Below are 115343 nucleotides of genomic sequence, written 5' to 3' on the forward strand. Positions count from 1 at the left end.
CTACCCCTGACGGCCCTGAAAGACGGCGATGACGACCGCCTCCCGGGAAAATGCGGCTTCCGGGAGGCGGTCAGGCCGTCGTGGCGGCGTCCATCGTGGCGGGGTCCATGGTGGCCGTGTCCATGGTGGCCGTGTCCATGGTGGCGGTGTCCTCAGCGGCGGTGCCCGTAACGGTGGTGTCCGCACCGGAGGCGTCCCCAGCGGCCCGTACGATCTCCTCACACAGCCGGTGGGTCAGCAGGGCGTCGTCCGCCGTGAGGATCCGCCCCTCCCGTACCGCGGCGAGGAACTCCCGGCAGATCTGCTCGATGCCGCGCTGCCGGGTCGCCGGGACCCAGTCCCCCCGCCTCGTGACGGTCTCGCCCCCCGCATAGTCGACCACGTCGCCGAGGTTGACCACGCGCCGCTTCCCGCCGTCGCCCATGACCTCGCAGACCTCCTCGGCCGCGCCGCTGGTGCGGCTCATCACGCCGACGGCGGTGAAGCCGTCGCCGCCGAGCGTGAGCACGACGTGTTCGAGCAGGCCCTCCCGCACCCTGGTCCTGACCGAGGTGCCGGTGATCGGCCCGGGGGCGAGGAAGCGCAGCGTGTCGGCCACGTGGATGAAGTCGTCGAAGACCACGGCGCGCGGGTCGCCGGGCAGGTCCCGCCGGTTCTTCTGCATCACGACCACGTCGCGCGGCAGGTCGCGCAGGGCCGCGTACGCGGGGGCGTGCCTGCGGTTGAAGCCGACCATCAGCGATTTGTTCCGCTCGGCGGCCAGCCGGACGAGCCCGGCGGAGGCGGCGGCGTCGTAGGCGAGCGGCTTGTCGACGTAGACGTGCACGCCCGCCTCCAGCAGCGTGGTCACGATCGGGACGTGCGCGGTGGTGGCGGCGTGCACGAAGGCCGCGTCGATCCCGGCCTCGACGAGGCCGTCCGGGGAGGTGAAGCGCGCGCCGATCCGGTAGGCGTCGCCGAGCCGGTCGAGGGCCGTGCGGTCGCGGGTGCACAGCAGCGGCTCGATGTCCGGCGTCGCCGCCAGCACCGGCAGGTACGCCTTCTCCGCGATGTCTCCCAGGCCGATGATCCCGACTCTCATGCCCGGGAGACTATCGCCGTCCCTCCGGCGCCTCTCAGCGCCCCCGCCACCACGCCACCGTCTCCTTCACCCCGGCCTCGATCGGCGTCGGCGTGAACCCGAGAACCGCCTGGGAGGCGGAGGAGTCGAGCACGTACGGCCGGTCGAACTGGTAACGGGTCTCCCCCAGCTCGCGCAGGAACGGCGACGCGAGACCCCCCGCCTTCAGCATCCACGCCGGCAGCCGCCGCAGGCGCGGCGCCGGGAGACCGGCCGCCTCGCACACGGTCTCGGCGAAATGCCGCAGGGTGAAGGGCGGCGCGGTCGGGATGTGCCAGGGCCGGCCCCAGGCGCGCTCCTCCTCCGCGGCCGCCGCCAGCGACCGCACCACGTCCGGCAGGTACGTCCAGCTGTGCGAAATGTCGGGGTCGCTGACGACGGTGGCGGTCTTGCCCGCGAACAGCGGCTCCAGGAGCCGCGGCCCCAGGTAGGACTGGTCGGACGACCGCGGCCCGTAGTAGTCCGAGCCTCGCACCTCGGTCACCCGCACCCTTCCCGCCTCGTGGGCGGCCCGCATCTCCTCCCACATCCGCGCCCGGACCCTGCCCTTCGTACCCGTCGCGGCGAGCGGCAGGTCTTCGGTCATCGGCCCGTCCACCGGCCCGTACCCGTACAGGTTGCCCAGCGTGACCAGGACGGCTCCGGACGACTCCGCGGCGGCCAGCAGCGCGGCCGCGATCGGCGGCCAGTCCAGGGGCCACCGGTGATAGCGCGGGTTGGCGCAGTTGTAGAGCGCGCCGGCCCCCTCGGTGAGCCGCCGCATGGCGTCGGCGTCGGCCGCGTCCGCCGCGACCGGCGAGATTCCCGGACGCTTCGGGCCCGAGCCCGAGCGGGTGACGAGGGTCACCTCGTGCCCCCGCTCCGCGAGCGTCTCGGCGAGCCCGCCGCCGACCTGTCCCGCTCCGACGATCACATGCCTGCCCATCGCTTCTCCTTCACACTTGATCCGTCAGCAGCCGCAGCACGCCGTCCACGACGTACACGGCCGCGAACACGACACCGGCGGTGACGAGCCCGGAGGCCGCCAGCGCGGCCGCCCCCGCCCCGAACCACACGACCTCGAAGGCGGCCCGGGCGAGCCCGTGCAACTGGTGCGGCGCCTTGCCGCCCGCCATGAACAACCCCCAGAGCGTCGCGAACACGGCGGGTGTGCCGAGCCCCAACAAGATCTTGACCATGATGTTCGCCTCGCGGGTGAACCCCCAGTAGGCCAGCGAGATCAGCACCCCCAGCTCCAGGAAGAACATCGTTGCGGCGATCAGTCCCTTGATCCCGGCTGACATGGACACCCCTAGCGTTCGTCGCTCCGTTACGAGAGCAATGCTCTCTCAATAGGGTGGCTTACGTCAAGAGCGGTGCTCTCTAATCACACAGGTGCTCTGATAACCTGGTCGCATGAACGCGAGCCGTACCGCGCGCGAGCGGGTGAGAGCGGAACTGATCAAGGAGATCACGGACATCGCCCGGCGCCATCTGGCGACCGCTGGGGCCCCGGGTCTGTCCCTGCGGGCGGTGGCTCGCGAGATGGGGATGGTCTCCTCGGCGATCTACCGCTACTTCCCCAGCCGCGACGACCTGCTGACCGCGCTGATCATCGACGGGTACAACGCCCTCGGAGAGGCCGTCGAGCGCGCCGACGCCGCCTGCGCGCGCGACGACTTCACCGGGCGCTGGCTCGCCGTCTGCCGCGCCGTACGCGAGTGGGCCCTGGCCCATCCCCACGAATACGCCCTTCTGTACGGCTCGCCCGTGCCGGGCTACGCCGCTCCGCAGGACACCGTCGCGCCTGCGGTACGCGACACGGCCGTGTACGGGCGGATCGTCACCGACGCCCACCGGGCGGGCAGGCTCGTCCCTCCCCCGATCTGCCCGCCGCCGCCCGCGGTCCTGGCGGAGGACGCCGAGGTCGTACGGTCGCTGATGCCGGGCGTTCCCGACGACGTGGTCACGCGGGCGATCGCCGCGTGGACAGGCCTGTTCGGAATGGTCAGCTTCGAGCTCTTCGGCCAGTTCAACAACACCATCACCCACCGCGCCGAACTGTTCGACCACAACGTGACCTGCCTCGGCCGGTTGCTCGGCCTCCCCGAGTAGGCGGCCTCCGGCAGCCGGACGCTCGCCGGCGTCGGAGGTTACGCCGACGCGCAGGGTGAGATCTTCTCACGGCGAAGTCAGAACTGACGGGCGCCGAGGCGTCCCTCCAGGAGGAGGAGCAGCTCGCCGAGGAGGTCTCCGAGCTCCCGCTGCCGGTCGGCGCCCAGCGCTGCCAGCAGATCGCTCTCGTATCCGAGCTGCCGGGGCAGCAGCCGGTCGGTGAGCGCACGGCCCTCGTCGGTGAGCGCGAGGTGGGAGACCCGCCGGTCGCGGTCGTCGGGGCGGCGGCGCACGAGGCCGCGCTCCTCCAGGGCCCGCAGCCGCTTGGTGACGGCCGCGCCCGAGGCGAAGGTCTCCCTGGCGATCCGGCTCGGGGTGAGCTCCCGGTCCAGCCGCCGCAGCGCGGCGAGGACGTCGAACTCCGGCCGGGTGAGTCCGTACTCCCGAAGGGGCGCGTCGCCGGCCTGCTGCAGCAGCAGGACACACCGGGTGAGGCGGCCGATCACGGCGATCGGGGCGGTGTCCAGCTCGGGGTGGACACGCCGCCACTGGCGCATCACCTGCGCGACGACGTCCTCTGCGACGCTCTCGGGCGCCTCGCCGGCGATGTCCTCCACGCCCCGATTCCTCAGCCCTGGGTCCGTTCGCAGCCGACTCTATCCCGATCCCGTACGGCCGGCCTCGCCAGCAGGCGGTGCCCCTCCTGCTCGGCCCGGGCGACCTGCTCCTCCGGCAACGCGCGCTGCCACCACTCGCCGGCGGCGACGTCGGCGGCCCGGCGCAGCTCCACCAGAGCGTCGACGAGCATGCCCCTCACCCGCGCCGTCTCCCCCGGCTCACCCGGACCACGGGCGAGGAGGCGCCGGGCCACCGCCTGGGCGGCGGCCACACGCCGCAGCGCCGCGTCGATCCGCCCGGCGCTGCGGCGGTTGGTCACCAGCAGACAGCCGAGCAGTCCCGCCGCGACGCCCACGGCCGTGTCCAGCCAGCGGTCGCGGACCAGCGGCCACGCGGGCTGGTATCCGGGCAGTTCGGTGAGCAGGAGGGCCATCGGCGTCACGCACACCGTGCCCAGCCAGTAGTTGCGGGTCATCAGCGCCTCCGTGCAGAACTGGAGGGCCAGCGTGAGCAGGACCAGGGCGAGCGCGCCCGTACGGCTGACCGGCAGCAGCGCCGTGAAGACGAGCAGGCCGACCACGTTTCCGAGGGCGCGCTGCAGGGCCCGCTGCCACGACAGTGTGGCGTTGGCCTGGAAGACCGACGCGGCCGTGACCACCGCCCAGTAGGGGTGACCGACCCCTGCGGCCAGCGAGACCAGCCCGGCGAGGGCGGACCCGACGGCGACGCGCACACCGATCGGGAACAGCGGGGAGCCGGGGTGGAACATGCGCAGCAGGCCCGGCCCGGCCGGCGCCGCCCGTTCCAGCGCGATGCCGGCGAGCCCGGCGGCCCCCGTCTCGCCGAGGCTCACCTCCGGCACCGGGCGGTTGCGGCGCAGGTCCGCGGCCCAGTCCGTGAACAGGCCCGCCTCGTCGCGGGGCACGGCCGGGAGGGACGCCTCCACCCGGGCCAGGAGACGTTCGAGCGCGCGCCTGCCCCGCCCCTCGGGCGACGGAAGCAGCGTGTGCCAGGCCGCGTTGACCGCCGCCGCCGCGTCGTGCCGCGCGCGGGCGGCCGCCGGCCCCTCCGCGTGGGCGAGCCGCACGGCGGCCTCCAGCGCCCGGGCCACGGCCGTGCGCTGGGGCCCCTCGGGACGGACGAGCGCGGGAGCCATGCAGACCAGCCAGGCGAGCGCCGCCGCCGCCGCGACGAGCGCGAGGTGGAAGGGGATGTCCCCGAGCCGCTGCGGCAGGAACGTGCAGGTCGCGCCGATGAACGTGAAGATCAGGTTGCCCGGCGGGCCGATCCGGGCGGCGTCGCACGCCACCTTGTGCGCGGCGGCGAGCAGCGCCGCCACGACGACCAGGACGGGGGCCGACCGGGTGAGACCGGCCGCGGTGAGCGCGACGCCCACGCTTGCGACCATGCCCGCCACAACGCCGAGCAGGGTGCGCGCCCTGACCCGGTACGGCAGGCCGTGCGCGTAGAGAGCGCACAAGGCGCCGGCGGAGGTGTACACGGCCAGATCCAGACGGTCCAGCAGGAGGAGGACCGCGTCCGGCACGGCGAGCGCGACGACCGCGCTGAGCGCCTGCTTGTGCCAGACGTCCCCCAGTCGGCCGACTCTGAACACCCCCCGCAACGGCAGCCGCCCTCGCATCGCCGGCCTCATGATCCCCCGTTCTTTCACACATGTTTTACTCGTAAAACATATCAGCACGCGAATGACTCACTGCCACGGCCAAGAGCTCCGGGCGCTCGCCGAACCGGGCCACCAGGGTTCGCCTGCGGTCGCCGTTAGGAGCCTTGGCACGAACGTCTCAGTTATGAGACAGTCGTGCCATGGGTCTCGCCGGTGCGATGAGCATCCTTTCGCCCCTCGCGGAGGCTCAGCATGGTCTGGTCACCGCTCGGCAGGCCACACGTCATGGCGCACATCGCCGCGACCTCAGCCGCTTGGTCCAGGCCCGGGCTCTCGAACACGTGGCTCACGGCGTCTACCGGGTGGCCGGCGCTCCGCGCCCCGGGCTGGAGGAACTACGGGCCGCATGGCTCCAGCTAGCCCCCGAACTACAGATGGACCAGCGAGGACTCCCTCACGGAGTCGTCTCCCACACCAGTGCAGCTCTTGTATACGAGGTGGGACATCTCAATCCCCTGCGGTGGGAATTCATCGTCCCCCCGCCGCGTCGCTTTCGGACCCGGCGACAGGATGTGGCCATTCGCCATGCGCGGCTCGCGGTCGATGATGTCGGATGGGTCGACGGACTCCTCGTGACCACACCGCGACGGACGGCGACAGACCTGGCAGCCATCCGTCTGGATGGAGGTCATCTGGGCCTTGTGGTGGCGGACATGCTGGAACGGAACCTGACCCAGCCCAGTGACCTCGCCACGGCTCTGGCGCCCTATGCCGCGGGCTACGGACTGCCCGACGCGACCGGTCAGGAGTTCCTGCAGCATCTGACCCATCGATAAGGACATCCGTAGCCACATGCAGTCCACCGGCGACACGTTCCCCTACACCTCCCCCCAGGCTTTCGGTGCCGCCATCACGGACCGCCTCAAGAAAACCTCGGGCGATTCGCCGTATTCGACGAGCCAACGTCGCCGTCAGTTCGCGTATGACCGCTTACTCGCCCGCCTCTTCGCCGGCGATGAGGACTGTTGGATCCTCAAGGGCGGCGTGGCCCTGCTCGCCCGCCTCTCTTCAGCCCGGCACTCTGCCGACGTCGACGTCGTGGCCCGCGCCGGTTCGCCTGAGGCGGGTTTCGCGGCGCTGTGCACCACCGCCGAAGCCGACCTGGGCGATTACTTCACCTTCCGCTTCGACCGGCCGCGATCCCTCATCCAGGGAGTCGCGGGCATACGAGTGGGTGTGGAAGCCTGGCTGGGCCCGCGCCGCTTCGAGAGATTCGGGGTAGATCTGGTAACCGGCGGCATCATCACGGGCCACCCAGAAGTTTCACCGCCTGCTCTTTCGCTCGACATCCCGGGACTGGTCCGGCCGCCGTACCGGCTTTATCCGCTGGTCGACACCGTCGCCGACAAGGTCATGGCAATGCTGGAAGTCCGCGACGGCAGACCGAGCACCCGCTTTCGCGACCTTGTCGACCTGGTTCTCATAGCGAGGTCGCGATCTTTACAGGCCGAGGCGCTCCGCAGAGCCTTCACCTCGGAGGCACACCGTCGCGAACTGCTTCACGGGGCCGAGCTCCACGCGCCGGATGAAGCGATGTGGGCGGTCGGATACGCCACCGTGGTCGCCGATTTTCCCTGGATCGCCGAACGATCGCTCGGCGAGGCGCTGCTCGTGGCCAAGGCTCTGGTCGATCCCGTTCTGTCCAGACAAGTCACCTCGGGAGCTTGGGATCCGCTGAGGCTGGCATGGACCTGATCCCGCAACTCGTGACGCGAAATCCGGCCTTATGCGAGCCCGGCCCTGCTCGCGCCGGATGCGGTGGCGGGAAGGCCCGCCTTGTGCGGTTCCCCGGCGACGAACCGGTTCGTGACGAACGAGAGCCGGGCCGGAGCCTCCGCGACTACTCCCGCCGGTCCCGGATGGCCTCGCCCACGTCGTCGATCTCGGGCAGCCCGTCGGCCGGGCCCTCGACCCTGGCCACCAGAGACGACCTGGGCGGCTTGATCGTGACGTGGGGTCGCCAGGCGAGGTACTCGGTTCTCGCCGCTCCCCTGGCATGAGGCCGGCCAGCCCCGCCCTTGACCCAGGTGTCCCAGATGGAATCGACCATCATGGGCGTGCCGTCCTTGTCGGTCCAGAGCCACCACCACACGAGGGCGGGAGCGAGGGTGGCGTCGGGCTTCTGCCCGACAAGCGCCCGGAAGGTAGGCGAGACGGCGTACAGGTCGGCGAAGGTGATCTTCCCCTTGTAGAGCATCGTGTTCTCGTGGATCCGGCCGGTGCTGTCCTTGAAGCCGGAGCGCTTTCTGAAATAGGTGTCGGACAGCAGCTTTTTCAGCGTCTGGGGCTCGAAGACGTCGACGACCTGATCGGTGAAGGCGCCGCCGTTCGGGATCGCGCCGCGCAGGGCCCAGGTCTTCCCCTTCGGCAACGCGGGCGCGTACAGGGGTCCGGTGGTGTAGAGCTTGCCGTTCACGCTCACGGAACGGTGCGGCCGGGTCTGGATCAGGAGGCTCCTGGCCACGGGATCACCGTCGGCGGCGTCCTTCTTCACGAGGGCCGCGGAGTCGTCACGCTCGAACCGCAGGTGCCTGCTCAGGTCGGACGCGACGACTCCCTTGCGCCCGAGCTGGATCGACCCCGCGCGTTTGAAGTCGTACTGAAAGGTGTTGGCCGTGTGGTTGATCAGCCGCGAGCGCGAACCCAGCTGGACGTCTCCCCACTCGACTACCTTGACGGTGAACTGGGCGGACAGGAGCCGCCGTACCGCGGCCACGGGATCGCCGGCGGCCGCTTCCGCCGAGGCGGGGGCCGGTAGAGCGCAGGTCACAGCAGTCGCGCCGAATACTGCAATCAATCGCCTCATGCGCAGGACGTCCTAACCCATAAAGGAGGGGGCATGTGCCGTTGCATGATCCATTGTGCCTGCGATGGTGAATCGTGACGCCCCTGTTGATCACGAGACATGCGAAAGGCGGCAGTCGGGGATCTCCCGGTTGCCGCCTTTCGCGTGATCACGACCGCCTTATGGGCCGGTCAGGACATACGCTTGCGATTTTGGGCAAGGTCATGAGCAGTGACGGCGCAGGTCATGCCGTGTCACCGCGAGAATCGGGGGGACGTCAGTGGCCGGTGGCGCGGTTGACGGCGGAGATGATGGCCTTGAGCGAGGCGGTCGTCGTGTTCGCGTCGATGCCGACGCCCCACAGGACCTGCGCGCCCTCCGGCCCGCCGATCTCGCACTCCACGTACGACGCGGCCTTGGCGTCGGCGCCCGCGCTCATCGCGTGCTCGGTGTAGTCGAGGACCCGCACCGGCACCCCGATGTTCTCCAGCGCGTCGCAGAAGGCCGAGATGGGGCCGTTGCCGACGCCCTCGATCTCCCGGATCTGGCCGTCGACCCGCACGTCGGCGCTGATCGCGTCCTTGTCGTCCACGGCGGAGGTGTGCCGATGGGCCAGCAGGCCCAGCCGCCCCCAGGGGCTCGCCGGGTTGGGCAGGTACTCGTCGGAGAACCGCTCCCAGATCTCGGCCGCGGTGACCTCGCCGCCCTCGGCGTCCGTACGGGCCTGGATGACGCGGGAGAACTCGATCTGCAGGCGGCGCGGCAGGTCGAGCTGGTGGTCGGCCTTCATGATGTAGGCGACCCCGCCCTTGCCCGACTGGCTGTTGACGCGGATCACGGCCTCGTACGTGCGGCCGATGTCCTTGGGGTCGATCGGCAGGTACGGCACGGCCCAGGTGAACTCGTCGACCGGCACGCCGGCGGCGGCCGCGTCGCGCTCCAGGTGCTCGAGGCCCTTCTTGATGGCGTCCTGGTGGGAGCCGGAGAAGGCCGTGTAGACCAGCTCGCCGCCCCACGGGTGGCGGGGGTGTACGGGCAGCTGGTTGCAGTGCTCGACCACGCGCCGGATCTCGTCCATGTCCGAGAAGTCGATCTCGGGGTCGATGCCCTGGGAGAACAGGTTCATGCCCAGCGTCACCAGGCAGACGTTGCCGGTCCGCTCGCCGTTGCCGAACAGGCAGCCCTCGATGCGGTCGGCGCCGGCCATGTAGCCCAGCTCGGCGGCGGCGACGGCGGTGCCCCGGTCGTTGTGCGGGTGCAGGGACAGCACGATCGAGTCCCGGTACGCCAGGTTGCGGTGCATCCACTCGATCTGGTCGGCGTACACGTTGGGGGTGGCCATCTCGACCGTCGCCGGCAGGTTGACGATCACCTTGCGGTCGGGGGTGGGCTGCCACACGTCGTTGACGGCGTTGCAGACCTCGACGGCGTACTCCAGCTCGGTGCCGGTGAAGGACTCGGGCGAGTACTGGAAGTAGATCTCCGTGCCCTCCATCTCGGCCGCCAGCTTCTTGCACAGCTTGGCGCCCTCGACGGCGATGGCGGTGATGCCGTCCGTGTCCTGGCCGAAGACGACCCGGCGCTGGAGGGTGGAGGTGGAGTTGTACAGGTGGACGATCGCCTGGCGCGCGCCGCGCAGCGACTCGAAGGTCCGCTCGATCAGCTCGGGCCTGGCCTGCGTCAGCACCTGGATGACCACGTCGGAGGGGATGCGCTCCTCTTCGATGATCTGGCGGACGAAGTCGTAGTCCGTCTGCGACGCGGCGGGGAAACCGACCTCGATCTCCTTGTAGCCCATCCGGACCAGCTGGTCGAACATCTTCAGCTTGCGGTCGGAGTCCATCGGGTCGATCAGCGCCTGGTTGCCGTCGCGCAGGTCCACCGCGCACCAGCGGGGCGCCTTGGTGATGACCTTGTCGGGCCAGGTGCGGTCGGCCAGCCGTACGGGCTCGAACGGCGTGTAGCGATGGAACGGCATCGGGCTCGGCTGCTGCTCATTCATGATTGCTCCTCGTCGGGCGCACGGCGAGCCCCGGGCACGACGTTGCCGTCGTCATTGGAAAAGGGGCGCCGTTGGAAAAAACCAGGGCGGCCGACGCGCATGACTCTCGCACCGCGGCGAGGGAGCCGGCCTCTTACAGGCCCTCGCCGCGGCGGATAAGAAGGAGACCGCGCAGCATGCCAAGCAGACTAGCAGACGCCCTCCAGCGGAAGAGACACCCGATCACATTCCGAGACGGAGCACCGGGTTAGGGTGAGCCGTGATGCGAAGGAGGCCGCATGAAGGACAACGACATCCTCAAGCAGATCAGCGAGCTGGTCGACGAGGAGCACTCGCTGCGTGAACGGCTGGTCGCGGGCGAGCTGACCTCCGAGGAGGAGCACGACAGGATCTCCTCGCTGGAAGAGCAGCTCGACCGCTGCTGGGACCTCCTGCGCCAGCGCCGCGCCCGGCGCGACGTGGGCGAGGACCCCGACTACGCCTCCCCACGCCCGGCCGACGAGGTCGAGAACTACATGCAGTAGACCCCTCACCACCGCGGTTCCACGATGTGAAAACGAGTCGCGTCCCTGACAGGGTGTGCGGAATTCTTGTCGGCATGCACATGATGCGCGTCGTCCCCGCGGCGCAGGAGGAAGACGACCCCGACGGCCCCGCGGGCCACTCCCCCCTGGCCGGTCTGTACGCCGTGTCCCGGGCCTGCGACGATCCGGGTCCCGCGATGTCGTGGCGGCACTTCGCGGCGAGCGTCCGGAGCGGGTCGGGCGGCGAGCGTGCCGAGGCGTGGGCGGCGTGCGACGGCGACCGGGTCGCCGGCGGCCACATCCTCCACCTCCCGCAGGACGACAACACCCACCTCGCCCTGCTCCGGCTGATGACGCATCCACGGCGACGGCGCGAGGGCGTGGGCGGCATGCTGCTCGACCACGCGATCGGCCGGGCGCGCGACGAGGGCAGACGCGTGCTGATCGCCGAGGCGCCGGCGGACGGGCCGGGCACGGCGTTCGCCAAGGCCCGCGGGTTCTCCCCGGCCTCCACCGAGACCCGGCTGGTGCTCGACCTGCGCACGGCCGACTGGTCCGGCCTCGAACTCCTCCGGGCCCGGGCCGTACGGCACGCCACCGGCTACTCGCTCGAACGGTGGGCCGGGCCGACCCCCGACGACCTGCTCGGCGACATGGCCCGCCTGGCGGAGGGCATGAACGACGAGCCGCTGGGCGACCTCGCGATGGAGGACCAGCGGTGGACCGCCGACCGCGTGCGCGCACGCGAGGAGATGCTCACACGGGCGGGCCAGCGGACCTACACGGTGATCGCCCGGCACACGGCCGGCGGGGAGCCCGCGGGGTTCACCCAGCTGGTGGTGGACGCCGAGCGGCCGGAGGGCTGGGCCCGCCAGGGCGCGACCACGGTCCTCGCCCCGCACCGCGGCCGGCGGCTCGGCCTGGTGCTGAAGCTCGCCGGCATCACCTGGTTCCGCGCCTGCGAGCCGTCCGTCGAGCGTGTGATCACCTGGAATTCGGTGGCGAACCCGCACATGCTGGCGATCAACGAGGCGATGGGCTTCGAGGTCTTCGACACCTGGTACCAGTGGCAGCTCGACATCTGACTACGGGCGCAGGTCGGTCCTGGCCTCGCCGGTGTCCGGATCGTGCGGGAAGGAGAGATGCTGGTGGATCATCGCCCACGTGCCGTCTCTCCGCTCGAACACGCGGGTTCCGCGTGACCACGTCTCGGCGCTCTCGCCGCCCGCCTGCTCGACCCGGATGCGGTTGAGCCCCCACGCGACGGCCAGGTCCTGCCTGACCAGGATCCTCAGATCGGGGACATCCCAGCTCACGCCGTCCCCGGCGGCGTCGAGGCCGCGCGCGCAGACCTCGCGCACCGCCTCGACGCCGCGGTGCCGCAGCGGCCCGTCGTGCTCGTAGGAGACGACGTCGGCGGCGATGCCGGCCATGAGGCCCTCCAGGTCCCCGGCGGCGGTGCCGGCGAACCACCGGTGGTGCAGTTCGCGCACCTCCTCCTCGGCCGCCCAGGACTCCTCGGCCGCTCCGGACTCCTCGGCCGCTCCGGAGCCGGCGTCCGGGTCGACGTACGGGAACGAGTGGTGCTCATGGGCGACCACCCATCGGCCGTCCTGCCTGCGCAGGCCGAGTGTCAGCCGCAGGCGCGTCCGCGGGTTCGCCGCGAGCTCCTCCGGGCCGCCGCAGCGCACCAGGGCGTGGGCGAACGCGACGTCCTGACCCGCGGTCACGTCCAGCGACTCGATCTCGAAGCAGGCACCATGCGCCTGCCAGGCGAAGAAGGGCGGCCACGTCTCGCGGTAGGCGTCCAGGCCGCGCACGCCCTCGTACGGCGGCGGCACGTCGAACATCACGATGTCGCCGGCGTGGTCGGCGACCACCCCCTCGATGTCGCCGCGGTGGACCGCCTCGGCCCAGCGCTCGATCAGGTCGCGGATCCGCTCGTGGTCGTCGGTCATTCTCGCTCGGTCCTTCCGGGTCGTCCGCTGTCACCGCCTACAACCCTCCGCGACCGGCGAACTCATCGGTCAGCCGCCACATCCGCCCGCGTCAGTTCCGCCGGCAGGCCGAACGCCGGCAGGTGGGCCTCCAGGAACGAGACCACCTCGGCGATCCGCTGTCCGCGCAGCGCGAGCAGGTCCAGGCCGGCGGCGGCGTAGACGCCGCGGTCGTCGTCCCACAGGTAGGTGCCGAACGCGACCTGCCCGTTCACCCCCGCCGGCAGGAGACGCCAGCGCCATTCGCGCGCCGTCTTCCGCAGGAAGCCGCGGATGGCCTCGTGCCCCTGATACCAGGCCGTCAGCGGCGGCATCGAGTACTTCGCGTCCTCGGTCAGCATCGCCACGATGGCGTCCACATCCGCGGCCTCCCAGGCGGCGGCGTAGCGCCGGGCCGTCTCCCGCCACGCCGGTTCGCCGAGCAGGCCGAGAGTCCGCTGCTGGGTGGTGGGCGGGACCAGGCGTCCGAGCGTGCCGCGGGCCCGCTGCAGCGCGCTGTTGACCGCGGCGACGGTCGTCTCCAGCAGGCCGGCGACCTCGCCGGCGCCGTAGCCGAGGACGTCGCGCAGCAGCAGCACGGCCCGCTGCCGAGCCGGCAGGTGCTGCAGCGCGGCGACGAAGGCCAGCTCCACACTCTCCCGCGCCACGACGCGGGCCTCCGGGCCCAGCTCCGCCGTCCAGCTCATCAGCCGGTCCGGGAACGGCTCGACCCACGCCGCCTCGACCGGCGGTACGCCTCCCGGGCTCAGGTCGGCGGGCAGCTCGCGCCGCCCACGCCGCTCGATGAGCGTCAGCGCCCTGTTCGTGGCGATCGCGTACAGCCAGGGCCGCACGGATCCGCGGTCCCCTTCGTCGTCCTCGAACCGCGGCAGAGCGCGCCACGCCCGGTCCAGCGTGTCCTGGACGACGTCCTCCGCGTCGTGAACCGATCCCAGCATGCGGTAGCAGTGCGCGCGCAGCTCGTCGCGCAACGGCCCGACCAGGCGCCCGAAGGCGTCGCCGTCGCCGGAACGGGCCGCGGCCAGCAGTTCGGCGCCGGACTGCCCCGTCCGGCCGATCCGTTCCTCACCCATCCGCCCATCCTGCCCCGGCTCGGGGGGCGGCGCCGGAGACAGTGGAGGAAGCGGTCGGGCCGTGCGCAATGCCGGGTCCGGACTGGCCCCCACCGCACGGGCGGTGCGGAGCCTCCGGCGCGGCCGAAGGCGTTCACACGTGCGATCGCTTCCTCCCCTCCAGCGTAAGCGCGGGACCGGGACCGGCGACAGGCCCTCAGACGGACAACAGGCGGTGAACCTCCTCGTCCTGGAGCTCCCGTGCGGGGCCGGACCTGACCACCCGTCCGGCGTCGAGGATCACGAACCCGTCGGCCAGCCGCAGCGCGAGGTCCAGATACTGCTCCACCAGCAGGATCGCGAGACCGGTCGCGTGCAGGCGTCCGACGGCCTCCTCGATCTCCAGGATGATCGACGGCTGGATGCCCTCGGTCGGCTCGTCCAGGATCAGCAGCCTCGGCCGGGTGACCAGGGCGCGGGCGATCGCGAGCTGCTGCTGCTGGCCGCCGGACAGGAACCCCGCCGGCCGTTTCAGCAGCGGCTTGAGGCGGGGGAAGACCTCCAGGGCCTCCTCCAGCGCCACGTGCTCACGGTGCGCGGACGCCTCCAGCGTGACCAGGAGGTTGTCCATCACGGTGAGCTGGGGAAAGGTCTCGTGCCCCTGCGGCACGTAGCCCATGCCGAGCCGTACGCGCTGGTCGGGGCGCAGCCGGGTGACGTCCCTGCCCTCGAACGTCACCGTCCCGCCGGTCGCCGGGAGCACGCCCATGACGGTGTCGAGCAGGGTCGTCTTGCCGACCCCGTTGCGGCCCATCACGCAGACGAGGCTTCCGGCGGGCACCTCCAGCGAGACGCCGAAGAGCACCCGGGCCCGGCCGTACCCCGACTCCAGTCCCTCAACGGACAGCATCCTCGGCACCCTCCCGCGCCCGTCCCAAGTAGATCTCCTGCACGCGCGGGTCGGCCCGCACCTGCTCCACCGAGCCCTCCGTCAGCACCCTGCCCTCGTGCAGGACGGTGACCTGGGAGGCGTAGCGGCGCAGGAAGTCCATGTCGTGCTCCACCACGACCACGGTGTGGTCGCGGGCGACCTCGGTGAGCAGCTCGCCGGTGCGCTCGCGCTCGCCGGAGGACATGCCGGCGACCGGCTCGTCGAGCAGCAGCAGCCGGGGCCGCTGGACGATCAGCATGCCGATCTCCAGCCACTGCCGCTGCCCGTGGGACAGCACCCCGGCCCTGCTGTCCGCCAGCCCGGCCAGGCCGGTCGTCTCCAGCGCCGCCGCGACCTCCTCCGACACCCCGCGCCTGCGGCGCAGCAGCGACCACAGGGGGCGGCGGAACGACGCGGCGAGGTCCAGGTTCTCCAGCACGGTGAGCTCCTCGAAGACCACCGAGGTCTGGAAGGTCCGGCCCACGCCGAGCCGGACGATCTCGTGTTCCCTGCGGCCCGCGAGGTCCTGCCCCTCGAACCGCACGGTGCCCGCGGTCGGCTTCGTCAGGCCCGTGATCACGTCGATGAGGGTGGTCTTCCCCGCGCCGTTCGGCCCGATCAGGAAGCGCAGCTCACCCCGGCCGACGGTCAGGTCCACGCCGTCGAGTGCCCGGAAGCCGCCGAAGGCGACTTCCAGCCCGCGGATGTCCAAGAGCGGCTCGGTCACGCCCTCGCCTCCCTTCTCCGTACGAGAGCGGCGGCCAGGCCCGCGATGCCCTTGGGCGCCAGCGTCATGACGAGCACGAACAGGGCGCCCTGCAGATACAGCCAGGCGTCCGGGAGCTCCTCGCTGAAGTACGTCCGCGCGTACCCCATAACGACCGCGCCGAGCACCGCGCCGGCCAGCGCGAACCGGCCGCCGACGGCCACCGCGACGACGAGTTCGAGCGAGGGCACGACCCCGAGAAGGGCCGGCGAGATGATGCCGACCACGGGCACGAACAACGCCCCCGCGATGCCGGCCATGCCCGCCGAGACGGCGAAGGTCAGCGTCTTCACCGTGGCGGGGTCGTACCCGAGGAAGCGCACCCGGTCCTCGCCGTCCCTGACCGCGAGCAGCAGCCGTCCGAACCGGCTGCGGACGAGTTGCCTGGCGCCCAGGTAGAGCGCCCCGAGCACGGCCGCCACCAGCAGGTAGAGGCCCCGCTGGGTCTCGTCGGCCGCCACGTCGCGGCCGAAGAAGTCGAAGAAGTTGGTCAAGCCGTTCGTGCCGCCGGTCAGCCCCTGCTGCCCGACCAGCAGGATCACCAGCGCCGCCGCCAGCGCCTGGGTGAGGATCGCGAAGTACGCCCCTCGTACGCGCTGGCGGAACACCAGCGCGCCGAGCAGCAGCGCGACCGCGACCGGCAGCACGACGACCATGGCCAGCGCGAAGACCGGGTTGCCGAACGGCTTCCACAGCGCCGGCAGCTTCTCCACCCCGCTCCAGACCATGAAGTCGGGCAGGTCCCCGGCGGCGTCGTTGAGCTTGAGATACATGCCCATCGCGTAGCCGCCGAGGCCGAAGAACACCCCCTGCCCGAGCGTGAGCATGCCGCCCTGCCCCCAGGCGAGGCCGATGCCCAGTGCCACGATCGCGTAGCAGAGATACTTGGCCAGCAGGCCGAGGCGGAACGGCTCCAGCAGCAGCGGCGCCACCACCAGGGCGAGCACCGCCACCGCCGTGAAGGCCGCGGGGCCCTGCCACCGGCCGGTCAGGACCCGGCGCGAGACCGTGAGGGCGGTCATGTGAGCGCCCGCGATCGGACGAAGAACAGCCCCTGCGGCCGGATCTGCAGGAAGCCGATGATCGCCACGAGGACCACGACCTTGGCGAGGCTGGCATCGCTCCAGAACTCGGCGTAGGAGTTCAGCAGGCCGAGGCCGATCGCGGCCAGCACCGCGCCGCGGAGCTGTCCCAGGCCGCCCGCGACGACCACGAGGAACGCGTCCACGATGTAGTACGTCCCGAGCGCCGGCCCGACCGGCCCGATCAGCGTGAGCGCGACCCCCGCGACCCCGGCGAGGCCGGAGCCGATGAAGAACGTCCGCTGGTCGACCCTTCCGGTGTCGATGCCGCTCGTGGCCGCGAGCCTCCTGTTCTGCATCACCGCCCGCATGCGCCGCCCCTGCCCGGTCCGGTTCATGTACGCCCAGATCGCGAGCACCGACGCCGCGGCGAGCGCCAGGATGAACAGCCGGTTGTACGGCAGGATCCCGGCGCCGCCGCGCAGCCAGGCGGGCGAGGCGACCTGCACGTTGGGCGCCCCGAACAGGTCACGGGCCAGTTGCTGGAGCATGAGGCTGACGCCCCAGGTGAGCAGCAGCGTGTCCAGCGGGCGGCCGTAGAAGCGCCGGATCAGCGTGCGCTCCAGGATCAGGCCCATGACCCCGGCCACCACGAAGGCGGCCGGGAGGGCGACCAGGAAGCCCACGCCCTGGAGCAGGTAGGCCGTGTAGGCCCCCGCCATGATGAACTCGCCGTGGGCCATGTTGATCACGCCCATCTGCCCGAAGGTGAACGTCAGCCCGAGGGCGATGAGCAGCAGGACCGCTCCGATCGACAGCCCGATCGGCAGCTGGTTGACCATTCCCTCCATGTCGGCCCGTCAGACCAGGCCGCCGGCCCAGGAGTACGTCCTGAGGTAGGGGTCGGGCTTGATCGGCTCGCCGGAGTTCCAGACCTCCTTGATCTGGCCGTCCGGCTGGACGACCCCGATGCGCGCGGTCTTGTAGACGTGCTGGTTGTCGCCGTCGATGGTGACCTTGCCCTCTGGGCGGTCCAGGGACACCCCGCCGGCGGCCTTCTTGACGGCCTCCACGTCGGTGCTCCCGGCCTTCTTGACGGCCTCGGCCCACAGGTGGACGGCGTTGTATCCGGCCTCCATCGGGTCGGAGGTCACCTTGTCGGCGCCGTACTTCGCCTTGAACGCGGCGACGAACTTCTCGTTCGCCGGGGTGTCGGTCGTCTGGTAGTAGTTCCAGGCCACGAGGTGCCCGGCGACGTTGTCGACCCCGATGCCCCTGACCTCCTCCTCGGCCACGGACACCGACATGACCGGCATCTGGTCGGCGCTGATCCCGGTGCTCTTGAGCTGCTTGAAGAACGCGACGTTGCTGTCGCCGTTCAGGGTGTTGAAGACCGCGTCCGGCTTCGCCTCGACGATCTTGTTGACCAGCGTGCTGTACTCGGTGTGCCCGAGCGGGGTGTACTCCTCGCCGAGGACCTCCATCCCGTTCGCCGCGGCGTACGCCTTGATGATTTTGTTCGCGGTTCTCGGGAAGACGTAGTCGCTGCCGACGAGGAAGAGCTTTTTCTTGCCCTTCTCCTTCAGATAGTCGAGCCCGGGGACGATCTGCTGGTTGGTCGTCGCGCCCGTGTAGAAGATGTACGGCGAGCTTTCCAGGCCCTCGTACTGGACCGGATACCACAGCAGCGCCTTGCGCTTCTCGAAGACCGGGAGCATCGCCTTGCGGCTCGCCGACGTCCAGCCGCCGAAGACGGTCGCGACCTTGTCCTGCGCGATGAGCTTGGTGGCCTTCTCCGCGAACGTCGGCCAGTCGGAGGCGCCGTCCTCCACGACGGGCTCCAGCTTCTTGCCCAGCACGCCGCCGGCCGCGTTGACCTCCTCGATCGCGAGCAGCTCGGCGTCCCTGACCGTGACCTCGCTGATGGCCATCGTGCCGCTGAGGGAGTGCAGGATGCCGACTTTTATGGTGTCAGAACCCCCAGATGAGGCAGATGTACCGCTTGTTGAGGACTGCCCGCCGCACGCCGCGAGCGTCGCGGCCGCGAGAGCGAACACCGCTCCGGCACGCCATAATGAGTTCCGCAATTGCCTCTCCTTGCCGCTACGGCCCCCGCGCCGATCCGTCTGCCGTCAAGGTGGGTGCGCGGTATTTCCCGCCGAAATCCCGGGCGTTAACAAGTCATTAGCGAAGGCTCACCGCCGTCCGGATACGCATACGAAATCAGTGGGTAACGCGGGGGAAACCGCGGGTACCTATCGTCCCGCCATGCGGCTCACTCCACACGAACAGGAACGGCTCCTCATCCACGTCGCCGCGGGCGTGGCCCGCGAGCGCAAGGAGCGCGGCCTTCGCCTCAACCATCCGGAGGCGACGGCCCTCATCGCGTCCTTCCTCCTGGAGGGCGCCCGCGACGGCCGTAGCGTCGCCGACCTGATGGACGCCGGCCGCAAGGTCCTGCGGCGCGAGGACGTCATGGAGGGCGTGCCCGAGATGCTGGAGTCCGTCCAGATCGAGGCGACCTTCCCCGACGGCACCAAGCTCGTCACCGTCCACAACCCGATCACATGACGGGCGAGGGCGTGCCGGGCGAGATCCTGTGCGGCGACGGCGACGTGCCGCTGAACCCCGGCAGGGAGCGGATCACCCTGAGAGTCGTCAACACCGCCGACCGGCCGGTGCAGGTCGGGTCGCACTACCACTTCGCCGCGGCCAACCCCGGCCTGGAGTTCGACCGGGAGGCGGCCTGGGGCACCCGCCTCGACATCCCGGCGGGCACCGCGACCAGGTTCGAGCCCGGGGTGGAGCGCGACGTCACGCTGGTCCCGCTCGCGGGGAACCGCGTCGTACCCGGACTGCGCCCCGAGTGGGCCGGTCCCCTCGACGGGAGGACCGATGTCTAGCGTCGAGCGGGCCCACTACGCCGCGCTGTACGGCCCCACCGCGGGCGACCGGGTGCGCCTGGCCGACACCGACCTGTACGTCGAGGTGACCGAGGACCTGTCGATGGGACCCGCCGGGGCGGGCGACGAGGCGGTGTTCGGCGGCGGCAAGGTCATCCGCGAGTCGATGGGGCAGGCGCGCACCACGAGCGCGGAGGGCGCGGCCGACCTGGTCATCACCGGCGCGGTGATCCTCGACCACTGGGGGATCGTCAAGGCCGACATCGGCGTCCGCGACGGCCGGATCACCGCGATCGGCAAGGCCGGCAACCCCGACACGATGGACGGCGTCCACCCGGACCTCGTCATCGGCCCGTCCACGGAGATCCTCGCGGCCAACGGCAAGATCGTCACCGCGGGCGCGGTCGACACCCACGTCCACCTGATCTGCCCGCAGATCCTCGACGAGGCGCTCGCCTCGGGCGTGACCACGGTCGTCGGCGGCGGCACAGGACCCGCCGAGGGCACGAAGGCCACCACCGTGACCGGGACCTGGTATCTCGGCCGGATGCTGGAGTCCCTGGACTCCTACCCGGTGAACGTGGCCCTGCTCGGCAAGGGCAACACGGTCAGCGAGGAGGGGCTGCTCGAACAACTGAGGGCCGGGGCGTCGGGCTTCAAGCTGCACGAGGACTGGGGCGCCACCCCCGCCGTCATCGACGCCTGCCTGCGGGTCTGCGACGCCACCGGGGTGCAGGTCGCCATCCACACCGACACGCTCAACGAGGCCGGCTTCGTGGAGTCGACCCTGCGGGCCATCGGAGGGCGGGCCATCCACGCCTACCACACCGAGGGCGCCGGAGGCGGCCACGCCCCGGACATCATCACCGTGGCCTCCCACGCCAACGTGCTGCCCTCGTCCACGAACCCGACGAGGCCGCACACGGTCAACACGCACCACGAGCACCTGGACATGCTCATGGTGTGCCACCACCTCAACCCCGCCATCCCGGAGGACCTGGCCTTCGCCGAGTCGCGGATCCGGCCGACGACGATGGCGGCCGAGGACGTCCTGCACGACATGGGCGCGATCTCGATGATCGGCTCGGACTCCCAGGCCATGGGCCGGGTCGGTGAGACGATCATCCGTACGTGGCAGACGGCGCACGTGATGAAGCGGCGCCGCGGGCCGCTGCCGGGCGACGGCCCCGCCGACAACCTCCGCGCCCGCCGGTACGTGGCGAAGTACACGATCAACCCGGCGATCGCCCACGGGCTGGACGCGGAGATCGGGTCGGTGGAGCCCGGCAAGCTCGCCGACCTCGTGCTGTGGAGCCCGGCCTTCTTCGGGGTCAAGCCCGACCTCGTCGTCAAGGGCGGCGTCATCGCGTACGCCCAGATGGGCGACGCGAACGCGTCGATCCCGACGCCGCAGCCCGTGCTCCCCCGCCCCATGTTCGGCGCGGCCCCGGTCACCGCCGCCGCGACCTCGCTGCACTTCGTGGCGCCGCTCGCGCTGGAGGACGGCCTGGCCGGCCGTCTCGCCGTCGGCAGGCGGCTGGTCCCGGTGGCCGACGTCCGCGCCCGGCGCAAGCACGCGATGCCGCTCAACGACGCCCTGCCGGACATCCGGGTGGATCCCGACACCTTCGCCGTACGCGTGGACGGCGAGCTGATCGAACCCGCCCCGGCCGAGTCGCTGCCGATGGCGCAGCGCTACTTCCTCTTCTGATGTCCGCCGTGAAGGGGGACGCGGCGCTGCTGCTGCTGGCCGACTCCCGGCTGCCGGCGGGCGGGCACGCGCACTCGGGCGGCGTGGAGGAGGCCGTGCGGCTGGGCGCCGTCACCGGCACCGGCGACCTGGCGCGGTTCCTGCGCGGCAGGCTCGCCACCTCCGGCCTCGTCACCGCCGCGCTCGCCGCCGCCGCGTGCGAGCTGGCGGTCTCCGAGGTCGTCCTGGTAACCGACTCCGAGACCGGCTCCGGGACCGCCGCGCAATCGGCCCCCGGAGCCGCGGCCGGCGGTGGTGCCGATACCGGTGCCGGTGCCATGGGCGAGCCGGCGGCGCTGTGGCGGCGGTTGGACGCCGAGGCCGACGCCCGGACCGCCTCACCCGCCCAGCGGGAGGCCTCGCGCACCCAGGGGCGGCTCCTGCTGCGCACGGCCCGCCGGATGTGGCCTGCGGCCGCGTTGGACGTGCTCGCGCGAGCGGTGCCTGAGGGCCCGCACCATCCGGTCGCGCTCGGCGCGGTCGCGGCCTCCGCGGGCTGCGAGCCCCTCCAGGCCGCGCTGGCCGCCGCCTACGCCGCGATCACCGGCCCGGCCACGGCCGCGGTGCGGCTCCTCGGCCTCGACCCGGTCGCCGTCCATCGCCTGCTCGCCGACCTCGCGCCCGCGCTCGACGAGACGGCCCACGCCGCCTGTACGTCGCTCGCGGGCGCCGTCCCGCTCGACGAGGAGCCGTACGAGGAGCCCGGCGAAGAGCCCGGCGAGGAGCCGGACGAGCGCGGCACGGGACGGCACGCGGGATGGCGGGCGGCGTGGGGGGCGCTGCCCGGGCACGGCGCGCCCGCGCTCGACCTCCTGGCGGAGGGACACCTGACCAACCCGGCCAAGCTCTTCGTCTCCTGACCTCCCACCCAGGCATCGCACGAGAAAGACGAGGTTCCCCATGGGCGCTCACCACGACGACCTCCACGACCCGGCCGAACCGCACGGGCGGGCGCTCCGCCTGGGCATCGGCGGGCCGGTCGGCAGCGGCAAGACCGCCCTGGTTGCGGCGCTGTGCCGCAGTCTCGGGCCGACCCTGCGGCTCGGGGTCGTGACCAACGACATCTACACCACCGAGGACGCCGACTTCCTGCGCCGCGCGGGGGTCGTCGACCCCGGCCGCATCCTCGCCGTGCAGACCGGCTGCTGCCCGCACACCGCCATCCGCGACGACATCGCGGCCAACCTGGACGCCGTCGAGACGCTGGAAGAGCGATTCGGGCCGCTCGACCTCGTCATCGTCGAGAGCGGCGGCGACAACCTCACCGCCACCTTCAGCCGGGGCCTGGCCGACCGGCAGATCTTCGTGCTCGACGTGTCGGGCGGCGACAAGGTGCCGCGCAAGGGCGGGCCGGGGGTGACCTCGGCCGACCTGCTCGTGGTCAACAAGACCGACCTCGCGCCGATGGTCGGCGCCGATCTGACCGTGATGTCCCGCGACGCGGCGGCCGTACGGGACGGCAAACCGGTGTTGTTCACCTCGATCAGGGAGGACAGGTCCGCGCACACCGTCGCGGAGTGGGTGGTGACCATGGTCGACGCCTGGCGACGCGAGCACGGGGAACCGCACCACCACACCGCCCACAGTGGCTCCCACGGCGGCTCCCACGCTGGCCCCCACCCGGCCACGGCGCCCTGACATGGCATCCGGCGCCGTGACCGCGCGAGCGGTGATCCGCACCGAGGCCGCGGGCGGAGGCCGGACCCGGCTGGAGACGCTCCGCTCCGACCCGCCGCTGACGCTGCGGCAGACCGGGCCCCGGCGGGTGCACCTCGTCTCGACGGGCGCGGGCCCGCTGCGCGGGGACCGCCTCGACCTCGCCGTGGACGTCGCCCCCGGCACCTCACTGGAGGTCCGCTCGGTGGCCGCCACGCTGGTGCTGCCCGGCCTCGCGGACACCCCCTCGGTCATGGTCGTACGGGCGCGGGTCGGGGCGGGCGCCGCCCTGCGTTTCTCCCCCGAGCCGACCGTCCTCGCCGCCGGATGCGCCCACCGTCTCGTCGTACGGCTCTCGCTCGCCGAGGACGCCACGGTCTTCTGGCGGGAGGAGATCGTGTTCGGGCGGCACGGCGAACGGCCGGGGCGCGGCCACGCGCGGTTCGACGCGACCGTGGCCGGGCGGCCTCTGCTCCGCCAGGATCTCCTGATCGGCGAGGATGCCGTGGACGGCAGCCCGGCCGTCTACGGGGATGCCCGGTGCGTCGGCTCGACCCTCCTCGCGGGCCCCGCCTGGGCTCCGCCCGCCGAACTGGACGCCGAGCCGGACGCCGAGCGGGAGCGGCGGGCCGTCCTGGGAGACGGCTGGGCGGCCCTGCCCCTGGCCGGCCCCGGCGTGCAGGTCTGCGCGCTCGGCGCGGACGCCGTCCAGCTGAGGAAACGGCTGCGGCGCGGCGAGGAGGCCGCGGGCGCCCCGCCACCCGGGCCGCCGGCCGCCGCACGGGCCGCCGCACCGCCCGGGCGACCCGCCGCCGCCCAGACCGTCGCGGCGTCCGGCGCATTCGCCGCCGCACACCCCGTTCCACCGGCCGGGCCACTCGCCGCCGCACACCCCGTCCGACCGCCGGCGCGCCCCTTCACCACGCCGGCCGACGGTGGCCGGGGCTGAAACCTGCCGCCCCGCGCCGTAGCCTGGTGATCGTGTCGGAACCCACGCAGCACCCCGGCAGGCCGCGGCGAGGCACCAGCGTGGCCGGCGTCCTGCGCGCCGCCGGCGTGTTCGTCGCGGGGTTCACGCTGGCCGTGACCGCGCTGCTCCCGTGGGCCGGCCTCACCGCCGAGTTCGGCATCCTCGACGCGTCGCTCACGCACGCCGTGCGCGGCGTGGACGCGGGCTCCGGCTGGGTCGTGCTGGGCGCCGGGGTCACGGCCATGCTGCTCGGCGTGCTCGGCGCGGCGCGAAACTGGCTGTTCACCGGGCTGGCGATCCTGCCCGGTGCGGTGGCCGCCTTCGCGCTGGCCATGTTCCTCGCCGACCCGCGCGACCTCGTGGGCCGGCTCGACTTCCAGGTCTCCGGGCTGCTGCGGGTGCACCCCACGATCCAGTACGGCTGGTTCGCCGGCCTGCTGGCCTCGGTCGCGCTGGCCGTCCTGGCCGCCACCGCGCTGCTGCGCCGCCGGTGACCCGTCAGTCGTAGAAGCCGAGCCGCCGCAGCTGCTTGGGGTCGCGCTGCCACTCCTTGGCGACCTTCACCCGCAGGTCGAGGTAGATCCGGGTGCCGAGGAGCGCCTCGATCTGCTGCCGGGCGCGGGTGCCCACGTCCTTGAGCCTCGCGCCGCCCGGGCCGATCACGATCGCCTTCTGCGAGGGCCGCTCGACGAACATGTGGGCGTACACGTCGAGGAGGTCGTCACGGCCCTCCCGGGGAGTCATCTCCTCCACGACCACCGCGATCGAGTGGGGCAGTTCGTCCCGCACACCCTCAAGCGCGGCCTCCCGGATCAGCTCGGCGACCAGCACCTGCTCCGGCTCGTCGGTCAGCTCCCCGCCGGCGTACAGCGGGGGCGATTCAGGCAGCCGCTTGACGAGCACGTCGGCGAGGACCTCGAGCTGTTCGCCCCCCTGCGCGGACACCGGAACGATCTCCGCGAACTCGGCCAGCGCGGACACCGCCAGAAGCTGGTGCGCGATCTGCTCGCGGGTGGCCAGGTCGCACTTGGTGACGACCGCCACCACCGGGGTCTTCTTGACGGCCGCGAGCTTTTCGACGATGAACCGGTCGCCCTTGCCGATCGGCTCGTTGGCCGGGACGCAGAACCCGATGACGTCGACCTCGGTGAGCGTGGACAGCACCAGGCTGTCGAGCCGCTCCCCCAGGAGCGTGCGGGGACGGTGGAAGCCGGGGGTGTCCACGATCACCAACTGGGCGTCCGGCCGGTGGACGATGCCGCGGATGGCCCGGCGCGTCGTCTGCGGCTTGGACGAGGTGATCGCCACCTTGGTGCCGACCAAGGCGTTCATCAGCGTCGACTTGCCGACGTTGGGCCTGCCGACGAAGCAGGCGAAGCCCGCCCGGAAACCGCTCGGTTCGGCGTTCATCGTCAGATGTACCGGCCCTTCAGCGAGCCGTCCGGAGCGGCCAGGAAGAGCGTGCCGTTCCCCATGTCCTCGATGACGGCCAGGTCCGGCTCCGCCGGGTCGTCGGCCTCGGTGACCACCGCGGCCGCCTCCAGGGACTTCGCCCCGCTGGACACGGCCATGGCCACGGCCGCCTGCAGGGCCGATAGCCGGAGCGAGGGCAACTCTACCGTGGTCGCGGCGTACGTCCGGCCGGTCTCGTCGCGCACCGCGGCGCCCTCGGGAGCGCCGCCGCGCGCCCGCGTCGACCTGGCCAGCGTAATGATCTTGTTGTCCTCGGGGTCCAGCGTCTCTGTCACGCGTCAAGCGTACCGACCTCGCGGACGAGCAGCCGTGTCAGTTCGGCCGTACGGGCCGGGTCGGGCGGGGTCAGGCCCGCGTGCACGAGCGCTATCAGCGTGTGGCCGGAGCGGGCGACGACCAGGTGCATGCGGTAGGGGTAGCCGCCGACCCGGCCGGCGAGGGCACGGGCGGCCGCGTCCGCGCCGCCGATTCCGGCCGGCGGAGTCCGCGTGGCCGCCAGGCGGTCGTACGGCGTGCCGGCGTCGGCCGTCGCGCAGTGGGCGAGGGCGTCACGGAGCGCGGCGAGATGTCCGGCCGCCTCGTCGCCGTCGTAGACGGCGACGCCGACCCCGGCGAGCTCGCCGGCGTGCGCGCCCTGGTAGGTGGCGGCGGCCGTGCCGCTGAGCCCCTCGCGCGGGAGCCTGCCCGCGGCCGCGTCGAACAGCAGACGGCAGGCGCGGGCTCGGGGTCGGAACGGCGGGCGCCAGGGCGCCCGCGCGTGGCTGAAGAACGTGTCGGGAAGGGCGTCCATCCTGCCGAGCAGGGTCCGCACACCGCTCGCGTCGCCCGTCTTTCCGGGGGGCCGGACGGCGGCGTAGGTGACCGCGCCCGTGCCGCAGCCGCCGGTGGCCAGGACCAGGCAGCCCGCGACGGCCGCGTGGACGATCCGCATACCCGCCTCCCCGCTTTGCCGGAGGTTTCCTTCCCCCTGCCGCGTACGGGTAATCACATTGCGTAATCGAAACGGGGCCCTCACCCTGAGCCGGGTGAGAGCCCCGCGTCGATGTACGGATCCCCCAAGGGAGGCTCCGGTGCGCCGCGAACCCCTCCCGGCGCGCCGGACTCCCCAATGAGGCGCCCCGAACCCCTTCTGAGCGCCTGGGACAACAGTGGCTCAGCGCACTTGCAGCACGCTTGAAGGACGCTTGCAGAGGCCGGACGGCGCGTCGTCACTCGTGGCCGGCGTCGGCCGCCACGACCTCGTCGCCCGTCGCGGGCTCCTCGCGGCGCACGACGACGGTGCTGATCCGGTTGCGGCGTCCCGCCAGGTTCTCGGCCGTCAGGCGCAGGCCCCCGACGACCGCCTCCGAGCCCGCGATCGGCACCCGGCCCAGGGCGTGCGCCAGCAGGCCGCCGACCGTGTCGACGTCCTCGACCTCGATCTCGGTGCCGAACAGCTCGCCGAGCTCGTCGACCGGAAGCCGCGCGGTCACCCGCACCGCCCCGTCGTCCAGCCACTCGACCCGCGGGGCCTCCTGGTCGTACTCGTCGGCGATCTCGCCGACGATCTCCTCGATGACGTCCTCGATGGTGACAAGGCCGGCGGTGCCGCCGTACTCGTCGATGACGATGGCGAGGTGGATCTGCCGCGCCTGCATCTCGCGCAGCAGCTCGTCGATCGGCTTGCTCTCCGGAACGTACGTCGCGGGACGCATCAGCTCGTCCACGCGGACGCCGCCGTCGCCCGTGTCCTGGATGCGGCGGACGATGTCCTTGAGATAGGCGATGCCCACCACGTCGTCCTCGTTCTCCCCGGCCACCGGGACGCGGGAGAACCCGCTGCGCAGGGCGAGCGAGAGCGCCTGGTCGAGCGTCTTGCCGCGCTCGATGAACACCATGTCGGTGCGCGGCACCATCACCTCCCGCACCAGCGTGTCGCCCAGCTCGAAGACCGAGTGGATCATCTCCCGCTCGTCGGGCTCGATGACCCTGCGCTGCTCGGCCAGATCGACGAGGTCGCGCAGCTCGGCCTCGGAGGTGAACGGGCCCTCGCGGAAGCCCTTGCCGGGAGTGAGCGCGTTGCCCAGCAGGATCAGCAGCTCGGGCAGCGGGCCGAAGATCCGGGTCAGCCCGTACACGATGGGCGCGCTCGCCAGCGCGACCGGCTCGGCGTGCTGGCGGCCGAGCGTACGCGGCATGACCCCGACGATGACGTAGCTCACCAGGATCATGACCACGGCCGCCCCGGCGTACGCCTGTCCGCGGTCGCCCAGCCAGTCGATGAACAGCAGCGTCGTGATGACCGTGGCGACGAGCTCACAGCTCAGGCGTAGCAGGAGCACCAGGTTGAGGTAGCGCGGCGGATCGGCGACGATCGCCTGCAGTCGCACCCCGCCGCGCCGGCCCTCCTTGACGAACTCCTCCGCGCGCACCCTGGAGATGCGGGTCAGCGCCGTCTCCGCGCTCGCCAGCAGGCCGCCGGCCACGATCAGGAAGACGGCGGAGAGTAGCCAGCCGTTGGTCACGGCTTACGCCGCACCTCCCGCCAGGCGCCGAGTATCTCGTCCTGCAGCCCGAACATCTCGGCGTGCTCCTCGGGCTCGGCGTGGTCGTAGCCGAGCAGGTGCAGGATGCCGTGCGTGCACAACAGCTCCAGCTCGTCCTGCGCGCCGTGCCCGGCCTCGGCGGCCTGCTTGGCCGCCACCTGCGGGCACAGCACCACGTCTCCGAGCAGCGCCGGGTCGGGGGCGTCGTCCTCGTCCCTGCCGCCAGAGTTGGGCCGCAGCTCGTCCATGGGGAAGGCCAGCACGTCGGTCGGGCCGGGCTCCCCCATCCACTGCTCGTGCAGCTCGGCCATCGCCGCCTCGTCGATCACCAGGATCGACAGCTCGGCCAGCGGGTTGATCCCCATCCGGCCCAGGACGTGCCCGGCCAGCTCGACCAGAGCCGACTCGTCGACCTCGACGCCGGACTCGTTGGCCACCTCGATGCTCACGGGGTCTCCTCACCCGTCATGCCGGTGCTCACCGCCGGTTGTTCCGCGGCCGCTTGTTGATCGCGCGCGGCTCCGAGGCCATCGCGGCGTCGTAACGGCCGTAGGCGTCGACGATGTCGCTCACCAGCTTGTGCCGTACGACGTCGGCGCTGGTCAGCCTGCTGAAATGGATGTCCTCGATGCCCTCGAGGATGTGCTGGACGACCTTCAGGCCGCTGTCCTGGCCGCCCGGCAGGTCGATCTGCGTGACGTCGCCGGTGACCACGATCTTCGAATTGAAGCCGAGCCGGGTCAGGAACATCTTCATCTGCTCGGGCGAGGTGTTCTGCGCCTCGTCCAGGATGATGAAGGCGTCGTTGAGGGTCCGGCCCCGCATGTAGGCGAGCGGCGCGACCTCGATCGTCCCGGCCGACATCAGTCGGGGGATCGAGTCGGGGTCGAGCATGTCGTGCAGCGCGTCGTACAGCGGCCGCAGGTACGGGTCGATCTTCTCGTAGAGCGTGCCGGGCAGGAAGCCGAGCCGCTCCCCCGCCTCGACGGCGGGGCGGGTGAGGATGATCCGGTTGACCCGCTTGTTCTGCAGGGCCTTCACGGCCTTCGCCATCGCCAGGTACGTCTTGCCGGTGCCGGCGGGCCCGATGCCGAAGACGATGGTGTGCCTGTCGATCGCGTCGACGTACCGCTTCTGGTTGACCGTCTTCGGGCGGATGGTACGGCCCCGCGCGGACAGGATGTCCAGGGACAGGACCTCGGCCGGACGGTCGGTGGCCTGCCGCAGCATGTGGATGCTGCGCTCGACCGCGTCGGGGGACAGCTCGGCACCCGAGCCGACCAGCTCCACCAGCTCCTCGAAGAGGCGCACGACGACGCCGCTCTCCTCCGGACTGCCGGTGATCGTGATCTCGTTGCCCCGCACGTGGATGTCGGCGCTGAAGGCGCCCTCGATGACCCGCAGCAGCTCGTCACCCGACCCGAGGAGGCTGACCATCGGCTGCCCCTCGGGGATGACTACCTTGGCCTGGGTCTTGCTGATTTGCTGTGACTCGGACATGGGCGGCCCTTGCGGCCCTGATCGCCTCCCTAGTTCCCTCCCATGTTAGTGCCCTCCCCCCAATCTTCGCCCCGTCGCGTCGCCCAGAGCGGCACCTCGCCGCGTCGTCGCCCCATCCGCGAGGATTCCTCACAGGATCGGAGCTCAGCCGGGGGGCCAGGTGAGGCTCCGGCCGCCGATTACATGCGCGTGGACGTGGAAGACGGTCTGCCCCGCGCCGGGTCCCGTGTTGAACACGATGCGGTAGCCGGTCTCGGCCACGCCCTCCTGCACGGCGACCGCGTGGCAGGTCTTGAGCAGGTCGTCGGCCAGGCCGTCGTCGGCCGCCGCGAGCACGGCGGCGTTCTCGTGATGGGCCTTGGGCACGACGAGGACGTGCGTGGGAGCCTGCGGGTTGATGTCGCGGAAGGCCAGCGCGCGCCCGGCCTCCAGAACGATGTCCGCCGGGACCTCCTTGGCCACGATCTTGCAGAAGAGGCAGTCACTCACGCGCGAAAGCCTAGCCGTCGCGTTAGTTGTCGACCGCAAAGATCCCCCCAGCTAATGTGAGTGTGCGAGACTGCACCAGAAAACCCCCCTAGTGTCGGGCGAGGACACCGCTGGGCCATGCCCCCTCATGATTCGGAAGAACGTAAACCCCCCGGGGATGACGAGCGTCCTATCGATGTGACCACCGAGACCCTCGTGGCCGACAGGTCGTTGGGGACGGTGCCCGTCGGGTGGGATGCCGACATGGCCGTGACGGCGCTCTACAGCGCTCATTATCGGTCATTGGTGCGTCTCGCCGTGCTGCTGGTGCGTGATGTGTCCAGCGCGGAAGAGGTCGTTCAGGACGCGTTCGTCGCCATCCACGGCGCCTGGCGCAGGCTGAGGGACACCGACAAGGCACTGGCCTACCTTCGCCAATCGGTCGTGAACCGATCGCGTTCCGTGCTGCGGCACCGCGCGGTCGTCGAGAAGTACGCGCCCAAGGGCCTGCCGGACGCGCCGAGCGCGGAGAACGGCGCGATCGGTGAACTCGAGCGTTCGGCCGTCATCGAGGCGCTGCGCGGCTTACCGACCCGCCAGCGCGAGGCGCTGGTGCTGCGATACTACGGCGACCTGTCGGAGGCCGAGATCGCGCACGCGATGGGGATCAGCAAGGGCGCGGTGAAGAGTCACACGGCCCGCGGCATGGCCGCACTACGGATGGCACTGGAGCAGTTCTCATGACCTTCCCGCCCGACGACGAGTACGGCGAGTTGCTCCGCCGTGCCCTGCGCGCGGAGGCGGACGCGGTCGTGCCGTCTCCCGATGGACTCGAGATCATCCGCGGGCGGATCGACCAGCGCGGTCTGCGCGGCCTGCGGAACATGCTGTGGTGGCGCGTCGGAGCGGCCGTCGCCGGGGCCGTGCTCGTGGCGGGCGTGGTCGTGGCGGTCGTCCCCGGCCTGCGCGACCAGGTGGCGCAGTCGACGGGCATCTCCCCCGCCGGCGGCGAGCGCGAGGACAGGACGGACACCTCGTCGGTGAACCGGCCGCCCAACCCGGAGCCCTCACAGCCGCTCGTGATCGTGCCCGTCACGCCGAGCCCGTCGCACGGGCGGCCGAGCCCGCCCCCGACGCACAAGACGGGCGCGACCACCAGGCCGTCGCCGTCGCCGTCCGACCCCTGCGTCACGCCCACGACGCAGGAAGGCGTCGTCGAGCCCGACGCGACCCTGCCCCCGTCGTGCTCACCGGCGCCGGTGACGCAGCCGCCCACGGTCGCGCCCACGGTCTCGGCCCGCCCCTCGACGGCTCCGCCCATGACGTCCGTCCCGTCGTCGGCTCCGAGCCCGGCGCCGACGGAGACGGCCACGCTCGACTCGGCGAGCGAGACGCCCACTCCCTGACCGGCCCGCCGCCGCGGGCAGCCGTCACCAGCGGCCGCAGCGGGACAGCAGGACGGCCGCCGCCGCCACACCCGCCGTCGAGGTGCGCAGCACCGTGGGCCCCAGCAGGGCCGGTACGGCTCCCGCCTCCCGGAACGCGGCGATCTCCTCCTCGGCGACGCCGCCCTCCGGGCCGACGATCATCACGATGTCGCCCGGCTGCTCCGGCAGCGGCAGGCGGCTCAGCGGCTCGGCGGCCTCCTCGTGCAGCACGACCGCGAGCGCCGCCGCCGAGGCGAGCGAGCGGACCTGCGCGGTCGTGGCCTGCTCGGTGACCTCGGGCAGGTGGAAGCGACGGGCCTGCTTGGCCGCCTCGCGGGCCGTGGCGCGCCAGCGGGCGAGGGACTTGGCGGCCCGGTCGCCCTTCCACTGGGTGACGCAGCGGGCGGCGGCCCACGGGACGATCACGTCGACCCCGGCCTCGGTCATCATCTCGACCGCGAGCTCGCCCCGGTCGCCCTTGGGCAGGCCCTGCACGACCACCAGCCTCGGCCGGGGCGGCGGTACCTCGAACCGGCGCCGCACCTCGGCGGTCAGCGAGTCCTTGCCCGCCGCCGTGACCGTGCACTCGGCCACCCGCCCCGCGCCGTCGGTCAGGTCGATCCGCTCCCCCGGGCGCAGGCGGCGTACGGCGGCGGCGTGCCGGCCCTCCGGTCCGTCCAGGACGATGGTGTCCGCCGTCCGGCCGGCCGCGTCCGACAGGAACACAGGAACACTCATGCCGCCTCCTCGCCTGGCGGCTCGAAGTCGCATGAGCGAAACACCCTGTGCCTATTGACTCGCTCGCTCCGCTCGCTCATGCCATCAGCTCAGCGGCCGTTGAAGGCGTCCCGCAGGCGGGAGAAGAAGCCCTGCTGACCCGGGGAGAACTTGCCGGGCGGCCGCTCCTCCCCGCGCAGCTTCGCCAGCTCGCGCAGCAGTTCCTCCTGCTGCGGTTCGAGCTTGGTCGGCGTCTCGACGTTCACGTGGATCAGCAGGTCGCCCCTGCCGGTCTCGTTGAGCCGCTGGACGCCCTTGCCGTACAGCGGGATAACCTGGCCGGCCTGGGTACCCGGCCGCACGTCGATCTCCTCGGGTCCGTCGAGGGTCTCGATCGTGATCGAGGTGCCGAGCGCGGCGGCGGTCATCGGGATGTGGACCGTGCAGTGCAGGTCGTCGCCGCGCCGCTCGAAGATTTCGTGCGGCCGCTCGACGATCTCCAGGAACAGGTCGCCGGGAGGCCCGCCGCCGGGACCGACCTCGCCCTCGCCGGCGAGCTGGATGTGCGTGCCGTCCTCGACGCCGGCCGGGATCCTGACCTTGATCGTGCGCCGGGTCCTGACCCGGCCCTCGCCCGAGCACTCCATGCAGGGATGCCGGATGACGCTGCCGAACCCGCCGCACTGGGGGCAGGGGCGGGAGGTCATGACCTGGCCGAGGAACGAGCGGGTCACCTGCGAGACCTCGCCGCGCCCGTGACACATGTCGCAGGTGTCGGGGTGGGTGCCCGCCGCCGCCCCGGAGCCCTGGCAGACGTCGCAGACCACGGCCGTGTCGACCATGATCTCGCGGGTCGTGCCGAAGGCCGCCTCCGACAGGTCGAGCTCGACCCGGATCGTGGCGTTGCGGCCCCGGCGGGCACGCGAGCGGGGACCCCGCGCCGCGCCCGCCGAGCCGAAGAAGGCGTCCATGATGTCGCTGAACGGGAAGCCCGCCCCGAAGCCGCCGGCCCCGGCCCCCGCGCCGCCGCCGAACGGGTCGGCGCCCATGTCGTACATGCGGCGCTTGCCCGCGTCGGACAGCACCTCGTACGCCTGGTTGATCTCCTTGAACCGCTCCTGGGTCTCCGGATCGGGATTGACGTCCGGGTGCAGCTCACGGGCCAGGCGGCGGTACGCCTTCTTGATCTCTTCCTGGCTGGCGTCCCGCCGTACGCCAAGGGTCGCGTAGTAGTCGTTGGACACTTATGACCCCGCCAGGATCTGGCCGACGTACCGCGCCACCGCGCGTACCGCACCCATCGTCACCGGATAGTCCATTCGTGTCGGGCCCAGCACTCCGAGCCGGGCCAGTTCCCTGTCGCCCGAACCGTATCCGGCGGCCACGATAGAGGTGCCGCGCAGCCCGCTGTAGGGGTTCTCGGATCCGATTCGGACGGTGATGTCAGACAGCCCGCCGGTCTCGCCCAGCAGGCGGATGAGGACGACCTGTTCCTCCAGCGCCTCCAGCACGCCGCGCAGACCGACGCTGAAATCCGCGGCGGCGAGGTTGGCCGTACCGGCGAAAGCGATTTTCTCCTCGTGCCGCTCCACGAGCGTCTCGAGCAGCACGGACAGGATCGTGACCGCCGCAGGCCTGTCCTCCGGGGGCAGCCGCTCGGGCACGTCGGCCACGGTCTCCGGCACCTGGGACAGCCCGCACCCGTCCAGGCACGCGTTGAGCACGGCGCGCAGGTTCGCGATGCGGTCGTCGGCGATGGCCTCGGGCAGGTCGACCACCCGCTGCTCGACCCGCCCCGTGTTGGTGATCAGCACCAGCATGACCCGCCGTTCGGCGAGCGGAACGATCTCCACATGCTGGACCGACGACCTCGTCAGCGAGGGGTACTGGACCACCGCGACCTGCCGGGTGAGCTGCGCGAGCAGCCGCACCGTGCGCATGACGATCTCGTCGAGGTCCACCGCCCCCGCGAGGAAGGTCTCGATGGCCCTGCGCTCGGCCCCCGACAGCGGCTTGATCTGGGACAACCGGTCGACGAACAGGCGGTAGCCCTTGTCGGTGGGCACCCTGCCGGCGCTGGTGTGCGGCTGGGTGATGTATCCCTGCTCCTCCAGCGCCGCCATGTCGTTGCGGATCGTCGCCGGGGAGACGCCGAGGTTGTGCCTGTCCGCCAGGGCCTTCGACCCCACCGGCTCGTTGGTGGACACGTAGTCCTCGACGATGGCGCGTAGAACGGCGAGCTTGCGGTCGTCGAGCAATGTGTCACCTCCCTGTGCCTGGAAACACCGACTCTGGCACTCTGTGTTCCCGAGTGCCAAGTGTACGGCTACCACCCCACGTGGTGCGATAACGCGGAGGGCACCAGGACAAGCGGGCTGCAAATCGACGGCAAGTGGCATGGTCGACTCTTCACCTTATGTACGAGAATCAGAACCCCGCTCCGGCCGACGTCACCATGCGGGTCCCCCGCCCCGCGCCCGCCGCGCCGCCCGGCGCGACCCTGCGGATGCCGCACCCCGTTCCCCCGCCGTACGGCGGCTCCCGGCCGATCCGGCCCCGCCTGCTGTGGATCTTTCTTTCCTGGGCGCTCTTCCTCGTCCTGCTGGTGGCGGGGGTCGGCGGATTCGCCGGCGGCATGTTCTCCGCGATCGGCGACGTCGCGCCCACCACGACCTTCTCCGGCGGGCAGTCGGTGAGCGTCGCGCTCGACCCCGCGGACAAGCCCGCGATCTACGCGGCGGTCGACCAGCCCACCGACGTCAGCTGCCGGCTCGGCGACGGCACCGACCCGCGGGTGCGGCTGACCCGGCCGGCCGCCTCCCAGACCGTCACGCTGAACGGCACCACCTGGGAGCTGCTGTTCGAGGCCGGCGTCCCGCAGGCGGGCACCTACCAGGTCGCCTGCGACGGCGACGGGGTGAGGTTCGGCGTCGGCAAGCAGCTCACCGGCGACATCGGCAGGCTGGTGGGCGGTGCGCTCGCGCTGCTGGCGCTGCCCACCGTCGGCTTCCTGGCCGCGGTGATCGTGACGATCGTCGTGCTGGTGCGCCGTTCCGGGGCCCGCCGTCGCATGGCGTGATTTGCTAGCGTTCCCCGCATGTACGGGCGGGACGTGCTTTCCGGAGACTGGCGGCGGCCACGGCGGGGGCTGATCCCCGAGATCCCGGCCGAGCCCGACCTCGTGGTCGAGGACGCCGAGGGCCGCTTCTGCGGCGCCGTGGTGGCCTGCGACAAGGAGGCGGTGACGCTGGAGGACCGGTTCGGCCGGCGACGGGTGTTCCCGCTGACCCCCGCGGGGTTCCTCCTCGACGGCGAACCGGTCACGCTGGTGCGCCCCCAGACCGGCCCGAAGGGGCCGCTGCGGAGCGCCTCGGGGTCGATCGCGGTCGAGGGACTGCGCGCGCAGGTGGCCAGGGGGAGCCGCATCTACGTCGAAGGCGTCCACGACGCCGCCCTGGTCGAGAAGATCTGGGGGCACGACCTGCGGGTGGAGGGCGTCGTCGTCGAATACCTGGAGGGCGTCGACGACCTCCCCGCCATCGTCGAGGAGTTCGCCCCCGAGCCGGGCCGACGGCTGGGCGTGCTCGTGGACCACCTGGTGCCCGGCTCGAAGGAGAGCCGCATCGCCGCCCGGGTGTCCGGGGACGACGTGCTCGTCGTCGGGCATCCGTTCGTGGACATCTGGCAGGCGGTCAAGCCGCGGGCGCTCGGCATCCCCGCGTGGCCGGACGTGCCGCGCGGCGTGCCGTGGAAGGAGGGCGTGATCGCGGCTCTCGGCTGGCGGATGGACCCCCAGGAGGCGTGGCGGCACATCCTGGGCCGGGTCACGACCTACGCCGACCTGGAGCCCGAGCTGCTCGGCCGCGTGGAAGAACTGATCGACTTCGTCACGGCCGCCGACTAGGGAGTCAGGTCCCGCACGACGGCGTCGGCGAGCAGCCTGCCGCGCAGCGTGAGCACGGCCCGGCCCGCCTTGAACGCCTCCACCTCCAGCAGCCCGTCCGCCAGGGCCCGCGCGCACGCCGTGCGCCCCTCGGGGGCGATGTCCGCGAGCGCGAGGCCCGAGGCGAGGCGCAGCTCCAGCATGACCCGTTCGACGGCCCTGTCCTCCGCCGACAGCACCTCGCGGGCGTGCGCGGGCGAGGCCCCCTCCGCCAGGCGTGCGGCGTACGCGACGGGGTGCTTGACGTTCCACCAGCGGGTGCCGCCGACGTGGCTGTGCGCGCCCGGCCCGGCCCCCCACCAGTCCCCGCCGGTCCAGTAGAGCAGGTTGTGCCGGCAGCGGGCCTCGTCGCCGGCGGCCCAGTTGGAGACCTCGTACCAGCTCAGGCCGGCGGCCGTCAGCATCTCCTCGGCGATCAGGTAGCGGTCGGCCGCCACGTCGTCGTCCGGCATCGGCAGCTCGCCGCGCCGGATCCGGGCGGCGAGCCGGGTGCCGTCCTCGACGATCAGGGAGTACGCCGAGACGTGGTCGGGCCCGGCGGCCAGCGCGGCCTCCAGCGAGGCCCGCCAGTCGTCGTCGCTCTCCCCCGGTGTGCCGTAGATCAGGTCGAGGTTGACGTGGTCGAACCCGGCCTCGCGGGCCTCCCGCACGGCCTCGGCGGGGCGGCCGGAGGTGTGCCGCCGGTCGAGGACGGCGAGGACGTGCTCGCCCGCGCTCTGCATGCCGAAGCTGACCCGGGTGAACCCGCCCGCCCGCAGCTCCTTCAGGTAGGTCTGGTCCACGGACTCGGGGTTGGCCTCGGTCGTCACCTCGGCGCCGGGCCGCAGGCCGAACTCCGCACCGATCGCGTCGAGGATCCGGACGAGATCGGCGGCGGGCAGCAGCGTCGGCGTGCCGCCGCCGAAGAACACGGTCTCCACGGCCGGTGCGGCGTCCCCCAGCACACGCCGGGCCAGCCGTATCTCCTCGACCGCGGTGGCGGCGTAGTCGCGCTGCGCGGCGCCGGGGCCCAGCTCCGCCGCCGTGTAGGTGTTGAAGTCGCAGTAGCCGCAGCGCGTCGCGCAGAACGGCACGTGCACGTAGAAGCCGAACGGACGGGAGCCGAGCCCGTCCAGGGCCCCGGACGGCAGCTCGCCGCTCGCGGGGACGGGATCGCCGTCGGGAAGCACAGAAGGCACGCTCTCCAGTCTGCCGTCACTCGCGCCCTGCCCTCGACGCCCCGATCACCCGGATCTACGATCACGGCGGTCAGAGAATTGGCACCCTATCCGCCTTTGCCGCACTCGCCCAAATATCACATGATTTGTCGTGCCGGATTATTCTAATGCGCGCCCGCCCGGTCGCCGCGAAACGCCATGACAAATCACTGCCTTCTCGAGGTCAGTCGCCGTGCACGCCCGGGAGCGGAACATCCGGCGATTCCCGCAACGTCCGAGGGAAAGGTTTCGATTTTTTCTGGGAGAACTCAAGGCTGCGCCAGCGGCTTTTACCGGCCGCCAGGAAGGGGATCAACCCGGCCGAGTGCGTCGATCTTTGAATCCGGTCGCACAGACGGCCGGAGCCGCAGTTCATGCACAGATGGCGACAGGCGGCTTCAGGGTGCGGGTTTTCGGGGGTAATCATGCGTGACAGCGACCGGGCGAACGACGAGGCGAGCGAGCTGACGCGACGCCGGTTCATCCAGTTCTCCGGCCTGGCGGGCACCAGCGTGCTGGCAGGTGTGGGCATTCTTTCCGGTGCCGAGCACGCGCTGGCCGCGCCTTCATTGGGACTTGCCAAAGGGCCTGATCCCAAGGAGTGCGGCAGTCCCAAGGACTCCGACTCTCTCTGGCAGCACAGCCAGATGTGTCACAAAAAGAACACGTGCTGGCAGAACCATGCCGACTACGTGGTGCTGGGCGGCACCAAGAGCAAGTACGTCAACTACATTCTCGTCCCCACGCAGCGGATCAGTGGCATCGAGTGTTCGTGGATCTGCGGCAGCAGTGCACCGAATTATTGGAGTGCCGCGAACTACTATGCCACCAAGCCTCCCACCGTGGTTCCCACCCCGGTCGGATTGGGCATCAACTCGAAGCCGGCCAGACATTACAACCAGCTGCACATTCATATGGCACGGGCACGCTTGGAAGCCCAGCACGACCTCGCCGCGCAGGACAACCTGGCCGCACGAACCGTGGCGCATTGGGCGGACTCGCGCGTGGCGATCCGGGGCCTCAGCCAGAAGCTCGGGATCATCCCGCACACCTACCGAGTGCTCATCCGGCCGGGATTCCACCACGACAATCTCTTCGCCATGCTCAGGACCATGCTGAAGCGCTCTCTTGGGCATGGAGGGACCACCGCCAAGGCTCAGGCGCTCATGCAGTATCAAACGCTGATCGTGATACCCCGGGCCGCCGGAGGCTATTACATCATCAACAGCGAGAAGGGTTTGAAAGACCTGACCAACCCCCAGCTGGCCGGAACCGATACCTGCGACCCGCTGCTTCTCATGCATCCCTGACCCGTCACCGCTCGCCCGGCAGCGCCCGGACGGGGTGCGGATGCCACCATGGCGGCGCGGTCGCGCCGCGCGGCGCCGGCCTCCAGCCCGGTCTCCCCTCCGCCGTCACCCGGGCGCTGCCATTGACGCCCTGATCACCGGGGTCTACGATCGCGACAATTTACAGGAAACTTTCCTATAAAAAGCGCTCGGAGGCCGGCGTGCTCATGAGAAGGACCCTCGCCGTGGCGGTCGCCGCCACCCTGGCGGCCGGGCTTGCGCCGTCAGCGGCCCAGGCCGCCACCGGCGGCGGGGACCGCTACAAGCGGGTGGCCTACTTCATCCAGTGGGGCATCTATGGGCGGAACTTCCACGTGAAGGACGTGGACGCCAGTGGCGCCGCCGGGAAGCTGACCCACCTCAACTACGCCTTCGGGTTCGTCGGCCCGGAGGGCACCTGCTACTCCGCCGACCCCTGGGCCGACTGGCAGCGTCCCGTGCCCGCCGAGCAGAGCGTCGACGGCGTCGCCGACACCGACGACCAGCCGCTCAAGGGCAACCTCGGCCAGCTCAAGAAGCTCAAGGCCCGCCACCCCGGCCTCAAGGTCCTCATCTCCCTCGGCGGCTGGACCGGCTCGAAGTACTTCTCCGACGCCGTCCTCACCCCCGAAGCCCGCGCCAAGCTCGCCGCCTCCTGCGTCGGCCTGTGGCTCAAGGGCGACCTGCCCGGCCTGCCCGCCGGCGGCGCCGCCGGCGTCTTCGACGGCATCGACCTCGACTGGGAGTGGCCCGGCTCGGCCGGCAACGACGGCAACGTCATCCGCCCCGAGGACAAGCAGAACTTCACCCTGTTCCTGGCCGAACTACGCCGCCAGATGAAGGCGTACGACCGGCGGGCCGAGCTCACCGCCTTCCTCCCCGCCGCCGCCGCCAAGATCGACGCCGGCTTCGAGGTCCGCAAGGTGTTCGACCAGCTCGACTTCGCCACCGTCCAGGGCTACGACCTGCACGGGACCTGGGAGAACCGCACCGGCCACCAGGCCAACCTGCTCACCGACCGCCGTGACCCCAACGAGGTGAAGTTCAGCGTCGACCAGACCGTACGCGACTACATCGGCCGCGGCGCCCCCGCACGCAAGATCGTCATCGGCGTCCCCGCCTACGGCCAGGGCTGGACCGGCGTGACCACCCGCGGCAACGGCTTGTACGCCACCGCCACCGGCCCCGCCCCCGGCACCTGGGCCGCCGGCAACGAGGACTACAAGAACCTCGTCAACAAGCCCGGCAAGCGCTACCGCGACCTGCTCACCGGCACCCTGTGGCTCTACGACGGCAACGAGTTCTGGTCCTACGACGACCCCGCCGTCATGGTGGAGAAGGCCGCCTACATCCGGCTCAAGGGCCTCGGCGGCTCCATGCTCTGGTCCATCGACCAGGACGACGCCAAAGCCTCCCTCACCACCGCCCTCTACTCCATCCTCCGCTGACACCCCACCCCCCGGGAGGGGACCCCATACGGCTCCCCTCCCCCGTCGTAGCGGTGCTGTGGAACTCGCACACGCTCGGCTACCGGGGCGGGAGCGGTGGGAGTTCACCCCGTCATGGCCTGTGGCGGACTGGCATGTTCTGCCCGACGGCGCAGGTGTTTGGTTGCCTCCAGCAGACGCCGTTCTGCACGTCGAACGAACCATCGTTCGTGAATGCCTGCTGTGACGCTCCCTGGACAAAGGTGGGAGCGACAGTGCCGGTGACGCTCTGGTTGTGCCTACCCATGCCGGATCGGTTCTGGCCGCCGCCGGCTCGTCCCCCTCTGATCACCTGACCTCCGCCTCCGCCGGGGCCGGGGTGGTGAGATGCTTCGAGCACCGCGTGGTGGGCGGCGACGCGGGCGTTCGACGGCTGCGCGGCGGAAATCCCCGCCACCGTGATCACAAGCGTGGTCAGGGCCAGCCGCCGGGTCGTCAGGAGCACGGCCTGGTGCGAATTCCGTGCAGCGTAGCGGTACAACTTGGTAGCACCTTCTTCTTCAGTGACGGGCGTTCGCCGTCGCTTGTACAGTCCTGCGGGGATGTGCGCCTTATACCCCTGGGGAAGGCCCACGGCCGGAACTGAGAAAGATCGGTGCACGTCATTACTGGTCCTTTGGCGGCAGGCGTCGCCAAAGCCTCCCTCACCACCGCCTCTACTCCATCCTCCGCTGACAGCTGATTCCAATCGTCTTCACAGCGACCACAAGTGTGTGTGCGCAGGCTGGTCGCATTCGCGCGGCGCGGTGGTGCCAATGGAGGCGGGGAGCGTGAACCCTCGCGGGAAATCGGCGCCGTGACTATCCCGGGCCCTGGGCCGCTGTCAGGGCTTCAGGAGGAGGCTGATCTGCGAGCCGAGTTCCCGGAAGCCCAGCGCTCGGGCCACTCGCCGTGACGGCTCGGGGCGTGCTCTCCACTGGGGCAGCAGCCCGTCGGCCAATGCGTCCGCCACCGCCGCCGAGGCCACCAGGCGAGCCAGGCCACGACCACGGTGCGCCGCGGCGACCAGGACGGACAGATGGGCCGCCGTGTCCAGCCAAGGGCGATACCCGGCGGCGGCGACCACGTCACGGCCCTCCCGTAGCACCCGAACCGCCGAGGCGACCTCCTCCATGCCGCTTTCGTCGGCATCCCGGGCGTCCACCGAGGCCACCAGTGGGCGGACATCCCGATGTCCCGGCGGCAGCCGCTCGACGTCGGCGTCGCGATGGGCCGGGGCGAAGTCGGCGGCGTCCAGGTACGCCAGCGTCGCCGGGCCCAGGACGTCGTGAACGGTCAGGCGGCCGGGGAGCCGGGACAGGTCGATGTCTGTGTCGAGCGCGCCGAGCAGGGCATCGTGCAGCCGCCCGGCCAACCCGGCTTCCGGCACGGTCGCCAGGACGGCCCCGTCCAATTCGACTACGCCCGCCCATCCGGGCGGACACAACCACGACTCCGGCGAGACGACGACGGTCACGCCGCCCGACGGGGGAAACGCGACCGTGACACGGGCCAGGGCCGCCCACAGCCGACGCGCCTGTTCCAAGGAGTCCCGCGACACTCCTCGATCATCCTCGTGGCCCGGCTTCCGGCCAAACCGGTTCCCACGGGCAGGCGGCGCCGTTCCGGGAGGGGGCGGCAGGGCCACCAATCATCAGAGACCTCTTCGGCCACCGCCCTTACCGTGCGGGCGCTTCGTGATCAGGACGCGACCACGCCGGTGCGGCTGCCGAGGACGCGCTCGGCGACCCTGTCCCACTTGTCGCTGCGGCCGGGAACGGCGAGGATCCGCAGCATCAGGTCTCTGTCGCCGTGGTAGGCCCGGAACGCCTCGGCGATCGTCACCCCGTCCGAGGGCCGGTCGAGCACCTCGATCTCGTCGCCCGCGCCGAGCTCGCCCCGCTCGGCCACCCGGAAGTACGCCCCGGGACGGCCGGCCTCGGTGAAGCGCTTCACCCAGCCGCGCTCGTCCAGCCAGTTGCGGAACACCACGCACGGGATGCGGGGGTAGGTGACCTCCAGGACGGCCGTGCCCACCCGCCACCGCTCACCGAGGACGGCGCCGCTCACGTCGGCCCCGGACGTCGTGAGGTTCTCCCCGAACTGGCCGTCACGCAGGTCCCGGCCCATACGGGGCTCCCACCAGTCGTAGTCCTCCCGCGCGTACGCGTACACCGCCTGGTCGGGGTGACCGTGGTTGGCCGCGTCGGCGCGCTCGTCGCCCTCCAGGCCGTTGTCGCGTACGGCCACGCGACCCTCGGCCTTCCGCTTGTCGATGGCGGTGCGCCGAAGTTCTCCGGCCCACTCGGCGTCGACGGCCCGGCCCACGTTCACAGAGAGGATGTGCATGCCCAAACGTTAACGGATGGTCATGTTTCCCCGCGATCCTATTAAGTTATGGTCAATTCAGACAGAGCTACTTCTTGTTCTTGTCCGGCGCCTCGGAGGAGAGGGCGGCGACGAAGGCCTCCTGGGGGACCTCCACCCGGCCGACCATCTTCATCCGCTTCTTGCCTTCCTTCTGCTTCTCCAGCAGCTTGCGCTTACGGCTGATGTCACCGCCGTAGCACTTGGCGAGGACGTCCTTACGGATGGCGCGGATGTTCTCGCGGGCGATGACACGGGCGCCGATCGCGGCCTGGATGGGCACCTCGAACTGCTGCCTCGGGATGAGCTCCTTGAGCTTCTTGGCCATCTCCACCCCGTAGGCGTACGCCTTGTCGCGGTGGACGATCGCGCTGAACGCGTCCACGGTCTCGCCCTGCAGCAGGATGTCCACCTTGACCAGGTCGGCCTCCTGCTCCCCGGACGGCTCGTAGTCGAGCGAGGCGTACCCGCGGGTCTTCGACTTGAGCTGGTCGAAGAAGTCGAAGATGATCTCGCCGAGCGGAAGCGTGTAGCGGATCTCGACCCGGTCCTCCGAGAGGTAGTCCATGCCCTGGAGCTGCCCGCGGCGGCCCTGGCACAGCTCCATGATCGCGCCGATGAACTCGGACGGTGCGAGCACCGTGGCCTTCACCATCGGCTCGAAGATCTGGCCGATCTTGCCGGCCGGGAACTCCGACGGGTTGGTGACGACGTGCTCGCTGCCGTCCTCCATGATCACCTGGTAGATGACGTTCGGCGAGGTCGAGATCAGCGAAAGGTTGAACTCGCGCTCCAGCCGCTCACGGACGATCTCCATGTGCAGCAGGCCGAGGAAGCCGCAGCGGAAGCCGAAGCCGAGGGCCGCCGAGGTCTCCGGCTCGTACACGAGGGCGGCGTCGTTCAGCCGGAGCTTGTCGAGGGCCTCGCGCAGCTCGGGGTAGTCGTCGCCGTCGATCGGATAGAGCCCGGAGTAGACCATCGGCTTGGGGTGCTCGTATCCGCCCAGGGCCTCCGCGGCGGGCTTGAGCGCGTTGGTGACCGTGTCACCGACCCGGCTCTGGCGCACGTCCTTCACACCGGTGATCAGGTAGCCCACCTCGCCGACGCCGAGCCCCCGGTCGGACGGCATGGGCTCCGGCGAGATGACGCCGATCTCCAGCAGTTCGTGCTGGGCGCCCGTGGACATCATCAGCACGCGCTCGCGCTTGGACAGGTGCCCGTCCACCACCCTGACGTACGTCACGACGCCCCGGTAGGTGTCGTACACGGAGTCGAAGATCAGCGCCCGGGCGGGGACGTCGGCGTTGCCGACCGGCGCCGGGATGTGCTCCACGACGTGGTCGAGCAGCTCCTTGACACCGACGCCGGTCTTGCCGGACACGCGCAGCACGTCGCCGGGGTCGCAGCCGATCAGGCCCGCGATCTCCTCGGCGTACTTGTCCGGCTGCGCCGCGGGCAGGTCGATCTTGTTGAGGACCGGGATGATGTGGAGGTCGGCGTTCATGGCCAGGTAGAGGTTGGCCAGCGTCTGCGCCTCGATGCCCTGGGCGGCGTCCACGAGCAGGATCGCGCCCTCGCACGCCTCGAGGGACCGGGACACCTCGTAGGTGAAGTCCACGTGGCCCGGCGTGTCGATCATGTTGAGGACGTGGCCGTTCCACGGAAGCCGCACGGCCTGCGACTTGATGGTGATGCCCCGCTCCCGCTCGATGTCCATGCGGTCGAGATACTGCGCACGCATCGACCTGTCGTCCACCACGCCGGTGATCTGCAGCATGCGGTCGGCGAGGGTCGACTTGCCATGGTCGATGTGCGCGATGATGCAGAAGTTGCGGATCAACGCGGGGTCGGTCTGGCCAGGCTGGATGCGCACCGGGGTCCGTTTCGACAAATTGGATGACTGCTGGTCGATCGGGCCACCCTCGTCACGCGCGGCGGGCCCTCCCGAGGCTGGCGGACCAGCCACCCTCCATGGTGGCATGTCCGGATGCTTGCCTTGACCACCAGACGAGTTCTGCGATTAGCCGCCATCGTCGTGGCCGTTCCGCTCGCGCTCGGGCTGGCCGGCGCCGCCACGCTGCGCCTCCAGTTCGCCGGAACGCCCGCCGGCTGGGCCAGGACGACCGGCCACGACGCCCTGTGGATGGGCCACGCGTGGGTGGACGGCCGCCGCACCGAGGCCGACGTGCGGGCCCTCGCCGTACGGCTGCGCGCCAGCGGCATCAGGGACGTGTACGTCCACAGCGGGCCGTACGAGTACGACGGGACCTTGCCACCCGTTCGCTACCCCAATGCCAGAAATTTCCTGAAATGGTGGCGAGCGAACGTGCCCGGAGTCCGGGTGTCGGCCTGGCTCGGCCAGACGGTCAACGACAACGGCAAGCCCCACCTGAGCCTGGCCGACACGGCGACCCGGGCCAGGGTCGTGGCGGGCGCCCGGGACCTGGTCGCCGTCGGGTTCGACGGGATCCACTACGACTTCGAGCCGGTCGACGACGGGGACGGGCCGTTCCTCAGCGTGCTGCGGGAGACGCGGGCGGCCATCGGCGCCCGGCCGCTGTCGGTCGCCACGCAGCAGATCGAGCCGCTGCCCGGCCTGCGCGCCCCCACCGCCCTGGCGATCGGCCACGACAAGTACTGGACGCCGGACTACTTCCGCCAGGTGGTGGGCCTCACCGACCAGGTGGCGATCATGACGTACGACTCGTGGACGCCGCTGAACTCCCTCTATGGCGGCTACGTCGCACGGCAGACCACGCTCGCCCTCGACCTGGTGCCCGAGGACAAGACCCTGCTCATCGGGGCTCCGGCGTACCACGACCACGGCGTCTGGTACGGCGACCGGGCCGAGAGCGTCCAGGCCGCCGCCGAGGGCGCGCGGCTCGCGCTCAGCGACCACGGTCCGCGCACCGAGTTCGGCCTGGCCCTGTACGTCGACTTCGCGGCCACGGAGCAGGACTGGAAGGAGTACGAGAGCGCGTGGGTGCGCGGCGGGCCCGATGGGCCGGTGGAGTCGTCGGGCGGGCAGGCCGATGTGCGGACCGCGGCGGCCGCGCCGCGATAGCATGAGCGGGGGCGGTCCTGTCGTCGTGAATTTGAGCGGCGGCCCGGGCTGTTGGTATCCTGTCCAACTGCGTGTGGCGCGCCCTCTCACGAGCCCGCGCGCCCCATCCGACCAAGACTTAACACTGAGGCTTTCTTCGTGGCGAACATCAAGTCCCAGATCAAGCGCAACCGGCAGAACGAGAAGCACCGGCTGCGTAACAAGGCCGTCAAGTCGTCCCTGAAGACCGCGGTCCGCAAGTTCCGCGAGGCCGCCGACCAGGGCAACGTCGACGACGCCCTCGTCGCGCTCAAGGCCGCGTCCCGGCAGCTCGACAAGGCCGTCAGCAAGGGCGTCATTCACAAGAACCAGGCTGCCAACCGGAAGTCGGCGATCGCCAAGCGCGCCGCCACCCTGCAGGCCGCCAAGTAACTCACGCCTGGCGTACGCCGCATCTCCTCTCACGGGAGATGCGGCGTTTTCGCGTGCCCGCCGTCGTCGTGCCCGCCGTCGTCGTGGCCGCGTCACCGGTCAGACCTGCACCGGCGTGGTCTCCTCCGCCGTACGCCGCCTGACCTCGGGCAGGGCGAGCACCGCCAGGTTGACCGCGGCCACCAGAGCCGCCGACACGAGCAGCGGAGCCGCGGCTCCGGCCCAGGCGGCGAGCGGCGCGGCGGCGGCGAGCCCGAGCGGCCGCGCCGCGTAGGAGATGAGCACGTCGAACGAGTCCACCCTGCCGAGCGCGCGCGGCTCCACCCGCTGCTGCACCACCGTCTCCCACAAAGGCGTCAGCATCCCCACCCCCGCCATCGCCACGACGTACGCGGCGATGACGATCGGGGTCGGCGCGGGGAGAGCGAAGGCGACGAGCGGGCACGCGTAGACCGCCGCCCCGACCGCCGCCACGGCGAGGGGCCGCCGGATCGGCAACCTGGGCGCCACGAAGACGCCGAGCAGGGTCGCCGCGGTTCCCGCCTGCGCGACGACCACCCAGACGGCCTCACCGCCCAGGCTGCGTACGGCGATCACCGGGCCGAGGGTCAGCAGCACGCCCGCCCCGAGATGCCAGACGCCGTGCCCGGCCACGCTGACCAGGAACCAGCGGTGCCGCCGCGCCTCCCGCCATCCTTCCCTCAGCTCGCCCAGGAAGCGGTCGCGACGGGTCACCGGGCGCGGGGCCGTGACCAGGCCGCCCAGCGTGACCGCGGACCCGGCGAACAGGACTCCGGTGAGCAGGAAGGACCAGCCCGGCCCGAGCCACAGCGTCAGACCTCCGGCGAGCGCGGGGCCGGTGATCTGGGCGAGGCCGCTCGCCACTCCGATGTGGGCGTTGACCCGCAGCCGGCGCTCGGCCGGAACCACCCCGGCGACCAGCGGTGACACGGCCGGAACGCCGAAGGCCACCGCGGCTCCGGTGAGCGCCGCGAGACCCGCCATCACCGGGACGCCCGGATGGCCGAGGAGGAGCAGTGCTCCCAGCGCCACCTGGGCGGCGCAGCGGACCAGGTCGGCCACGAGGATCACCCGCCTCGGCGCGAAGCGGTCCGCCATGACTCCGCCCACGGGAAGTAACAGGAGCATGGGCAGCATCTCGGCGGCGAGGACGACGCCGAGATCGAGGGCGGAGCCGGTCACCCTGATGACGGCGAGGGTGAGGCCGGTGGGAATGAGGGCGGTGGCGAGCGCCGCGACCGTCCGCCCCGCGACCAGACGTGCAATCATGGGAGGGAAGGTATTTCGCCAGCGAAGCTTTCGTCAACGTATTTTTCTCCGGCGTATGATTGCCTGATGGACGACTCGGTGGACCGGCACATCGCGCGCTGGCGTGGGAAGGCGCCCTTCGACGAACGCGTGGAGGCGATCGTCACCCGGATGCAGTTCCTGGTGAAGCACCTGGCTCAGGCGAAGGACACCGCGCTGGCCGCGGTGGGCCTGCAGGACTTCGAGTACGAGACCCTTCACTGGCTCGGCGCCCGGGGAGAAGGCGGCCGGGCCACCCCGACGGAGCTCGCCGCCGAGTTGCGGGTCTCCCCCGCCGGCATGACGGGCCGCCTGGACACCCTTGAGAAGGCCGGGCTCGTCCGGCGCATCCGCAGCGCGGCGGACCGCCGCCGAGTGGATGTGGAGTTGACGAGCGAGGGCCGCGCGCTCTGGCTCAGGGCGATGGACCTGCGCGGCGAGGTCGAGGACGAGATGGTGGGCGTGCTGCCGCCGGACGACCAGGACGCCCTCGCAGCGCTGCTCAAGCGGATGCTGCTGCACGTGGAGCACCCCGGCCGGCCCTGAAGCGAGCCGTACAGCGGGAGCCGCGGCCCACAGCCGAGCCGGGTCCGGAGAGACCACCCCGTGCGGCGCTCACGCCGCGCTCACGGATGAACGTGTCGCGGGTCCCCGGTTGCTGACTCGTCGAACGTGACGTTGGTCTTGAACAGCACGGTCGCGTCGGAGGTGGCCTGGGCGAACCCCCCGGCGCGCACGCCACCGCTCGCTGAGCGGTTCAGCGGGTGTTGCGACTGGCCACGATCGTGTGGATCGCCTTTTCCAGCGCGTACGCCGGGTCGGTGCCGCCACCCTTGACCTGCTCGTCGGTGGTGGCCACGGCCTGCAGAGCGGCGGAGATTCCCTCCGGCCCCCAGCCGCCGAGCTGACGCTTGACCCGGTCGATCTTCCAGGGCGGCATGCCCACATGGCTCGCGAGCTGGCCGCCGCGCAGGTTGCGGGGCGCCCCGCCCACCTTGGCCAGCGAGCGCAGGCCCCCCGCCAGCGCACTGACGATCAGCACCGGCGCCACGCCCGTGGCGAGGGCCCACCGGACCTGTTCCAGCGCCTCACCCAACCGGCCTTCGATCGCCAGGTCGGCGATCGTGAAGCCGCTGACCTCGGCGCGTCCCCGGTAGTACTTCGCGACCGCCGCCTCGTCGATGTTCTTGCCCTCGGTGTCGAAGGCGAGCTGGCCGCAGGCGGCCGCCAGCTCGCGCAGATCGCTGCCCACGGCGTCGAGCAGCGCCTGGGCGGCGGCCGGCGAGATCGAGCGGCCCTCCCTGCGGACCTCGGCCTTGATGAAGTCGAGCCGCTCTCCCGCCTTGGTCGGCTTGGCCACCGTGACGACGTCGGCACCCGCCTTCTTCACCCCGTCCACCAGGGCCTTCCCCTTGACGCCACCCGGGTGGGCCAGCACGAGCACGGTGTCGTCGGCCGGGTGGGCGGCGTATTTGACGACCTCGGTGATGACGTCCTTCGTGAGGTCCTGCGCCCCGCGGATCACGATGACCGACCGGTCACCGAACAACGAGGGGGAGGCGAGTCCGACCAGGTCTCCCGGCTGCACTTTGCTCCCCTGAAGGTCGTGCAGCTCGGCCCCCGGGTTCTCGGCGCGGACCGCCGCCACGATGGAGCCCACGGCACGATCGGACAGGAACTCCTCGTCGCCGACGACCAGGGTCACGGGTGCTGGGTTCGCCATGTCACGCAGCATGCCACGCTCACCCGCCCACGGCACATCCGCCCGCCCGGCCGGCTCGCAGGCCTGCCCCACCTCCCTCACCCGGCCCGCGCTCATCTGCCCCGTACGACCACGGCGAGGCGGTTGCGGGCGGCGACGACGGCTATGTCCCCCGACAGGTCCGTGCGGTAGGGCCGCATGCCGAGCCAGTGCAGGCGCCGCAGCGTCAGCGGAGCGGGATGCCCGTAGTCGTTGACCGCGCCGACGCTGATCAGGGCGGCCCGCGCGCCCGTGGCAGCGAGGAAGGCCGGCGCCTGTCTGGGCGACCCGTGGTGGGGAACCTTCAGCACCTCGACCCGTGGCAGGCCGCGCCGCACCAGGGCCTCCTGCGCCTCCGTCTCCAGGTCTCCGGCGAGCAGGGCCGCGCCCAGGGGTGCTTCCCGTGCTCCGCCTGCTCCCTGCGCGGCGGGCCCTCGGGACCAGCGGACCAGCAGCACGACGCTGGCGTTGTTGGCCGTCGGCCCCTCGCCCCTGCCCGGCGTCTGTGCACCGGCCTCGGGAGCGAGGACGGTGATCTCGCTCGGCCCGAACCGCCACCGCATCCCCGGGACGGCCTGCCATTCCGGGATGTGGGCCGCCCTGAGTCGCCCGGAGACGCGGCCGGCCTCGCCCTCCGGCACGCGACCCGGGCTCACGACCACCGCCCCGACCGCGCGGCGGCGCAGCACCCCCGGCAGTCCGCCGACGTGGTCGAGGTGAGGGTGCGTGAGGACGACGAGCGGCACCTGCCGCACTCCGAGAGCACGCAGGCACCGGTCGGTGGGGCCCGGCTGCGGACCGGCGTCGACCACCACCGCCCGGCCGGGGCCCGCCGCCAGCACCAGGGCGTCCCCCTGGCCGACGTCGCAGACGACCATTAGCCACCCGGGCGGTGGCCAGGGCGACACCACCGGCACCGCCACGAGGGCGGCGAGCAACGCTCCCGCCACGAGCGCCGCCACCAGGCGCCTGCGGGCACGGCCCCGCAGGACGAGCCAGCCCGCGACGGCCGCCACCGCGAGCGCGGCGAGGCCCGCCGCTCCCCCGAACCACTCCGCCGAGGCGAACGGAAGGTCCGCGGCTCGCTGTGCCACCGCGATGATCCAGCCGACGGCCCACCCCGCGGGACGCACCAGCAGCCGGGCCAGGTCCATACTCACCGGGGCGATCACGGCGGCCCCGAACCCCAGCACGGTCGCGGGCGCCACCGCGGGCTCCGCGAGCAGGTTGGCCGGGATCGCGGCCAGGTCGAGGCGCCCGGACATCAGCACCAGCAGGGGCGTGACCGCCGCCTGCGCCGCGGCGGTCACGGCCAGGGCCTCGGCGAGCAGGCGGGGCACCCGGCGCGCCGCCAGGCGGTCACGCCACCGGGGCGCGAGCACCAGGATGCCGCCGGTCGCGAACACCGACAGCGCGAAGCCCCACTGCCGGGCCAGCCCGGGATCGAACACCACCAGTCCGAGCACGGTCGCCGACAGGGCGGCGACGCCGTCCCGGGTGCGCCCCGTGCCGAGGGCCACGGCGGCGACCGTTCCCATGACGAGAGCGCGCAGGACGCTCGGCGACGGTCTCGCCACGACCGAGAACGCGACCATCGCGACGACCGCGACGGCGGCCCGGAGGACCAGGGGCAGGCCGGCGAAACGGCCGAGCACCAGCACCGCGCCCGCCACTATGGCCAGATTGGTGCCGGAGACTGCGGTGAGATGGCCGAGCCCCGCCGTCGCCAGGTCGAGCCGCACCTCCTCGTCCAGGCGCGACACGTCGCCGACGACCAGGCCGGGCAACAGCCCGCGCTGGTCGTCCGGCAGCACGCCGGCCGCCTCGCGCAGACCCGCGCGCAGCGCTCCGGCGGCACGCTGCACGGCCGAGGGCGCGCTGATCGGCTCGGGCGCCCCCCGGACGAGCATCACCGCCGCGACCGGCTCACCCTGCTCAGCCGGACTCAACCGCCCGCGCACCCTGACCCGCTGGCTGGGCAGCAGTGAACGCCACCCTTCGGCGGGACCGAGCAGCACGACGGGCACGTCCACGGCGTATCGCTCCCCGGCGGCCGACACCAGCAGCAACCGGGCCCGGACGACCGCCGTCTCCCGCCGGGCCACCCCGCCCTGGTGCGGCCGGATGCGCGGGTCGTCGCTGATCTCCGCCTCGGCGGTCACCGTGGCGCCCCGGCCGGCCAGGTCCGGCACGGGGCCGGTCGTCACCTTGAGAACCGTGAACGCCGCCACCGCGGCCGTCACGGCCACGGCCGCGAGCACCGCCATCGCGATCCTGGCGGCGGCCCCCGGCGCTCCCGCGGGGCCGGCGAACTCGTCGGCACGTCCCCCTTCGGCACGCGAGCCCGACTCGCCGGTCCCGTCCCCACCCCGCTCGACGTCCCCACCCCGCTCGACGTCCCCACCCCGCTCGGCACCACAGCCATGCTCGACGTCGGTGCCCCGCTCGACGCCACGGCCCCTCTCGACGTCGGGATTCGGCGGCCGCCGCGCTGTCGCCCACGTGACGACGCCCGCCACGGCGGCGGCCAGCGCCACGGCGGCTCCGGCGACGGCGGGGCAGCCCAGCACTACGAGAGCGGTGAGCCACGCAGCCGCCGCTGGAGCGGCCAGTGCCGCCGGGCCGGGCCCCGCCCTACCGCGCCACTGTTCCTCGCGCCGCTGCTCCTCGCGCCACTGTTCCTCGCGCCCCGGCGCGTAACCCCCCGGCTCATGCCCCAGCCCGTCGTAACCCGCGGGGCCTGGGCTCCCCGCCCTCATCCCGTCCCCCGCACTCGCTCTGTCCGGAACGGCACCGGAGCCGGGCGTTCCCATGCGCGCCGCCGTCGAAGCCGGCCGGTTCCGGCGGCCGGCTCGACCTGCCCGCTCTCGTGATGGCCGTCCGTGCCGGTCGACGGCGATCACACGGAGACCTTGTCGCGCATCTCGGCGAACTTCCTGTCTCCGATTCCGGGAACCTCCTTCAACTGGTCGACGCTCTGGAAACCCCCGTGGGCGTCCCGGTAGCCGACGATCCGCTGCGCGATCACGCCGCCGATCCCGGGCAGCGCGTCCAACTGCTCGGCTGTGGCGGTGTTGAGGTTCACCACCCCGGCTCCCGGTGTCCCCGGCGCGGCACCCGAGGCGGGATCCATCCCGGCCGTCACCGGGCTTCCGGCGGCGATCTGTTCACCGTCCACCACCCGCCGGGCCAGGTTGATTCCGCCGGGCTTCGCGCCCTTCCGGAGACCCCCTGCGGCCTCGATCGCGTCCGCGACCCGCGAGCCGGACGCGAGAACGTACACCCCCGGGTCGCGGACCTTGCCCGTCACGTACACCACGACCTGAGCCGATGCGCCGGATGGGACCGCGGTGCCGCCGGATCCCGGCACGTAGGCCCTCGCGCCCGGCCCGGCAGCGTTGGCGGGATCCGGCGCGTGGGACGCCGGACCCGGCGCAGCCCCGGGGCCGCCCGCGGAGTCGGCGGCGGGGCGGAGGTCCTGAACCGCGGCGGCCGGGAGCGGCGGGGCGATCGGCTCGGCCACCGGCCTCGACCGCCAGACCAGGATCCCGGTGACGATCGCGGCGAGCAGCCCGGCGGCCACCAGCACCCGTAGCCCCGGCATGCCCGGGTCGAGCCGTGGCAGGGCCCGGCCGAGAGCCGCCCGTCCGAACGTTCGCAGGTCGCGCGCGGAGGTCTCCGGTCCGTCCGCGCGTGCTTCCCACCGATCCGCGACCTCCTCGGGCAGGCCGGAAAGCTCCCCGTGGTCAAGACCGTCCTCAGCCTCCTCAGGCTGACGGCCCGGCACGCGGGTCTCCGTACGGACGGGGTGGGGAGCGCCGAACGAGGGCGGCGGCCCCGGCGGGGACGGCGCCGACCGCAGGCGGGCGGACGGGGGAACCGGGTCGAACGGACGCAGCAGCCCGCGCAGGCGGGACTCGCCGGCGACGACGCCGCGTACGGCACCGCGAGACTCCTTGCTTCGCACGTCAAGCACGTTAGGCACACACCGTGACCCCGGCCGGTCCCGAACGGAATTCTGTGGAAACAGCGTGAGGCGCATGGAGGTAGGTCAGGCCAGGCCAGCTATGGGCGCCTGGGCGGCTCATCGGGTATCTCTGGTTTGCCGGGATTGATCAGGATCAGCCCTTATTGCCGCGAGGCGTGGGGATTCCGTGCGGGCTGTGCGGCCAACACCCCAGCCATAGATCCTGATCACGGCTCGTGAACGGCATTCCGCCGGTGATGACCGATCCGGGCCCGGGCTTGTCCGCGGCCACCGCTCGATTCTCAATCGTCAGCACAACAGTGGCCGTACGCGTCTCTACGCCTGCCTGGAAGCGAGATCTCAATCTACGGCCGGACTGCCGGCACAAAGGAAATGCCCCACAAGAGTTCCTTTCTTGTGAGGCAGATGGTTCAGTTCTCACCCCTGCTGTTGTTGCTGCTGACCGCCACCCTGCTGCTGTTGCTGCTGGCCGCCACCCTGCTGCTGTTGCTGCTGACCGTCGCCGCCCTGCTGCTGTTGCTGCTGACCGTCGTCCTGCTGCTGTTGCTGCTGACCGTCGCCGCCCTGCTGTACGACCAGGGACGCGTGGGCAGGCGCGGCTTGTACCGTCGCTGGGATGCAAGCCGAAGCCGCTAACGCGCAAGCCGCGAGAGTCTTTCTGAACATCGGAGTCACCTCCGGGTTGCGCTCCACTTTTTCCGGCGTACGGACCTGACGTTTCGGTTCGAGAACGCTTTCCGAACAGCTCCATACGTCCGCCAACTGCCGACGCTAGTTGTGGGTAACGCCTCAGTCGCCCATCCCTGGGCAAATTCTGTGCATCCTTCCGCGGCATGGCAGCAATATCTTTGATACTGCATGCGTCAATAGCGCGACAACGGGTTTACGGGTTGCGGCATTCGTGACCGGGGTAGCCACCTCGATTTCTTCGAGATCTCCTATCCGCGCAGCCCAGGACTTGGACAGGCTGAGCAGTGCCCGACACGTTCGTCGAACTCAGTGCGCCCTCACCCGTCTCGGCCGTAGGTCCATAGCCGGTGTACGGACGCACCGCCTGTATCGAGGGGCTCAGTCCACGGGGGCGACGGTGACCCCGAGCATGCCGGGGCCGACGTGGGCGCCGAGGACCGGTCCGATCTCGGCCACCCACAGCCGTACGAGCCTGGGCAGCCGCGCCGTCAGCTCCTTCGTGAGCACCTCGGCCCGCTCGGCCGCCATCAGATGCTGCACGGCCACGTCGACCGGCCGGTCCCCGGCTGCCTCGACAGCCAGGTCCTCCAGTCGGGCGAGGGCGCGGCTCGCGGTGCGCACCTTCTCCAGCACACCGATCTCGCCGTCCGCCATGCGCAGCAGCGGTTTGATCGACAGCGCCGACCCCAGGAGGTTGGTCACCCGGCCGATGCGGCCGCCGCGACGGAGGTAGTCGAGCGTCTCGACGTAGAAGAAGGTGCTGGTGGCAGCGGCCCGCCGCCGGGCCACGGCGGCCACCTCGGCGGCCGGGGCTCCCGCCGTGGCCGCCCGCGCGGCGGCCAGCACGGCGAAGCCGAGCCCCATGGCCACCGATCCGCTGTCGACGACCTCGACCGGAACGGAGGACTCACCCGCGGCGAGACGCGCGGAGTCCGCGGTGCCGGACAGCGCGCCGGACAGGTGTACGGACACGATCGCGGAGGCGCCGTTCGCCGCGGCCCGCCGATAGGCGTCCGCGAAGCGCTCGGGGGCCGGGCGCGAGGTGACGATGGGCGAGCGGTCCTTGAGCGCGTGCGTGAGAAGACCGGCGTCGAACGGGGTCACGTCGTCGATCTCGCGATCCCCCAGGAGCACCTGAACCGGTACGACGGTGATGTTCCACCTGCCGGTCGCCTCGGCACCGAGGTACGCCGTGGAATCGGTGACGACAGCGACAGATGGTGACATACCGCGAGATTACCCAGCACTGATCGCCCGGCAACCTCTTCGTGAACTCGGACATCGCCTGACACGCCCGAAACGTCGCATGAACCGCGTGCCGCGGCCTCACGGAAACGGCGCGCGGCGCGGATCTACGACCGCCGCGGCCGGAAGGCCCGGCGAGGGCCGAGCGGGGGCGTCACTGGACGGGGACTCCACCCCGCCACACGCGACGCGGCTTGAGGCCGAACGACCAGGCGAACGCACCCTCGTGGTCGGCGTCCCACTGGACGATGTCGGCGAGACGGCCGGGCGCGAGGATGCCGCGGTCGGGAGCGCCGAGGACCTGGGCGCCGCCGAGAGTCGCGGCCCGCAGGGCGTCTCCGACGCTCATGCCGAACGCCGCCACCGCCAGGCTGATGACCAGGGACATCGAGGTGATGCCGCAGTGGCCGGGGTTGTGGTCGCTGCCGAGCGCGACCGGGACGCCCTGGGCCAGCATCCGGCGCACCGGCGGGAGGTGGCCCACCTGGAGCGCGGCACCGGGGCAGACGACGGCGGGCACGCCGTACCTCGCCATCATCGCGATGTCCTCGTCCGAGGCGTGGTGGAGCAGGTCGGCGGAGGCGCAGCCCATCTCGGCCGCGAGCTGGACGGCGCCGCGCCGGTTGTAGGCGCCCGCGTGGATGCGCGGCAGCAGGCCGACGTTGCGGCCGGAGGCCAGCACCCAGCGGGCCTCCTCCGCGGTGAAGTGGCCGTCGTCGCAGTAGACGTCCACGCTGTCGGCCCCGGCGCCGGCGGCGTCCGCGCACCAGGAGGCCACGGCCTCGACGTAGTCGCGCTGGCGGCCGAAGTATTCCGGCGGCACCACGTGGGCGGCCAGGAACGTGACGTGGACCCGCGGCATCATCGGCTCTTTCTCGAGCTCGCGCAGCAGCCGCACGTCGGCCAGCTCGCCGTCGCGGGTCAGGTGGTAGCCGGTCTTGGCCTCGACGGTCGTCGTGCCGCCGAGCAGCCACTCGCGCAGCCGCTCCCGCACACCGTTGCACAGGGTCCAGGGGTCGGTGCCGCGGGTCACGGTGACGGTCGAGCCGATGCCGCCGCCCGCCGCCGCGATGGCCGACGAACTGGAGCCGCCGGAGCGCATCGCCATCTCGGCGTACCGGTTGCCCGCGTACACGGGATGGGTGTGCGCGTCGATGAGGCCGGGCGTGACGAGCGCTCCGCCGAGGTTCTCCACATGGTCGACGTCGACGATGTCGTCCACGACGCCGGGAACGCTCTGGGGGAGGTCGGCGGCGCGGCCGACCCACGCGATGCGGTCGTTGTGCACCAGGATCGCGGCGTTGCTGCACACATCGTGCCCGGTCCAGAGCCGGCCGATGTTGGTGAGAAGGCGAACGGTCATGCGACCACCTGCGAAACATCCGTGGACGGCGAACGGCCCCCGCCTGCGGGCGCCTGGCCCGCCGGGTCCGCTGCGCGTCCGGACGTCATTGGGGGGTCTCCTGCCTCATCGCGCACCGATGTTGTGCGATGACCCTACCGCCGGGATCTCGAACCCGGGCGATTCAGTTCAGTTACGTTATTTCACAGGTGGGCCGGATGTACAGGGTTAGCGACAGAAACGCACGCCGGTATCATGCGCATCGCCGCGCATCAGTCGTCTCACACGCTGCGGCGAGATCAGGATCGACGACGCCGATCCGATGGCCGCGAACGCCTTGGAAAGGGTGACCGCACTGCCTGGAGTCATGTTGTTACCCACACAATAAGGTCCCATTAGGCTTTCCTTATCGTAGCAAGGGCAACCCTTGGCGGGCCACCGACACGCGGAAGGTGACCCGCCGCTGGCAGGCGTCAGACGGTTCAGACGGTCTCGACGGGCTTCGCCACCCGGTCCAGCTCCGCGTACAGGCCGGCGAAGACCCGGGCGTGCAGGATCGTGCCGTCACCGGTGTGCTCGAGCGACAGGACCTCGCCCTCGCTGTGCGCCCGCGCGATCAGGTCGCCCCTGTCGTACGGCACCAGCATCCTGACCTCGTGGTCGAGGCGGGGAAGTTCACGCTCGATCATCGACATCAGCTCGCCGATCCCGGCCCCGGTGCGGGCGGAGACGACCATGCTGTGCCGTTCCTTCATCGTCAGCCGGGTCAGCACCACCGGGTCGGCGGCGTCGGCCTTGTTGACGACCACGATCTCCGGGATGTCCCGCGCGCCCTCGATCTCGGCCAGCACCTCGCGGACGGCCGCGATCTGCGACTCGGGGTCGGGGTGCGACCCGTCCACCACGTGGAGGATCAGGTCGGCGTCGGCCACCTCCTCCAGCGTCGAGCGGAACGCCTCGACGAGCTGGTGGGGCAGGTGCCGTACGAAACCGACCGTGTCGGCCAGCGTGAACAGGCGGCCCTCGGGCGTGCGCGCCCTGCGCACGGTGGGATCGAGGGTCGCGAACAACGCGTCCTCGACGAGCACCCCCGCGCCGGTCAGCCGGTTGAGCAGCGACGACTTGCCGGCGTTGGTGTATCCGGCGATCGCCACGGCGGGCACCTCGCGGGCCTGCCGGCGGTGGCGCATGGTCTGCCGGGCGGTCGACATCTCCTTGATCTGTCGCCGCAGCTTGGCCATCCGCTCGCGGATCCGCCGCCGGTCCAGCTCGATCTTGGTCTCACCGGGGCCGCGGCCGCCGATGCCGACGCCGCCCGCGGCGCGACCGCCGACCTGGCGCGACAGGTTGCCACCCCAGCCTCGCAGGCGCGGCAGCAGGTACTGCAGCTGCGCCAGCTCGACCTGCGCCTTGCCCTCGCGGCTCTTGGCGTGCTGCGCGAAGATGTCGAGGATCAGCGCGGTCCGGTCGATGACCTTGACCTTCACGACCTCTTCGAGCTGGCGGAGCTGGCCGGGGGTCAGCTCGCCGTCGCAGATCACGGTGTCGGCGCCGCTGGCGGCCACGATGTCGCGCAGCTCGACCGCCTTGCCCGATCCGATGTAGGTGGCGGGGTCGGGCCGGTCACGGCGCTGGATCAGACCCTCCAGCACCTGGGAACCGGCGGTCTCGGCCAGGAGCTTCAGTTCCTGCAGCGAGTTCTCCGCGTCCAGCGCGGTGCCGCCCGCCCAGACGCCCACCAGGACGACACGCTCCAGCCGGAGCTGCCGGTATTCGACTTCGGTGATGTCTTCGAGCTCTGTCGACAGACCCGCTACGCGGCGGAGCGCCTGGCGCTCTTCCAGTTCGTAATCGCCCATGGCGAGGTCTTCGGGCTCGTTTCGCATATATGTCATCTCTACTAGACAGAACAGTCGGACACCCCGATGCCTTCCCGGCCTCCGGATGCCTTCCGTCGATGGTGACACGACCCCGGGACGTACGCACCCCCTTATACGCGCAGTTCGGCCAGGAGTCGCGCGCTCTGCCCCGCCCAGTGGTCCAGCCCCAGGCGGAGATGGATCTCGTGGGCCCGGCGGGCGTGGTCGAGGGCCCGTTCCCGGTCGCCCATCGCCACCGAGAGCATCGCCAGCGCCTGGTGGATGGAGCCCCAGCCGGCCGTGCCATGGCCGTGCAGGGCCAGCCGGTCCCCGTAGGGCGCCAGCATGTCGTAAAGGCGCGAGGGATCGGGGACGCCGAGCTGAGCCGCCACGTACGACCAGATGACGGCGACGAACTCCCCCGACCAGTCGTCGGGGATCGTCGTGCCCCATCGGGCGATCAGGCTTTCGGCCAGCTCGCGATCGCCCACGTCGAGCGCCGCGAGCACGGCTATGGGACGTAGCGGGTCGTTCTGCGGCTGCGACGCCGTCGTGATGACCTCTTCGAGGATTTCGGCGACCCTGCCCTGTCCCCGCCGGCAGGTGTAGAGCATCGTCGGCCGCACGACGCCCAGGCCCCACATGCTGCTGTCGCCGAAGATTTCGCCGAGCTCGCCGACGAGGTCTTCGACCTCGTCCCAGCGGCCCTCCAGGGTCAGCCGCGCGGCCTGGGCGATGCGCACCATGGCCGTCAGCTCAGAGCTTCTGACCTCCTGCAGCAGATGCTCCGCGCGGGCCAGATCCCGGTCCCATTCGGCCAGCTCCCCCGCCCTGAACAGGCACGACATCCGGCGTACCCGGCCCACGATCTCAGCCGCGGCGGGAAGCTCGGGCACCGCGAGCATCTCCTCGGCGGCGCGGCGGCGCTCGTTCTCCCGCTCCGGCACCCAGGACGCGATCATGTAGTTGTTGAGCACCTGGAGGAGCAGGGCGGGGTCGCCTATCCTCCGGGCGATCTCCACGGCCTCCACCACCATCGCCTCGCCTTCCGCCCGGCGAGGCCCGTAGTTGAGCTCGATGCCGAGAGTGCCGAGCAGTGCCGCCCGGTGGGCGTCGTCCAGCGGGCCCGCCAGCAGGTTCTCGATGAGGGCGACCGTGTGGTCGTCGACCACTCCGTACGACCGCCAGTTCCAGACGCTGAGAGTGCCGAACACCGCCAGGGCCTCCACCAGGGCCGTCCGGTCGCCCGTGTCCTCCGCCAGCGCGATGGCCTCCTCGAGTGCCGCCTGTGCCCGCACGGCGTCCCCGGTGACGCGCAGCGACCGGCCCAGTTCGATCAGCAGGCGGGACCGCCTGGCCGGGTCGCGCCTGCCGAGGGCGAGCAGCGCCTTGTCCCACAGCTCGACCGCCTCGTCGTACGCGCGCTGCGCGGTCGCCTGCCTGGCCGCCCTGGCGGCGTAGGCGACGGCCTTGTCCGCTCCCCCGACCCGCGCTGCCATGGCGAAGTGGTGGGCGAGGACGGGCAGGCGCGCCGCTCCGTCGCCGCCGGGCGGCGCCGTCGGCAGGGACTCCAGGGCCTCCGCCACGCCCAGGTGGAGCCTTGCCTTCTCCAGGCGGCCGAGCCCGGCGTAGAGCGCGTCACGCACTAGCGCGTGCGAGAAGCGGTAGTCGAAGCCTCCCGGCGCCTCGGCGAGGACGCCGACGGCGACGGCGGGTTCCAGCAGCGACATCACCTCCTCGGCATGGGTCTCCGTGAGCGCCTCCAGAACGTCGAGGCTGACGTCGCGGCCCAGGACGGCGGCGCGGCGCAGCAGGTCCCTCGTGGGGTCGGGCAGCCGCGCGACCCTCCGCTCGATGACCTCCATGACGCCTTCGGGCACACCCAGCGACGCGGCGTCGAGCCGGTGCTCGCTGCCCAGCAGCCGCAGCAGCTCGCCGAGGTAGAAGGGGTTTCCGCCGGTACGCCGATAGAGCACCTCGGCGAGCGCCGGGTCGGTCAGGTCGTGCCGCCGCAGGAACGCGCCGACCTCCTCCGCGGTGAACGGCGCGAGGGTGAGGCGCTCGGTGCCGGGCTCACGGGTGAGGGCGGCGAGGGTGTCGCGCAGCCGCTCGGGCTCCCTGCCCGGCTCCGGCCGTACGGTGGCCAGCACCAGGACGGGCCTGCGGTGCAGCTCGGCCGCGAGGAAGGCGAGCAGCCGCAGCGAGGCGGCGTCCGCCGCGTGGAGGTCGTCCAGCACCACCAGAGTCGGCGTGCCTGACCGGGCGAGCGCGGCCAGCACGCCCTCGTACAGCTCGAAGAGCGCGGCCTCCGGATCGGCGGCGGCACCGCCCTCGCCCGCGAGGAGCCGCGCCGCCGCCCGGCCCCGCTCCCCCAGCTCGCGCAGCGCCTGCAGCCAGGGCCAGAACGGCGGCGCCGCCTCGGCCTCCACGCAGCGGCCCCAGACGACGGCGACGCCGCGCGCCTCCGCCTCCTCCGCGGCGAGCTGGGCCAGCCTGGTCTTGCCGATCCCCGGCTCGCCGGTCACCAGCAGCACGCCGCCGCGGCCCCGCCGTACGCCGCCGAGCCGTTCGGCGACGCGGGCGAGCTCGTGCCTGCGCGCGACGGGGGCCGCGGACGGCGGCGGCTCGGGCGCCGGGAGGGACCTCTCCTCCGCCGGTGGGACGACGGCCTCCCGCGCGACGACAGGCGCTTCGAAGGGCGCGTCCAGGGACGGCGACTGCTCCAGCACGGCCTGCTCCAGCCGCCGCAGTTCGGGGCCGGGCTGCAGGCCCATCTCCTCGGCGAGCAGGGCGCGCACCCGGCGCAGCGCACCGAGCGCGTCGGTCTGCCTGCCCGACCGGTAGAGGGCGAGGACGAGCAGGCTCCACAGCCGTTCGCGGTACGGGTGCGCCTCGACCAGCCGCTCCAGGTCGGCCACGCACGAGGGCCCGTCACCCGTGGCGAGCCTGGCCTCGAACCGGTCCTCGACCGCCACCGCCCGCAGCTCGGTCAGACGGGCGATGACGGGCTGGGCGAACTCGTAGGCCGCGAACTCGGCGAGCGGCTCGCCCCGCCACGTCTCCAGCGCCCGATCGATCAACCCGCGCGCCGCGGCGTACTCGCGCCGGGCGAGCGCCCTGCGGCCGTCCTCCACCCAGGAGACGAAGCGTACGAGGTCGACCTGGCCGGGCGCGACGGACAGCAGATAGCCGGGCTCGCGCGTGAGCAGCACAGCGGGGGGCGTGCGCGGCCGGCGTCCGGGCTCAAGCGCCTTGCGGAGGTTGGAGACGTACGACTGCAGCGTCGCGGTGGCGCTGGAGGGCGGCTCGTCCGCCCACAGCTCGTCGATCAGCCGGTCGAGAGAGACGATCCTGCCGGGCGCCAGGGCGAGGACGGCGAGCACCGCGCGCTGCTTGCGCGGGCCGAGGTCGATGACGCGGCCGTCGCCGCCGGTGACCTCGAAAGGGCCGAGCAGCCGGAAGGACAGCGTGTTCATGACCAAAACCCCTCTTATCGCTGCGGCAAGCGTAGAGCCGGGACGACCCCCACCGGAACGGTCCACTTGGGCGCGACTTGAACGGTCTCCAAGCCGCGCTCATACGCGCTCCGATCCCCGTGTTCCACGGTGGTCGCGCAGGAGAACCCACGATGTGGAGGGAAGAGATGGACCCGATCAGGGCGCTCGGCGCCGATCTACGCCGGGTGGTGCGCGGCCGGGTACTGGTGCGCGGCGACGAGGGCTTCGACGAGAGCAGGCGCCCCTGGGACATGGCCGTCGACCAGCGGGTCGCGGCGGTCGTCGAGGCGCGGGACGCGCACGACGTCGCGGCCGTGGTCGGCTACGCGGGCCTCGCCGGGCTGCGCGTCGCCACCCAGCCGAACGGGCACGCCCCGGCGGCCTTCGACGACGCGATCCTGCTGCGCACGGGTGCGATGCGCGGCCTGACCGTACGGCCGGCGGAACGGGTGGCCCGGGTGGAGGCCGGCGTCCCGTGGAGCGATGTGCTCACGGCGGCGGGTGAGCACGGGCTGGCGCCTCTGGCGGGCAGCACGGGGGTCGTCAGCGCCACCGGATTCACGCTGGGCGGGGGCCTGAGCTGGTTCGGGCGCAGGTACGGCTTCGCCGCCGACAGCGTGCGCGCGTTCGAGGTCGTAGACGCCTCAGGCGAGCAGACGACCGTCACGGCCGGCAGCGACCCCGAGTTGTTCTGGGCGCTGCGCGGCGGCGGGGGCGACTTCGCGGTGGTGACCGCGATGGAGTTCGACCTGCACCCGGCGCCGGTGCTGTACGGCGGGCGGATCCTGTGGCCGGCCGAGCGGGCGGCGGAGGTGCTGGCCGCCTTCCGCGCCACCACGGCCGTGGCGCCCGAGGAGCTGACGGTCTGGTTCCACCTGTTGCAGTTCCCGCCGCTGCCCGAACTGCCCGAGCCGCTGCGCGGCCTGTCGGCCGTGACGATCGACGTCACCTACCTGGGCGACCCGGACGAGGCGCGGGCCCTGCTGCACCGGTTCGACCGGATTCCCGAGCCTGTCTTCGACACGCGCGGCCGGATGCCGGTGGCGAAACTGGCGGACATCTGCGCGGAGCCGACCGACCCGACGCCCGCACTGCTGCGTTCCGAGCTGCTCACCGGGCTCGGCGACGCCGACGCGGCGGCGATGCTGGCCGCCGCCGGGCCCGGCACCATCGCGCCACTCGCATACGTGCAGATCCGCCACCTCGGCGGGGCGCTCGCCCAGGTCGACGAGAAGGGCGGAGCCTGCGGGCACATCGCGGAGCCCTACCTGCTGAGCACGCTCGGCGTGCTCGTGGCGCCCGGCATGGAGGAGGCGATCCGGCGGCGGCAGTCGGCCGTCGCGGACGCGGTGGCGGGGGTCTCGACCGGCCGCAAGCCCCTCACCTTCCTCGGCCACGGGGAGCCCGCGGCGTCCGCCTTCCCGGCCGAGGTCCTGGCCCGCCTGCGCGAGGTCAAGCGCCGCCGTGACCCGCATGGCGTGATCCTCGGAAACTACCCCGTCCTCGGGTGACGGCGGCTCATCCGTCCCGCCCGGCTCACTCCGGTCCGGCTCACTCCGGTTCGGCGAGGAGGCGCGCGCTCTCCCCCGCCCAGTGGTCCAGCCCCAGGCGCAGGTGGGTCTCGTGGGCCCGGCGCGCGTGGCGCAGGGCGAGGCCGCGCTCGCCGGTCGCGGCTGCCAGCTCGGCCAGGACCAGGTGCGTCGACCCCCATCCGGCGCCGCCCATGCCGCTCACCACGAGTCGCTCCGCGTACGGCGTGAGCGTCCGGAGCAGGGCGGCGGGATCGGGCGTGCCGAGCCGGGCGGCGACGTAACCCCACACGACGGTGAGGAACTCGGCGGTCCAGTCCGGGGGGACCCGGGTGCCCCACCGGTCGACGAGCCTGCGGGCGAGAGCCGTGTCGCCGACGTCGAGGGCGGCGAGCACGGCGACGGGCCGCAGCGGGACCATGTCGGCGTCGTGGGCGCGGGACACGAGCCGGTCGGCCAGCTCCGCCACCCGGCCCTGGCCCCGCCTGCAGGTGTACAGGGTGATCAGGCCGGGATAGTCGAGCCCCCACATGCTGAAGTCCTCGATCAGCGCGGTGAACTCCGCGGCGAGCCGCTCGGCCTCGGCCCAGTCGCCCCGGATCGTACGGCCGGCGGCCTCGGCGATGCCCGCCATGCCGGTCAGCTCGGGGCGCCTGATCAGCTCCACCAGGCGCCGGCAGCGGGCGAGGTCGCGGTCCCATTCGTCCAGCTCGCCCGCCCTGAGCAGGTTGGCCATGCGGAAGATCCGGGCCACGGCCTCGGCGGACGCATCCAGGGGGAGGGCGAGCATCTCCTCGACGGCGTGGCGGCGTTCCTCCTCGCGCTCCGGCACCCATGCGGCCACGAGGTAGTTGTTGAGGGAGCGGGCCAGCAGCCGGGGGTCGCCGGCGCGGCGGGCCAGCCGCACGCCTTCGGCCGCCAGCCGCTCCCCCTCCGCACGGCGCGGCGAGTAGTACAGCTCGAGCCCGAGGGTGCCGAGCAGGGTGGCCCGCTCCGCGTCGCCGGCCGGTTCGGCCAGCAGCCCTTCGAGCAGCGCGACCATCTCCTCGTCCACCACGCCGTAGTGGCGCCAGTTCCACACCGACAGCCCGCCGAACACGGTGAAGGCCTCGATCAGCGTGGCCCGCTCCCCGATCCGGGCGGCCAGGGCGATGGCCTCCTCCAGCACCGACCTGGCCCGGTCGACGTCGCCCACGGTCCGCAGCGCCTCGCCGAAGCCCACGAGCAGGGCGCAGCGCCGGGCCGCGTCGGCCGGGCCGAGCGCGGTCAGGGCCCTGCCCCACCAGTCGACCGCCTCGTCGTACGCGCACTGGGCGGCGGCCTGACGGGCGGCGCGCACCGCATACTCCACGGCCTTGGCCGCGCCGCCCGCCCTGGCCGCCATCCCGAAGTGGTGGGCGAGGACCGACGGCTCGACGCCCGCGAGCGTCTCCAGGGCCTCGCCGGTGCGCAGGTGCAGCCGGGCCCGGCGCACCCGGCCGAGATCGGTGTAGAGGGCGTCGCGGACGAGGGCGTGGGAGAAGCGGTAGTCGAAGCCGTCCGGGACCTCGGCCAGCAGCCCGGTGGCCACGGCCGGTTCGAGCAGCGCCATGACCTCCTCCGCCGGGGTGCCGCAGGCGGCCTCCAGCACGTCGAGGCTCACCTCGCGGCCGAGGACGGCCGCCGCGCCGAGCAGCGCGCGGGTCTCCTCGGGCAGGCGGGCCACCCGGCGGCCGATCACCTCGCGCACGCCCTCGGGCACCCCCGCGGAGGCCGCGTCGAGACGGTGTTCGCTGTCCAGCAGCCTGACGAGCTCGCCCAGATAGAAGGGGTTGCCGCCGGTCCGCTCGAAGAGCACCGCGGCGAGCCGCGCGTCCGGCAGGTCGCGCCCGGCCAGGTAGGCGGCCACGTCCTCCCGGGTGAACGGCGGCAGCGTGAGGCGCTCCGCGCCGCGTTCGCGGGCGAGCGCGGCCGAGGTCTCGCGGAGCTGGTCGGGCTCGCCTCCCGGCTCCGGCCGCATCGTGGCCAGCACCAGCACCGGCGCGCGGTGCAGCGCCCCGGCCGCGAAGGCCAGCAGCCGCAGCGACGCGGCGTCCGCCCAGTGCAGGTCGTCCAGCACGACGAGCGCCGGTCCGGCCGCGATCAGCGCGCCCGTCACCCGTTCGTGCAGCGCGAACAGCGCCGCGCTGTGTCCCGAAAGCCCGTGTCCCGAAGGCCCATGCTCTGAAAGCCCATGCCCCGGAAGCCCGTGCCTCGCGTCCGCGGTCTCCGGCTCCGCGACCCCCGACAGGGCCGCGAGCGCCCGGGCCACGTCCTGTCCGCCGCCCGGCCCGCCTACGTACGACGCGGTCCCGTACGGCCCGGTCTCCGGCGGCGCGAGGTCCCGCAGCACCTGGAGCCACGGCCAGAAGGCGGGCGCGCCCGTGTCCTCGGCGCACCGGCCCCAGGCGACCGCCATCCCCAGCGCGGACGCCTCGTCGGCGACGGCCTCGGCGAGGCTGGTCTTCCCGATGCCCGCCTCGCCGGACACGAGCAGCACTCCACCTCGCCCGCGCCGCGCCAACGCGAGGCGCTCGGCGGCCCGCTGGAGCTGCTCGCGCCTGGCGATCAGGCCGCCGGCGTGGAACGTCCGCCCGGCCTCCGCAGGCACGGCAGGCGCATCCCCGGCGGCGTCCGGCACGGTCCGGTCGTCCGGGACGACCGGAGCGCCGGGGACGCCGTCCGTGCCGTGCTCCGCGGCGGCCGGGGGCGTCTCCAGGCCGGGCGCCTGGCCGAGCACCGCCTGCTCCAGCCGCCGCAGCTCGGGGCCGGGCTCCAGGCCCAGCTCGTCGGCGAGCAGCGTGCGCACCCTGCGCAGCGCGGCCAGCGCGTCGGCCTGCCGTCCCGCGCGGTAGAGCGCCCGGACGAGCAGCGCCCACGACCGTTCCCGGTACGGCTGCCCGGCCACCGCGCTCTCCAGGCCGGGCACGCACGAGCCGCCCTCACCGGTGGCCAGCCGGGCCTCGAACCAGTCCTCGGTGGCCGAGGCCCGCAGCTCCGTCAGCCGCGCCACGACCGGCTGCGCGAACTCGTACGCGGCGAACTCGGCGAGCGGTTCGCCCCGCCATGTCTCCAGGGCGCGGCGCAGCAGATCGGCCGCCGCGGCGGGCTCGCCGCGGGCGAGCGACCGGCGGCCGTCCTCGGCCAGCGCGGCGAAGCGGACCAGGTCCACCTGGCCGGGGGCGACGGCGAGCAGATACCCCGGCTCGCGGGTGAGCAGGACCTTCGGCGGCGTGCGCGGCGGCCTCCCCGGCTCCAGCGCCCGGCGGAGCTGGGAGATGTAGGCCTGCAGGGTGCCGGTGGCGCTGGAGGGCGCCTCGCCCGACCACAGCTCGTCGATGAGGCGGTCGAGTGAGACGACCCGTCCGGGCTCCAGGGCGAGCATGGCCAGCACCGCTCGCTGCTTCGGCGTGCCGAGATCTATGACACGACCGGCCGGGTCGATGACCTCGAGCGGGCCGAACAGGCGGAATTCCATGGTTCCTCTGGACGCGGGGATTTCGATCCGTAGCGTATTGCCCGGCTTGAGCGTATTGCCCGGCTTGTCGGCCGCACGACTAGCGGACTCCTAGTCGATTACTAATCCACCGCAAACCGCCCGCACCAGGATGTGGAGCGATCAGTGAGTGTGAAGCGGGAGGAAATCGTGTCGACCTTGGAAACCGATCTGCGGCGTACGGTGCGCGGACGGGTGCTCGTGCCCGGCGACGACGCCTTCGAGGCGGCCCGGCTGCCCTGGAATCGGGCGGTGGACCAGCGCGTGCGGGCGGTCGTGGAGATCGAGGATGCGGCGGACGCGGCCGCCGTGGTCCGATACGCGAGGCTCGCCGGTCTCGCCGTGGCCGCGCAGCCGAGCGGGCACGGCGCGTCGGCCCGCCTCGACGGGACGATCCTGGTGCGCACCGGGCGGCTTCGCGGCGTCGAGGTGCGGCCGGAGCGGCGGACCGCCCGCGTCGAGGCCGGCGTGCAGTGGGGCGAGCTGCTGACCGCGGCCGGCAAGCACGGGCTGACCGGACTGCCCGGCAGCTCCCCCGTCGTCAGCGTCACCGGCTACACGCTCGGCGGCGGGCTCGGCTGGTTCGCCCGCAGGCACGGCTGGGCGGCCGGCGCCGTAAGGGCCTTCGAGGTGGTGGGCGCCGACGGCGTGGAGGCCCGGGTGACGGCGGACTCCGACCCGGACCTGTTCTGGGCGCTGCGCGGCGGCGGAGGCGACTTCGCCCTGGTGACGGCGATGGAGCTGGACCTGCACCCGGCGCCCCTGCTGTACGGCGGGCGCATGCTGTGGCCCGCGGAGCGGGCGCCCGAGGTGCTCGCCGCCTTCCGGGAGGTCACCGGCGCCGCGCCTGTGGAGCTGACCGCCTGGTTCACGATGGTGAAGTTCCCCCCGGTGCCCCAGGTCCCCGAGCCGCTGCGCGGTCTCGCCGCGGTCGCGGTGGACTCGACGTTCCTGGGCGGCGAGGAGGAGGGACGCGGCCTGCTGCGGCGGTTCGGGGACGTCCCCGGCGTGATCCTCGACACCCGCGCCCCGATGGCACCGGACGCCCTGGGCGGCATCTGCGCCGAGCCGACGCAGCCGGTGCCCGGCGCGGGGCGCGGCGAGCTGCTGACGGGGCTCGGCGAGGACGTGGCCGGCGACCTGCTCGCGGCCGTGGGCGGCATCGCTCCGCTGGCCACGGTGCAGGTGCGCCATCTGGGCGGCGCGCTGAGCGGGCCCGTCGCCGGCGGCGGTGCGGCCGCACCCGTCGCGGAGCCGTACCTGCTGGGCATGATCGGGCCGGTCATGTCGCCGGAGGGCGGCCGGGCGGTCGCCGCGAGGCTGGCGGAGATCGCCAGGACGATGGCGCCGCACACGACCGGCCGCAAGCCCTTCACCTATCTGCACGGCGACGAGAAGGCCGCCTCCGCGTTCGACGCGGACACCCTGGCCCGGCTGCGCGAGATCAAGCGCCGCCGCGACCCCGCCGGCGTCTTCCGTTCCAACCAGCCCGTGCTCGCCTGAGGCGCTCCCCGGCCCGGGGCCGCTCCCGCCCGTGAGCCGGACCACCGCGGACGACCCCGGTAGCCCCGGGAATCACAGCTTGTGCACCTCGGCGTCGCCCGATCCGGTCCTGATCGTGATCGCGTGCGGCGCCGAGTCGTCGTCCGCCACCTCGATCCTGCGGTCGCCGCTCCCGGTCGACGCGTCGATGTTGTAGGCGCCGTCCGGCACCCAGAGCCGGCCGTCGCCCGACCCTGTCACCGCCTGCACCTGGTCGGGTACGACGGTGAACCGGAGCGTGATGTCCCCCGACCCCGTGCGGGTGCCCACCTGGGTGGCGGCGAGCCCGCGCGCGTCGACGTCGCCCGACCCGGTGGAGGCGTTGACCTGCCCGCTCAGGTTCCGCAGCGTGATGTCCCCCGAGCCGGTGTCGATCTTCACGGTGAGACCGCGCGGCACCTCCACCTTGTAGTCCACGGAGCAGTTGTGGCATTTGTAGGCGAGCGTGAGCGTGTCCCCGGCGACGGAGTGGCCGTCCGCGGGCTTGTCCCCACGCCAGTGCAGGGTCTCGGTGACGTGGACGCCGGACCTGTCGCTCTCGTTCACCACGACGTCGCCCGACCCCGTGCGGGTGTCGATGACGGTCACCTTGTCCGTCACGTCGTAGGACTGCACGGCCTGCTGCCCGTCGAAGTCGAGCCGAACGTCGCAGGCGGCGACGGCGAGGCTCATCCCCAGGACGGCCCCCGCGACCGCCAACGTCTTGTATCTCATGTCCTCGATCCTCGGGGATGCGTACGCCGTGTCCCATCGGGGAAGTCCCTCAGCATCCCCTGAGCCGTCCCCGACGAGCCGCCCCGCGTTGACCCCCGGACCTCCCCTGAAGTAGCGTCAGTTCCACGATTAGGAACTATTTTTCCGGAAGGTGGAAAATGGCGGAAGGCGTCGAGATCAAGGGCCCCCTGCTGGACCGGTTCGACGAGATCCTCACTCCCGAGGCCCTCGGCTTCGTGGCCACCTTGCAGCGCGAGTTCGACCCCAGGCGCAGGGAACTGCTCGCCGCCCGGCGGGCGCGGCAGGAGGAGCTGTCCGCGGGCGGCATGCTCGACTTCCTCCCCGAGACCGCTCACGTCCGCGAGTCCGAGTGGCGGGTCGCCCCGCCCGCGCCGGGGCTGGAGGACCGCAGAGTCGAGATCACCGGTCCGGTTGACCGCAAGATGACGATCAACGCCCTCAACTCCGGCGCCAAGGTCTGGCTGGCGGACTTCGAGGACGCCAACTCCCCGACCTGGGAGAACACGGTCAACGGGCAGCTCAATCTGCGTGACGCCCTCGACCGTACGATCGACTTCGAGTCCGGCGGCAAGACGTACGCGCTGCGGCCGGACGAGGAGCTGGCCACGATCGTGGTCCGCCCGCGCGGCTGGCACCTGCCGGACAAGCACATCCTGGTGGACGGCTCCGAGATGTCCGGGTCGCTGCTCGACTTCGGGCTCTACTTCTTCCACTGCGCGCGGCGGCAGATCGACAAGGGCCGCGGGCCGTACTACTACCTGCCGAAGATGGAGTCGCACCTGGAGGCGCGGCTCTGGAACGACGTGTTCGTCCGCGCGCAGGAGCTGCTCGGCGTCCCGCGCGGGACGATCCGGGCGACCGTGCTGATCGAGACCTACCCCGCCGCGTTCGAGATGGAGGAGATCCTCTACGAGCTGCGGGAACACTCCGCGGGCCTCAACGCCGGCCGCTGGGACTACCTGTTCAGCGTCATCAAGAAGTTCCGCACCCGGGGGCGGGAGTTCCTGCTGCCCGAGCGCAACGCGGTGACGATGACCGCGCCGTTCATGCGGGCCTACACCGAGCTGCTGGTGCGCACCTGCCACAAGCGCGGCGCGCACGCGATCGGCGGCATGGCGGCCTTCATCCCCTCCCGCCGCGACCCCGAGGTCAACAAGGTCGCGCTGGAGAAGGTGCGGGCCGACAAGACCCGCGAGTCCGGCGACGGCTTCGACGGCTCCTGGGTGGCGCACCCCGACCTCGTGCCGATCTGCCGCGAGGTCTTCGACGGCGTGCTCGGCGACCGGCCCAACCAGCTCGACCGGCTGCGCGAGGACGTCCACGTCACGGCCGAGGACCTACTCGCGGTGTCCAAGACCCCCGGCGAGATCACCGAGGCCGGGCTGCGCAACAACGTGGACGTCGGCCTGCGCTACCTGGCGGCCTGGATGGGCGGCAACGGCGCCGCGGCGATCCACAACCTGATGGAGGACGCGGCGACGGCCGAGATCTCCCGCTCGCAGGTCTGGCAGTGGATCCACAACGACATCACGCTGGCCGACACCGGCGCGGTGGTGACACGGGAGCTCGTCGAGCGGATCATCGAGGAGGAGCTGGCCCGCATCGCCGCCGAGCCGGGCTACGACGAGAAGCTCTACGCCCAGGCCATGGCCCTGTTCAAGGAGGTCGCCCTTGACGACGACTTCGCGGAGTTCCTCACGCTTCCCGCGTACGCGCGCATGCCGTGAGCAGATGAAGGGAGGCCGATGCCCGAGCTCGAACGGCTGACGGAGCGCCTTGCCGCCGTGCTCCCGCCGGACGCCGTCATCACCGACCCCGTACGGCTGCGCACCTACGAGTGCGACGGGCTGACCCACCACCGGGCGACCCCCGGCGTGGTCGTGCTGCCCGGGACGGCCGAGCAGGTCGCCGCGGTGGTGCGGCTGTGCGGCGAGCACGGCGTGCCCTTCGTCGCCCGGGGGTCGGGCACCGGCCTGTCCGGCGGCGCCCTGCCCCGCACGGACGGCGTACTGATCGTCACCTCCCGCATGCGGCGGATCGTCGAGATCGACATCCCGAACCGCCGGGCCGTGGTGGAGCCGGGCGTGACGAACCTGGCGATCACCGAGGCGGTCCGCGACCGGGGGTACTACTACGCCCCCGACCCCTCCAGCCAGCAGGTCTGCTCGATCGGCGGCAACGTGGCGGAGAACTCGGGCGGCGCGCACTGCCTCAAGTACGGCTTCACGGTCAACCACGTCCTGGCCGCCGAGATCGTGACACCGGACGGGGAGATCGTGGAGCTGTCCGCCGACGACCCCGGCTACGACCTGCTCGGCGCGTTCATCGGATCGGAGGGCACGCTCGGCATCGCCACCAGGATCACCGTACGGCTGTCGCGGGCGCCCGAGGCGGTCACGACCCTGCTCGCCGCCTTCACGGGCATCGAGGCCGGCGGCCGCGCGGTGTCGGCGATCATCGCGGCGGGCGTGGTCCCTGCCGCGATCGAGATGATGGACGCGCTGGCGATCGAGGCGGCCGAGGCCGCCGTCCACTGCCGCTATCCCGCCGGAGCGGGAGCCGTGCTGGTGGTGGAGCTGGACGGGCCGCGCGCGGAGGTGGAGCACCAGTTCGCCGCCGTGGAACGGCTCTGCCGTGACAGCGGCGCCTTCGAGATCCGGGTGGCCGCCTCCGCCGAGGAGCGGGCGGCCATCTGGAAGGGCCGCAAGTCGGCGTTCGCCGCCGTGGGCCGGATCAGCCCGGCGTACATCGTGCAGGACGGCGTGGTGCCGCGGACCGCGCTGCCGCGCGTGCTCGCGGGGATCGACCGGCTGCAGGAGGAGTACGGGATCCGGGTGGCCAACGTCTTCCACGCCGGCGACGGCAACCTCCACCCCCTCGTGCTGTTCGACGACTCCGTACCCGGCGAGCCCGAGCGCGCCGAGGCCGTCAGCGGACGCATCCTCGACCTGTGCGTCGAGCACGGCGGGTCGATCACCGGGGAGCACGGCGTCGGCGTGGACAAGGCCCGCTACATGCCCCGGATGTTCACCGAGGACGACCTCGACACCATGCAACTCGTGCGGTGCGCGTTCGATCCCCGGGGGCTGGCCAACCCCGGCAAGGTCTTCCCCACCCCGCGCCTGTGCGGCGAGGCGCCGGGAGTGCGCAGGGGCGCGCACCCGCTGGTGGAGGCCGGCCTGGCGGAGCAGTTCTGATGGACGTCGCCGAGAACGCGCTGGCCGCGACGGGCGTGGAAATCCGCGCGGCGGGCGACGGGGACGAGGTCGCGGGCGTGCGCCCGCGCCTGGTGGCGCTGCCCGGGTCGGCCGAGGAGATCGCGGCCGTCATGCGGGCGTGCGCCGCGCACGACCTGGCCGCCGTCGCGACCGGCGGCCGGACCAAGCTGCACTGGGGCGCCCGGCCCGAACGCTGCGACGTGCTCGTGGACCTGTCCCGCATGAACCGGGTGCTGGAGCACACTGCGGGCGACCTGGTCGTGCGGGCGCAGGCCGGGGTGACCCTGGAGGCGCTGGCCGACGCCCTCGCCGGGGAGAACCAGGAGCTCGCGCTCGACGTGCCCGTGCCCGGCACCACGGTCGGCGGGCTGCTCGCCACCGGGATCGCCGGGCCGCGCAGGTTCCGGTACGGCACGGCCCGCGACCTGCTCATCGGCGTCACGGTCGTGCTCGCCGACGGCACGATCGCCAGGTCGGGCGGGAAGGTCGTCAAGAACGTCGCCGGATACGACCTCGGCAAGCTGTTCACCGGCTCGTACGGCACGCTCGGGATCATCGCGGACGCGACGTTCCGCCTCCATCCGCTGCCCGCCGCCCGCGCCTGGGTGACGGCGACCGTCGAGCGTCCGGTGACCGAGACGGACGGGACCTGGACGAACGAGGACGGCCTCACCTTCGAGACCCTCACCACGGACCTGGCCGCATCTCTGGCGGCGGCGGTCCCCGCCGTGACCGGGTCGCAGCTGGAGCCGAGCGCCGTGGAGATCGACTGGCCCGACGTGAAGGGGCCCTGCACAGTCGCGGTCCTGGTCGAGGGCGCCGCCGCGGCCGAGCGGGCCAAAGCACTGTGCGGGCTGATGGGCGAACTGATGGGCGAGACGGCGGAGGTGACAGAGGAGCCGCCGCCGTGGTGGGGACGCCTGCCCGAGCCGCCGGGGCGGGCCGCCGAGCCGCCCGGTGCGAAGCCCGCGGCCCCGCACGCCGGAGAGATCCTGCTGGAGGTCAGGAACGCCTCCTCCCGGCTGGCCGAGACTTTCCTCGGCTTCTTGCAGGCGGCTCAGGTCACGGGCTTCCGGGCGGTACTTCGAGGCTCGCTCGCCGCACAGGTGCTGCACATCGCCCTGCCGCCGGACACTGAACCGGCGCTGGTCGCCGGGTTCACCTCGCAGCTCCGCGCCGGCCTCGGCGAACAGGCGCGCGTGGTCGTGCTCGCCGCGCCCCCGGAGGCCGCGCGCCGCCTCGACCGGTGGGGGCGTGTCGGCGCGCTGTCGCTGATGCGCCGGGTCAAGGAGCGGTTCGACCCCGGTCGCCGGCTGTCCCCCGGCCGCTTCGTGGGAGGCATCTGACGTGGACCCCGAGCTGATCAGAGACTGCGTGCACTGCGGGTTCTGCCTGCCCACCTGCCCGACGTACGTGCTGTGGGGCGAGGAGATGGACTCCCCGCGCGGGCGCATCCACCTGATGGGGCAGCACGTCGAGGGCACCCCTGTCACCGACGCGATGGCCGGTCACTTCGACGCCTGCCTGGGCTGTATGGCGTGCGTCACCGCGTGCCCCTCCGGCGTGCGGTACGACCGGCTGATCGAGCAGACCCGGGCGGTCGTCGAGCGCGAGCACGTGCGCCGCCCGGACGAGCGCGCGATCCGGGCCCTGGTGTTCGCGTTGTTCCCCTACCGGCGCAGGCTTCGGGCGATGCGGCTGCCGATGCGGCTGAGCAGACGTCTCCAGCCGTTCCTGGAGCGGGTGAACCCCTCGCTCGGCGCGATGGCCGAACTGGCCCCCGGCGTCCCCCGGCCCGTACGGCTGCCGCCGCTGGTGCGGGCGAGGCGGCGGCGCAGGGCGCGGGTCGGGCTGCTCACCGGCTGCGTGCAGGGTGAGTTCTTCCCGCAGGTCAACGCGGCGACGGCCCGGGTGCTCGCGCTGGAGGGCTGCGACGTGGTGATCCCGCCCCGGCAGGGCTGCTGCGGGGCGTTGTCGCTGCACGCGGGCCGGGAGGCCGAGGCGCGGAGGTTCGCCCGCCGCACGATCGCCGCCTTCGAGCGGGCCGGCGTGGACGCGGTGGTGGTGAACGCGGCGGGCTGCGGGTCGAGCATGAAGGACTACGCCGAGGTGCTGGCGGACGAGCCCGGCTGGGCGGCCCGCGCCGAGGCGCTGCGGACCCGCGACCTGGCGGAGTTCCTGGCCGAGCTGGGTCCCGTGGCCGAGCGCCGTCCGCTGCCGGTCACGGTCGCCTACCACGACGCCTGTCACCTGGCACACGCCCAGGGCGTGCGCGCCCAGCCGCGCGAACTGCTGCGCGCGATCCCGGGGCTGGAGCTGCGGGAGCTCGAGGAGTCCGCGATCTGCTGCGGGTCCGCGGGCACCTACAACCTCTTCCGGCCCGAGGCGGCCCGGCAGCTGGGCGACCGCAAAGCCGAACGGGTGCTCGCCGCCGGCGCCGACGTGCTGGTGTCGGCCAACCCGGGGTGCACCATGCAGATCGCGGCCGCCGTACGGAGGTCGGGCAAGGGGGAGATCCGGGTCGCGCACACGGCCGAGGTGCTCGACGCCTCGCTGCGCGGCCTCGAACCGGGCATCCTTGGACGGTCCCCGATGCGGAGGAGGAGGACGCGGTGAGCGTGCAGAGCGTCGACCGGGCGCTGGACGTGCTCGAAGCACTGTCCGAGCACGGCGGCCAGGCCGGCCTGTCGGAGATCGCCGCCAGGACGGGCCTGCCGTACGGGACGATCCACCGGCTGTTACAGACGCTGCTGGCCCGCGGGTACGTCCGGCAGGAGTCCGACCGGCGCTACGCGCTCGGCGGCGCGCTGGTGCGCGTCGGCGGCGTCGCCGAGCGGATGCTCGCGGTGTGGGCCGAGCCGTACCTCGCGAGAATGGTCGAGCTGTCCGGCGAGACGGCCAACCTCGCCGTGCTGGAGGGCGACTTCGTGGTCTACGTGGCCCAGGTGCCCTCGCCGCGCAGGCTGCGGATGTTCGCCGAGGTCGGCCGTCGCGTGCTGCCGCACAGCACGGCCGTCGGCAAGGCCCTGCTGGCCGACCGGGACGACGCGGCGGCGGTGTTCCGGCGCACCGGGCTGCCCCGCCGTACGGACCGGACGATCACCGAGGTCGGGGACCTGCTGGAAGAGCTCGACCGGGTGCGCGCCCGGGGGTACGCGCTCGACCTGGGCGAGGAGGAGAACGGCGTGCACTGCATGGCGGTGCCCGTCCACGACGGCGGGCGGACCTTCGCGGCGATGTCGGTGTCCGGACCGGCCGAGCGCATCGACGCGATCGACCGCGAGGAGCTCGCCGCGATGCTGCGCAAGGTGGCGGAGGACTTCGGCGCCGCCGTCTTCCGTTCCTGAGCCCCGTTCCCGGCGCGGACGGGACAGTATGGGCACATGTGCCGAAGCATCAAGACCCTGCGCCCGCCGTTCACCGACGAGGTGACCGAGGAGGACATCCGGGCGGCGGCCCTGCAGTACGTCCGCAAGATCTCCGGTTTCCGCGCCCCGGCGGCCCACAACGCCGAGGCGTTCGACCGCGCGGTCGAGGAGATCACGCAGGCCAGCACGGCCCTGCTGGCGTCCCTCCAGGTGCGCGGCTCGGCCGCCCGGTAGCACCTCCAGACGCGCAGTCCGGGCAGCGCAGTTTGAGCAGCACGTTTTGGGCAGCACGGTCCAAGCGGATCCCAAGCGCCGGACGGGACAGTGGCCGCATGGGTGTTATTTCCGATTTCTTCCTGGCCCGGCGGCTGCGCAAGGGGCCGACGCTGCTGCTGCCGTACGTTCCCGACCTCACGACCGTGCTGGAGACCGTGCGGCTGCACGATCCGGAGGCCGGGCCCTACTGGCGTGGGTTCAAGATCGGCGAGAACGTCGAGCTGCGCGGGCCGATCGAGCTGACCCCGGAGCTGGCGGCCAGGGCGGGGCTTCCTGCGGGCTGGGGTGCCGCGTTCTTCGCCCGCAACATCGACAGCGAGGCGGGGGGCGACTTCGCGCGGCCGAGCCTGCTCGTGCGGGGCCTGGCCGAGCGGCTCGGCGGCCGGGAGCACCCGGAATGCCAGGAGCCTCCGGAGGACCTGGCCGAGGTCACCGGCGGGCGGCTCATCCCGGTGGACGAGGTGATCGGCCTGCTCGCGGACGACGTGCCCGGCCTCGCCGTCACGACGGTGACCGACGGCGGCACGACGCTGCTGACCAGCGCCGAGAGCCCGATCGAGGTCTTCGTCAACGAGTGGGACGCCGACGACGTGACCTACGAGCTGTCCGCGGACGGCGGCTACGGCACGGAGGTCCCCGCCGCCGCCCGGCGGGCCGCCCTCGCGATCGCGGCCCGCGCCGGCGGGGTGGCCCGCGACCACAACGGATTCCTCATCACCGGGTGAGCACATCGGGTGGAACCGGCCCACGGAGTAGGGCGCAGGGCGCGACGACGCCCGCCTCGCCGCGCAGGGGTGATTGCCGGTCCTGACTGGGACGCTTTGCAGCAGACGGGAAGCGTGTCACGATTAATGATCACATTGGCGGTTTCGAGGGAAAGGGGGCGGACCGATGCCACCTGCGATCGTCGGGCATGAAGGTCCCCTTGCCGGTCAGCGTTTCCCGATCGACGACAAGCCGATCACCTTCGGCCGCAGAGGCGACAACAGTGTGGTGATCACCAGCGAGAGGGCCTCGCGCTTCCACGCGGAGGTGCGCCGCGAGGCCGAGGGCTACGTGCTGCTCGACCGGGGCAGCAGCAACGGGACGCTGGTCAACGGCAGGCGTGTCACCACGCATGTGCTCCGGCCCGGCGACACGATCGCCATCGGAGGGGAGACGTTCCGCTTCGAGGCGTTCGACGACGCCGAGACGGTGATGGACACCTCCCTGATGCGACGGTTCCGTGAGTCGTATCCGGACGTCGAACCGGAGCAGGTCCTGCACGTCACCATCTCCGGCGGCGGGCCCGTCGGGCTGGCCTTCGCCCTGCTCCTCGAACACCTCATGGGGCACCGGGTCGCCATCACGATCTACGACGGCCGCTGGACCGAGGACGGGCCGCGGATCGTGTGGAAGAACGCCACGCAGGGCAACAACCGGCGGCAGCAGGTCGTGACGGTGCAGAGCCGCCAGTATCTGAACCTCCCGGAGGACGTCCAGTCGCGGCTGTTCGCCGAGGGGTCCTACAGCGAGATGTGGCCGGCCGGTCCGGACTCGATCCGCGACTACCGCCCGCGGAACATCCGGATCGCCCACATCGAGGACACCCTGCTGGAGATGGCGAACGAGAGGTCCGCCCGCATCCGCCTGGTGCCCGAGATATTCGACCCCGCGGAGCGCCAGGACGACGTGGCCAAGGAGCACGTGCTCGCCATCTGCGAGGGAGGGCGCTCGCGGACCCGCGAGCACTTCACCGACAGGTTCGGCCGGGCCGACGACTCGATCTTCTCGGTCGACGGCCGGCACCTGCAGGACGTGGTGCTGGGGCTGCGGGTGAAGTCCAGCCTGCCGGACCCGGCGATCGTGCTGCTGACCGTGGCGCAGAACCGGTTCCTCCTGAACTCCCTGCGCGGCGAGGGCTTCCTGAACATGCGGCTCACCGACGACGAGGCCGCGGAGGTCGTCGGCATCGACCCCGTCCGGCACGTGTTCGAGGAGTGCGTCGCCTCCAGTCCCTGCCTGATGGAGCGCACCGAGGACGGGGACTTCCACTGCTCGACCCACCACACGCTGTTCCTCCCCGCCCTGATCAGGGGTTCGGCACTGTGGAGGCGGGCGAAGGAAGGGCTCGCGCTCTTCGGCGTCGCCGACGGCGACGTGAGCGCGGTCACCGCCTTCCGGCTGGACATGGTGCAGCGGCCGCGATTCACCGCCCGGTTGTACTCCCCCACCTCGACCACCCCGGGAACGTACGGGTTCCTCCTGGGGGACGCGGCCAACGCGATCCACTTCTGGCCTGGGCGGGGCCTCAACAGCGGGCTGGCGTCGGCCATCTCGCTGGCCCGGTCACTCAACCGCAACTGGCGCGGCAGGCCGCTGCGGGACGCCGACTTCGTACGGCACGAGGCGGCGATGTCGATGCTGCAGTATCGGCACAAGAGCCGCGCGTGGAACGCGATGGTGACCACCGACGAGCAGGGGGTCACCCGGGCGATCAAGGACACGATCGTCCAGGGCATCGAGGAGGGCCGCGCCGGTTCGGACCGGGACGCGGACATCGACGCCCTGTTGGAGCGCCTGCGGCAGATCCGCGACCGCCTGTCACCACGCGTCCCCGGCATGCCCGACGACGCGACCCTCCTCCGGCACCTGCACGAACTGCGGAGCGAGACGCTGCGTACCCTGCTGGTGAGCGGAGCCTGGGAGACGCTGACGGTCGGCGGCGAGGAGGTCGACATCGACATCTTCGACCAGCCGGTCTCCGCGGCGTCCCCCGTGGCGTCCCCTGTCGAGGGGGCGCTCGTCGCGCGCCGGGCGGACGGACAGACCAGGCGGCCCGGCGGTACGCCCTCCGGCTGACGTCGCTCCGGCGAACCACGGAACCGGCCCGGGCCGTCCGGCGGAGTAGGGGTGAAGGGCGCGACGGCGCCCGCGGAAGGATAACCCCTATGAACGGACAAATCGGGTGGTGAGGACGGTCTCCGGCGACACGCGCTTCCCCACGGTCGCCCCGGGTCGCGAGCCCGGCGGCTCCCGCGACGGCACGGACTCAGGCTTCGGGACCCGCACCGGCGCAGGCCGCGCCGGCGCCGTCGGCACCCGGCCGCACGGCACCGGGCCATACGACACCGGGCCGTCCGACACCGGGCCGGATGGCGCCGAGCCGGATGGCGCCGAGCCGAGCGACGCCGGGCTGATCGAAGCGTCGCTGACCGCGCCCGAGCGGTTCGCCGGCGTCTTCGACCGGCACGCGGACGAGATCCACGCCTACGCCGGCCGCCGTCTCGGCCCCGAGCACGCCGACGACGTGACGGCGGAGACGTTCCTCGTGGCGTTCCGCAAGCGGCACCGGTACGACACGTCCCGGCCGGACGCCCGTCCCTGGCTGTACGGCATCGCCGGCAACCTCATCTCCGGGCACCGCCGCTCGGAGGTCCGGCGCCTGCGGGCGCTCGCCCGCGCGCCGCGCGACGCCGGCGAGCGAGGCTTCCACGAGGAGGAGCGCGGAGCGGAGCGGGCGAGCGCCGCCGCCCTGCGGCCCGCCCTCGCCGCCGCGCTGGCCAGGCTGTCGGCCGCCGAGCGCGACCTGCTCCTGCTGGTCGCCTGGGCCGACCTCTCCTACGAGGAGGCGGCCGAGGCCCTGAAGATCCCCATCGGCACGGTCCGCTCGCGCCTGCACCGGGTGCGCGCGAAGCTGCGCCGCCATCTCGACCTTCCCGAGGAGAACGGCTCATGACCGACGAGATCGACCTGGTGGCGCGGGAACGGCCCGACGTCGCGCCCTACTCCCTGGCGGCCAAGGCGGCCGTACGGCGGCGACTGGCCGACCCCGGGGGACGTCCCGTCCGCCCGCGCCCGCGTCCGTACGTGCTCCTCGCGGGCGGGACGGCGCTGCTCGCCGCGGCGGGGGTCGCGGCCGTCACCATCGTCCTGACGGGACCGGAGACCCGGCCGGCGACGGTGAGCCCGGGGGTCGTGAGGCTGCCGAAGGTGTCGGCCATGTCGGCAGAGGAGGTGCTGGGCAGGGCGGCCCGCGCGGTGACCGACCTGTCGCCACGCGACGATCAGTTCGTCAAGGTGAGCTCCCAGACCATGTACGAGTCCACCGTGGTCGGCGAGGGCGAGAAGGAATCGCGCTACCTCTACCGGACGAAGCGGACTATCTGGCTGTCGGCCGACGGCACGAGGGACGGCGCGCTGAAGATCGACTATCTGGAGCCCCGCGCCTACCCCGGCTGGCCGATCCCGCCGGAGGCGTACAGGGAGAAGGGCACCGAGTGGATGCGGCTCCCCGCCTGTGACAGCGTGCGGGACACCGCCTACACCACCCTGAAGAAGCTGCCCGCCGACCCGGAGAAGATGCGCGCCTACCTGTACGACCGGCCGCGCGGCGACAATCCACCCGACACGGGGGCGTGGACTGCCGTCGGCGACCTGCTGCGGGAGACGTACGTGCCGGCGCCGCAGCGCGCGGCGCTGTTCAAGGCCGCCGCCACGATCCCCGGGGTCACGGTGGCCGAGAACATCGAGGACGCCGCGGGACGGTCCGGCATCGGCGTCGGCCGGGTCTCCGGCGGGGTGCGGGAGGAGATCATCTTCGACCCGTCGACGTACGAGCTCCTCGGGGAGCGCGGCATCGTGGTGGACGAGAAGGAGGCGAAGGCGCCCGCCGGCAGCCTGGTGGCCTCGACCGCCCAACTGGAGGTCACGGCCGACGACACCGCGCCCGAGGTGGACGACCCCCACGCCGGCTGCGGCTGAGGCACCGGCCGGTGCCCGTGCCCGGCCGGTCACGCCGGGTCGCCGGGCCGTCCGAGGCGGGCGGCCCGGTCTGACGGCCCGGTACGCCAGCCCGGTACGCCGGCCCGGTACCTCGGGCCCCTTCGTCGGCCCGATACGTCGGGCCGGTGGGTCGGCGCGGTCTGTCGGCGCGGTCCCCTAAGATCATCCTTCCTGTCGTAGGGAAGGGCGTGACGTGGTGCGGCTTCGTCCGGAGCTGTGGGTGCCGAGGCTTTATCTCGGAGTCGCCGGCGTCGCCGCCGTGGCCGCCCTCGTCACCTGGGACGTCGGGCCCCTGTGGCTGGCCGTCCTGTGGTGTCCGCTCGACGAGTTCCGCGCGGACGTCCTGGTGGACGGGCACACCGTCGCGGTAGCGGTGCCGGTTCTCCTCGCGATCCTCGCGCTCAAGACCTGGATGCTGCGTCAGGTGCTCGCCCTGCCCCGGCAGGCGGGCCCGCACGGCGACCGGAGGGCGGTCTGGCTGCGGCGTCTGCTCTACCTGGCCGTCGCCCACGCCGTGGTCCTCCGGTTGCCGGCCGACCTGCTCCCCGGGTTCCTCGAGGACTCCGTCGAGCTGGCCCTGTGGGGCCCGATGCAGGTGCTGTTCGCGCTGGTCCTCTCCGGCCGGTGGGTCCGGCTCTGCGCCGTCGCCGCCGCGCTGGCGGCCTCGGCGGCCCTGGCGGAGAACTGGCTCCTGCCGCTCACCATCGCCGTCATGTCGTCGGACGGGCCGTCGCTGTTCCCGGGTGAGCCGTGGCTGTTCCCGGCCACGCCGTCGCTGAAGATCGGCATCATGCTGCTCAGCGCGGCCGCCCCGATCTGGCAGACATCGATCCTCATCGGCCAGCACCGCGACGGCCGGTGGAGCAGGGCGACCCTCGCGGCCGGCTGGCTGAACCTGGCGTTGACACTGGCCCTCCCGTTGGCGGGCGCGGGCCTCGAGTGGGTGGCCTCGTCCGCCGCCTGGCCCCTGACGCTGCTGCTGGACGAGGGCGACGACGTGATGCTCGCGGTGTGGCTCGCCCGCTCCGCCCACGAACTCGCCGCGCCACGTCCCGCGCGCCCGCTTCGCCTGCCCAGGCCGATCCCGGCGGCGGCCGTGATTCTGCCTCTTCTCGTGCTGGTACGGCCCGAGGCCGCCCCGAGGTTCACCTTCACGGGCTGGGGCGAGGACTGCTTCGAATGGACCGGCTCGTACCGCCGTTACGGCGACACCAGGCCGGAGGACAGGGAGAAGGCGTTCCTCTGCCATGCGCGCAGCACGATGGACGGGCTGCCGCCGATGTTCCCCGAAACCCTTTCCGACCAGCACGTCCTGGCCTACGGCAGAAGGCTCTGCGCGGCCGGGGACGGGGCGGAGCAGCACGCTCTCCTGGAGGAGGCCGGCAGCGAGCGCGCTTCGTGGGGAGCCGACAGGAACGTGCTGGTGTTCCTCTGCCCGGAGGCGGTGGCCGCCGACGAGCCCGACTTTCTGCGCCCCGAGTCCGAGGTGCGCGCGGACGCCGGCCGCTATGTCGCGGAGGAGAACGCCCGCTGCCGGGATCCCTGGCCTCGGCTGCGGGCCGGGCGGCAGGGCACGGCCGCGTACTTCCTGTCCGAGGGCGGTGGATACGCCGTCCACGACCCGGAGGACACCTCGGCGCAGGGCGAGGGCGTCTTCTCCGCGGCGATCGACGACGGGTTCGTCGCCGCCGGAGGCGGCACGGCGGCCGTGATGACCTACGGCGAGAACCAGCCGATGTGCCTGACCGTCAAGGCGTTCGCCTCCGCTCCCCCGCTGCGGCTGAAGGGCTGGGAGCAGGTGGCCGAGGTCGGCGTGGTCAGCCGCGGCGGCCGCCTCGAGGTGCCCCAGATGACCGAGGGCGCCGGTGAGGGGGCCGGCAGGCCCCTGCCCAACCTGGCGGTGAAGGGCCCCGGGCGGTACCGCGTGCGGATCCACGCCCGGGGGGTGGACGGCACCGGCCCCGAGGAGCACCTGGTCGTCGTCTTCCCGGGCCGGTCGGCCAGGAAGGTCGTCTACCGGTGAGCCGGCCGGCTCACTTGCACTGCTCCAACATGGCCGCCTTGTCGGCGGAGGTCACCGGCAGGTCGTACTTGAGGGAGACCTGGGCGAAGCGCACGGCGTAGGCGCAGCGGATCTCGCTGCGGGGCGGCAGCCAGGTGGCCGGGCCCGAGTCGCCCTTGGAGCCGTTCGTGGAGCCGTCGACGGGGATCAGGTTGAGCGGGTCGTTGGCGATCTGCTTGCGCTTGCTCTCGCTCCACCGCGACGCGCCCATCTGCCAGTCGTACGACAGGGGCATGACGTGGTCGATCTGGACCTCCGCCGCCTTCGACTTGCTCCAGTCGATCGTCTTGCCCGTGTAGGGGTCGTACAGGGTCATGGAGGTGATGACGCAGTTCGACCCGCTGCGATACTTGACGTCCCGGCCGTCCCGCTTCAGCAGGTCGTTGCGGGTGTCGCAGCCGTTGCGGCCCCATGGGATGTCGTCCACGTTGTCGGCCCAGGCGTAGCCGAACTTGTCGCGGTCGTATCCGGTCTTCGCTCCCCGGCCCTTCGTCGCCACCTTGTCGATCAGCTTGCGGGCCTCCGCCCGGTCCTTGTCCGACGTGATGGCCTTCAGGCCGGGTCCGGTGCCGTCGGGGTTGTCGAGCGGGTTGACACCTCGCTGCTCCGTGCCCGAGTCGCTCTTCCCGCCGCCGCTCTGGCCCGTGAGGGCGTCGTCGAGTTCCGGCATCGGCCCACAGCCTGCCAGTACGGCCACCGCCACGGAGATTCCGGCGATCAACCGGATGCCACGCCCGCCCACTGCCACCCCTAGGTAATGAAATATTCCCCTCAGATATAGCAAAGTGCAAAAAGGTGGCAAAGGAGGCACGCACAGGAGTGCGGGATTCGTGATCTCCCCGATAGATCCCGGCACAAGGCACAGCTACGACTTCGGGTGGTCTCCAGGGCATCGGGCGCGAGAGTTCAACCCCACGACAAGGGGCGCGGCGCGCCGTGCGCGCCACGCCCCTCGCTCAGGCCCGGTGGGATCCGGCCAGGTGGATCAGCGTCCCCGGATCAGGCCGGGATCCAGTCCTGCCAGACGATCTTGTTGGCCTCGACCCACTTGCGGGCGGCGTTCTCCGCGCTCATCTTGTTCACCGCCATGTCGTAGGCCACGGCGTTCTGGTCGTCGTTGGTCCAGACGAAGTTCTTGATCAGCTCGTACGCGCTGCCGCCGCTCTTGGCGAACTTCACACTGACGATCTTGTCGAGCAGGTACGGCGGATAGTCGCACTTGACCGTCTTGACGTTGTTGTCACACCCGATGGCGTACGGCGGAAGGCTGATCTTCACGAGCTTGAGCTGGTTGAACAGCCACTGGGGCTCGTAGAAGTACATCAGCAGCGGCGTCTCGTTCTCGGTGGCCTTGCGGGCCGCCGCGATCAGCGCGTCCTCGCTGCCGGAGTAGACCACCTTGTAGGGCAGCTTCAGGTTCCTGATGAGCGCCTCGTCGTTGGTGACGAAGGACTTGTCACCGGCGAGGAACTGGCCCAGTCCGTCGCTCTTGTCGGTCTTGAACAGGTCCTTGTACTTGGTCAGGTTCTGCCAGTCCGTGATGTCCGGATATTTCTGGACCATCCACTCGGGGACGTACCAGCCGATGACGCCCTTGTTGCCGTTCTCCCCCGCGGTGATCGCGACCTTCTTGTCCTCGATGAACTCCTTCTTCAGCTCCGGGTGGCTCCAGTTCTCGAGGACGACGTCGACCGTGCCCTTCTCGAAACCCTTCCAGGAGTCCGCCTCGCCGCTCTCGATCTTCTCGACCTTGTACCCGAGCTCCTGCTCCAGGAGATAGGCGACGACAGCGGCGCTGGCCTCGTAGCCGATCCAGGGGTTGATCGCCAGTCGCACGGTCTTCGTGCCGCCGGCGGCGCCCGCTCCGGCGGCGTCATCCGAACTCCCGCCACTGCAGGCGGTCATGGCCAGCGCGAGCGTCAGCACGCCGGCAAGGAGACGGATCCTCATATCTAGCCTCATCTGATGTCGTACGGGCGGCGAACGCGAGCGGCGGGGCCGCGGCGACACCGGCAGAGTATTCCACAACAAGCGTGATCGGCCGCGATCGCGGGGATCGCGGCCGACGACTGCTCGCGCCCGGCCGGGCGCGCGGGGTCGTGATCCCGGGGAGTGTCCCGTGATCTCCCGCCGCGGCGGCCGCGGCAGGCCAGTGAAGATCACGGGACACGACCCAGTGCCCCTCCCGCCTACCTTTGCTCCGGGCAAACGTCGACGGTCGCGGCACTAGATCACTTGGGCATCCATGCCTGCCACTTGGCGGTGTTGGCCTCCACCCACTTCTTGGCCGCGTCCTCGGCGGACATGCCGTTGTTGGTGATGTCGTCGGCGACCGCGTTCTGGTCGTCGTTCGTCCACTGGAAGGCCTTGATCAGCTCGTACGCCTTGCCGCCGGTGTCGGCGAACTTCTTGCTCACGATCTTGTCGAGGTCGTACGGCGGGTAGTCACAGTCGACCTTCTTGGGGTCGCTGTCGCAGCCCTCCGTGTACGCGGGGAGGTTGACCTTGACCAGCTTGACCTGGTTGAACAGCCACTGCGGCTCGTAGAAGTACATGAGCAGCGGCTTCTTCTGCTCGGTCGCCTGCTTGGCGGCCTTGATCAGCGCGGCCTCGCTGCCGGCGTAGACGACCTTGAAGTCGAGCTTCAGGTTCTTGACCAGAGCCTCGTCGTTGGTGACGAAGGACGGGTCGCCGTCGAGCATCTGGCCCTTGCCGTCAGACTCGGACGTCTTGAACAGGTCGGCGTACTTGTTGAGGTTCTTGTAGTCGGTGATGTCGGGGTACTTCTGCGCCATCCACTCGGGCACGTACCAGCCGATGACGCCCTTGTTGCCCGTGCTGCCCGCCTCGACGGCGACCTGCTTCTCCTCGATGTACTTCTTCTTGAGGTCCGGGTGGCCCCAGTTCTCGATGATGACGTCGACGTCACCGGACTCCATGCCCTGCCAGGACGGTTCCTCGGCGAGGGTCACCTTCTCGACCTTGTAGCCGAGCTCCTTCTCCAGCAGGTGCGACACGACGGCGGCGCTGGCCTCGTAGCCGACCCAGCCGTTGATCGCGATCTTGACCGTGCCCGCCGCGGACGCGCCCGCGGAGCCCGCGGCGCTCGCGCTCGGCGCCGCCGCCGAGTCGTCCTCGACCTTGGCGCCTCCGCAGGCGGCCATACTGAGGCCGAGAACGAGAACCCCTGCGATTAGGCGTAACTTCTTCATGCGTTCCTCTTCTTGTGGGGAGAGCGGCGCCCGTTGGCGCCTTGCGTGATCCGGTCGAGCATGACTCCCAGGAGGACGAGGGCGACGCCGGCCGCGAGGCCCTTGCCGTAGTCCTCCTGCTGCGCGATTCCGGCCACGACGTCGTATCCGAGAGCTCCAGCGCCGACCAGCGCGCCGATCACCACCATCGCCAGCGTCATGACGATGCCCTGGTTCGCCGCGAGCAGCAGCGAGCCGCGGGCCATCGGCAGCTGGACCTTCCACAGCAGCTGCCGATCGGTGGAGCCGGCGGACCTGGCCGCCTCCATGACGGTCGCGGGGACCGCCCGCAGGCCGTCCTCGACCAGGCGCGCGACCACCGGCACCGCGTAGATGAACGAGGCCATGATCGCGGTGAAACGGCCGTTGCCGAACAGGGCCACGGCGGGCAGCAGGTAGGAGAACGACGGCATCGTCTGGGCCGCGTCCAGGATCGGCCGCAGCCCGGCGGCGAACCACCGCGACCGCGCGGCCAGCACGCCGAGCGCGAGCCCCGCCGCGATCGTGATGACGGAGGCCACCAGCACGATGGTCAGCGTCTCCATGCCGTGCTGCCACAGTTGCAGCGCGGCGACGCCCGCGAGGCAGCCCGCGGCGATCACACCGGCCACCGGTCCGCTCACCCGCCAGGCGAACACCAGCACCGCCGCGGTGACCAGCCACCAGGGCGCGCTGGTCAGCACGTCCTGCAGCGGATTGAGCAGGCCGTACGCGACGAAGTCGTTGAGGAAGCCGGTGAAGGTGTACCAGTGCGTCTCGATCCACTCGACCACGTCGTTGATCGGCCGGACGAGCTGCACGTGCCACTGCTCGGGGAACTCCTGCGCCAGCACGGGGGTCAGGACCAGTCCGGCCGCGGTCAGGACGGCGAAGCCGGCCCAGCGGACCACCCTCGCCCGCCCGCCGCCGTCGCGCCGCTGGGCGGCCGCCCGCGTCATCCGGTCGAGCACGATGGCGAGCAGCACGATCGCGACGCCCGGAATGAGCGCGGCGCCCACGTTGACCCGGGCGAGGGCGCGGAGCAGGTCCACGCCGAGTCCGGGGGCCGCGATCAGCGCGACCAGCGGCACCATCGACAGCGCGGCGGCGATCGTCTGGTTGACGCCCAGCATGATCGTGTTGAGCGCCAGCGGCAGGCGGACCTTGCGGAGCGTCTGCCACCCGGTCGCGCCGAGCGACTCCGAGGCCTCCACCGTGACGCCGGCGACCCGCTGGATGGCCAGCGACGTGATCCGGATCGCCGGCGGCATCGCGTAGATCATCGTGGCGAACGTCGCGGACGCCGGCCCGATGAGCAACAGCAGCACGATCGGCGACAGGTACGAGAACGTCGGCATGATCTGCATGACGTCGAGCACCGGTGTCACGATCCGGCGTACGCGGGGCGAACGGCCGGTCCAGATCCCCAGGGGGATGCCGAACAGCAGCGACAGCACCACCGCGGACAACGTCAGCGCGAGCGTGTCGACGCTCGCCTCCCAGAATCCGAGCACCCCGACGCCGGCGAAGCCCGCGAGCGACACGAGCGCGATCCGCCAGCCGCCCGCGAGCCAGCCGAGACCGGCGGCCAGGCCGATGAGCCCCGGCCAGCCCAGCGCGACCAGGGCCCCCTGGATCAGCGTGTAGATCTCGGACACGCCCAGGCGCAGGTAGTTGACGACGTAGAGGAAGATCGGGCTGCTGTTGCGGTTGGCGTCGACCCAGTCACGGGCGTCGTTGAGCCAGTGGAACACCGAGGCGTCGTCGTCGTGCGGCAGCACGGCCTTGCCGCGGAAGGCCACGTAGAGGGCCACCACCGCGACCACTCCGGCGACCGGCGCGACCCATCGCGGCAGGCGGCGCCGGACCGGCGCCGGGGCCTGCACGGGCGGCGCCACCTGCACAGGTGCGCTCACCATCTACGCCTCCCCGGGCGCGCCCGCGGGGGCGACCGCCGCGCCCCCGCGCGTCCTCGCCTCGGCGGTGGCGGACGTGCCGCCCTCGCCCCGCGCCGGCTGCTCCTCCTGAACGGCTTCGACGGCGGCGTCCTCGGCCGCCTCGGCCGCCTCGGCCGCCTCGGCCGCCTCGGCTGCCTCGCCGGAGGCGGCGGGCCCGCCGGAAGCGACGGGCTCGCCGGCGTCCGCCTCCTCAGCCTCCTGCGCCTCCCCTGCCTCCCCGGCTTCCGCCGGCGGCTCCTCGGGGTCGGGCTCCTCGTCATGGGCCTTCGCGGGAGCGGCGACCACCACGGGCTCGCTCGCGGGCCGTACCGCGCCGAGGATGTCGACCCGGCTCACCACGCCGACCAGTTCGCCGTCGGCGACGACCCGGATGGGGCGGTCGGACGCCATCGCGGCCGGGACCGCGTCGTGGATGACGGTGTCGGCGGGGAGTTCGGGACCGTCGAGCGGCTCGTCCGGCCCGGGGGCGCGGCAGATCCAGCGCAGCGACAGCACCTGCGCCCTGGGGACGTCCCGCACGAAGTCGGCCACGTAGTCGTCGGCGGGCGCCCCGACAAGCTCCTCGGGGGTGCCCACCTGCACGATCGCGCCCGCCCGCATGATGGCGATGCGCTCCCCGAGCTTGAGCGCCTCGGACAGGTCGTGGGTGATGAAGACCATGGTCTTGCCGACCTCGCGGTGCAGCCGGATGACCTCGGCCTGCATGTCGCGGCGGATCAGCGGGTCGAGCGCGCTGAACGGCTCGTCGAACAGCAGCACCTCGGGGTCGACGGCGAGCGCCCGGGCCAGCCCGACCCGCTGCTGCATACCGCCGGACAACTGCTCGGGATAGGAGTCCTCATGGCCCTCCAGCCCCACCAGCGACAGGATGCGGCGGGCCTTCTCGTGCCGCTCGGACTTCCCGACGCCCTGGATCTCCAGGCCGTAACCGACGTTGTCCACGACCTTGCGGTGCGGCAACAGCCCGAAGTGCTGGAAGACCATGCTCACCCGGTGACGGCGGAGCTCCCGCAACTGCTTGGCCGACATCGCGCGCACGTCCTGACCGTCGATGCGCAGTTCGCCCGCCGTCGGCTCGATGAGCCGGGTGAGACAGCGCACCAGCGTCGACTTGCCGCTGCCGGACAGGCCCATGACGACGAAGACCTCGCCTGGCCGGACCTCGAAGCCGACGTCCCTGACGGCGGCGGTGCACCCCGTCTTCGCCCGCAGCTCCGCGGGTTCAAGGTCGGCGTCGGGGCTGCCGATGATCCGGTCGGCCTTGGGACCGAAGATCTTCCAGAGCCCGCGAACCTCGATCGCGGCTGTGCCCACTCTGATTCCCCTCACTTGGCGCTCGCCCGCGAGGCGGCGTGGACGCCCGGAAACGCCAAAGCACGGCGCGAGGGCTGCCGCTCGCACGCCGTGAATGAAGAGCGGGGGGCCAACGACTCCTCAGGGCACACGCACAGGCGTTGCGCAAGACGCAACACGGATCCTGTTTTTTGACAACAGGTCTGAGGCTAGGGCCCTGCTGCCCTTCTTATGGTGAAAAATGCCACCTAATCTCCATATCGTGATCGTCCGGTGATCTTTCTCCCCATGGGCGTACCGGGCCGTGAGGGCCCGGCGGCGCGGGGTGAGGACGACCCGCTCGGCGGGCGGCGATCAGGTGACGAGGATTCCTCCGTCCACCGGAACGACCGCCCCGGTGACGTACGAACCGGCGTCGGACGCGAGGAAGACGACGGCGGCGGCGAGTTCCTCCGGGGCGCCCGAGCGCTTCATCAGGACCCGCTGCTCCCGCATGCGGTCGAGATAGCCGTCGGGATACTGCGCCGTCATCTCGGAGTCGAAGAAGCCGGGTTCCAGGCAGTTGACCCGGATGCCCCGCCGCGAGGTCCACTGCTGGGCGAGGTCCCGGGTGAGCCCGGCGACGGCGGCCTTCGACGCGCTGTAGGCCGCCTGCGGCAGCCCGGCCGTGGTCTCGCCGAGCACGCTGCCGATGTTGACGATCGACGAGCCCGGCCGCATGACGCGGGCGCAGGCCTGGGCCATCCAGTAGGTGCCGTTCAGGTTGACGTCGAGCACGCGGCGGAACTCGCCGGGCGTCTCCCGCAGGGCGGGCACGGCCGTGCCGACGCCCGCGTTGTTGACCAGCACGTCGACGCGGCCGAACTCGCCGATGGCCGCGTCGACGAGGGCCTGGCACTCCTCGGGGACCGACACGTCGGTCGGGACCGCAAGGCAGCGGCGGCCGGTCTCCTCGACCAGCCGCCGGGTCCGCTCCAGGCCTTCGGGGCGGCGGGCTCCGATCACGACGTCGGCGCCCGCTTCGGCGAGGCCCCGGGCGAAGGCGACGCCGAGCCCGGACGACGCCCCCGTCACGATGGCCACTTTCCCGTCAAGACGGAACCGGTCCAGAATCACGCCCGCCCCCTCAACTCTCGGTCAGAGGCCGTACTCCTTGGAGATCCGCTCGTGCCGCTCGGCCTCGATGCCGACCTCGCGGGCGAGGTCGAGCCACGCCAGCGGGTGGGACCACTGCTCGGTGACGTCGTCGAGGACGGCGTCCAGCTCGGCCGGCCGCACGGTGGGCGGGATCGCGATCCAGCCGAACACGCCGGGGAGCTGCTCACCGGTGGCCGGGTGGGTGACGCGGTAGTTCTCGTCGCTGTAGACCCACATCGGCCAGCCGCGCTCGGCGAGGACCTCGTTGAACTCGGCCCACTCGTCCTCCGACGGCGCCGCGCCGTCGAAGAACCAGCTCGTGTAGCCGCCCGGGCGAAGCATCGTCACCCCGGCGAACGGGATCACGAAGCTCTCCCGCTCCTGCTCGTCCTCCGGGATCGGCTCCAGCGGCCGGGGGTCGATCACGACCACGTCGCCCGCGTTGTACTCCATGCCGCGCGGCTGCGGGATCGCCAGGCGGGCGGTGGCCGGGCCGGTCCGTACGGCGAGCACCTCCCGCTGGGTGCCGTCGGGGGCGGGGAGGATCACCCGGACCAGGTGCCACTCCTCCTCGATCGGGCCCTCGCCCGCCTCGATCGGCATGCCGAGCTTGGCGCCGGCCGCCCGTACGGTCGCCCAGTCCTCCACGGCGGTGGACAGGACGATGATCCGCCAGACGTCCTCCTCCTCGCCCTCGCCGGACTCGACCAGCGGCTTGAGGATCTCGGCCGCCTTGGCGTTGTCGCCGAGCTGCTGGACCGCGCCCGACCACAGGCGGCGCGCCTCCAGCCCGCCGCCGTGGGCGACGGCCTGCTCGGCCTCGGCCGCCGTCTGCTCCCACCGCTCGCGCGCACGGTGCAGCCGGGCGAGCGCGAGGTGCGAACCGGTCTCCGGCAGCCGGGCCGCCAGAGTCTCCACCCGCTCGTCCTGCCCGGCCTCGATGAGCAGGCCGGTGAGATAGGAGATGTCCTCGTCACCCGCGGCGGCCGGGTCGCCGTCCTCGACGATCGTCTTCCAGTAGGTGTCGGCGCCCACCGGGGCGTAGCCGAGGAAACCGAGCGTCGTGGTGTGACGCCGGGTGGCCTCGAGGTCGGTGCCGGACAGCGGCCACAGCCAGCCCACCCACCGCTCGGGGTCGGCCGTGCGGCCGTCGGCGGCGTCGAAGTAGGCCACCAGCTCGTCGCGGGGGCCGGGCGGCGGCAGTTCCTTGGCGGCGTCGGCGGCGGCGCGCAGCTCGGCCACCCGCTCGGCCAGTCCCTCGGTGACCCGGACGGTGGCGATCGCGGCCTCGGCGTAGTCGGCCAGCAGGCGGGCCTGCCACAGGCCCTGCCGGGCGACCGCCAGGTGCCCGGCCGTCAGCGCGAGCTCGAACCGCGCCCGGTGGCCGCCCACGCTCTCGAAGTAGGACATCCACTGCCGCAGGATGCGGCCGAGCTGCCAGGTGTTGGCGATGGAGCCGCCCGAGGAGAGCATGCGGACGGTGCGCGCCCACTCCACCCATTCGCGCGCGTGGTCGCCCACCACGTCGAGGTCGGGGAGCGCGTCCACGGCCTCCTGCATCCGGCCGAGGGTGGCCAGCACCTGCGAGCGGAGCAGGGCCTCGCGGCGGGCCTTCGCGACCGGGTCGTCGGGCTTGAAGCCGGTCGAGGCGTCGAGCGCGGCCAGGGCGTCGTCCGGGCGCCCGGCGGCGAGCAGGGCCCGCGCGGAGGCGGCGCCCAGCTCCCAGCTCGCCTCGCGCCCGGCCCCGCGCAGGCGCTCGACCGCCGCCTCGGCGTACGCGACGCCCTCGGCCGCCTTGCCCGCGTCGATCAGGGCCGCGACGTACTGCGTGGCCAGGCCGGAGAAGGCGAGGGAGTCCGGGCCGACGCCGTCGAGGGCCGCGCCGAGGGCGGCCAGCAGGGCCTCGGCGTAGCCGGGACCGTCGGTGTTGGCCTGCGCGATCGCCAGGACCTCCACGGCGCCGGGGGCGCCGGGGCACTCGCGCACGTCGTCACGCTGGGCGAACTCCAGCAGCGAGGCGGCGTCGTCGAGCGCGACCGCGCCCATCGCCCGGTCGCCCACCCGCCCGATCAGGTGCCAGTAGCGCGCGAAGAACTCCAGCCACGGCTTCTCCAGCGTCTCGGCGTGCTGCGCGATCGCCGGCGCCACGACGTCGAGCTGGGCGAAACGGCCCTCCAGCGCCTGCGCGGGCACGTCACCCAGCGCCATGGCCAGTCCCGTGTTGCCCGCCTCGTGCAGTTCACGCTGGGTGCCACCCACCCAAGCCCAGATGTCCACGTCCATGAGGAGTCAGTCTGCCAGGTCGCCGACCATGACCCAAACAGCACGCGGCCGTCGCCCCGCGGTCAGCGCCCCAGAGCCACCTGGGCGGCCTCCCGGAGCAGGGCGCACAGCTCGGTGAGCTCCGCCGGGCCGAGCGCCGCGTAGGCGCGCGCGACGAGGTCGTCGGTCAGCTCCTCCGCCGCGGCCCTGCGCTCCGCCGCCTCCGCCGGCGGCTCCGGGTACGGCTCGGGCCAGGCGAGGAAGCGGGCGACGTCGGAGGTCCTGTCGTACGGGAGTGGCGTCCCGGTGTTGTCCGCGCCGACCAGGGTGGCCTCCAGCGGGCCGAGACCGTGCGCGACCACGGCCGTCGCGTGCAGGCCGCCGCGCAGTTCCCGTACGACGTGGAGCAGGTGGGCGGCCAGGGCGGGCCCGTCGCCGGGCCGCGGCATGGCCCGCCATCCGGCGAACAGCGGCGCGCAGAACGGATCCGCGCCGTCGGCGACGGCGGCGAGCAGCTCCGCCAGCCGGTCGGGGTCGCCGAGCCCGGCGAGCCTGCGCCGCCCCCAGTCGTGACAGGCCCCGGCGTAGAGCGCGGCGGCCTCCTCTGCGGGGAGCTTGCGCCCGCCCTCCCACGACTCGCGGACGTGCTCGGCCTGGAAGAAGACGACGGCGGCGAGCACGACGTCCGCGTCCACCTCGCCGAGGACGCCGCACCGGCCCCGGAAGTACATCTCCCGCGGGCCGAGGCCGTGGCCTTCGCACAGCGCCTTGACCTCCCGCGAGATCATGAAGCCCCCGCCGAGTGCCCCGATCGCCGCCTTCGTCTCCACCACCGCGTCACGCGGGTCCATACGCCCTCCTAGGTTCAGCAGCCAGACTCAGGGTGGCGGATCAGAACAAGGTTCTGCAAGTCCCTGAGACGATCAGAGGACGGCGGGCCACTCCCCCGACGCGACGAGGACGGCGGGCCCGGACAGGTAGCTCGTGTCCTCCTCCAGCGTGACGGTGACCGTGCCGCCGAGGATCCGGACCTCCCACGTGCCGGTGGTCTCACCGGCGGCGTGGGCGGCGGCGACGGCCGTCGCGACCGCGCCGGTGCCGCACGAGCGCGTCTCCCCCGAGCCCCGCTCGTGCACCCGCATGGACACCTTGTGGCCGCCCACGGCGTTGAAGATCTCGACGTTGACGCCCTGCGGGTAGACCCCGCGGTCGAAGTCGGGCTCCCGGCCGAGGTCGAACCCGGCCACCGGCTCCGCCACCGCGCACGCCAGATGGGGGTTGCCCATGTTCACGTTCACGCCGCGGCACTCGCGCCCGTCGACGACGGCGCGGCTCTCCCCCAGCACCAGCGGCCTGCCCATGTCGACGGTCACGTCGCCCGAGGCGCCGAGCCGTACGCGCTTGACGCCCCCGCGGGTGGCGACGGCGAACTCGCCGGGCGCCGCCAGGCCCGCGTCGACGAGGTAGCGGGCGAAGACCCGGACGCCGTTGCCGCACATCTCGGGAATGCCGCCGTCCGCGTTGCGGTAGTCCATGAACCATTCGGCCTCGCCGGCCTGCCCGGCCACCTCCGGGCAGAGCTTGGTGCGCACGACGCGCAGCACCCCGTCGGCGCCGATGCCCGCACGCCGGTCGCACAGCGCCGCGACGTCCCGCGCGGACAGGTCCAGCGTGGCGTCGGCGTCCGGCAGGATGACGAAGTCGTTCTCGGTGCCGTGGCCCTTCACAAAGCGCATGAGAGAAGTCTAGGAGGCGCCCGTGATCACGCCGATCGCGCGGTCGGCCAGGTCGGGGGCGTCGAACGGCAGCCACACCACCCGGGGGTCGCGACGGAACCACGACTCCTGCCGCCTGGCGAACCTGCGGGTGGCGCGCACCGTCTCCTCCCGGGCCCGCTCCTCGGTCCACTCGCCGCTCAGGAACCGCAGGACCTGCGCGTACCCGAGGGCCCGGCTGGCGGTCCTGCCCTCGGCGAGGCCCCGCGCGGCGAGCGCGCGCACCTCGTCCACCAGCCCGGCCTCCCACATGCGGCCGACCCGCAGCTCGATCCGCTCGTCCAGGACCGGCCGCGGCACCTCGACGCCGATCTGCACGCTGTCGTAGACCGCGTCGTACGACGGCATCGTGGCCGAGAACGGCCGCCCTGACAGCTCGATGACCTCCAGCGCGCGGACGATCCTGCGGCCGTTGCTCGGCAGGATGTTCTCCGCGGCCACCGGGTCGAGGCCCTTGAGCCGTTCGTACAGAGGCGCCGGGCCGGTCTCCGCGAGCTCCTTCTCCAGCCGGGCCCGCGCGTCCGGATCGGTCCCCGGGAACTCCAGGTCGTCGATCGCGGCGCGTACGTAGAGCCCGGAGCCGCCCGCCAGCACGGGCACCCGGCCGCGGGAGCGCAGGTCCTCGATCAGGGGGCGGACGAGCCGCTGATACTCGGCCACGCTGGCGGTCCGCGTCACCGGCCAGATGTCCAGCAGGTGATGGGGGACGCCGCGCCGCTCCCACGCGGAAAGCTTGGCCGTGCCGATGTCCATGCCCTCGTAGAGCTGCATGGAGTCGGTGTTGATCACTTCGCCGCCCAGCCGGAGCGCCAGCTCGACGGCCAGGTCGGACTTGCCCGCCGCGGTCGCGCCCACGACGGCGATCACCGGTAGTTGCCCCACACCGTCCAGTCTCCCAGCGGCGGGGAGGTCACATGTCCCAGTCGAGGGTGGGCGGCAGATGGCCTTCGAGGGTGAGCAGCCACCGCTTGGACTCCACGCCGTCGCCGCCGCTGAAGCCGCCGAGCCCGTTGCTCGCGACGACCCGGTGGCACGGCACGATGATCGGGATCGGGTTGCCGCCCATGATCGAGCCGATGGCCCGCGCCGGGACCCCCGTGCCGCTGCGCGCCGCCAGCTCCCCGTACGTCACCACCTCGCCGTACGGAACGGTGGCGAACAAGGTGCCGAGGACCTGCCGCTGCAGCGGCGACATGAGCCGCCAGTCGACCGGCACGCGGAACTCCTTCAGCTCGCCGTGGAAGTACGCCGCCAGCTCCTCCCGCACGACGGCCGTACGGGCGGGGTCGTCGGCGGGGGTCATCCCGAGGCGGCCGGCGATGCGCTGCCTGATCAGGGGACCGTCCCGGAAGTCCGTCGCGGCGACCCCGTCCCCGGTGACGGCGGCGAGCACGTCGCCCAGCCTGGTCGGTACGGTCGCGAACGCCACCGTGCTGCTGTCCATGCGTCCCATTCTGCGGGTGATCGGCCGGGGTAGGGTGAGCGGGTGCTGGTCGCCGCTGCCGTCTGCCCGCATCCTCCGCTGCTCGTCCCGCAGGTCGCCGGGGCCGCCGCACCCGAGCTCGACGCCCTGCGCGCGGCCTGCGCCACGGCGGTCGGCTCGCTCCTGGACGCCCGCCCCGACGTGCTGGCCGTGGCCGGCGGCGCGGACGTCACCGCGTCCTTCCCGGGGGACGCGGCCGGGACGCTGCGCCCGTGGGGCCCCGACGTGCGGGTGGGGCCGGGGGATGCCGTCCTGCCCCTGTCGCTCACGATCGGCCGCTGGCTGCTGGAGGGGACGCGCGTGCTTCCCGTCCTGCGGTTCGAGGCGGTCGGCTTCGACGCGCCGCCGGACGAGTGCGCCGCCACCGGCCGCCTGATCGCGGGATCGGCGCCGCGGGTCGCGCTGCTGGTCATGGGCGACGGCTCGGCCAGGCGCACCGAGAAGGCGCCGGGTTACATCCATCCCGGCGCCGTGCCCTACGACGAGATGCTCGCCGGCGCGCTCGCGTCCGGCGACGCCGGACGGCTGCTGGCGCTGGACCCGGCCCTGGCACGGGAGCTGCAGGCGGCGGGCCGGGCGGCCTTCCAGGTGCTGGGCGGCGCGGCACGGGAGGCACCCCCGCCGGCCGCCGAGCTGCTGTACGACGACGCGCCGTACGGCGTGGGCTACTTCGTGGCCCGCTGGACCTGGTAGTCCGCTCGTTTCGGCACCGGGACGCGCATGAGGTCGCGCGCCGTCACGACGTCCCCCGTGTAGGACTTGCGCACCTCGTCCACGAAGCGCGGCTCGTCCGCCGTCGTGTACCGCTCGGAGAAGTGCGTGAGCACCAGCCGCCGCACCCCGCAGGCCGCCGCGATCTGTCCCGCCTGGGCCGCCGTCAGGTGCCCGTACTGCGCGGCCATCGCGCTCTCCTCCGACAGGAACGTCGACTCGATCACCAGCAGGTCGACGCCGTCGGCCAGGGCGAACGCGCCGTCGCACAACCGGGTGTCCATCACGAAGGCGGCGCTCTGTCCCGGCTTGGGGGCGCTGCACTCGTCCAGCGTGACCGTCGAGCCGTCCGGCAGCGTCAGCGAGCCGTGCCGCTGCAGCTCCCCGATCATCGGGCCGCGCACGCCCCGCCTGGCCAGTTCCCCGGGCAGCATGCGGCGCCCGCCCGGCTCGTCCACGCGGTAGCCGTACGACTGGACGGGATGCGACAACGGCCGCGCGGTCAGCGTCACGGGCCCCGACGGCCACCGGACCAGCTCGCCGGACACCGGCCGGGGCGTGATCACGTCGGTGTCGGCGAAGGCCGACGCGTTGCGCAGCCTGCGCCAGTACGTCTCGCCGCTCGCGGGGTAGGCCGCCCGCACCTCGTGGTTCACCTTGTCCCTGGCGATCCGCTGGACCACGCCGGGCACCCCCAGGCAGTGGTCGCCGTGGAAGTGGGTGACGCAGATCCAGGTGACGTCGTGCGCGCTCACGCCGGCGTGCAGCATCTGCCGCTGCGTGCCCTCCCCCGGATCGAACAGGAACCCCTCCCCGTCCCAGCGCAGCAGGTAGCCGTTGTGGTTGCGATGACGGGTGGGCACCGCGCTCGAAGTGCCGAGGACGACCAGTTCACGAACGGACACACCGCCGATGCTAAATCGTGCCCGAAGATCGGGCCCCGCCCTCACCCGCCCCCGGGCGGTGTAAACGGGCCGCCGTGGCCGGACGACCCCGATCCGGTCACGCCATCCCATTCCCGCCGACGAGGCTCCGGATAAATCCCCAAAAATCGATCGATACGGTAATTGGAACCCCCGGAGAAAACCGTCGCATGGACGGCCGGCATCGCGCATTAGCAGCTTCTGCCTGGGACGATGCGAGCCGGATCCCGGCCGGGACATTTCTCTAATTCATGGTCGAGGCGGCGCATCTGGGACCCCCGGTAATCGGCGGAACCGCCACGCGAATCCATACGCGGCGGGCAGACTGGGAAATCGGATACTCCAGACCGCCGCACGGAAGAACACGACCTTGCCGGATTACTCCCCCACCCCGCGGCACCGGCGCGACGGTCATCCCGTCCTCGCCCTGACGGGCGTGATCGGCGTGACCGCGATCGCCGGGCTCGGCGTCGTGCTGGCCGTCCTGTCCGGGCAGGACCCCGCGCCCCCGGGTGCCCGGCCGGTGGCCGCCGGCCTGCGCTCCCCGGTCACGCCGGCTCGTACGGCGCCCGGCTTCCCCGCCGCCGGCCCCTTCTTCTCACCACCGGCCGCCCCGCCCGGACGGCCGGAGACGGAACCGGAACGCGCGGCGGAGCACCGGGAGGAGACGGCGGACGACGTCCCGGAGCGGGAACGGCCGGCGGGTGACCGCGACGCGCCGCCGCCCGGGCACGAGAGCCGGAGGCCGCGTCCGCCCGGACGCCACCTCCGGGCGACCGACCCCTCGTCCCGATCCCGGCCGCCGTCGCCGGACTCGGCGGGCACGGCGGGCCGCGGTGGGACGAAAGAGGCGGAGCGGCCCCGACCCGCCCGGATCGCCGCCCCGGACGCCACGAAAGCGGCCGTACGAGGCTCCGCCACCGGGAACACGGCGGCCAAGGGCGGCGTGCCCAAGGACACGGCGGCCCGGGACGCTGGCGCGCGTGACACGGCCCAGCCCTTCGCCGAGGCGGACGGGGCCGCGCAGACCCAGATCGATGATCCCTGTCTGCGATTCGACGACCTGCGGCGCGACTACTGCTACGAGGTCCTGCGCCGCCTGTCCTGACGACCGGCGGAGCCCTCGCCGGCGCTCAGACGGCCGAGCAGGCGGACGGCTCCGCGGGGAGCGGCGCGGGACGGCCGATGCCGGGCATGCCCAGGCTGACGGCGTTGCCCCGCTGCGGGGCGGCCTGCCGGGCCTCCCAGGCGTCCCCCGCGCGGGTCCGCCGTACGGACAGGACCTTGTCGGCCACCAGGTGGTGCGGCGCGGCGTAGGTGACCTCGACGGTGACCATGTCGCCGGGACGGGCGCCGGCGGCGACATCGGCAGCGGCGAGGTGGACGAGCCGGTTGTCGGCCGCGCGGCCGGACAGACGGTGGGTGGCGTCGTCCTTGCGGCCCTCGCCCTCGGCGACCAGCACCTCCAGGGTGCGCCCGACCTGCTTCTTGTTCTCCTCCCAGGAGATCTCCTCCTGGAGGGCGACCAGGCGCTCGTACCGCTCCTGGACGACTTCCTTGGGCACCTGGTCGTCCATGGTCGCGGCCGGGGTGCCCGGGCGGATGGAGTACTGGAACGTGAACGCGTTGGCGAAGCGCGACTGCCGCACCACGTCGAGGGTCTGCTGGAAGTCCTCCTCGGTCTCGCCGGGGAAGCCCACGATGATGTCGGTGGAGATCGCGGCGTCCGGCATGGCGGCGCGGACGCGCTCGATGATCCCGAGGTAGCGCTCGGACCGGTACGACCGGCGCATGGCCTTGAGGACGCGGTCGGAGCCGGACTGCAGCGGCATGTGCAGCTGGTGCATCACGTTGGGCGTCTCGGCCATGGCGGCGATCACGTCGTCGGTGAAGGCGGCCGGGTGGGGCGAGGTGAAGCGGACCCGCTCCAGGCCCTCGACGTCGCCGCAGGCCCGCAGCAGCTTGCCGAACGCCAGCCGGTCGCCGAACTCCACGCCGTAGGTGTTGACGTTCTGGCCCAGCAGGGTGACCTCCAGGACGCCCTGGTCGACCAGCGTGCGCACCTCGTTGAGGATGTCGCCGGGGCGGCGGTCCTTCTCCTTGCCGCGCAGCGACGGCACGATGCAGAACGTGCAGGTGTTGTTGCACCCGACCGAGATCGCCACCCAGGCGGCGTACGCCGACTCGCGGCGGCTCGGCAGCGTGGAGGGGAAGGTCTCCAGGGATTCCTTGATCTCGACCTGGGCCTCTTCGGCGATCCGGGCCCGCTCCAGCAGCACCGGCAGCGACCCGATGTTGTGGGTGCCGAAGACGACGTCCACCCAGGGGGCCCGGCGGACGATCTCACCCTGGTCCTTCTGCGCCAGGCACCCGCCGACCGCGATCTGCATGCCCTTGCGGGCCGTCTTGATCGGCCTGAGATGCCCGAGGTTGCCGTAGAGCCGGTTGTCGGCGTTCTCCCGCACGGCGCAGGTGTTGAACACGACGACGTCCGGCGTCTCCCCGTCGGCCGCGCGGACGTATCCCGCGTCCTCCAGCAGCCCGGACAGCCGCTCCGAGTCGTGCACGTTCATCTGGCAGCCGTAGGTCCGCACCTCGTAGGTACGGGTCGCACCCTCGGCGCCCTGTGTCGTCGTCGCGCCTTCGGCGCCCTGTGTCGTCACAGTCTGTGTGGTCGCAGTCATCGCACTACAAGGGTAGGCGCTTCCCCACCCCCGCCCGCACCGAAAGCATTACGAATCCAACCAAGCACATTGAGTGACGATGGGGTGCGACGACGAACCCATGCGACACTGAGAACGGACCAATTGCTGAGAGGTGAGCCTCGATGGCGATGCCCGCACGATCCACGGAGGCGCCGATGCAGGCCCACGAGGCGCGGGCGGCGAGGAGCCCCTGGCGCGTCCCGGGCGAACTCGGCGTCGAGGAATGGTTCGAGCTCAACGCGCAGGCGGACGACGGCAGCCGCTACGAGCTCATCGACGGGAGTCTCATCGTGTCCCCCGCACCGCTCCCGATGCACCAGTGGATCGGCGACAACCTGCGCGCGGCCCTCCAGGATGCGGCCCCCGAGGATCTGGTGGCGATCACCGCCACCGGGTTGCTTCTCGACGGCAGGCCGGGGGTCATCCCGGACGTCATGGTCGTCGACAGGCAGCCGATCCGCGAGGGCGCATCGGTCGTCCGGCCGGAGTGGGTGCGCCTGGTCGTGGAGATCGTCTCGCGGTCCACCACCATGACCGATCGGGTGGTGAAGCCCGCCAAGTACGCCGAGGCAGGCATTCCCTGTTTCTGGCGAGTCGAGACCCGCCCCTTCCGCGGGCAGGCCGCCGATCGTCTTCCCGTGATGTTCACCCACCGGCTCGACGAGGAGGGCCAGTACCAGCTGACCCACCGGGTGGGGGCGGGCGAGGCGGTCGCCGTGGCCGAGCCGTTCAAGGTGACCGTCGATCCCGAGGCGCTCGCCAGATTGTGACGTACCGCGAGGACCGGACGTCCTGGGACATCGTCCTGTTCGTCTGGGCATTTCGGTCGTTAGCCTGAGCCCGACTCAGCGGTCGCGCCGGAGGCGCGTGAAGGAGGCGGGCGGTGCGGCGTACTGCGTGGGCGGTCTGCGCGCTCACCCTGCTCCTGGTCGCCGCGGCCCTGGTGCTCGGCCACCGCAACGGCGCCGGGCTGTTCACCCAGAGCCACCTTCTCTACGTCGTCGTCTGCGCCCTGGTCGGCGGCCTGATCACCGCCGCCCGTCCGGGCAACGCCGTCGGGTGGCTGATGGCCGCCTGCGGCCTGTGCTTCGCGTCGCTGGACGCGACCGGGCACTACGCGCTGGCCGGGCTGCCGTTCGCGACCCCGATGGCCTGGCCGCAGACGTGGCTGTGGGTGCCGGCCAACCTTTCCGTCGCCGCCGTTCCGGCGTTCTTCCCGTCGGGACGGCCGTCGTCGCCCGGGTGGCGCGCGGTCCTGTGGGGGCTCGCCGCGGTCGCCGCCGTGACGGCCGCGCTGAGCGCCCTGCTGCCGGGCCCCAGCCACCAGCTCGGCTGGGGCACGCCGCTGCCCAACCCCCTCGCGGTGCCCGCGCTCGCCGTCGTCGCGCCGTTCGTCGAGCCGCTCATGACCGGACTCATGGGCGCCCTGTTCGTGGCGGGCGCGGCCGGTCTCGTACGGCGGGCCCGGCGCGGAGGCGCCGACGAACGGGCCCAGCTCAAGTGGCTCGCGTACGCCGCCGGGCTCGCCGGGCTGATCGTCGCGGGGCGGGTGGCCGCAGGGCTCACCGACGGCGACCCGCGCTCCATCTGGCCCATCACCAGCGCGTTCTGGGAGGTCCTGGGGACGATCGCGGCCTGCCTGCTCCCGGCCGCCGCCGCGGTCGCGGTGCTGCGGCACGGCCTGTTCGACATCGACCTCGTGATCAACCGCACGCTCGTCTACGTCCTGTCGTCGGCGTGCGTGTTCGGCGGCTACATGCTCGTGGTCACCTATCTCGGCGCCGTGTTCCGCTCGGCGGACGGGCTGCCGGTGTCGGTGGCCGCCGCCGGGGTGGTCGCCCTCGTCTTCGCGCCGCTGCGCGAGCGGCTGCAACGCGCCGTCAACCTCGTGATGTACGGCAGGCGGGACGATCCGTACGCGGCGCTGGCCCTGCTGGGCAGGCGCCTGGAAGAGGCGGCGGAGCCGGGCGCGGCACTCGCCGCGGCGGCCCGGTCGGTGGCGGAGGCGCTGCGCCTGCCGCACGTCGCGGTCGAGGTCGCCGGCGGACCGACCCACGCCTTCGGCGCGCCCTCCCCCGGCGCCGTACGGCTGCCGCTCGTGCACCGGGGCGAGCCGGTGGGCGACCTGGTCCTTTCTCCGCGTTCGGGCGAGAGCGGCCTCGGCGCGAGGGACCGCCGCGTTCTCGCCGACCTCGCCCGCCAGACGGGGATCGCCGTGCACGCCGTACGGCTGTCGGCGGACCTGCAGCGCTCGCGCGAACGGCTGGTGGCGGCGCGCGAGGAGGAGCGGCGGCGGCTGCGCCGCGACCTGCACGACGGACTCGGGCCGACCCTGGCCGCGCTGACCATGCGGGCGGAGGCCGTGCAGGACGTGGTGCGCGATCCGGACGCCCTGGCGATGCTCGAAGAGATCATGACGGACGCGCACACGGCGATGGCCGACGTACGGACGCTGGTGGAGGGGCTGCGGCCGCCGGCCCTCGACACGCTGGGCCTGGCCGGGGCGATCAGGTCGCACGCGGCCCGGCTGCCCGGCGTCGAGGCCGACGTCGAGATCGAGGGGACCCTCCCGGCGCTGCCCGCGGCGGTGGAGGTGGCGGCGTACCGGATCGCGGCCGAGGCGCTGGCGAACGCGCGCCGCCACGCCGGGGCCGGACGGGTGCGCATACGGCTCGGCATGACCGGCGGGGCCCCGCCCGGCGCGCTCGAAGTGGAGGTCGCCGACGAGGGCGGCGAGCCGCTCACGGACGGCAGTGGGAGCGGAGTCGGCACGGCGTCGATGCGAGAACGCGCGGCCGAACTCGGCGGCACCTGCCTGATCGGGGCGCGCCCCGGAGGCGGGACGCGGGTGCTGGCCCGCCTTCCCCTGCAGAGCGCACCCCAGGACACGGCGCCGGACACGAGACGACGGGAGGCGGGCGATGGAGCCGATCCGCGTGCTGCTGGTTGACGATCACTCGGCCTTCCGGGCGGGGCTGCGCGCGCTCCTGCGGCCGGTGGAGGACGTGGAGGTCGCCGACGAGGCGGCCAGCGGCGAGCAGGCCCTCGCGCTCCTTCCCCGCGTGCAGCCCGACGTGGTGCTGATGGACCTCGCGATGCCGGGCATGGGCGGGGTGGCGGCGACCGAGCGGATCATCCGGGACAACCCGCACGTGCGGGTCCTCGTGCTCAGCATGGCGGACGACGACGACGCGGTCTTCGCGGCGGTGCGCGCGGGGGCGCGCGGGTACGTGCTCAAGGGCGCGCGGCGGGCCGAACTCGTGCGGGCGATCCGGGCCGTGGCCGAGGGCGAGGCGATCTTCGGCCCCGCCCTCGCCGGACGGCTGATGGGCTACTTCTCCGACCTCGGCAGGAAGCCGGAGCCCAGCTTCCCCGAACTCACCCCGCGTGAGCGGGAGATCCTGGCCCTGGTCGCCGGCCACCTGACGAACGTCCAGATAGCGGCCCGGCTCGGGCTGAGCCAGAAGACCGTGCGCAACCACGTGTCCAGCATCTTCACCAAGCTGCGCGTGGCCGACCGGGCCGAGGCGATCATGCTGGCCAGGGAGTCGGGCCTCTAGGCACACTCCCCGGCTCAGGCGGCCCGCCAGTCGTCGACGGGCATGCGCAGGACCTTCAGGGCGACCGTGCCGAACGCGGCGAGGTGGAACAGCGATCCGATGGCCTGGACGGCCGGCGGCTGCCCCATCGTGAGGAACGGCCCGCAGACGCCCGCGAGCGCCGCCACCGGGACCCACCACGGCGCCCGCCGCACGGCCGCCAGGCCCGTCAGCAGCACCAGCAGGCCCACGTGGAGGAGGAAGCCGGGCAGGAGCACGCCGTACACGAACCCGCCGAGCGCGCCGGCCACCTCCGTCACCCGGGCGGCCTGGTCGTCCGGAAGGGTGAGCGCCAGCGCCAGATCGTAGAAGTCGGTCATGAACAGGCAGGTGGCGGTGGCCGCGCCGGTCAGTCCGACGGCCGCGCCGATGTTGCCGGTGCGCGGCGCCCGGCGGCGCAGCAGATGGGCGAGCCCGAGGATCACCGGGACCAGGCAGACGGTCGCCCACTGGAACAGCAGCGCGCTGGCCTGCACCTGCACGGGACTCGCGCGGAACACGGCGGGATCGTGCTCGGTGCCCGGCGGCGAGGTGAGGAAGGCCAGGCCCAGCAGGACGGGCCACGCCAGCATGGCGGTTCCCGCGACGGTCTTACGAAACAGATCCGGATTTCTCAGCATCTGGGCTCCTAAGCGACGAAAGATCGGCAGGAGCCAACCGGGACCGCGTCCCGGGCCGCATGGGCCGGCCGCACCCGGCGGTCGGGATGGGGTCCTGAACAGCCGGGATGTGACCGATTCGGTACCGGGGCGTTAGTGACTTGGCCGTCTTGACACCCGTACGTTTGATGACCATGACGGAGAACAGTGGTGGGGCCCCGCTTGTCAGGCTGGAGGGAGTCAACAAGCATTTCGGTCCGCTGCACGTGCTCAGGGACATCGACCTGAGCGTGGGCCGGGGCGAGGTGGTCGTCGTCATCGGCCCGTCCGGCAGCGGCAAGTCGACCTTGTGCCGCGTGATCAACCGGCTGGAGACCATCGACGGCGGGAGCATCGTCTTCGACGGTCAGGAGCTTCCCGCGGAGGGCCGGGCCCTCGCCCGCCTGCGGTCCGAGGTGGGAATGGTGTTCCAGTCCTTCAATCTGTTCTCCCACAAGACGATCCTGGAGAACGTCACGCTCGGCCCGGTCAGGGTACGGAAGGTCTCCCGGCAGCAGGCCGAGCAGCGGGGCATGGAGCTGCTCGAACGCGTCGGCATCGCCTCGCAGGCCGACAAGTATCCCGCCCAGCTGTCCGGAGGCCAGCAGCAGCGAGCGGCCATCGCCCGCGCGCTGGCGATGGACCCCAAGATGATCCTTTTCGACGAGCCCACCTCGGCCCTCGACCCGGAGATGGTCCAGGAAGTGCTCGACGTGATGACCGGCCTGGCGCGCGACGGCATGACCATGATGGTCGTCACCCACGAGATGGGCTTCGCCCGCCGGGCGGCCAACCGGGTCGTCTTCATGGCCGACGGCCAGATCGTCGAGGAGGGCGAGCCCTCGGAGTTCTTCACCCAGCCGAGCACCGAGCGCGCCCGCGACTTCCTTTCCAAGATCCTCACCCACTGATCCCCGCTCACGACAAGCTCCACGAAAGCGAAAGGTGACACGGATGCGATTCGGAGCCGGCCTGCTCGCGCTCGCCGCCCTGGCTACCGGCCTGACGGCCTGCGGCAACTCCGGGGCGGACTCGATCGCCGACAAGGCGAAGAACGACAAGAAGCTCGTCATCGGCATCAAAATCGACCAGCCGGGCTGGGGGCTGAAGAAGCCCGACGGCAGCTACGGCGGGTTCGACGTGGACGTGGCCAAGTACGTCGCCAAGGAACTCGGCGTGCCGGAGAGCGGGATCACCTTCAAGGAGGCCCAGTCGGCCAACCGCGAGCCGTTCATCCAGCAGGGCCAGGTGGACATGGTCGTCGCGACCTACTCCATCACCGACGAGCGCAAGAAGAAGATCTCCTTCGCCGGCCCCTACCTGGTCACCGGACAGGACATCCTCGTCCGCGCGGACGACACCTCGATCACCGGGGTCGACTCCCTCAAGGACAAGAAGGTCTGCGGCGCCCAGGGCTCGTCGTCGCCGAAGCGGCTCGCCGAGAAGTTCGGGGCCGAGTGGGAGTCCAAGAACCTCACCCAGCAGCAGGGGTACGGCGCCTGCCTGCCGTTGCTGGAGAACAAGCAGGTCGACGCGATCTCCACGGACGCGACGATCCTCGCCGGGTTCGCCGCCCAGTTCCCCGGCAAGTTCAAGCTGATCGGCCAGCCGTTCAGCGAGGAGAAGTACGGCATCGGCATCAAGATGGACGACAAGGCCGGCCGCGACGCGATCAACAACGCCATCGAGAAGTTCTTCAACGACGGCAGCTGGCGCAAGGCCCTCGACGCCAACCTCGGCGAGTTCGGCAAGTACTTCACCACGCCACCGTCCGTCGAGCGGTACTAGGACGGCGCGGCAGCGGCACTGAGAGGAGGCCGGCGGTGGAGGCCGTCGTCGACGAGCTTCCCGTCATCCTCGGCGCGTTCTGGCTGACGGTGAAGCTCACGGTGGTCAGCGGGGTCATCTCGCTGGTCTGGGGGATCGTGCTGGCGGCCATGCGCGTCAGTCCGCTGCCGGTGCTGCGAGGGGCGGGCGCGGTGTACGTCAGCGTGCTGCGCAACACGCCCCTCACGTTGATCATCGTGTTCTGCGGCCTCGGCCTGGGCACGGTGATGAACGTCCAGTTCTCCCGGGACGACCTGTCGCTCAACAGCTTCTGGCTGTCGATCATCGGGTTGTCCGCCTACACGTCCGCCTTCGTCTGCGAGGTCGTGCGGTCCGGGATCAACACCGTGCCGCTCGGGCAGGCGGAGGCGGCGCGGGCGATCGGCCTGACGTTCCTGCAGACGCTCCGCCTGGTGATCCTCCCCCAGGCGGTGCGCACGGTCATCGCCCCGCTCGGGACCCTGCTGAACGCGCTGGTCAAGAACACGACGGTCGCGGCCGCGATCGGCGTCATGGAGGCGGCGCTGCGGATGAAGAACCTGTTCGACGCCCACGGAGACGCGATCATTCCCATCTTCCTCGGCTTCGCGGCCGGGTTCGTCGTGCTGACCCTTCCCATGAACCTGCTGGCCGGCCGGCTGGCCCGGCGCCTGGCGGTGGTCCGATGACGGAGCGCGGGGCCACCGTCCTCTACGACGTCCCGGGCCCGCGGACCCGGCTGCGCAACAACGCGCTGACGCTGACGTTCGGCGTCGTCCTGCTGCTGGTCGCGTACTTCGTGTGGACGAAGTTCGACGAGAAGGGCCAGTGGAACGGCGAGCTGTGGCAGCCGTTCCTGCGGGCCGACACCTGGACCGAGCTGATCCTGCCCGGGCTCCTCAACACGCTGACCGCCGCCGCGGTCGCCGCGGTGCTCGCCCTGCTGTTCGGGGCGGTGTTCGGCATCGCGCGCCTTTCGGACCACCGCTGGGTGCGCGTTCCGGCCGCGGTGGTCGTCGAGGCCTTCCGCGCGGTCCCGGTGCTGATGCTCATCTTCTTCGCGCAGTACGGCGGGAGCCTGGCCGGGCTGGTCGTGACCGAGTTCGCGGCCGTGGTCTTCGGCCTGACGGTCTACAACGGGTCGGTCCTGGCCGAGATCGTGCGCGCGGGCATCCTCGCCGTGCCGCGCGGCCAGGCCGAGGCGGGATCCGCCATCGGCCTGCGCAAGAACCAGGTGATGCGGCTGATCCTGCTGCCGCAGGCGGTCACCGCGATGATGCCCGCGATCGTCAGCCAGCTCGTGGTGCTGCTCAAGGACACCGCGCTCGGGTTCGTCGTGGCGTACGCCGACCTGCTGAACGCGGGCGCCCGCGTGGTCCCGGCCAACTACGCCAACCTGATCCCCTCGGTCATCGTGATCGCGGCGGTCTACATCGCGATCAACCTGGCACTGGGCTACCTCGCCACCTGGCTGGAACGGCGCAGCAGGCGCAGCCGCAAGGTCTCGGCCGACCCGGCCGCCGCGGAGATGGCCGGCGGCGAGGTCCCGCTCGTGCGCTGACCCCGCACGGCTCGCGGGTAAAGGGATCTTTGCCGTGTCGCTGCTGGCACCGGGAGGCGCCCGACCTCGATATTGAGCGCGTGTGGCGTGGCAGTGCCGTGGTCGGCGTCCTGGCGGCCGCGTTCCTCGCCGGCGGATGCGGGAACGACGGCACGCTGGTGGTCGGCGTGCGTCCCGGGCAGCCGGGCCTGGTCACCCGGCTCCCCGACGGCCGCTACAGCGGCTTCGACGTCGAGGTGGCACAGTACGTCGCGCGGGCGCTCGGCTACCGCGACGACCAGGTCGTCTACACGATCGACCCGTCGCGGGCCGATCTCGTCGTCGGCGCCACCGGCCCGGCGGGCTCCCGGTACGTCGCCGGGCCCTACCTGGTGACCAGCACCGACATCCTCGTCCGGGCCGGCGACCTGTCCGTCCGCCGCCCGCGCGACCTCGCCCGCAAGCGCGTCTGCGCCACCCGTGAGTCGGCCGAGCCTCTCGTGAAGAGGTTCGGCACCCGGTGGCGGCAGTTCTTCCTCGCCGAGGCGAACCTGCCCGCGGCCTGCGCGCCGCTGCTGGCCTCCGGCCGGACCGACGCGATCGTGGCCGACGCCCCCGTGCTCGCCGGGCTGTCGGCGCAGTATCCCGGCAGGTTCCGCTTCAGCGGCAGACCCCTGGCGACCGAGGAGTACGGCATCGCCGCCGGGACGCCCGCGCTGCGCGACCAGGTCGAGGAGGCGCTGCGCCGGATGTTCGAGGACGGCACGTGGAAACGGATGGTCATCAACCAGCTCGGCCCGCTCGCCACCCGCTACACCGCCCCCCCGTCCCTCGACTGACGCCTTGCCGCATTCCCACCCCCGGGGGCGGGCTCGTCCGGCAGGATGCGGTCATGCCCCCCACGCCCGGCCCGAGGCCGTTCTCGCCACGCCCCTCGCCCATCTCCACCACCGACGTGGCGCGTGCCGGGCTGCGACTCGGCTTCCCGACCGTGCTGGGCCGGGAGACGTGGTGGGAGGAGGACCGCCCCGCCGAGGGCGGCCGCCGTACCGTCGTCCACCGGGCCGCCGACGGCACTCTCACCGACCTGCTTCCCGCGCCCTGGGACGCCCGTACGCGGGTGCACGAGTACGGCGGGCGGTCCTATGTCGTCGTCCCCGGCCACGGCCTCGTCTTCGCGCACCGGCCCGACCAGCGGCTCTATCTCGCCCCGTCCCGGCCGGACGACGGGCCGGGGCGGGGCGCGGAGCGGCCCCGGCCGGTCACGCCGGCGCCCGACGCGCCGGGCGCGTCGCGCTACGCCGACCTGCGGGTCCAGGACGGCCCGGACGGGCCCCGGGTGTGGTGCGTCCGGGAACGCCATCACCAGGACGCCCAGGTCACCCGCTCGATCGTGTCGGTGGCGCTCTCCGGGGCGGGCGACGTCACCGAGTGGGTCGCGGGGAGCGACTTCTACGCCTCGCCCACGCCGTCCCCCGACGGGCGGCACCTCGCCTACATCTGCTGGAACCACCCCCACATGCCCTGGACCGGCACCGAACTGCGGGTCACGCGGCTGTCCGACGGCGCCACCTGGACGGTGATGGGCGGGCCTGCCGAGTCGGTCCTCGCGCCGCTATGGTGCGGCGAGCGGCACCTGTACGCCGTCTCCGACCGGTCCGGCTGGTGGAACCTCTACCGCGCCGACGTGTCCGAGTCGTCGTGCCAGGCGCTCTTCCCCCTCGACGAGGAGTTCGCCGGACCCCCGTGGCAGCTCGGCGGCCTGCCGTACGGCGTGCTGGGCGACGGGCGGCTCGCCGTGCCGCACGGGCGCGGCGACCTGCGCCTGGGCCTCCTCGACCCGGAGACGGGCACGCTGAGCGACCTCGACGTCCCCTACCGGGGCTGGGCGCCCGTGCTGGACACGGACGGCGACGTGCTCGTCGGCATCGGCTACGGGCCGGACGTGCCGCGCTCGGTCGTCCGGATCGGCACCGCCGGCGACGCCGGTCGCGCCGGTCGGGCCGGTCGGGCCGGTCGCGCCGAGGAACTGCGACGGGAGGTCGACGACGTTCCCGCCGGCGTCCTCCCCGTGCCCCGGGCCGTTGAGTTCGAGGCCGGGCCCGGCATGCGCGTGCACGCGTACCTGTATCCCCCGGCGGGGGCGGACGAGGGCGGCGTGCCGTACGTCGTCTTCGTGCACGGCGGGCCGACCGGGCACGCGACGAGCGAGCTCAGCCTGGACAAGGCGTTCTTCACCAGCCGCGGCATCGGCGTGATCGACGTCAACTACGGAGGGTCCAGCGGATACGGCCGGGCCTACCGGGAACGCCTGCGCGGCCGGTGGGGCGTGACCGACGTGGAGGACGTGATCGCCGCGGCGAAGTGGCTGGTCGCCGAGGGCCTCGCCGATCCCGCCCGGATCGCCGTACGCGGGGCGAGCGCGGGCGGGTGGACGGTCATGGCCGCCTGCGGCGCCTCGGACGTCTTCGCGGGCGGCGTCTCGGTGGCGGGCGTCAGCGCGCTCGCGCCCCTGGTCGCGGCCACCCACGACTTCGAGTCGCGATACGTGGAGTGGCTGGTCGGTCCCGAGGACCGCTACGGCGAGCGTGAGCCGCTCGCCCTGGCCGACCGGGTGACCTGTCCCATGCTGCTGATGCAGGGGCTCGCCGACCCGGTCGTGCCGCCGGCCCAGTCCCAGGCGTTCGCCGACCGCCTGACGGCACGCGGCGTGCCCTGCACCTATCTGACGTTCGAGGGCGAGGCGCACGGGTTCCGGCGGCTGGAGACCCGGGCCGCGGCCCTCGCCGCCGAGCTGTCGTTCTACCTGCAGATCTTCGGGTGAGCGGAGGCGGTCACCCGTCCATCTGGGCGAGGAGGCCGCGCATGCGGTCGATCTCTATCCGCTGGTCCGCGTCGACATGGGTGACGAACTGGTTGATCTCCACCTCCTCGCCTCCCCCGTCGCCGAAGAGCCCCTCCACCATCGTCAGCGCGCCCAGATGGTGCTGGATCATGTACTCGTAGAAGAGCCGGTCGAACCGCACCCCCTTGGCCTGCTCCAGCTCGGCGAACTGCTCCTCGCTGAGCATGCCGGGCATGAGCGCCCCGCCCCCGTGGTCGTGCCCCGCGCCGGAGCCCACGCTCGGGACCTGCTGGAGCCTTGCCCTGAGCCAGCGCACCATCAGGTCGATCTCGTCCTGCTGGGAGATCTCGATCCGTTTGGCGAAACGCGGCAGGTCCTTGCTCTCACTGCGGCCGGAAACGAGCGCGGTCATGCGCAGGGCCTGGGAATGATGCCGGATCATCCCCTGCATGAACCGCACGTCGGCGTCGGTGTACTCCCGGTCGTCCGGGCGCGGCACGTCGTCGGCCGGCACGACCTTGCTGCCCTGTCCCGGCGCACCCGGCTGGACGACGTTCACCTTGGCCTGTTCGGGGGTCTCGGCCGTACAGGCGCTGATCACGGCAGCGGCCAGCACGAGCGCGAGAAGCTGCCGAAACGAGGTGGAGGAGATCATTGGCCTGGGCTCGCTTCATCGGCGGTGGGGGGATACCGGCCAAACCGGAGGATGTGTAGGGGTATAGCACATTCACCCCAGATTCAGTTAGTGTCCCCCAAACGCCGCGTAGATCTTTTGGGTCGGGCCGGGCCCGGGATCTGTCGCACGCGCAATGGGTCACTCCGGAAAGAGCAGAAAAGGAGGGGTGCGACCCTTGAGAATCAGCCGTGCGGCAGCACGTTGGGGGCGTGCTGGATTAAGGAAGATCGGAGTCGTCGCCGCAGGGGTGGTCCTGGTGGGCCTTGTGCCCGCCACGGCCATGGCCGACGACGCCGATCCCCGAGCCGGCCTTGGAGCCGGTTGGCTGGATGCCCAGCAGGCGAGCCAGGGGCTGGAGCTCCTGGCTCACCGGGACAAGCCGGAGGGCTTCTACCAGGCCTCAAGCCCGGGCAACTCGTCGTTCGCGAACTCGGACTTGGCGTTCAGCGGCAAGTACGCGTTCGTCGGCAACTTCACCGGTTTCAACATCTACGACGTCTCCACCCCCTCGAACCCGGTCCTGACCACCTCCGTGGTCTGCCCGGGCGGCCAGGGCGACCTGTCGGTGTACGGCAACCTGCTGTTCATGTCGGTGGAGGAGACCCGGGGCCGGATCGACTGCGGCACGCAGGGCGCGAGCGGCACGGTGAACCCGGACCGCTTCCGCGGTGTCCGGATCTTCGACGTGAGCGACATCAGCAGGCCGGTCCAGGTGGCGGCCGTGCAGACCTGCCGCGGCTCGCACACGCACACCCTGGTCACCGGCAAGAACGACCCGGACAACGTGTACGTCTACGTGCAGGGCACGTCGAGCATCCGCTCGGGTTCCGAGCTCGCGGGCTGCGCCAACACCGCGGCGACCGACCCGAACACGGCCCAGTGGCGTATCGAGGTCATCAAGGTGCCGGTGGCCGCGCCGCAGAACGCGGCGATCGTCTCCACGCCGCGCCTGTTCACCGACCCGGAGACCGGCGCGATCAACGGCCTGCAGAACACCCCGCAGACCCCGCGGCACCCGTCCGGCTCGGCCTGGTCGCCGTCGCCGGTCACCACCCACTGCCACGACATCACGGCCTACCCCGAGATCGGCCTGGCGGCCGGGGCGTGCGCGGGCAACGGGCTCCTGATCGACATCTCCGACCCGGCCAACCCGAAGCGGCTTGACGCCGTGACGGACCCGAACTTCGCGTACTGGCACTCGGCCACGTTCAACAACGACGGGACCAAGGTCATCTTCACGGACGAGTGGGGCGGCGGCAGCGCGGCACGGTGCCGCGTGACCGACGAGCCGTCGTGGGGCGCCAACGCCATCTTCGACATCGTCGACGGCAAGCTGCAGTTCCGCAGCTACTACAAGCTGCCGGTGGCGCAGACGAACCAGGAGAACTGCGTCGCGCACAACGGGTCGCTCGTTCCCGTGCCCGGCCGGGACATCATGGTCCAGGCCTGGTACCAGGGCGGCGTCTCGATGTTCGACTTCACCGACTCGGCCAACCCGCGTGAGATCGCGTACTTCGACCGCGGCCCGATCAGCACGTCCTCCCTGCTCCTCGGTGGCTTCTGGTCGGCGTACTACTACAACGGCCATGTCTTCGGCAGCGAGATCGCGCGCGGGTTCGACGCGTTCAAGCTGCTGCCGAGCGAGCACCTGGACCAGGCCGAGATCGACGCGGCGGCCACGGTCACCTACGACCGGTTCAACAGCCAGCACCAGCCTCGGGTGACGTGGCCGGCGAGCTTCCCGCTGGTGCGTGCCTACTACGCGCAGGCGCTGCGCACCGGCACCATGCAGCAGGACACCGCCGACAACGTGCGGAAGTTCGTCGACCGGGCCGAGCGGTTCACGGACGGGCCGCAGAAGAACGCCGCCGTGGCGCAGCTTCGGGCCGTCTCCCACCAGCTCGACACCTCCGTCGGGGCACAGGCGACGCTGTCGGAGGCGCTCAACGACCTCGCCGACGCGCTCAGCCACAAGGCCTAGGTCGTGTCTGACACTCCCTAGCCGACCAGGGGGTCGTCCCACCGGGACGTCCCCCGCGACCCGGGTCCCCGCCCAGCACTGGACGGGGACCCTTGGCTTTCGCTGTCGGGTGTGGCCCGGCCGCCCGCATGGGGCGGGTCAGGCGGGGGGCTCTACCGGGCGAACTCGGTGGCGCGGGACTCGCGGACCACGGTGATCCGGATCTGGCCGGGATAGGTCAGCTCCTCCTCGACCTGCTTGGCGACGTCCCTGGCGATGACCTGGGCCTGGATGTCGTCGACGTTGTCGGGCCGGACCATGACCCGGATCTCCCTGCCCGCCTGCATGGCGAAGACCTTGTCCACTCCCTCGTAGGACTGGGCGATCTCCTCCAGGCGCTCCAGCCGCTTGACGTACGCCTCCAGGGACTCGCGCCGGGCGCCGGGGCGGCTGCCGCTGATCGCGTCCGCGGCCTGGGTGAGGACCGCCTCGACGGTCCTGACCTCCACCTCGTTGTGGTGCGCCTCGATGGCGTGGACGACGTCCTCGTGCTCGCCGTACCGCCGGGCGATCTCCGCGCCGATCATCGCGTGGCTGCCCTCGACCTCGTGGGTGAGCGCCTTGCCGATGTCGTGCAGAAGCGCGCAGCGCTTGACGAGGTCACGGTCGAGCCGCAACTCGGAGGCCATGATGCCGGCGATGTGCGCCGACTCAATGAGGTGCTTGAGCACGTTCTGGCCGTAGGACGTGCGGTAGCGGAGCTGGCCCAGCAGGGTGACCAGCTCGGGGTGCATCTCGGTGATGCCCAGCTCGACCAGCGCGTCCTCTCCGGCCCGCACGCACAGGTCCAGCACCTCGGCCTTGCTGCGTTCGTACGCCTCCTCGATGCGCTGGGGGTGGATCCGGCCGTCGAGCACGAGCTTCTCCAGCGTCAGCCTGGCCGTCTCCCGGCGGACCGGGTCGAAGCACGACAGCAGCACCGCCTCCGGCGTGTCGTCGATGATCAGGTTGACGCCGGTGGTGGACTCGAAGGCCCGGATGTTGCGGCCCTCGCGGCCGATGATGCGGCCCTTCATCTCGTCGCCGGGCAGATGGAGGACGCTCACCACCGACTCGGCCGTCTGCTCGGTGGCGACCCGCTGCACGGCCAGCGTCACGATCTTGCAGGCGCGTTTCTCCCCCTCACGCCGGGCCTCGCTCTCGATCTCCCGGACGATCAGCGCGGCCTCGCGCTTCGCCTGGTTCTCGATCTCCTTGACCAGCTCCGCCTTGGCCTGCTCGGCCGTCAGGCCCGCGACCCGCTCCAGGATCTCCTGCCGCCGCTCGGCCACCCGGTCCAGCTCCTCGCGGCGGTCGGCCAGCTCGGTCTCCGTCTCGGCCAGCTTGCGGGCCCGCTCGGTCTGCCTGCGCGCCTCCTCGTCGAGCCGCTGCTCACGCTCGGCCAGCCGGTTCTCGCGGCGCTCGAGATCGGAGCGGAGCTCCTTGAGCTCGGTCTTGAGGATGCGCGCCTCCTCCTCGACCTCCTTGCGCGTCAGCGCGGCACTCTCGGCCAGTGTCTCCGACTTCTTGAGAATCTCCCCCGCGTCACGCTCCGCCTTCGTACGAATCTCCTCGGCCTCGCGCCTGGCGCGTTCGAGTTCCTCGTTGACCTCGGCCTTCACCTCGGCGAGTTGCTCGGGTGAGGGGCCGGACGGTGCGACGACGCCGCCGGTGCGGCGCATGACTATGACAAGGGCGGCGATCATCACGAGAGCCAGCAGCACCACCGCAACCGCAAGAACGATCACGATCGTGTCCATGCGCTCACCCCTCACGACAACTCTTGGCAGGGGTCACACACGCAGCACGGCAGCACCCGGTGGCGCCACCAGGACAAATATGGTCGCAATGCCCGGACGCCCCGAGGGGCGGCCGATATGGCCCGAAGGCCGGTCAAAGTCTCTCGTCCGTCGTGTACACCGTTATGGCAATCCGCGCTGCGCGGAGTAACTCCTCACTGCGGTCGAGATTAAGCGTCAGAGAGGTAACGAGCAAGCAAAGATGCCCTGTCAAGTGACTTTTGCATGGTGCTATGGCTCACTCGAAAGTATCCGGAAGCCCATCTGACGGGCTGCCTTCGGCCTCGATCGCCTCTCGGACCACGCGGAAGGCCAGGCCCGGCGAGTAGCCCTTGCGGGCCAGCATGCCGACCAATCGTCGCATGCGCGCCTGCGGCTCCACCCCTCGGGTGGCCGCCAGTTTCCGCTCCACCAGCCTGCGCGCGGTCTCGGTCTCCTCGTCGGGATCGAGCCGCCCGACGGCGTCCTTGACCGTCTCCTCCGCGACGCCGCGCTGCCGCAGTTCCTGGGCGAGCGCGCGGCGGGCG

The 115343-nt window shown here is 72.0% G+C and carries 102 protein-coding genes and 2 pseudogenes (2 of these 104 only partly in view); 49 read left to right on the forward strand and 55 right to left on the reverse strand.

The window, feature by feature from the left end:
- On the forward strand, window positions 1-10 hold the final stretch of the coding sequence (locus HHX30_RS03175; protein ID WP_169979108.1) for a Glu/Leu/Phe/Val dehydrogenase. 1331 nt of this gene lie to the left of the window's left edge; only the last 10 of its 1341 coding nucleotides appear in the window; its start codon lies beyond the left edge, outside the window; its stop codon occupies window positions 8-10.
- A 60-nt stretch (window positions 11-70) separates the two neighbouring features.
- On the opposite strand, the gene HHX30_RS03180 is transcribed toward HHX30_RS03175, so the two are convergent.
- Genes HHX30_RS03180 through HHX30_RS03190 form a run of 3 tightly spaced genes read right to left on the reverse strand, consistent with a single transcriptional unit; the run spans window position 71 to window position 2403 of the window.
- Window positions 71-1081 (reverse strand): Gfo/Idh/MocA family protein, encoded by a 1011-nt coding sequence (locus tag HHX30_RS03180; protein WP_169979110.1) that lies wholly within the window; start codon window positions 1079-1081, stop codon window positions 71-73.
- A gap of 34 nt (window positions 1082-1115) precedes the next feature.
- On the reverse strand, window positions 1116-2045 hold the full coding sequence (locus tag HHX30_RS03185; RefSeq protein WP_169979112.1) for an NAD-dependent epimerase/dehydratase family protein: 930 nt from the start codon (window positions 2043-2045) through the stop codon (window positions 1116-1118).
- Between the two features lie 10 nt (window positions 2046-2055).
- Window positions 2056-2403: a YrdB family protein gene (locus tag HHX30_RS03190; RefSeq protein ID WP_169979114.1), complete on the reverse strand. Its 348-nt coding sequence runs from the start codon at window positions 2401-2403 to the stop codon at window positions 2056-2058.
- Between the two features lie 112 nt (window positions 2404-2515).
- Between HHX30_RS03190 and HHX30_RS03195 the strand changes: the two genes are divergently transcribed.
- Window positions 2516-3214 carry a TetR/AcrR family transcriptional regulator gene (locus HHX30_RS03195; RefSeq protein WP_169979115.1) on the forward strand — a complete coding sequence of 233 codons (699 nt, stop codon included), beginning with the start codon at window positions 2516-2518 and terminating at the stop codon, window positions 3212-3214.
- Window positions 3215-3291: 77 nt separating this feature from the next.
- On the opposite strand, the gene HHX30_RS03200 is transcribed toward HHX30_RS03195, so the two are convergent.
- Both HHX30_RS03200 and HHX30_RS42470 read right to left on the reverse strand, forming a co-directional pair.
- Complete coding sequence (locus tag HHX30_RS03200; RefSeq protein ID WP_310741700.1) at window positions 3292-3831, reverse strand: MarR family transcriptional regulator; 540 nt, start codon at window positions 3829-3831, stop codon at window positions 3292-3294.
- Between the two features lie 11 nt (window positions 3832-3842).
- Window positions 3843-5474, reverse strand: coding sequence for an FUSC family protein (locus HHX30_RS42470; protein WP_169979794.1), 1632 nt, complete (start codon window positions 5472-5474; stop codon window positions 3843-3845).
- Window positions 5475-5674: 200 nt separating this feature from the next.
- Between HHX30_RS42470 and HHX30_RS43635 the strand changes: the two are divergent.
- The 3 genes and pseudogenes from HHX30_RS43635 to HHX30_RS03215 form a co-directional block, all read left to right on the forward strand.
- Window positions 5675-5812 (forward strand): annotated as a pseudogene (locus tag HHX30_RS43635) (type IV toxin-antitoxin system AbiEi family antitoxin domain-containing protein); the annotation flags it as partial.
- Between the two features lie 141 nt (window positions 5813-5953).
- Window positions 5954-6292 carry a hypothetical protein gene (locus HHX30_RS41230; RefSeq protein WP_249349532.1) on the forward strand — a complete coding sequence of 113 codons (339 nt, stop codon included), beginning with the start codon at window positions 5954-5956 and terminating at the stop codon, window positions 6290-6292.
- A gap of 16 nt (window positions 6293-6308) precedes the next feature.
- Entirely contained in the window at window positions 6309-7211 is a 903-nt protein-coding gene (locus tag HHX30_RS03215; RefSeq protein WP_169979118.1) for a nucleotidyl transferase AbiEii/AbiGii toxin family protein, read from the forward strand.
- A 145-nt stretch (window positions 7212-7356) separates the two neighbouring features.
- Here the strand turns inward: HHX30_RS03215 and HHX30_RS03220 are convergent, their stop codons facing one another.
- Together HHX30_RS03220 and leuA are read right to left on the reverse strand one after the other, a co-directional pair.
- Complete coding sequence (locus HHX30_RS03220; RefSeq protein WP_169979120.1) at window positions 7357-8286, reverse strand: hypothetical protein; 930 nt, start codon at window positions 8284-8286, stop codon at window positions 7357-7359.
- Between the two features lie 292 nt (window positions 8287-8578).
- Window positions 8579-10303, reverse strand: coding sequence for a 2-isopropylmalate synthase (leuA, locus tag HHX30_RS03225; protein ID WP_169979122.1), 1725 nt, complete (start codon window positions 10301-10303; stop codon window positions 8579-8581).
- 278 nt (window positions 10304-10581) lie between these two features.
- On the opposite strand from leuA, the gene HHX30_RS03230 reads away from it, so the two are divergent.
- A complete protein-coding gene (locus HHX30_RS03230; protein WP_169979124.1) occupies window positions 10582-10827 on the forward strand; it encodes a DUF2630 family protein in 246 nt (81 codons plus the stop codon).
- Between the two features lie 74 nt (window positions 10828-10901).
- Window positions 10902-11912 carry a GNAT family N-acetyltransferase gene (locus tag HHX30_RS03235; RefSeq protein WP_169979126.1) on the forward strand — a complete coding sequence of 337 codons (1011 nt, stop codon included), beginning with the start codon at window positions 10902-10904 and terminating at the stop codon, window positions 11910-11912.
- On the opposite strand, the gene HHX30_RS03240 is transcribed toward HHX30_RS03235, so the two are convergent.
- The 7 genes from HHX30_RS03240 to urtA all read right to left on the reverse strand — a co-directional run bounded on the left by HHX30_RS03240 (window position 11913) and on the right by urtA (window position 18652).
- Window positions 11913-12785 (reverse strand): SgcJ/EcaC family oxidoreductase, encoded by an 873-nt coding sequence (locus HHX30_RS03240; protein ID WP_169979136.1) that lies wholly within the window; start codon window positions 12783-12785, stop codon window positions 11913-11915.
- 62 nt (window positions 12786-12847) lie between these two features.
- Complete coding sequence (locus HHX30_RS03245; RefSeq protein ID WP_169979138.1) at window positions 12848-13897, reverse strand: sigma-70 family RNA polymerase sigma factor; 1050 nt, start codon at window positions 13895-13897, stop codon at window positions 12848-12850.
- Window positions 13898-14093: 196 nt separating this feature from the next.
- The gene (gene urtE / locus HHX30_RS03250; protein WP_169979140.1) at window positions 14094-14786 is read right to left on the reverse strand and encodes an urea ABC transporter ATP-binding subunit UrtE; all 693 of its coding nucleotides are present in this window, start codon (window positions 14784-14786) and stop codon (window positions 14094-14096) included.
- Window positions 14773-15534, reverse strand: a complete 762-nt coding sequence (gene urtD, locus HHX30_RS03255; protein WP_169979142.1) for an urea ABC transporter ATP-binding protein UrtD — start codon at window positions 15532-15534, stop codon at window positions 14773-14775. Before urtD ends, urtE begins: the two co-directional genes overlap by 14 nt.
- Window positions 15531-16595, reverse strand: coding sequence for an urea ABC transporter permease subunit UrtC (gene urtC / locus HHX30_RS03260; protein ID WP_169979144.1), 1065 nt, complete (start codon window positions 16593-16595; stop codon window positions 15531-15533). Before urtC ends, urtD begins: the two co-directional genes overlap by 4 nt.
- The gene (gene urtB, locus HHX30_RS03265; RefSeq protein WP_169979146.1) at window positions 16592-17446 is read right to left on the reverse strand and encodes an urea ABC transporter permease subunit UrtB; all 855 of its coding nucleotides are present in this window, start codon (window positions 17444-17446) and stop codon (window positions 16592-16594) included. Before urtB ends, urtC begins: the two co-directional genes overlap by 4 nt.
- A 9-nt stretch (window positions 17447-17455) precedes the next feature.
- A complete protein-coding gene (gene urtA / locus HHX30_RS03270) occupies window positions 17456-18652 on the reverse strand; it encodes an urea ABC transporter substrate-binding protein (RefSeq protein ID WP_311922091.1) in 1197 nt (398 codons plus the stop codon).
- Between the two features lie 211 nt (window positions 18653-18863).
- On the opposite strand from urtA, the gene HHX30_RS03275 reads away from it, so the two are divergent.
- The 7 genes from HHX30_RS03275 to HHX30_RS03305 are packed head-to-tail and all read left to right on the forward strand — an operon-like array spanning window position 18864 to window position 24368.
- Window positions 18864-19166 carry an urease subunit gamma gene (locus tag HHX30_RS03275; RefSeq protein WP_139579487.1) on the forward strand — a complete coding sequence of 101 codons (303 nt, stop codon included), beginning with the start codon at window positions 18864-18866 and terminating at the stop codon, window positions 19164-19166.
- Entirely contained in the window at window positions 19163-19498 is a 336-nt protein-coding gene (locus HHX30_RS03280; protein WP_169979155.1) for an urease subunit beta, read from the forward strand. The genes HHX30_RS03275 and HHX30_RS03280 overlap by 4 nt, the downstream gene beginning before the upstream one ends.
- Window positions 19491-21209 (forward strand): urease subunit alpha, encoded by a 1719-nt coding sequence (locus HHX30_RS03285; RefSeq protein WP_169979158.1) that lies wholly within the window; start codon window positions 19491-19493, stop codon window positions 21207-21209. The genes HHX30_RS03280 and HHX30_RS03285 overlap by 8 nt, the downstream gene beginning before the upstream one ends.
- Entirely contained in the window at window positions 21209-22108 is a 900-nt protein-coding gene (locus HHX30_RS03290; RefSeq protein ID WP_169979160.1) for an urease accessory protein UreF, read from the forward strand. The genes HHX30_RS03285 and HHX30_RS03290 overlap by 1 nt, the downstream gene beginning before the upstream one ends.
- A gap of 40 nt (window positions 22109-22148) precedes the next feature.
- Window positions 22149-22886, forward strand: coding sequence for an urease accessory protein UreG (gene ureG, locus HHX30_RS03295; RefSeq protein ID WP_169979162.1), 738 nt, complete (start codon window positions 22149-22151; stop codon window positions 22884-22886).
- A gap of 16 nt (window positions 22887-22902) precedes the next feature.
- Complete coding sequence (locus tag HHX30_RS03300; RefSeq protein ID WP_311922057.1) at window positions 22903-23853, forward strand: urease accessory protein UreD; 951 nt, start codon at window positions 22903-22905, stop codon at window positions 23851-23853.
- A 32-nt stretch (window positions 23854-23885) separates the two neighbouring features.
- Entirely contained in the window at window positions 23886-24368 is a 483-nt protein-coding gene (locus tag HHX30_RS03305) for a hypothetical protein (protein WP_169979164.1), read from the forward strand.
- A gap of 4 nt (window positions 24369-24372) precedes the next feature.
- Here the strand turns inward: HHX30_RS03305 and era are convergent, their stop codons facing one another.
- The 7 genes from era to HHX30_RS03340 all read right to left on the reverse strand — a co-directional run bounded on the left by era (window position 24373) and on the right by HHX30_RS03340 (window position 29861).
- On the reverse strand, window positions 24373-25284 hold the full coding sequence (gene era, locus HHX30_RS03310; protein WP_169979166.1) for a GTPase Era: 912 nt from the start codon (window positions 25282-25284) through the stop codon (window positions 24373-24375).
- A 2-nt stretch (window positions 25285-25286) separates the two neighbouring features.
- A complete protein-coding gene (locus HHX30_RS03315; RefSeq protein WP_169979168.1) occupies window positions 25287-25622 on the reverse strand; it encodes a cytidine deaminase in 336 nt (111 codons plus the stop codon).
- A complete protein-coding gene (locus HHX30_RS03320) occupies window positions 25619-26278 on the reverse strand; it encodes a hypothetical protein (RefSeq protein ID WP_169979170.1) in 660 nt (219 codons plus the stop codon). The genes HHX30_RS03315 and HHX30_RS03320 overlap by 4 nt, the downstream gene beginning before the upstream one ends.
- Window positions 26279-26555: 277 nt before the next feature.
- Window positions 26556-27851 carry a hemolysin family protein gene (locus HHX30_RS03325; RefSeq protein WP_169979172.1) on the reverse strand — a complete coding sequence of 432 codons (1296 nt, stop codon included), beginning with the start codon at window positions 27849-27851 and terminating at the stop codon, window positions 26556-26558.
- Complete coding sequence (ybeY, locus tag HHX30_RS03330; protein WP_169979174.1) at window positions 27848-28321, reverse strand: rRNA maturation RNase YbeY; 474 nt, start codon at window positions 28319-28321, stop codon at window positions 27848-27850. The genes HHX30_RS03325 and ybeY overlap by 4 nt, the downstream gene beginning before the upstream one ends.
- 28 nt (window positions 28322-28349) lie before the next feature.
- Entirely contained in the window at window positions 28350-29372 is a 1023-nt protein-coding gene (locus HHX30_RS03335) for a PhoH family protein (protein ID WP_169979176.1), read from the reverse strand.
- Window positions 29373-29516: 144 nt separating this feature from the next.
- Window positions 29517-29861, reverse strand: a complete 345-nt coding sequence (locus tag HHX30_RS03340; protein WP_169979178.1) for a histidine triad nucleotide-binding protein — start codon at window positions 29859-29861, stop codon at window positions 29517-29519.
- 243 nt (window positions 29862-30104) lie between these two features.
- On the opposite strand from HHX30_RS03340, the gene HHX30_RS03345 reads away from it, so the two are divergent.
- Both HHX30_RS03345 and HHX30_RS03350 read left to right on the forward strand, forming a co-directional pair.
- Window positions 30105-30584 carry a SigE family RNA polymerase sigma factor gene (locus HHX30_RS03345; RefSeq protein ID WP_169979796.1) on the forward strand — a complete coding sequence of 160 codons (480 nt, stop codon included), beginning with the start codon at window positions 30105-30107 and terminating at the stop codon, window positions 30582-30584.
- Window positions 30581-31246 carry a hypothetical protein gene (locus tag HHX30_RS03350; RefSeq protein WP_169979180.1) on the forward strand — a complete coding sequence of 222 codons (666 nt, stop codon included), beginning with the start codon at window positions 30581-30583 and terminating at the stop codon, window positions 31244-31246. Before HHX30_RS03345 ends, HHX30_RS03350 begins: the two co-directional genes overlap by 4 nt.
- A 24-nt stretch (window positions 31247-31270) precedes the next feature.
- On the opposite strand, the gene HHX30_RS03355 is transcribed toward HHX30_RS03350, so the two are convergent.
- The 3 genes from HHX30_RS03355 to hrcA all read right to left on the reverse strand — a co-directional run bounded on the left by HHX30_RS03355 (window position 31271) and on the right by hrcA (window position 34242).
- Complete coding sequence (locus HHX30_RS03355; protein WP_169979182.1) at window positions 31271-32005, reverse strand: 16S rRNA (uracil(1498)-N(3))-methyltransferase; 735 nt, start codon at window positions 32003-32005, stop codon at window positions 31271-31273.
- An 89-nt stretch (window positions 32006-32094) separates the two neighbouring features.
- On the reverse strand, window positions 32095-33228 hold the full coding sequence (gene dnaJ / locus HHX30_RS03360) for a molecular chaperone DnaJ (RefSeq protein ID WP_169979184.1): 1134 nt from the start codon (window positions 33226-33228) through the stop codon (window positions 32095-32097).
- Complete coding sequence (gene hrcA / locus HHX30_RS03365; RefSeq protein WP_169979186.1) at window positions 33229-34242, reverse strand: heat-inducible transcriptional repressor HrcA; 1014 nt, start codon at window positions 34240-34242, stop codon at window positions 33229-33231.
- Window positions 34243-34400: 158 nt separating this feature from the next.
- Here hrcA and HHX30_RS03370 point away from each other — a divergent pair, with 158 nt between their 5' ends.
- Window positions 34401-35063, forward strand: coding sequence for a hypothetical protein (locus tag HHX30_RS03370; protein ID WP_169979188.1), 663 nt, complete (start codon window positions 34401-34403; stop codon window positions 35061-35063).
- Between the two features lie 18 nt (window positions 35064-35081).
- A complete protein-coding gene (locus HHX30_RS03375; protein ID WP_169979190.1) occupies window positions 35082-35888 on the forward strand; it encodes a DUF3097 domain-containing protein in 807 nt (268 codons plus the stop codon).
- Here HHX30_RS03375 and hemW read toward each other — a convergent pair.
- A complete protein-coding gene (gene hemW, locus HHX30_RS03380; protein ID WP_169979192.1) occupies window positions 35885-37105 on the reverse strand; it encodes a radical SAM family heme chaperone HemW in 1221 nt (406 codons plus the stop codon). The genes HHX30_RS03375 and hemW overlap by 4 nt on opposite strands.
- 443 nt (window positions 37106-37548) lie before the next feature.
- Here hemW and HHX30_RS03385 point away from each other — a divergent pair, with 443 nt between their 5' ends.
- Window positions 37549-38433 carry a CDP-diacylglycerol diphosphatase gene (locus HHX30_RS03385; protein ID WP_169979194.1) on the forward strand — a complete coding sequence of 295 codons (885 nt, stop codon included), beginning with the start codon at window positions 37549-37551 and terminating at the stop codon, window positions 38431-38433.
- Window positions 38434-38639: 206 nt separating this feature from the next.
- Window positions 38640-39899 carry a glycoside hydrolase family 18 protein gene (locus HHX30_RS03390; RefSeq protein ID WP_169979798.1) on the forward strand — a complete coding sequence of 420 codons (1260 nt, stop codon included), beginning with the start codon at window positions 38640-38642 and terminating at the stop codon, window positions 39897-39899.
- Window positions 39900-40761: 862 nt separating this feature from the next.
- Here the strand turns inward: HHX30_RS03390 and HHX30_RS03395 are convergent.
- The 3 genes from HHX30_RS03395 to lepA form a co-directional block, all read right to left on the reverse strand.
- Window positions 40762-41463: a GNAT family N-acetyltransferase gene (locus HHX30_RS03395; protein WP_249349534.1), complete on the reverse strand. Its 702-nt coding sequence runs from the start codon at window positions 41461-41463 to the stop codon at window positions 40762-40764.
- Between the two features lie 155 nt (window positions 41464-41618).
- On the reverse strand, window positions 41619-42266 hold the full coding sequence (locus tag HHX30_RS03400) for an MOSC domain-containing protein (protein WP_169979198.1): 648 nt from the start codon (window positions 42264-42266) through the stop codon (window positions 41619-41621).
- Between the two features lie 67 nt (window positions 42267-42333).
- Complete coding sequence (lepA, locus tag HHX30_RS03405) at window positions 42334-44157, reverse strand: translation elongation factor 4 (RefSeq protein WP_310741696.1); 1824 nt, start codon at window positions 44155-44157, stop codon at window positions 42334-42336.
- Between the two features lie 114 nt (window positions 44158-44271).
- Here lepA and HHX30_RS03410 point away from each other — a divergent pair, with 114 nt between their 5' ends.
- Together HHX30_RS03410 and rpsT are read left to right on the forward strand one after the other, a co-directional pair.
- Entirely contained in the window at window positions 44272-45348 is a 1077-nt protein-coding gene (locus tag HHX30_RS03410) for a hypothetical protein (RefSeq protein WP_211591452.1), read from the forward strand.
- A gap of 138 nt (window positions 45349-45486) precedes the next feature.
- Window positions 45487-45759, forward strand: coding sequence for a 30S ribosomal protein S20 (gene rpsT / locus HHX30_RS41235; protein ID WP_169979202.1), 273 nt, complete (start codon window positions 45487-45489; stop codon window positions 45757-45759).
- 99 nt (window positions 45760-45858) lie between these two features.
- Here rpsT and HHX30_RS03420 read toward each other — a convergent pair whose 3' ends face one another.
- Window positions 45859-47049 (reverse strand): MFS transporter, encoded by a 1191-nt coding sequence (locus HHX30_RS03420; RefSeq protein WP_169979204.1) that lies wholly within the window; start codon window positions 47047-47049, stop codon window positions 45859-45861.
- A gap of 66 nt (window positions 47050-47115) precedes the next feature.
- Here HHX30_RS03420 and HHX30_RS03425 point away from each other — a divergent pair, with 66 nt between their 5' ends.
- On the forward strand, window positions 47116-47613 hold the full coding sequence (locus tag HHX30_RS03425; RefSeq protein ID WP_169979206.1) for a MarR family winged helix-turn-helix transcriptional regulator: 498 nt from the start codon (window positions 47116-47118) through the stop codon (window positions 47611-47613).
- A 211-nt stretch (window positions 47614-47824) separates the two neighbouring features.
- Here HHX30_RS03425 and holA read toward each other — a convergent pair whose 3' ends face one another.
- The 3 genes from holA to HHX30_RS03440 all read right to left on the reverse strand — a co-directional run bounded on the left by holA (window position 47825) and on the right by HHX30_RS03440 (window position 52775).
- Window positions 47825-48790, reverse strand: a complete 966-nt coding sequence (gene holA, locus HHX30_RS03430; protein ID WP_211591454.1) for a DNA polymerase III subunit delta — start codon at window positions 48788-48790, stop codon at window positions 47825-47827.
- 92 nt (window positions 48791-48882) lie between these two features.
- Window positions 48883-51567 (reverse strand): ComEC/Rec2 family competence protein, encoded by a 2685-nt coding sequence (locus HHX30_RS03435; protein ID WP_169979210.1) that lies wholly within the window; start codon window positions 51565-51567, stop codon window positions 48883-48885.
- Between the two features lie 140 nt (window positions 51568-51707).
- On the reverse strand, window positions 51708-52775 hold the full coding sequence (locus HHX30_RS03440) for a ComEA family DNA-binding protein (protein WP_211591455.1): 1068 nt from the start codon (window positions 52773-52775) through the stop codon (window positions 51708-51710).
- A 426-nt stretch (window positions 52776-53201) separates the two neighbouring features.
- Here HHX30_RS03440 and HHX30_RS03445 point away from each other — a divergent pair, with 426 nt between their 5' ends.
- The gene (locus HHX30_RS03445) at window positions 53202-53432 is read left to right on the forward strand and encodes a hypothetical protein (RefSeq protein WP_169979212.1); all 231 of its coding nucleotides are present in this window, start codon (window positions 53202-53204) and stop codon (window positions 53430-53432) included.
- A 432-nt stretch (window positions 53433-53864) separates the two neighbouring features.
- Here HHX30_RS03445 and HHX30_RS03450 read toward each other — a convergent pair whose 3' ends face one another.
- The 4 genes from HHX30_RS03450 to HHX30_RS03465 all read right to left on the reverse strand — a co-directional run bounded on the left by HHX30_RS03450 (window position 53865) and on the right by HHX30_RS03465 (window position 61408).
- Window positions 53865-54713, reverse strand: a complete 849-nt coding sequence (locus tag HHX30_RS03450; RefSeq protein WP_169979214.1) for a DegV family protein — start codon at window positions 54711-54713, stop codon at window positions 53865-53867.
- 172 nt (window positions 54714-54885) lie between these two features.
- Window positions 54886-56094, reverse strand: coding sequence for an imidazolonepropionase (hutI, locus tag HHX30_RS03455; RefSeq protein WP_169979216.1), 1209 nt, complete (start codon window positions 56092-56094; stop codon window positions 54886-54888).
- A gap of 461 nt (window positions 56095-56555) precedes the next feature.
- Window positions 56556-57959 (reverse strand): GTPase HflX, encoded by a 1404-nt coding sequence (gene hflX, locus HHX30_RS03460; protein ID WP_396703183.1) that lies wholly within the window; start codon window positions 57957-57959, stop codon window positions 56556-56558.
- 104 nt (window positions 57960-58063) lie between these two features.
- Window positions 58064-61408 carry a BTAD domain-containing putative transcriptional regulator gene (locus HHX30_RS03465; RefSeq protein ID WP_169979220.1) on the reverse strand — a complete coding sequence of 1115 codons (3345 nt, stop codon included), beginning with the start codon at window positions 61406-61408 and terminating at the stop codon, window positions 58064-58066.
- A 152-nt stretch (window positions 61409-61560) separates the two neighbouring features.
- Between HHX30_RS03465 and HHX30_RS03470 the strand changes: the two genes are divergently transcribed.
- Window positions 61561-62940, forward strand: a complete 1380-nt coding sequence (locus HHX30_RS03470) for an FAD-binding oxidoreductase (protein WP_249349535.1) — start codon at window positions 61561-61563, stop codon at window positions 62938-62940.
- A 40-nt stretch (window positions 62941-62980) separates the two neighbouring features.
- Here HHX30_RS03470 and HHX30_RS03475 read toward each other — a convergent pair whose 3' ends face one another.
- Window positions 62981-66454, reverse strand: coding sequence for a BTAD domain-containing putative transcriptional regulator (locus HHX30_RS03475; protein WP_169979224.1), 3474 nt, complete (start codon window positions 66452-66454; stop codon window positions 62981-62983).
- A 168-nt stretch (window positions 66455-66622) separates the two neighbouring features.
- On the opposite strand from HHX30_RS03475, the gene HHX30_RS03480 reads away from it, so the two are divergent.
- On the forward strand, window positions 66623-67975 hold the full coding sequence (locus HHX30_RS03480; protein ID WP_169979226.1) for an FAD-binding protein: 1353 nt from the start codon (window positions 66623-66625) through the stop codon (window positions 67973-67975).
- A 72-nt stretch (window positions 67976-68047) separates the two neighbouring features.
- Here the strand turns inward: HHX30_RS03480 and HHX30_RS03485 are convergent, their stop codons facing one another.
- A complete protein-coding gene (locus HHX30_RS03485) occupies window positions 68048-68728 on the reverse strand; it encodes a DUF4097 family beta strand repeat-containing protein (RefSeq protein ID WP_169979228.1) in 681 nt (226 codons plus the stop codon).
- A gap of 158 nt (window positions 68729-68886) precedes the next feature.
- On the opposite strand from HHX30_RS03485, the gene aceB reads away from it, so the two are divergent.
- The 11 genes from aceB (at window position 68887) to HHX30_RS03540 (ending at window position 82398) form a co-directional block, all read left to right on the forward strand.
- Window positions 68887-70476: a malate synthase A gene (aceB, locus tag HHX30_RS03490; RefSeq protein WP_169979230.1), complete on the forward strand. Its 1590-nt coding sequence runs from the start codon at window positions 68887-68889 to the stop codon at window positions 70474-70476.
- A gap of 18 nt (window positions 70477-70494) precedes the next feature.
- Window positions 70495-71946: an FAD-linked oxidase C-terminal domain-containing protein gene (locus HHX30_RS03495; RefSeq protein ID WP_169979232.1), complete on the forward strand. Its 1452-nt coding sequence runs from the start codon at window positions 70495-70497 to the stop codon at window positions 71944-71946.
- Complete coding sequence (locus HHX30_RS03500) at window positions 71946-73313, forward strand: FAD-binding oxidoreductase (protein ID WP_169979234.1); 1368 nt, start codon at window positions 71946-71948, stop codon at window positions 73311-73313. Before HHX30_RS03495 ends, HHX30_RS03500 begins: the two co-directional genes overlap by 1 nt.
- A gap of 1 nt (window position 73314) precedes the next feature.
- Window positions 73315-74583, forward strand: a complete 1269-nt coding sequence (locus HHX30_RS03505; protein WP_169979236.1) for a (Fe-S)-binding protein — start codon at window positions 73315-73317, stop codon at window positions 74581-74583.
- 2 nt (window positions 74584-74585) lie between these two features.
- On the forward strand, window positions 74586-75314 hold the full coding sequence (locus HHX30_RS43125; protein WP_396703281.1) for an IclR family transcriptional regulator: 729 nt from the start codon (window positions 74586-74588) through the stop codon (window positions 75312-75314).
- A 36-nt stretch (window positions 75315-75350) separates the two neighbouring features.
- On the forward strand, window positions 75351-75569 hold the full coding sequence (locus HHX30_RS03515; RefSeq protein WP_139576177.1) for a DUF2277 domain-containing protein: 219 nt from the start codon (window positions 75351-75353) through the stop codon (window positions 75567-75569).
- 98 nt (window positions 75570-75667) lie between these two features.
- Complete coding sequence (locus HHX30_RS03520) at window positions 75668-76336, forward strand: hypothetical protein (RefSeq protein WP_169979240.1); 669 nt, start codon at window positions 75668-75670, stop codon at window positions 76334-76336.
- A gap of 166 nt (window positions 76337-76502) precedes the next feature.
- Window positions 76503-78452 carry an FHA domain-containing protein gene (locus HHX30_RS03525; RefSeq protein WP_169979242.1) on the forward strand — a complete coding sequence of 650 codons (1950 nt, stop codon included), beginning with the start codon at window positions 76503-76505 and terminating at the stop codon, window positions 78450-78452.
- Window positions 78453-78561: 109 nt separating this feature from the next.
- Entirely contained in the window at window positions 78562-79329 is a 768-nt protein-coding gene (locus HHX30_RS03530; RefSeq protein WP_311922058.1) for an RNA polymerase sigma factor, read from the forward strand.
- On the forward strand, window positions 79326-80354 hold the full coding sequence (locus tag HHX30_RS03535) for a CU044_5270 family protein (protein ID WP_169979244.1): 1029 nt from the start codon (window positions 79326-79328) through the stop codon (window positions 80352-80354). Before HHX30_RS03530 ends, HHX30_RS03535 begins: the two co-directional genes overlap by 4 nt.
- A 214-nt stretch (window positions 80355-80568) precedes the next feature.
- Window positions 80569-82398 carry a hypothetical protein gene (locus tag HHX30_RS03540; protein WP_169979246.1) on the forward strand — a complete coding sequence of 610 codons (1830 nt, stop codon included), beginning with the start codon at window positions 80569-80571 and terminating at the stop codon, window positions 82396-82398.
- A gap of 10 nt (window positions 82399-82408) precedes the next feature.
- On the opposite strand, the gene HHX30_RS03545 is transcribed toward HHX30_RS03540, so the two are convergent.
- The 11 genes and pseudogenes from HHX30_RS03545 to HHX30_RS03595 form a co-directional block, all read right to left on the reverse strand.
- Window positions 82409-83107: an HNH endonuclease family protein gene (locus tag HHX30_RS03545; protein WP_169979247.1), complete on the reverse strand. Its 699-nt coding sequence runs from the start codon at window positions 83105-83107 to the stop codon at window positions 82409-82411.
- Window positions 83108-83436: 329 nt separating this feature from the next.
- On the reverse strand, window positions 83437-84387 hold the full coding sequence (locus HHX30_RS03550) for an ABC transporter substrate-binding protein (RefSeq protein WP_169979249.1): 951 nt from the start codon (window positions 84385-84387) through the stop codon (window positions 83437-83439).
- Between the two features lie 281 nt (window positions 84388-84668).
- Entirely contained in the window at window positions 84669-85649 is a 981-nt protein-coding gene (locus HHX30_RS03555) for an ABC transporter substrate-binding protein (protein ID WP_169979251.1), read from the reverse strand.
- Window positions 85646-87586, reverse strand: a complete 1941-nt coding sequence (locus HHX30_RS03560; protein WP_169979253.1) for a proline/glycine betaine ABC transporter permease — start codon at window positions 87584-87586, stop codon at window positions 85646-85648. Before HHX30_RS03560 ends, HHX30_RS03555 begins: the two co-directional genes overlap by 4 nt.
- A gap of 345 nt (window positions 87587-87931) precedes the next feature.
- Window positions 87932-88954: pseudogene (locus HHX30_RS03565) on the reverse strand (glycine betaine/L-proline ABC transporter ATP-binding protein); the annotation flags it as partial.
- A gap of 318 nt (window positions 88955-89272) precedes the next feature.
- On the reverse strand, window positions 89273-90034 hold the full coding sequence (locus tag HHX30_RS03570) for a glucose 1-dehydrogenase (RefSeq protein ID WP_311922060.1): 762 nt from the start codon (window positions 90032-90034) through the stop codon (window positions 89273-89275).
- Between the two features lie 21 nt (window positions 90035-90055).
- Window positions 90056-92338, reverse strand: coding sequence for a tetratricopeptide repeat protein (locus tag HHX30_RS03575; protein ID WP_169979255.1), 2283 nt, complete (start codon window positions 92336-92338; stop codon window positions 90056-90058).
- 62 nt (window positions 92339-92400) lie between these two features.
- On the reverse strand, window positions 92401-93168 hold the full coding sequence (locus tag HHX30_RS03580; protein WP_169979257.1) for an SCO6745 family protein: 768 nt from the start codon (window positions 93166-93168) through the stop codon (window positions 92401-92403).
- A gap of 72 nt (window positions 93169-93240) precedes the next feature.
- Entirely contained in the window at window positions 93241-94053 is an 813-nt protein-coding gene (gene dapF, locus HHX30_RS03585; protein ID WP_169979259.1) for a diaminopimelate epimerase, read from the reverse strand.
- A gap of 9 nt (window positions 94054-94062) precedes the next feature.
- Window positions 94063-94974, reverse strand: coding sequence for a tRNA (adenosine(37)-N6)-dimethylallyltransferase MiaA (gene miaA / locus HHX30_RS03590; RefSeq protein ID WP_169979261.1), 912 nt, complete (start codon window positions 94972-94974; stop codon window positions 94063-94065).
- A gap of 28 nt (window positions 94975-95002) precedes the next feature.
- On the reverse strand, window positions 95003-95536 hold the full coding sequence (locus HHX30_RS03595; RefSeq protein WP_211591456.1) for a methylated-DNA--[protein]-cysteine S-methyltransferase: 534 nt from the start codon (window positions 95534-95536) through the stop codon (window positions 95003-95005).
- Between the two features lie 42 nt (window positions 95537-95578).
- Here HHX30_RS03595 and HHX30_RS03600 point away from each other — a divergent pair, with 42 nt between their 5' ends.
- Entirely contained in the window at window positions 95579-96268 is a 690-nt protein-coding gene (locus HHX30_RS03600; RefSeq protein ID WP_169979265.1) for a class III extradiol dioxygenase subunit B-like domain-containing protein, read from the forward strand.
- On the opposite strand, the gene HHX30_RS03605 is transcribed toward HHX30_RS03600, so the two are convergent.
- Window positions 96241-97191 (reverse strand): ribonuclease Z, encoded by a 951-nt coding sequence (locus tag HHX30_RS03605; protein WP_169979267.1) that lies wholly within the window; start codon window positions 97189-97191, stop codon window positions 96241-96243. The two genes, HHX30_RS03600 and HHX30_RS03605, sit on opposite strands and share 28 nt — an antisense overlap.
- A gap of 388 nt (window positions 97192-97579) precedes the next feature.
- Here HHX30_RS03605 and HHX30_RS03610 point away from each other — a divergent pair, with 388 nt between their 5' ends.
- Window positions 97580-98317, forward strand: a complete 738-nt coding sequence (locus tag HHX30_RS03610; RefSeq protein ID WP_169979269.1) for a hypothetical protein — start codon at window positions 97580-97582, stop codon at window positions 98315-98317.
- 25 nt (window positions 98318-98342) lie between these two features.
- Here the strand turns inward: HHX30_RS03610 and miaB are convergent, their stop codons facing one another.
- Window positions 98343-99803, reverse strand: coding sequence for a tRNA (N6-isopentenyl adenosine(37)-C2)-methylthiotransferase MiaB (miaB, locus tag HHX30_RS03615; protein WP_311922092.1), 1461 nt, complete (start codon window positions 99801-99803; stop codon window positions 98343-98345).
- A gap of 239 nt (window positions 99804-100042) precedes the next feature.
- Here miaB and HHX30_RS03620 point away from each other — a divergent pair, with 239 nt between their 5' ends.
- The 3 genes from HHX30_RS03620 to HHX30_RS03630 all read left to right on the forward strand — a co-directional run bounded on the left by HHX30_RS03620 (window position 100043) and on the right by HHX30_RS03630 (window position 103474).
- Window positions 100043-100684, forward strand: a complete 642-nt coding sequence (locus HHX30_RS03620) for a Uma2 family endonuclease (protein WP_249349536.1) — start codon at window positions 100043-100045, stop codon at window positions 100682-100684.
- A 113-nt stretch (window positions 100685-100797) separates the two neighbouring features.
- The gene (locus HHX30_RS43130; RefSeq protein ID WP_169979273.1) at window positions 100798-102864 is read left to right on the forward strand and encodes a sensor histidine kinase; all 2067 of its coding nucleotides are present in this window, start codon (window positions 100798-100800) and stop codon (window positions 102862-102864) included.
- Window positions 102836-103474 (forward strand): response regulator transcription factor, encoded by a 639-nt coding sequence (locus tag HHX30_RS03630; RefSeq protein ID WP_169979275.1) that lies wholly within the window; start codon window positions 102836-102838, stop codon window positions 103472-103474. The genes HHX30_RS43130 and HHX30_RS03630 overlap by 29 nt, the downstream gene beginning before the upstream one ends.
- A gap of 14 nt (window positions 103475-103488) precedes the next feature.
- On the opposite strand, the gene HHX30_RS03635 is transcribed toward HHX30_RS03630, so the two are convergent.
- Window positions 103489-104133 (reverse strand): hypothetical protein, encoded by a 645-nt coding sequence (locus HHX30_RS03635; RefSeq protein ID WP_169979276.1) that lies wholly within the window; start codon window positions 104131-104133, stop codon window positions 103489-103491.
- Between the two features lie 173 nt (window positions 104134-104306).
- Here HHX30_RS03635 and HHX30_RS03640 point away from each other — a divergent pair, with 173 nt between their 5' ends.
- The 6 genes from HHX30_RS03640 (at window position 104307) to HHX30_RS03665 (ending at window position 110321) form a co-directional block, all read left to right on the forward strand.
- Complete coding sequence (locus HHX30_RS03640) at window positions 104307-105062, forward strand: amino acid ABC transporter ATP-binding protein (RefSeq protein ID WP_169979278.1); 756 nt, start codon at window positions 104307-104309, stop codon at window positions 105060-105062.
- Between the two features lie 43 nt (window positions 105063-105105).
- A complete protein-coding gene (locus tag HHX30_RS03645) occupies window positions 105106-105939 on the forward strand; it encodes a glutamate ABC transporter substrate-binding protein (protein WP_169979280.1) in 834 nt (277 codons plus the stop codon).
- 35 nt (window positions 105940-105974) lie between these two features.
- Window positions 105975-106646, forward strand: coding sequence for an amino acid ABC transporter permease (locus HHX30_RS03650; protein WP_169979282.1), 672 nt, complete (start codon window positions 105975-105977; stop codon window positions 106644-106646).
- Window positions 106643-107518: an amino acid ABC transporter permease gene (locus HHX30_RS03655; protein ID WP_169979284.1), complete on the forward strand. Its 876-nt coding sequence runs from the start codon at window positions 106643-106645 to the stop codon at window positions 107516-107518. Before HHX30_RS03650 ends, HHX30_RS03655 begins: the two co-directional genes overlap by 4 nt.
- Before the next feature lie 80 nt (window positions 107519-107598).
- Window positions 107599-108336: a transporter substrate-binding domain-containing protein gene (locus tag HHX30_RS03660; RefSeq protein WP_169979286.1), complete on the forward strand. Its 738-nt coding sequence runs from the start codon at window positions 107599-107601 to the stop codon at window positions 108334-108336.
- Window positions 108337-108389: 53 nt separating this feature from the next.
- Window positions 108390-110321 (forward strand): prolyl oligopeptidase family serine peptidase, encoded by a 1932-nt coding sequence (locus tag HHX30_RS03665; RefSeq protein ID WP_169979288.1) that lies wholly within the window; start codon window positions 108390-108392, stop codon window positions 110319-110321.
- 10 nt (window positions 110322-110331) lie between these two features.
- Here HHX30_RS03665 and HHX30_RS03670 read toward each other — a convergent pair whose 3' ends face one another.
- Entirely contained in the window at window positions 110332-110997 is a 666-nt protein-coding gene (locus HHX30_RS03670) for a DUF305 domain-containing protein (RefSeq protein ID WP_169979290.1), read from the reverse strand.
- A 277-nt stretch (window positions 110998-111274) separates the two neighbouring features.
- Here HHX30_RS03670 and HHX30_RS03675 point away from each other — a divergent pair, with 277 nt between their 5' ends.
- The gene (locus tag HHX30_RS03675; RefSeq protein WP_211591459.1) at window positions 111275-112999 is read left to right on the forward strand and encodes an LVIVD repeat-containing protein; all 1725 of its coding nucleotides are present in this window, start codon (window positions 111275-111277) and stop codon (window positions 112997-112999) included.
- A 152-nt stretch (window positions 113000-113151) separates the two neighbouring features.
- On the opposite strand, the gene rny is transcribed toward HHX30_RS03675, so the two are convergent.
- Both rny and recX read right to left on the reverse strand, forming a co-directional pair.
- A complete protein-coding gene (gene rny, locus HHX30_RS03680; protein ID WP_169979294.1) occupies window positions 113152-114777 on the reverse strand; it encodes a ribonuclease Y in 1626 nt (541 codons plus the stop codon).
- A 277-nt stretch (window positions 114778-115054) separates the two neighbouring features.
- On the reverse strand, window positions 115055-115343 hold the end of the coding sequence (recX, locus tag HHX30_RS03685; protein WP_249349538.1) for a recombination regulator RecX. It continues 665 nt past the right edge of the window; the window shows 289 of its 954 coding nt (coding positions 666-954); its start codon lies off the right edge, out of view; its stop codon occupies window positions 115055-115057.

Source organism: Microbispora sp. H10836 (assembly GCF_012999525.1).
In the GTDB taxonomy this organism is placed as follows: domain Bacteria; phylum Actinomycetota; class Actinomycetes; order Streptosporangiales; family Streptosporangiaceae; genus Microbispora.

Coding starts and splice junctions, on each gene's coding strand:
- HHX30_RS03180 (WP_169979110.1), bottom strand. CDS start 1,081: ATGAGAGTCGGGATCATCGGCCTGGGAGACATCGCGGAGAAGGCGTAC.
- HHX30_RS03185 (WP_169979112.1), bottom strand. CDS start 2,045: ATGGGCAGGCATGTGATCGTCGGAGCGGGACAGGTCGGCGGCGGGCTC.
- HHX30_RS03190 (WP_169979114.1), bottom strand. CDS start 2,403: ATGTCAGCCGGGATCAAGGGACTGATCGCCGCAACGATGTTCTTCCTG.
- HHX30_RS03195 (WP_169979115.1), top strand. CDS start 2,516: ATGAACGCGAGCCGTACCGCGCGCGAGCGGGTGAGAGCGGAACTGATC.
- HHX30_RS42470 (WP_169979794.1), bottom strand. CDS start 5,474: ATGCGAGGGCGGCTGCCGTTGCGGGGGGTGTTCAGAGTCGGCCGACTG.
- HHX30_RS03215 (WP_169979118.1), top strand. CDS start 6,309: ATGCAGTCCACCGGCGACACGTTCCCCTACACCTCCCCCCAGGCTTTC.
- leuA (WP_169979122.1), bottom strand. CDS start 10,303: ATGAATGAGCAGCAGCCGAGCCCGATGCCGTTCCATCGCTACACGCCG.
- HHX30_RS03230 (WP_169979124.1), top strand. CDS start 10,582: ATGAAGGACAACGACATCCTCAAGCAGATCAGCGAGCTGGTCGACGAG.
- HHX30_RS03235 (WP_169979126.1), top strand. CDS start 10,902: ATGCACATGATGCGCGTCGTCCCCGCGGCGCAGGAGGAAGACGACCCC.
- HHX30_RS03240 (WP_169979136.1), bottom strand. CDS start 12,785: ATGACCGACGACCACGAGCGGATCCGCGACCTGATCGAGCGCTGGGCC.
- HHX30_RS03245 (WP_169979138.1), bottom strand. CDS start 13,897: ATGGGTGAGGAACGGATCGGCCGGACGGGGCAGTCCGGCGCCGAACTG.
- urtE (WP_169979140.1), bottom strand. CDS start 14,786: ATGCTGTCCGTTGAGGGACTGGAGTCGGGGTACGGCCGGGCCCGGGTG.
- urtC (WP_169979144.1), bottom strand. CDS start 16,595: ATGACCGCCCTCACGGTCTCGCGCCGGGTCCTGACCGGCCGGTGGCAG.
- urtB (WP_169979146.1), bottom strand. CDS start 17,446: ATGGAGGGAATGGTCAACCAGCTGCCGATCGGGCTGTCGATCGGAGCG.
- HHX30_RS03275 (WP_139579487.1), top strand. CDS start 18,864: ATGCGGCTCACTCCACACGAACAGGAACGGCTCCTCATCCACGTCGCC.
- HHX30_RS03280 (WP_169979155.1), top strand. CDS start 19,163: ATGACGGGCGAGGGCGTGCCGGGCGAGATCCTGTGCGGCGACGGCGAC.
- HHX30_RS03285 (WP_169979158.1), top strand. CDS start 19,491: ATGTCTAGCGTCGAGCGGGCCCACTACGCCGCGCTGTACGGCCCCACC.
- HHX30_RS03290 (WP_169979160.1), top strand. CDS start 21,209: ATGTCCGCCGTGAAGGGGGACGCGGCGCTGCTGCTGCTGGCCGACTCC.
- ureG (WP_169979162.1), top strand. CDS start 22,149: ATGGGCGCTCACCACGACGACCTCCACGACCCGGCCGAACCGCACGGG.
- era (WP_169979166.1), bottom strand. CDS start 25,284: ATGAACGCCGAACCGAGCGGTTTCCGGGCGGGCTTCGCCTGCTTCGTC.
- HHX30_RS03320 (WP_169979170.1), bottom strand. CDS start 26,278: ATGCGGATCGTCCACGCGGCCGTCGCGGGCTGCCTGGTCCTGGCCACC.
- HHX30_RS03335 (WP_169979176.1), bottom strand. CDS start 29,372: ATGTCCGAGTCACAGCAAATCAGCAAGACCCAGGCCAAGGTAGTCATC.
- HHX30_RS03345 (WP_169979796.1), top strand. CDS start 30,105: ATGGCCGTGACGGCGCTCTACAGCGCTCATTATCGGTCATTGGTGCGT.
- HHX30_RS03350 (WP_169979180.1), top strand. CDS start 30,581: ATGACCTTCCCGCCCGACGACGAGTACGGCGAGTTGCTCCGCCGTGCC.
- HHX30_RS03355 (WP_169979182.1), bottom strand. CDS start 32,005: ATGAGTGTTCCTGTGTTCCTGTCGGACGCGGCCGGCCGGACGGCGGAC.
- HHX30_RS03370 (WP_169979188.1), top strand. CDS start 34,401: ATGTACGAGAATCAGAACCCCGCTCCGGCCGACGTCACCATGCGGGTC.
- HHX30_RS03375 (WP_169979190.1), top strand. CDS start 35,082: ATGTACGGGCGGGACGTGCTTTCCGGAGACTGGCGGCGGCCACGGCGG.
- HHX30_RS03385 (WP_169979194.1), top strand. CDS start 37,549: ATGCGTGACAGCGACCGGGCGAACGACGAGGCGAGCGAGCTGACGCGA.
- HHX30_RS03390 (WP_169979798.1), top strand. CDS start 38,640: ATGAGAAGGACCCTCGCCGTGGCGGTCGCCGCCACCCTGGCGGCCGGG.
- HHX30_RS03400 (WP_169979198.1), bottom strand. CDS start 42,266: ATGCACATCCTCTCTGTGAACGTGGGCCGGGCCGTCGACGCCGAGTGG.
- HHX30_RS03410 (WP_211591452.1), top strand. CDS start 44,272: ATGCTTGCCTTGACCACCAGACGAGTTCTGCGATTAGCCGCCATCGTC.
- HHX30_RS03420 (WP_169979204.1), bottom strand. CDS start 47,049: ATGATTGCACGTCTGGTCGCGGGGCGGACGGTCGCGGCGCTCGCCACC.
- HHX30_RS03425 (WP_169979206.1), top strand. CDS start 47,116: ATGGACGACTCGGTGGACCGGCACATCGCGCGCTGGCGTGGGAAGGCG.
- holA (WP_211591454.1), bottom strand. CDS start 48,790: ATGGCGAACCCAGCACCCGTGACCCTGGTCGTCGGCGACGAGGAGTTC.
- HHX30_RS03435 (WP_169979210.1), bottom strand. CDS start 51,567: ATGAGGGCGGGGAGCCCAGGCCCCGCGGGTTACGACGGGCTGGGGCAT.
- HHX30_RS03445 (WP_169979212.1), top strand. CDS start 53,202: ATGGTTCAGTTCTCACCCCTGCTGTTGTTGCTGCTGACCGCCACCCTG.
- HHX30_RS03450 (WP_169979214.1), bottom strand. CDS start 54,713: ATGTCACCATCTGTCGCTGTCGTCACCGATTCCACGGCGTACCTCGGT.
- hutI (WP_169979216.1), bottom strand. CDS start 56,094: ATGACCGTTCGCCTTCTCACCAACATCGGCCGGCTCTGGACCGGGCAC.
- hflX (WP_396703183.1), bottom strand. CDS start 57,959: ATGCGAAACGAGCCCGAAGACCTCGCCATGGGCGATTACGAACTGGAA.
- HHX30_RS03465 (WP_169979220.1), bottom strand. CDS start 61,408: ATGAACACGCTGTCCTTCCGGCTGCTCGGCCCTTTCGAGGTCACCGGC.
- HHX30_RS03470 (WP_249349535.1), top strand. CDS start 61,561: ATGTGGAGGGAAGAGATGGACCCGATCAGGGCGCTCGGCGCCGATCTA.
- HHX30_RS03475 (WP_169979224.1), bottom strand. CDS start 66,454: ATGGAATTCCGCCTGTTCGGCCCGCTCGAGGTCATCGACCCGGCCGGT.
- HHX30_RS03485 (WP_169979228.1), bottom strand. CDS start 68,728: ATGAGATACAAGACGTTGGCGGTCGCGGGGGCCGTCCTGGGGATGAGC.
- aceB (WP_169979230.1), top strand. CDS start 68,887: ATGGCGGAAGGCGTCGAGATCAAGGGCCCCCTGCTGGACCGGTTCGAC.
- HHX30_RS03495 (WP_169979232.1), top strand. CDS start 70,495: ATGCCCGAGCTCGAACGGCTGACGGAGCGCCTTGCCGCCGTGCTCCCG.
- HHX30_RS03500 (WP_169979234.1), top strand. CDS start 71,946: ATGGACGTCGCCGAGAACGCGCTGGCCGCGACGGGCGTGGAAATCCGC.
- HHX30_RS03515 (WP_139576177.1), top strand. CDS start 75,351: ATGTGCCGAAGCATCAAGACCCTGCGCCCGCCGTTCACCGACGAGGTG.
- HHX30_RS03520 (WP_169979240.1), top strand. CDS start 75,668: ATGGGTGTTATTTCCGATTTCTTCCTGGCCCGGCGGCTGCGCAAGGGG.
- HHX30_RS03525 (WP_169979242.1), top strand. CDS start 76,503: ATGCCACCTGCGATCGTCGGGCATGAAGGTCCCCTTGCCGGTCAGCGT.
- HHX30_RS03535 (WP_169979244.1), top strand. CDS start 79,326: ATGACCGACGAGATCGACCTGGTGGCGCGGGAACGGCCCGACGTCGCG.
- HHX30_RS03545 (WP_169979247.1), bottom strand. CDS start 83,107: ATGCCGGAACTCGACGACGCCCTCACGGGCCAGAGCGGCGGCGGGAAG.
- HHX30_RS03550 (WP_169979249.1), bottom strand. CDS start 84,387: ATGAGGATCCGTCTCCTTGCCGGCGTGCTGACGCTCGCGCTGGCCATG.
- HHX30_RS03555 (WP_169979251.1), bottom strand. CDS start 85,649: ATGAAGAAGTTACGCCTAATCGCAGGGGTTCTCGTTCTCGGCCTCAGT.
- HHX30_RS03560 (WP_169979253.1), bottom strand. CDS start 87,586: ATGGTGAGCGCACCTGTGCAGGTGGCGCCGCCCGTGCAGGCCCCGGCG.
- HHX30_RS03575 (WP_169979255.1), bottom strand. CDS start 92,338: ATGGACGTGGACATCTGGGCTTGGGTGGGTGGCACCCAGCGTGAACTG.
- HHX30_RS03580 (WP_169979257.1), bottom strand. CDS start 93,168: ATGGACCCGCGTGACGCGGTGGTGGAGACGAAGGCGGCGATCGGGGCA.
- dapF (WP_169979259.1), bottom strand. CDS start 94,053: ATGCGCTTTGTGAAGGGCCACGGCACCGAGAACGACTTCGTCATCCTG.
- HHX30_RS03595 (WP_211591456.1), bottom strand. CDS start 95,536: ATGGACAGCAGCACGGTGGCGTTCGCGACCGTACCGACCAGGCTGGGC.
- HHX30_RS03620 (WP_249349536.1), top strand. CDS start 100,043: ATGCCCGCACGATCCACGGAGGCGCCGATGCAGGCCCACGAGGCGCGG.
- HHX30_RS03630 (WP_169979275.1), top strand. CDS start 102,836: ATGGAGCCGATCCGCGTGCTGCTGGTTGACGATCACTCGGCCTTCCGG.
- HHX30_RS03635 (WP_169979276.1), bottom strand. CDS start 104,133: ATGCTGAGAAATCCGGATCTGTTTCGTAAGACCGTCGCGGGAACCGCC.
- HHX30_RS03640 (WP_169979278.1), top strand. CDS start 104,307: ATGACGGAGAACAGTGGTGGGGCCCCGCTTGTCAGGCTGGAGGGAGTC.
- HHX30_RS03645 (WP_169979280.1), top strand. CDS start 105,106: ATGCGATTCGGAGCCGGCCTGCTCGCGCTCGCCGCCCTGGCTACCGGC.
- HHX30_RS03655 (WP_169979284.1), top strand. CDS start 106,643: ATGACGGAGCGCGGGGCCACCGTCCTCTACGACGTCCCGGGCCCGCGG.
- HHX30_RS03665 (WP_169979288.1), top strand. CDS start 108,390: ATGCCCCCCACGCCCGGCCCGAGGCCGTTCTCGCCACGCCCCTCGCCC.
- HHX30_RS03670 (WP_169979290.1), bottom strand. CDS start 110,997: ATGATCTCCTCCACCTCGTTTCGGCAGCTTCTCGCGCTCGTGCTGGCC.
- rny (WP_169979294.1), bottom strand. CDS start 114,777: ATGGACACGATCGTGATCGTTCTTGCGGTTGCGGTGGTGCTGCTGGCT.